Origin of the sequence: Xanthomonas prunicola, assembly GCF_025266575.1 — a bacterium.
Taxonomy (GTDB): Bacteria; Pseudomonadota; Gammaproteobacteria; order Xanthomonadales; family Xanthomonadaceae; genus Xanthomonas; species Xanthomonas prunicola.
Genome location: NZ_CP096142.1, coordinates 5,001,051 through 5,116,393 on the forward strand (window position 1 = coordinate 5,001,051; position 115,343 = coordinate 5,116,393).

77 protein-coding genes, 9 tRNA genes, 1 other RNA gene and 1 pseudogene (2 of these 88 cut by a window edge) are annotated in these 115,343 nt (G+C 64.6%); 59 read left to right on the plus strand and 29 right to left on the minus strand.

The genetic code is table 11. The features are described from left to right. On the minus strand, positions 1 to 59 hold the beginning of the coding sequence (locus M0D43_RS21350) for a PAS domain S-box protein (RefSeq protein ID WP_252162924.1). Its footprint begins 3,337 nt before the window's first position; 59 of the gene's 3,396 nt are visible here — the first part of the coding sequence; its start codon is at positions 57 to 59; its stop codon lies off the left edge, out of view. Positions 60 to 290: 231 nt separating this feature from the next. After that, positions 291 to 671, minus strand: coding sequence for a response regulator (locus tag M0D43_RS21355; protein WP_252162925.1), 381 nt, complete (start codon positions 669 to 671; stop codon positions 291 to 293). 138 nt (positions 672 to 809) lie between these two features. Between M0D43_RS21355 and M0D43_RS21360 the strand changes: the two genes are divergently transcribed. Both M0D43_RS21360 and M0D43_RS21365 read left to right on the plus strand, forming a co-directional pair. Next, positions 810 to 896: transfer RNA gene (locus tag M0D43_RS21360), tRNA-Leu, on the plus strand. Between the two features lie 374 nt (positions 897 to 1,270). Beyond that, entirely contained in the window at positions 1,271 to 1,447 is a 177-nt protein-coding gene (locus M0D43_RS21365; protein ID WP_064633628.1) for a hypothetical protein, read from the plus strand. Positions 1,448 to 1,745: 298 nt separating this feature from the next. Here M0D43_RS21365 and M0D43_RS21370 read toward each other — a convergent pair. The 6 genes from M0D43_RS21370 to M0D43_RS21395 form a co-directional block, all read right to left on the minus strand. Beyond that, positions 1,746 to 1,821 (minus strand) — tRNA-Glu (locus M0D43_RS21370). A gap of 47 nt (positions 1,822 to 1,868) precedes the next feature. Beyond that, positions 1,869 to 1,944, minus strand: a tRNA-Ala gene (locus M0D43_RS21375). Positions 1,945 to 2,428: 484 nt separating this feature from the next. Further along, positions 2,429 to 2,504 (minus strand) — tRNA-Glu (locus M0D43_RS21380). Between the two features lie 47 nt (positions 2,505 to 2,551). After that, positions 2,552 to 2,627 (minus strand) — tRNA-Ala (locus tag M0D43_RS21385). A gap of 92 nt (positions 2,628 to 2,719) precedes the next feature. Further along, entirely contained in the window at positions 2,720 to 3,181 is a 462-nt protein-coding gene (locus M0D43_RS21390) for a c-type cytochrome (RefSeq protein ID WP_162301069.1), read from the minus strand. Positions 3,182 to 3,189: 8 nt separating this feature from the next. Continuing rightward, positions 3,190 to 3,582, minus strand: a complete 393-nt coding sequence (locus M0D43_RS21395; protein WP_101363966.1) for a c-type cytochrome — start codon at positions 3,580 to 3,582, stop codon at positions 3,190 to 3,192. A gap of 204 nt (positions 3,583 to 3,786) precedes the next feature. Between M0D43_RS21395 and M0D43_RS21400 the strand changes: the two genes are divergently transcribed. Genes M0D43_RS21400 through M0D43_RS21410 form a run of 3 tightly spaced genes read left to right on the plus strand, consistent with a single transcriptional unit; the run spans position 3,787 to position 11,503 of the window. Beyond that, positions 3,787 to 4,920: an efflux RND transporter periplasmic adaptor subunit gene (locus tag M0D43_RS21400; protein WP_260807598.1), complete on the plus strand. Its 1,134-nt coding sequence runs from the start codon at positions 3,787 to 3,789 to the stop codon at positions 4,918 to 4,920. Next, the gene (locus tag M0D43_RS21405; RefSeq protein WP_260807599.1) at positions 4,917 to 8,420 is read left to right on the plus strand and encodes an efflux RND transporter permease subunit; all 3,504 of its coding nucleotides are present in this window, start codon (positions 4,917 to 4,919) and stop codon (positions 8,418 to 8,420) included. Before M0D43_RS21400 ends, M0D43_RS21405 begins: the two co-directional genes overlap by 4 nt. Continuing rightward, positions 8,417 to 11,503 carry an efflux RND transporter permease subunit gene (locus M0D43_RS21410; RefSeq protein ID WP_252162927.1) on the plus strand — a complete coding sequence of 1,029 codons (3,087 nt, stop codon included), beginning with the start codon at positions 8,417 to 8,419 and terminating at the stop codon, positions 11,501 to 11,503. Before M0D43_RS21405 ends, M0D43_RS21410 begins: the two co-directional genes overlap by 4 nt. 288 nt (positions 11,504 to 11,791) lie before the next feature. Here the strand turns inward: M0D43_RS21410 and M0D43_RS21415 are convergent, their stop codons facing one another. The 5 genes from M0D43_RS21415 to zwf form a co-directional block, all read right to left on the minus strand. Continuing rightward, positions 11,792 to 12,451: a bifunctional 4-hydroxy-2-oxoglutarate aldolase/2-dehydro-3-deoxy-phosphogluconate aldolase gene (locus M0D43_RS21415; protein WP_260807600.1), complete on the minus strand. Its 660-nt coding sequence runs from the start codon at positions 12,449 to 12,451 to the stop codon at positions 11,792 to 11,794. A 52-nt stretch (positions 12,452 to 12,503) separates the two neighbouring features. Beyond that, complete coding sequence (gene edd, locus M0D43_RS21420) at positions 12,504 to 14,420, minus strand: phosphogluconate dehydratase (protein ID WP_252162928.1); 1,917 nt, start codon at positions 14,418 to 14,420, stop codon at positions 12,504 to 12,506. Between the two features lie 105 nt (positions 14,421 to 14,525). Further along, the gene (gene pgl / locus M0D43_RS21425) at positions 14,526 to 15,245 is read right to left on the minus strand and encodes a 6-phosphogluconolactonase (RefSeq protein WP_252162929.1); all 720 of its coding nucleotides are present in this window, start codon (positions 15,243 to 15,245) and stop codon (positions 14,526 to 14,528) included. Then, positions 15,242 to 16,249 carry a glucokinase gene (glk, locus tag M0D43_RS21430; protein ID WP_065469839.1) on the minus strand — a complete coding sequence of 336 codons (1,008 nt, stop codon included), beginning with the start codon at positions 16,247 to 16,249 and terminating at the stop codon, positions 15,242 to 15,244. Before glk ends, pgl begins: the two co-directional genes overlap by 4 nt. Further along, positions 16,246 to 17,676 (minus strand): glucose-6-phosphate dehydrogenase, encoded by a 1,431-nt coding sequence (zwf, locus tag M0D43_RS21435; protein WP_252162930.1) that lies wholly within the window; start codon positions 17,674 to 17,676, stop codon positions 16,246 to 16,248. Before zwf ends, glk begins: the two co-directional genes overlap by 4 nt. A 420-nt stretch (positions 17,677 to 18,096) precedes the next feature. Here zwf and M0D43_RS21440 point away from each other — a divergent pair, with 420 nt between their 5' ends. Then, entirely contained in the window at positions 18,097 to 19,194 is a 1,098-nt protein-coding gene (locus tag M0D43_RS21440) for an ABC transporter ATP-binding protein (RefSeq protein ID WP_260807602.1), read from the plus strand. 50 nt (positions 19,195 to 19,244) lie between these two features. Then, positions 19,245 to 19,319: non-coding RNA, sX9 sRNA (locus M0D43_RS21445), on the plus strand. A gap of 4 nt (positions 19,320 to 19,323) precedes the next feature. Here the strand turns inward: M0D43_RS21445 and ygfZ are convergent. Beyond that, positions 19,324 to 20,196 (minus strand): CAF17-like 4Fe-4S cluster assembly/insertion protein YgfZ, encoded by an 873-nt coding sequence (gene ygfZ, locus M0D43_RS21450; RefSeq protein WP_260807603.1) that lies wholly within the window; start codon positions 20,194 to 20,196, stop codon positions 19,324 to 19,326. Positions 20,197 to 20,235: 39 nt separating this feature from the next. Between ygfZ and M0D43_RS21455 the strand changes: the two genes are divergently transcribed. From M0D43_RS21455 to lolD, 10 genes are all read left to right on the plus strand, one after another. After that, positions 20,236 to 20,406 (plus strand): DUF1674 domain-containing protein, encoded by a 171-nt coding sequence (locus M0D43_RS21455; protein ID WP_164739479.1) that lies wholly within the window; start codon positions 20,236 to 20,238, stop codon positions 20,404 to 20,406. Between the two features lie 56 nt (positions 20,407 to 20,462). Then, a complete protein-coding gene (gene sdhC / locus M0D43_RS21460) occupies positions 20,463 to 20,855 on the plus strand; it encodes a succinate dehydrogenase, cytochrome b556 subunit (RefSeq protein ID WP_252162934.1) in 393 nt (130 codons plus the stop codon). Further along, positions 20,852 to 21,238: a succinate dehydrogenase, hydrophobic membrane anchor protein gene (sdhD, locus tag M0D43_RS21465; protein ID WP_046964082.1), complete on the plus strand. Its 387-nt coding sequence runs from the start codon at positions 20,852 to 20,854 to the stop codon at positions 21,236 to 21,238. Before sdhC ends, sdhD begins: the two co-directional genes overlap by 4 nt. Positions 21,239 to 21,272: 34 nt before the next feature. Beyond that, positions 21,273 to 23,063 carry a succinate dehydrogenase flavoprotein subunit gene (gene sdhA / locus M0D43_RS21470; protein WP_005995652.1) on the plus strand — a complete coding sequence of 597 codons (1,791 nt, stop codon included), beginning with the start codon at positions 21,273 to 21,275 and terminating at the stop codon, positions 23,061 to 23,063. Positions 23,064 to 23,072: 9 nt separating this feature from the next. Further along, positions 23,073 to 23,276, plus strand: coding sequence for a hypothetical protein (locus M0D43_RS21475; protein ID WP_252162935.1), 204 nt, complete (start codon positions 23,073 to 23,075; stop codon positions 23,274 to 23,276). A 16-nt stretch (positions 23,277 to 23,292) separates the two neighbouring features. Then, positions 23,293 to 24,075 carry a succinate dehydrogenase iron-sulfur subunit gene (locus tag M0D43_RS21480; protein WP_046964080.1) on the plus strand — a complete coding sequence of 261 codons (783 nt, stop codon included), beginning with the start codon at positions 23,293 to 23,295 and terminating at the stop codon, positions 24,073 to 24,075. Positions 24,076 to 24,188: 113 nt separating this feature from the next. Beyond that, entirely contained in the window at positions 24,189 to 24,437 is a 249-nt protein-coding gene (locus M0D43_RS21485) for an FAD assembly factor SdhE (protein ID WP_101363979.1), read from the plus strand. After that, positions 24,388 to 24,840, plus strand: a complete 453-nt coding sequence (locus M0D43_RS21490) for a hypothetical protein (protein WP_260807605.1) — start codon at positions 24,388 to 24,390, stop codon at positions 24,838 to 24,840. The genes M0D43_RS21485 and M0D43_RS21490 overlap by 50 nt, the downstream gene beginning before the upstream one ends. A 23-nt stretch (positions 24,841 to 24,863) precedes the next feature. Beyond that, positions 24,864 to 26,105: a lipoprotein-releasing ABC transporter permease subunit gene (locus tag M0D43_RS21495; RefSeq protein WP_252162937.1), complete on the plus strand. Its 1,242-nt coding sequence runs from the start codon at positions 24,864 to 24,866 to the stop codon at positions 26,103 to 26,105. Next, positions 26,098 to 26,832 (plus strand): lipoprotein-releasing ABC transporter ATP-binding protein LolD, encoded by a 735-nt coding sequence (lolD, locus tag M0D43_RS21500; protein WP_252162938.1) that lies wholly within the window; start codon positions 26,098 to 26,100, stop codon positions 26,830 to 26,832. Before M0D43_RS21495 ends, lolD begins: the two co-directional genes overlap by 8 nt. Before the next feature lie 104 nt (positions 26,833 to 26,936). Here lolD and M0D43_RS21505 read toward each other — a convergent pair whose 3' ends face one another. Further along, complete coding sequence (locus M0D43_RS21505) at positions 26,937 to 28,001, minus strand: SDR family oxidoreductase (protein ID WP_252162939.1); 1,065 nt, start codon at positions 27,999 to 28,001, stop codon at positions 26,937 to 26,939. A 300-nt stretch (positions 28,002 to 28,301) separates the two neighbouring features. On the opposite strand from M0D43_RS21505, the pseudogene M0D43_RS21510 reads away from it, so the two are divergent. The 13 genes and pseudogenes from M0D43_RS21510 to M0D43_RS21570 all read left to right on the plus strand — a co-directional run. Further along, positions 28,302 to 30,845: pseudogene (locus tag M0D43_RS21510) on the plus strand (DNA internalization-related competence protein ComEC/Rec2); the annotation flags it as partial. Next, positions 30,739 to 31,401, plus strand: coding sequence for a MotA/TolQ/ExbB proton channel family protein (locus M0D43_RS21515; RefSeq protein ID WP_260807606.1), 663 nt, complete (start codon positions 30,739 to 30,741; stop codon positions 31,399 to 31,401). The pseudogene M0D43_RS21510 and the gene M0D43_RS21515, both read left to right, overlap by 107 nt. A gap of 3 nt (positions 31,402 to 31,404) precedes the next feature. Further along, a complete protein-coding gene (locus tag M0D43_RS21520; RefSeq protein ID WP_252162941.1) occupies positions 31,405 to 31,869 on the plus strand; it encodes an ExbD/TolR family protein in 465 nt (154 codons plus the stop codon). After that, on the plus strand, positions 31,866 to 33,635 hold the full coding sequence (msbA, locus tag M0D43_RS21525) for a lipid A export permease/ATP-binding protein MsbA (protein ID WP_252162942.1): 1,770 nt from the start codon (positions 31,866 to 31,868) through the stop codon (positions 33,633 to 33,635). Before M0D43_RS21520 ends, msbA begins: the two co-directional genes overlap by 4 nt. Further along, a complete protein-coding gene (gene lpxK / locus M0D43_RS21530) occupies positions 33,632 to 34,669 on the plus strand; it encodes a tetraacyldisaccharide 4'-kinase (RefSeq protein WP_252162943.1) in 1,038 nt (345 codons plus the stop codon). The genes msbA and lpxK overlap by 4 nt, the downstream gene beginning before the upstream one ends. 287 nt (positions 34,670 to 34,956) lie before the next feature. Beyond that, positions 34,957 to 35,736: a 3-deoxy-manno-octulosonate cytidylyltransferase gene (kdsB, locus tag M0D43_RS21535; RefSeq protein ID WP_252162944.1), complete on the plus strand. Its 780-nt coding sequence runs from the start codon at positions 34,957 to 34,959 to the stop codon at positions 35,734 to 35,736. Continuing rightward, positions 35,733 to 36,197: a low molecular weight protein-tyrosine-phosphatase gene (locus M0D43_RS21540; RefSeq protein ID WP_252162945.1), complete on the plus strand. Its 465-nt coding sequence runs from the start codon at positions 35,733 to 35,735 to the stop codon at positions 36,195 to 36,197. The genes kdsB and M0D43_RS21540 overlap by 4 nt, the downstream gene beginning before the upstream one ends. Before the next feature lie 23 nt (positions 36,198 to 36,220). Beyond that, positions 36,221 to 37,639 carry a hypothetical protein gene (locus M0D43_RS21545; RefSeq protein ID WP_252162946.1) on the plus strand — a complete coding sequence of 473 codons (1,419 nt, stop codon included), beginning with the start codon at positions 36,221 to 36,223 and terminating at the stop codon, positions 37,637 to 37,639. Next, the gene (gene uvrC / locus M0D43_RS21550) at positions 37,636 to 39,492 is read left to right on the plus strand and encodes an excinuclease ABC subunit UvrC (RefSeq protein WP_101363990.1); all 1,857 of its coding nucleotides are present in this window, start codon (positions 37,636 to 37,638) and stop codon (positions 39,490 to 39,492) included. The genes M0D43_RS21545 and uvrC overlap by 4 nt, the downstream gene beginning before the upstream one ends. After that, positions 39,492 to 40,124: a CDP-diacylglycerol--glycerol-3-phosphate 3-phosphatidyltransferase gene (gene pgsA / locus M0D43_RS21555; protein WP_252162947.1), complete on the plus strand. Its 633-nt coding sequence runs from the start codon at positions 39,492 to 39,494 to the stop codon at positions 40,122 to 40,124. The genes uvrC and pgsA overlap by 1 nt, the downstream gene beginning before the upstream one ends. 36 nt (positions 40,125 to 40,160) lie before the next feature. After that, positions 40,161 to 40,236: transfer RNA gene (locus tag M0D43_RS21560), tRNA-Gly, on the plus strand. Positions 40,237 to 40,304: 68 nt separating this feature from the next. Next, positions 40,305 to 40,378, plus strand: a tRNA-Cys gene (locus M0D43_RS21565). Between the two features lie 82 nt (positions 40,379 to 40,460). After that, a tRNA-Gly gene (locus M0D43_RS21570) sits at positions 40,461 to 40,536 on the plus strand. Positions 40,537 to 41,592: 1,056 nt separating this feature from the next. On the opposite strand, the gene M0D43_RS21575 is transcribed toward M0D43_RS21570, so the two are convergent. Beyond that, positions 41,593 to 42,027 (minus strand): hypothetical protein, encoded by a 435-nt coding sequence (locus tag M0D43_RS21575; RefSeq protein WP_260807608.1) that lies wholly within the window; start codon positions 42,025 to 42,027, stop codon positions 41,593 to 41,595. Positions 42,028 to 42,043: 16 nt separating this feature from the next. On the opposite strand from M0D43_RS21575, the gene M0D43_RS21580 reads away from it, so the two are divergent. Together M0D43_RS21580 and M0D43_RS21585 are read left to right on the plus strand one after the other, a co-directional pair. Next, complete coding sequence (locus M0D43_RS21580) at positions 42,044 to 51,604, plus strand: non-ribosomal peptide synthetase (RefSeq protein ID WP_260807610.1); 9,561 nt, start codon at positions 42,044 to 42,046, stop codon at positions 51,602 to 51,604. Then, positions 51,601 to 63,216, plus strand: coding sequence for a non-ribosomal peptide synthetase (locus M0D43_RS21585; protein ID WP_260807611.1), 11,616 nt, complete (start codon positions 51,601 to 51,603; stop codon positions 63,214 to 63,216). Before M0D43_RS21580 ends, M0D43_RS21585 begins: the two co-directional genes overlap by 4 nt. A 215-nt stretch (positions 63,217 to 63,431) precedes the next feature. Here the strand turns inward: M0D43_RS21585 and M0D43_RS21590 are convergent, their stop codons facing one another. Both M0D43_RS21590 and M0D43_RS21595 read right to left on the minus strand, forming a co-directional pair. After that, positions 63,432 to 64,085: a 4'-phosphopantetheinyl transferase family protein gene (locus M0D43_RS21590; protein WP_252165151.1), complete on the minus strand. Its 654-nt coding sequence runs from the start codon at positions 64,083 to 64,085 to the stop codon at positions 63,432 to 63,434. 260 nt (positions 64,086 to 64,345) lie between these two features. Then, positions 64,346 to 64,429 (minus strand) — tRNA-Leu (locus M0D43_RS21595). A gap of 140 nt (positions 64,430 to 64,569) precedes the next feature. On the opposite strand from M0D43_RS21595, the gene M0D43_RS21600 reads away from it, so the two are divergent. Beyond that, positions 64,570 to 65,862, plus strand: a complete 1,293-nt coding sequence (locus M0D43_RS21600; RefSeq protein ID WP_252162993.1) for a nucleotide sugar dehydrogenase — start codon at positions 64,570 to 64,572, stop codon at positions 65,860 to 65,862. Here M0D43_RS21600 and M0D43_RS21605 read toward each other — a convergent pair. Both M0D43_RS21605 and M0D43_RS21610 read right to left on the minus strand, forming a co-directional pair. After that, entirely contained in the window at positions 65,846 to 67,108 is a 1,263-nt protein-coding gene (locus M0D43_RS21605) for a TIGR03862 family flavoprotein (protein ID WP_252162994.1), read from the minus strand. The two genes, M0D43_RS21600 and M0D43_RS21605, sit on opposite strands and share 17 nt — an antisense overlap. An 11-nt stretch (positions 67,109 to 67,119) precedes the next feature. Then, positions 67,120 to 67,551 carry an FKBP-type peptidyl-prolyl cis-trans isomerase gene (locus M0D43_RS21610; RefSeq protein WP_252162995.1) on the minus strand — a complete coding sequence of 144 codons (432 nt, stop codon included), beginning with the start codon at positions 67,549 to 67,551 and terminating at the stop codon, positions 67,120 to 67,122. A gap of 58 nt (positions 67,552 to 67,609) precedes the next feature. Between M0D43_RS21610 and M0D43_RS21615 the strand changes: the two genes are divergently transcribed. The 3 genes from M0D43_RS21615 (at position 67,610) to M0D43_RS21625 (ending at position 69,707) form a co-directional block, all read left to right on the plus strand. Next, entirely contained in the window at positions 67,610 to 67,975 is a 366-nt protein-coding gene (locus tag M0D43_RS21615) for a DUF6164 family protein (protein ID WP_252162996.1), read from the plus strand. A gap of 99 nt (positions 67,976 to 68,074) precedes the next feature. Next, positions 68,075 to 68,836, plus strand: a complete 762-nt coding sequence (locus M0D43_RS21620; protein ID WP_252162997.1) for a sulfurtransferase — start codon at positions 68,075 to 68,077, stop codon at positions 68,834 to 68,836. A gap of 223 nt (positions 68,837 to 69,059) precedes the next feature. Next, entirely contained in the window at positions 69,060 to 69,707 is a 648-nt protein-coding gene (locus M0D43_RS21625) for a response regulator (protein WP_252162998.1), read from the plus strand. A gap of 577 nt (positions 69,708 to 70,284) precedes the next feature. Here the strand turns inward: M0D43_RS21625 and M0D43_RS21630 are convergent. Then, positions 70,285 to 73,980, minus strand: coding sequence for an Rne/Rng family ribonuclease (locus M0D43_RS21630; protein WP_252162999.1), 3,696 nt, complete (start codon positions 73,978 to 73,980; stop codon positions 70,285 to 70,287). A 400-nt stretch (positions 73,981 to 74,380) separates the two neighbouring features. Between M0D43_RS21630 and M0D43_RS21635 the strand changes: the two genes are divergently transcribed. Beyond that, a complete protein-coding gene (locus M0D43_RS21635) occupies positions 74,381 to 75,367 on the plus strand; it encodes an RluA family pseudouridine synthase (protein ID WP_260807613.1) in 987 nt (328 codons plus the stop codon). Between the two features lie 32 nt (positions 75,368 to 75,399). Here the strand turns inward: M0D43_RS21635 and M0D43_RS21640 are convergent, their stop codons facing one another. The 4 genes from M0D43_RS21640 to M0D43_RS21655 all read right to left on the minus strand — a co-directional run bounded on the left by M0D43_RS21640 (position 75,400) and on the right by M0D43_RS21655 (position 79,402). After that, complete coding sequence (locus M0D43_RS21640) at positions 75,400 to 77,220, minus strand: DUF3300 domain-containing protein (protein WP_260807615.1); 1,821 nt, start codon at positions 77,218 to 77,220, stop codon at positions 75,400 to 75,402. Between the two features lie 314 nt (positions 77,221 to 77,534). Continuing rightward, positions 77,535 to 78,353: a zinc transporter ZupT gene (gene zupT / locus M0D43_RS21645; RefSeq protein ID WP_252165152.1), complete on the minus strand. Its 819-nt coding sequence runs from the start codon at positions 78,351 to 78,353 to the stop codon at positions 77,535 to 77,537. 273 nt (positions 78,354 to 78,626) lie between these two features. After that, positions 78,627 to 79,049 (minus strand): energy transducer TonB, encoded by a 423-nt coding sequence (locus tag M0D43_RS21650; RefSeq protein WP_101365111.1) that lies wholly within the window; start codon positions 79,047 to 79,049, stop codon positions 78,627 to 78,629. Beyond that, the gene (locus M0D43_RS21655) at positions 79,046 to 79,402 is read right to left on the minus strand and encodes a 4a-hydroxytetrahydrobiopterin dehydratase (RefSeq protein ID WP_003489213.1); all 357 of its coding nucleotides are present in this window, start codon (positions 79,400 to 79,402) and stop codon (positions 79,046 to 79,048) included. The genes M0D43_RS21650 and M0D43_RS21655 overlap by 4 nt, the downstream gene beginning before the upstream one ends. A gap of 88 nt (positions 79,403 to 79,490) precedes the next feature. Here M0D43_RS21655 and M0D43_RS21660 point away from each other — a divergent pair, with 88 nt between their 5' ends. Both M0D43_RS21660 and M0D43_RS21665 read left to right on the plus strand, forming a co-directional pair. Beyond that, on the plus strand, positions 79,491 to 80,090 hold the full coding sequence (locus tag M0D43_RS21660; protein ID WP_011408965.1) for an NfuA family Fe-S biogenesis protein: 600 nt from the start codon (positions 79,491 to 79,493) through the stop codon (positions 80,088 to 80,090). Between the two features lie 13 nt (positions 80,091 to 80,103). Further along, entirely contained in the window at positions 80,104 to 81,915 is a 1,812-nt protein-coding gene (locus M0D43_RS21665; RefSeq protein ID WP_252163000.1) for a transmembrane repetitive protein, read from the plus strand. A gap of 260 nt (positions 81,916 to 82,175) precedes the next feature. Here M0D43_RS21665 and M0D43_RS21670 read toward each other — a convergent pair whose 3' ends face one another. Further along, on the minus strand, positions 82,176 to 83,183 hold the full coding sequence (locus M0D43_RS21670; protein ID WP_252163001.1) for a hypothetical protein: 1,008 nt from the start codon (positions 83,181 to 83,183) through the stop codon (positions 82,176 to 82,178). A 620-nt stretch (positions 83,184 to 83,803) separates the two neighbouring features. Here M0D43_RS21670 and tssB point away from each other — a divergent pair. The 20 genes from tssB (at position 83,804) to M0D43_RS21770 (ending at position 110,689) form a co-directional block, all read left to right on the plus strand. Further along, complete coding sequence (gene tssB / locus M0D43_RS21675) at positions 83,804 to 84,331, plus strand: type VI secretion system contractile sheath small subunit (protein ID WP_252163002.1); 528 nt, start codon at positions 83,804 to 83,806, stop codon at positions 84,329 to 84,331. Further along, positions 84,324 to 85,841 carry a type VI secretion system contractile sheath large subunit gene (gene tssC, locus M0D43_RS21680; protein ID WP_252163003.1) on the plus strand — a complete coding sequence of 506 codons (1,518 nt, stop codon included), beginning with the start codon at positions 84,324 to 84,326 and terminating at the stop codon, positions 85,839 to 85,841. The genes tssB and tssC overlap by 8 nt, the downstream gene beginning before the upstream one ends. A gap of 98 nt (positions 85,842 to 85,939) precedes the next feature. After that, positions 85,940 to 86,443: an Hcp family type VI secretion system effector gene (locus M0D43_RS21685; protein ID WP_252163004.1), complete on the plus strand. Its 504-nt coding sequence runs from the start codon at positions 85,940 to 85,942 to the stop codon at positions 86,441 to 86,443. A gap of 35 nt (positions 86,444 to 86,478) precedes the next feature. Continuing rightward, positions 86,479 to 87,312 carry a type VI secretion system accessory protein TagJ gene (locus M0D43_RS21690; protein WP_252163005.1) on the plus strand — a complete coding sequence of 278 codons (834 nt, stop codon included), beginning with the start codon at positions 86,479 to 86,481 and terminating at the stop codon, positions 87,310 to 87,312. Further along, complete coding sequence (gene tssE, locus M0D43_RS21695) at positions 87,300 to 87,803, plus strand: type VI secretion system baseplate subunit TssE (protein WP_252163006.1); 504 nt, start codon at positions 87,300 to 87,302, stop codon at positions 87,801 to 87,803. Before M0D43_RS21690 ends, tssE begins: the two co-directional genes overlap by 13 nt. A gap of 3 nt (positions 87,804 to 87,806) precedes the next feature. Next, a complete protein-coding gene (gene tssF, locus M0D43_RS21700; RefSeq protein ID WP_260807616.1) occupies positions 87,807 to 89,684 on the plus strand; it encodes a type VI secretion system baseplate subunit TssF in 1,878 nt (625 codons plus the stop codon). Then, on the plus strand, positions 89,648 to 90,658 hold the full coding sequence (gene tssG, locus M0D43_RS21705) for a type VI secretion system baseplate subunit TssG (RefSeq protein ID WP_260807618.1): 1,011 nt from the start codon (positions 89,648 to 89,650) through the stop codon (positions 90,656 to 90,658). Before tssF ends, tssG begins: the two co-directional genes overlap by 37 nt. A 31-nt stretch (positions 90,659 to 90,689) precedes the next feature. Beyond that, on the plus strand, positions 90,690 to 93,401 hold the full coding sequence (gene tssH / locus M0D43_RS21710; RefSeq protein WP_252163009.1) for a type VI secretion system ATPase TssH: 2,712 nt from the start codon (positions 90,690 to 90,692) through the stop codon (positions 93,399 to 93,401). Between the two features lie 620 nt (positions 93,402 to 94,021). Continuing rightward, a complete protein-coding gene (locus M0D43_RS21715) occupies positions 94,022 to 95,062 on the plus strand; it encodes a hypothetical protein (RefSeq protein ID WP_252163010.1) in 1,041 nt (346 codons plus the stop codon). A 328-nt stretch (positions 95,063 to 95,390) separates the two neighbouring features. Continuing rightward, positions 95,391 to 95,960, plus strand: a complete 570-nt coding sequence (locus M0D43_RS21720) for a toll/interleukin-1 receptor domain-containing protein (RefSeq protein ID WP_260807620.1) — start codon at positions 95,391 to 95,393, stop codon at positions 95,958 to 95,960. A 176-nt stretch (positions 95,961 to 96,136) separates the two neighbouring features. Beyond that, positions 96,137 to 98,074: a type VI secretion system Vgr family protein gene (locus M0D43_RS21725; RefSeq protein ID WP_252163012.1), complete on the plus strand. Its 1,938-nt coding sequence runs from the start codon at positions 96,137 to 96,139 to the stop codon at positions 98,072 to 98,074. Between the two features lie 8 nt (positions 98,075 to 98,082). Next, positions 98,083 to 98,622, plus strand: a complete 540-nt coding sequence (locus M0D43_RS21730) for a DUF6931 family protein (RefSeq protein WP_260807622.1) — start codon at positions 98,083 to 98,085, stop codon at positions 98,620 to 98,622. Continuing rightward, a complete protein-coding gene (gene tagH, locus M0D43_RS21735; RefSeq protein WP_252163014.1) occupies positions 98,619 to 99,983 on the plus strand; it encodes a type VI secretion system-associated FHA domain protein TagH in 1,365 nt (454 codons plus the stop codon). The genes M0D43_RS21730 and tagH overlap by 4 nt, the downstream gene beginning before the upstream one ends. Then, complete coding sequence (gene tssK / locus M0D43_RS21740) at positions 99,980 to 101,317, plus strand: type VI secretion system baseplate subunit TssK (RefSeq protein WP_252163015.1); 1,338 nt, start codon at positions 99,980 to 99,982, stop codon at positions 101,315 to 101,317. The genes tagH and tssK overlap by 4 nt, the downstream gene beginning before the upstream one ends. Before the next feature lies 1 nt (position 101,318). Continuing rightward, entirely contained in the window at positions 101,319 to 102,638 is a 1,320-nt protein-coding gene (gene icmH, locus M0D43_RS21745; RefSeq protein WP_252163016.1) for a type IVB secretion system protein IcmH/DotU, read from the plus strand. 3 nt (positions 102,639 to 102,641) lie between these two features. Then, positions 102,642 to 106,100, plus strand: a complete 3,459-nt coding sequence (gene tssM, locus M0D43_RS21750) for a type VI secretion system membrane subunit TssM (protein ID WP_252163017.1) — start codon at positions 102,642 to 102,644, stop codon at positions 106,098 to 106,100. After that, positions 106,097 to 106,747: a type VI secretion system-associated protein TagF gene (tagF, locus tag M0D43_RS21755; RefSeq protein ID WP_252163018.1), complete on the plus strand. Its 651-nt coding sequence runs from the start codon at positions 106,097 to 106,099 to the stop codon at positions 106,745 to 106,747. The genes tssM and tagF overlap by 4 nt, the downstream gene beginning before the upstream one ends. Further along, on the plus strand, positions 106,744 to 107,466 hold the full coding sequence (locus M0D43_RS21760) for a PP2C family protein-serine/threonine phosphatase (protein WP_252163019.1): 723 nt from the start codon (positions 106,744 to 106,746) through the stop codon (positions 107,464 to 107,466). Before tagF ends, M0D43_RS21760 begins: the two co-directional genes overlap by 4 nt. Then, a complete protein-coding gene (locus tag M0D43_RS21765; protein ID WP_252163020.1) occupies positions 107,463 to 110,366 on the plus strand; it encodes a bifunctional serine/threonine-protein kinase/formylglycine-generating enzyme family protein in 2,904 nt (967 codons plus the stop codon). The genes M0D43_RS21760 and M0D43_RS21765 overlap by 4 nt, the downstream gene beginning before the upstream one ends. Then, positions 110,363 to 110,689, plus strand: a complete 327-nt coding sequence (locus tag M0D43_RS21770; RefSeq protein ID WP_252163021.1) for a hypothetical protein — start codon at positions 110,363 to 110,365, stop codon at positions 110,687 to 110,689. Before M0D43_RS21765 ends, M0D43_RS21770 begins: the two co-directional genes overlap by 4 nt. Before the next feature lie 76 nt (positions 110,690 to 110,765). On the opposite strand, the gene tssA is transcribed toward M0D43_RS21770, so the two are convergent. The 3 genes from tssA to M0D43_RS21785 all read right to left on the minus strand — a co-directional run. Continuing rightward, positions 110,766 to 111,794, minus strand: a complete 1,029-nt coding sequence (gene tssA / locus M0D43_RS21775; protein WP_252163022.1) for a type VI secretion system protein TssA — start codon at positions 111,792 to 111,794, stop codon at positions 110,766 to 110,768. A gap of 8 nt (positions 111,795 to 111,802) precedes the next feature. Then, positions 111,803 to 112,783 carry a LysR family transcriptional regulator gene (locus M0D43_RS21780; RefSeq protein ID WP_252163023.1) on the minus strand — a complete coding sequence of 327 codons (981 nt, stop codon included), beginning with the start codon at positions 112,781 to 112,783 and terminating at the stop codon, positions 111,803 to 111,805. 113 nt (positions 112,784 to 112,896) lie between these two features. Further along, positions 112,897 to 115,343, minus strand: partial view of a two-component system VirA-like sensor kinase gene (locus M0D43_RS21785; protein WP_252163024.1) — the 3' portion only. 13 nt of this gene lie beyond the right edge of the window; the window shows 2,447 of its 2,460 coding nt (coding positions 14–2,460); its start codon lies off the right edge, out of view; the stop codon is at positions 112,897 to 112,899.

Genomic DNA, 115,343 nt, shown 5'->3' on the forward strand with positions numbered 1-115,343 from the left:
GCTGCAGTTTCGCTCGTTCCCGGCAGCAAGCCGGCCAACGGCGACACGGCGATATCCATCCAGCGACCCGCCCGTCATTCTTCTATGGCAGATTTTAGTGGCAACCGGGCCTGCAACGGCGTCGTCGAGGATCCGATGATTCAGCCAATAGGCTTGCTGCGTAGCCTATCAGACACGCCGCGTGTGGGCAGCTCGAGTGGTTAAGAGAAGGGGGCATGCATGCCGGCCCAGGTACCTCACAGTGGCAGGCGAGCATCGTGGCAGGCGAGCATCGCAGCAAGGGACGCGGCTCAGCTCTTGGCGCCGCTCGACTCGCGGGCCCTGGACAACGCGCCAACCAGTTCGTCGGACAGGTAAGGCTTGGTCAGAATGACGCCACGATCGAAACCGCTCGGAATACTGCCGCTGGCAACGCCAGTTGCCAGCACGAACGGGATACCGCGCTCGGACAACAGGCGTGCGACCGGTTCGCTGGTTTCACCATTCCCCAGGCGGTAGTCCAACACTGCGATATCCGGCGCGTCGTCGCTGATCAGCTGCAAGGCGTCGCGCACTTCGCCCACAGGGCCCATGACGACCGCACCCGCCTGAACAAGCTGCAGATCGAGCAGCATGGCATTCATGTCATCGTTTTCGACCACGAGTACCCGAACTCCACGCAACACCGACATTGCTTGCTCCTTCACTAAGTCGGCCATTATATCGGGACTGCCCTTACACAGTGCTGCATGCCTTGCTTGCGCCTGAATTCGTCAGGCGCAAACTGACACTGTTCGTTTCATCAACAAGTCGCTATACTGCGCGGCCATGCCGAAGTGGCGGAATCGGTAGACGCAGCGGACTCAAAATCCGCCGCCCTTAAAAGCGTGTGGGTTCGAGTCCCACCTTCGGCACCAAGTTGTTGCAGTACCAGCGAAAGCCCTTCTGGAGAAATCCGGTGGGGCTTTTTGCTGTGTGCCGTTTCGGCAGGATGCAGGCCTCGATTGGCTTCGATACGATCTGCGACGCGGGTGACCGTCAGTCGGCAGTTGGCTGAGCAAGGGCGGAGTGGGGGGGGCGTGGAGGTGCACTCGCTGTCGTCGCGAACCTGTGGGCATGATGCGAACGCTTGTGTACCGAGTGCCCTCCATCGCCGCGCAAGTGCATGGGATACACACTTGCCGCTGTGCCCACGTGCCATGCAGCGCGCGGTCAATGGATGACGTTGCAGGCACGCGACCATCACGCTGCCTGCGTACCTTGGACGTCTCTTTATGAGCAGGTGGCCTCCATGGACTTCGATTCTTCGCAACAGTTGCGCATCCTGCGCGACATCCACGACACAAAGCCAGTCGCCGACGAAGAGGGAAACTGGGCGGTACGCGCCGGCTATGCCACGCAAGCCGAAGATGGCGACATCGACCTGACGCACGAGGGCCGCAAGGCGCTGGATAGCGGGCAGGCCTGAGGTGCTCTGCACAGTGCACCGCGTGGCTGGGGTGCAGATCGAACGGAGGCTTTCTTCATCGCGATAGCGTGCGGTGCGAGCCTGCGTCGCACTTAGAGCGCAGTGTGAGGCGGCCATAGACAAAGCCTACAATGCAGCGGCTTGCGAGTGCTTAGCGGGGTGTTGCATGCAAGCCAGCACAACTGGCATGCACTTGCACGCCTACTGGTCTCGTCCTGCAATTGCCGCAACACTCGTCCGAGACGGAGGTTGAGGCAAAAACAAAAAAGCCCCGGCATTACCGGGGCTTTCAGATGATTGGCGTCCCCACGGGGATTCGAACCCCGGTGTCCACCGTGAAAGGGTGGTGTCCTAGGCCTCTAGACGATGGGGACGCGTATCAAAACCTCGTTGTCCATTCCAGACGGCCTAATGTCCGGAGTGGTGGAGCCAGGCGGGATCGAACCGCCGACCTCCTGCATGCCATGCAGGCGCTCTCCCAGCTGAGCTATGGCCCCGCGTTGCTGCGAGCCGGTAATCATAGCGAACTCATCGCCGTTTGCAAAGCGATGTTGCAACTTTTTTGCCGTACGCGGTGAGGCGCAGTGACACGGCTTCTGAAACGCCTGCGCCTGGTTGGGCGAGGCGCTCGCACGCCTTAGGCGTGCGAGCGCCGCAATGGATTTACGCATGCACGCGACCGCTTGCGGCACTTGGCCGGCACGCCCCGCGCGTTTGAGTTACGACTCGCCGGGCGCGGGTGTCGTGGCAAGCGCGCGCGGCCCTTGATGCAGTGCGTCCTTGCCTGTGCGCGTTGCGTTCAACGGGTGCGATGGCGGGACGCAACTTCATCAGCGCGCCGCGCTTTACGACAAAAGTGTTTACCAACTTTCATGACTCTTTTGATTAGCCGGATGGGCGAGGCAGGTACGCCATCGGGCACTGCGATAGAGCTGCATCATTCAAAAAAAAGCCCCGGCAGTGCCGGGGCTTTCAGATGATTGGCGTCCCCACGGGGATTCGAACCCCGGTGTCCACCGTGAAAGGGTGGTGTCCTAGGCCTCTAGACGATGGGGACGCGTATCAAAACCTCGTTGTCCATTCCAGACGGCCTAATGTCTGGAGTGGTGGAGCCAGGCGGGATCGAACCGCCGACCTCCTGCATGCCATGCAGGCGCTCTCCCAGCTGAGCTATGGCCCCACGAAACTGAGAACGAAATGATAGCGGCCTGTTAATATTCGCGCAAGCGCTTTTTCATTCCGAATGAGACTGGCGCGGGGCGCATGCTGCGATCATTTGATGCCGTGCAGATCGCGCAATTGGGTCTGACGTGCGCCGAAATACGCCGCCAGGTCGGCGATGTCCTGATCGCTCAACGCGGTTGCCTGCGCGGTCATCAACGGATGCTGACGGTCGCCGCTGCGGTACGCCTGCAGCGCATGCGCCAGGTAGTCGCCGTATTGGCCGCCAAGTTTGGGATAGCTGGGATCGATCGGCGCGTTGCCATCGGCACCGTGGCAGTCCACGCAGCTTTGCCCGGTGGCCTTGCCCTTGGCATGCGCGAGTTTGTCGCCTGCGTCGGCGCGGCCGGTAGGCAGACCTGCCGACGAGCCGGAGCCATGCTCACCGCTTGCGTGGCCGGGATCGCCGGCGGAGTGGTCGGTGGATTCGACCTGGGATTGGGAACAGGCCGCCATCATCAGGGCAACGACCAGGGCGATGGCTAGACGCGGAGCGTGCAGGGCGTTCGGCATGTGGGCGCTTACTTGAGGGTGGACAGGAAGGCGGAGATGTCGGCGATGTCCTGCTCGGAGAAGCTTTGCGCCTGTGCCTGCATGGTCGGATGTTTGCGCTTGCCTTGGCGATATTCGGTCAGCGCCTGGGTCAGATACTGGCTAGTCTGGCCCCCGATCTTGGGTACGCGATAACTGGGATACGCGTTCTTATAACCGGTCACGCCGTGGCAGCCCTGACAGGTGTAAGCGAGCAGGCGTCCATTGGACGGATTGCCGGTCGGCGCGGCGGGTGTCGCCGCCACGGCAGCTGGCGCCGGCGTGGCCGGAGCTGCAGGTGTGGCTGACGGTGTTGCTGATGCGCCCCCAAACGGCAGGAAGACGACCAGAGCGAGACAAGCGGCGAGCGGCTGCGGGCGCATGGTTTCGTATCCGGAAGACTGATTGAGCGTCCGCACGTGGGGGCGTGACGGAACCGGACCGAGTATGCCTGCGATTTGGCGCGGCGCAAACCGGGTGAATAGGCCAACTTGAACAGACCATGACCTTTGGCGCATTGGCGGCATGTGCATTTGGGTGGTCTACTTGCCTACAACACCTGTTCACGCATCCACTAGGACACGACGATGTCGCCACGCTCTTTTTTGCCGAGCCGCAGCGGAACCTGCGCCGCTGCATTGTTGATCACCACGAGCCTGCTTCTGGGCGGTTGCAAGGCAGGAGAGGGCGAGGCCAAAGCCGCCGAGGAAAAGAAGGCAGTGGATGCGGTGCCGGTGGAAATCGCCAAGGCCGCGCGCCGTGCGGTGGCCGCCAGCTACACCGGCACCGCTGCGCTGGAGCCGCGCGCCGAGGCGCAAGTGGTGGCCAAGACCTCGGGGGTTGCGTTGTCGGTGATGGTGGAAGAAGGGCAGAAGGTATCTGCCGGCCAGGCGCTGGTGCGGCTGGATCCGGATCGGGCGCATCTAGCGGTGGCGCAAAGCGACGCGCAACTGCGCAAACTGGAAAACAGCTATCGCCGCGCCACCCAGTTGGTGGGGCAGCAGTTGGTCAGCGCCGCAGATGTGGACCAGCTCAAGTTCGATGTGGAAAACAGCCGTGCGCAGCATCGCTTGGCATCGCTGGAGTTGTCCTACACCACGGTGCAGGCGCCGATTTCCGGCGTGATCGCCTCGCGTTCGATCAAGACCGGCAACTTCGTGCAGATCAACACGCCGATCTTTCGCATCGTCGACGATGCGCAGCTGGAGGCCACGCTCAACGTCCCCGAGCGCGAACTGGCCACGCTCAAGTCCGGCCAGCCGGTGACCTTGCTGGCCGATGCGCTGCCGGGCCAGCAGTTCGTGGGCAAGGTGGACCGCATTGCGCCGGTGGTGGATTCGGGCAGCGGCACGTTTCGTGTGGTGTGCGCGTTCGGCCAGGGGGCCGAAGCGTTGCAGCCGGGCATGTTCGGGCGCATCCGCATCGACTACGACCAGCGCAAGGACGCGTTGGTGATCCCCCGCCTGGCGCTGTTGGACGATGGCGAACCGGCAGTCTTCGTGGTGCGCAATGGCAAGGCCAGCCGCGTGCCGGTGACGCTGGGCTATGCCGAAGGGCCGTGGCTGGAGGTGCGCCAGGGCCTGAAGGAAGGCGACCAAGTCGTGACCGCCGGCAAGGTGGCGCTGCGCGACGGCACTGCGGTGCAGGTGATCGGCCAGCCCGATCGCAAGCCGGTCGCGACCAAGGCCGCTGCGCCCGCGCACGACGAGACGCACGCATGAGCGATCACGGCAACCCGCACGGACCTGTGGATCCACACGCGCCACTGCCTGGCGGCGGCCTGGTGGCCTTCGCCACGCGCCGGCGGGTGACCATCGCCATGATCACCGTGACCATGCTGCTGTTCGGCCTGATCGCGCTGCGCAGCCTCAAGGTCAATCTGCTCCCGGATCTGAGCTATCCCACGCTCACCGTGCGTACCGAATACACCGGCGCGGCGCCGGCGGAAATCGAAACGCTGGTGACCGAGCCGGTGGAAGAAGCCGTCGGTGTGGTCAAGAACCTGCGCAAGCTCAAGTCGATTTCGCGCACAGGGCAGAGCGATGTGGTGCTGGAGTTCGCCTGGGGCACCAACATGGACCAGGCCAGCCTGGAAGTGCGCGACAAGATGGAAGCCTTGTCGCTGCCGCTGGAAACCAAGCCGCCGGTGCTGCTGCGCTTCAATCCTTCCACCGAGCCGATCATGCGGCTGGCGTTGTCGCCCAAGCAGACGCCGGCCTCCGATACCGATGCGATCCGACAGCTCACCGGCTTGCGTCGCTATGCCGACGAAGACCTGAAAAAGAAGCTCGAACCGGTGGCCGGCGTAGCGGCGGTCAAGGTCGGTGGCGGGCTGGAAGACGAGATCCAGGTCGATATCGATCAGCAAAAACTCGCCCAGCTCAACCTGCCGATCGACAACGTGATCACCCGGCTCAAGGAGGAGAACGTCAATATCTCCGGCGGCCGGCTGGAGGAAGGCTCGCAGCGCTATCTGGTGCGCACGGTCAACCAGTTCGTGGATCTGGACGAGATCCGCAACATGCTGGTGACCACGCAGAGCAGCAGCGGCAGCGCCGCGGAAGCGGCGATGCAGCAGATGTATGCGATTGCCGCGTCTACCGGGTCGCAGGCGGCATTGGCGGCGGCGGTCGAAGTGCAGAGCACCTCGTCGGCGTCTAGCAGCAGCATCGCCGGCGGCATGCCGGTGCGATTGAAAGACGTAGCCGAGGTACGTCAGGGCTACAAGGAACGCGAGGCGATCATCCGCCTCGGCGGCAAGGAAGCGGTGGAGCTGGCGATCTACAAGGAAGGCGACGCCAATACCGTGTCCACCGCCGCGGCGCTGCGCAAGCGGCTGGAGCAGTTGAAGGCGACCGTGCCCGGCGATGTGGAAATCACCACCATCGAGGACCAGTCGCACTTCATCGAGCACGCGATCAGCGACGTCAAGAAGGATGCGGTGATCGGCGGCGTGCTGGCGATCCTGATCATCTTTCTGTTCCTGCGCGATGGTTGGAGCACCTTCGTGATCAGCCTGTCGTTGCCGGTGTCGATCATCACCACGTTCTTCTTCATGGGCCAGTTGGGCCTGAGCCTCAACGTGATGTCGCTGGGCGGGCTGGCACTGGCCACCGGGCTGGTGGTGGATGACTCGATCGTGGTGCTGGAAAGCATCGCCAAGGCGCGCGAGCGTGGCCTGAGCGTGCTGGATGCGGCCATCGCCGGCACCCGCGAAGTCAGCATGGCGGTCATGGCGTCCACGTTGACCACGATCGCGGTGTTCCTGCCGCTGGTGTTCGTCGAAGGCATTGCCGGGCAGCTGTTCCGCGACCAGGCGCTGACGGTAGCGATCGCCATTGCGATCTCGCTGGTGGTGTCGATGACGCTGATTCCGATGCTGAGCTCGCTCAAGGGCGCACCGCCGATGGCGTTCCCGGACGAGCCCAGCCATCCGCAGTGGCAGCCGCAGCAGCGCTGGCTCAAGCCGGTGGCTGCCGGTCGGCGCGGGGCCGGCGCGAGCGTGCGCTACGCGTTCTTCGCGGTGGCGTGGGCGGTGGTCAAGCTGTGGCGCGGCATCGCACGGGTGGTATCGCCGGTGATGCGCAAGGCCAGCGACCTGGCGATGGCGCCGTATGGCCGCGCTGAGCGTGGTTATCTGGCGATGCTGCCGGCGGCATTGCGGCGGCCCGGCCTAGTGCTGGGACTGGCGGCCGCCGCGTTCATCGGCACCGTGTTGCTGGTGCCGATGCTGGGTGCAGATTTGATTCCGCAACTGGCGCAGGACCGCTTCGAAATGACGGTGAAGCTGCCGTCCGGCACGCCATTGGCGCAGACCGATGCGCTCGTGCGCGAGCTGCAGCTCGCGCACGACAAGGACCCGGGGGTGGCGTCGTTGTATGGTGTCAGTGGCAGCGGCACGCGTCTGGATGCCAATCCCACCGAAAGCGGGGAGAACATCGGCAAGCTCACCGTGGTGATGGCTGGCGGCGGGAGCCCGGAAGTAGAAGCGGCGGCGACGCAGCGCCTGCGCAGCAGCATGGTCGGGCACCCGGGTGCCCAGGTGGATTTCGCGCGGCCGGCCTTGTTCAGTTTTTCCACGCCGCTGGAAGTGGAATTGCGCGGGCAGGACCTGGGCGAGCTGGAGCGTGCAGGGCAAAAACTGGCCGCGATGCTGCGCGCCAACGGGCACTACGCCGACGTCAAGTCGACGGTGGAAGAAGGCTTCCCGGAGATCCAGATCCGTTTCGACCAGGAGCGCGCCGGTGCGCTCGGGCTGACCACGCGTCAGATCGCCGATGTCATCGTCAAGAAGGTGCGTGGCGATGTGGCTACCCGCTACAGCTTCCGCGATCGCAAGATCGATGTGCTGGTGCGTGCGCAGCACAGCGACCGTGCCAGCGTGGATGCGATCCGCCAGCTGATCGTCAATCCTGGCAGCAGCCGGCCGGTGCGTCTGGCAGCGGTGGCCGAGGTGCTGGCGACGACCGGGCCGAGCGAGATCCATCGCGCCGATCAGACCCGCGTGGCGATCGTGTCGGCCAGCCTGAAGGACATCGACCTGGGCGGTGCGGTGCGCGAAGTCGAAACGCTGGTGCGCAAGGACCCGTTGGCAGCAGGTGTCGGCATGCATATCGGCGGGCAGGGCGAGGAACTGGCGCAATCGGTCAAATCGCTGCTGTTTGCATTCGGTCTGGCGATCTTCCTGGTCTACCTGGTGATGGCGTCGCAGTTTGAATCGCTGCTGCATCCGTTCGTCATCCTTTTCACCATTCCGCTGGCGATGGTGGGCGCGGTGCTGGCGCTGCTGATGACCGGCAAACCGGTGTCGGTGGTGGTGTTCATCGGCCTGATCCTGCTGGTGGGCCTGGTGACCAAGAACGCGATCATCCTGATCGACAAGGTCAACCAGCTGCGCGAGGAAGGCGTGCCCAAGCGCGAGGCCTTGATCGAAGGCGCGCGTTCGCGCTTGCGGCCGATCGTGATGACCACGCTGTGCACCTTGTTCGGCTTCCTGCCGTTGGCGGTGGCGATGGGCGAGGGTGCGGAAGTGCGCGCACCGATGGCGATCACCGTGATCGGCGGCTTGCTGGTGTCCACGCTGCTGACGCTGCTGGTGATTCCGGTGGTGTACGACCTGCTGGATCGCCGCGCGGATGCGTACTACCTGGAGCGTGGCCGGCGCACGGCGCGGCAGCAAGCGCAGGCACGCGAGACCACCGACGGGCTGGAGGCGCTATGAGCGTTGCCGCCTTCAGCATCCGTCGGCCGGTCACCACCATCATGTGCTTCGTCTCGCTGGTGGTGGTGGGGCTGATTGCCGCGTTCCGGTTGCCGCTGGAGGCGCTGCCGGACATTTCCGCACCCTTCCTGTTCGTGCAACTGCCGTACACCGGCTCCACCCCGGACGAGGTGGAACGCAATCTGGTGCGGCCGGCCGAAGAGGCGCTGGCGACGATGACCGGCATCAAGCGTATGCGCTCGACCGCCACCGCCGACGGCGCCAACATCTTCATCGAGTTCTCCGACTGGGACCGCGACATCGCCATCGCCGCATCGGATGCGCGCGAGCGGCTGGATGCCATTCGCGACGATTTTCCGGAAGATCTGCAGCGCTTCCACATCTACAAATGGTCCAGCAGCGACGAACCGGTGCTGAAGGTGCGCCTGGCCAGCCAGACCGATCTGACCGGCGCGTACGACATGCTCGACCGCGAGTTCAAGCGGCGCATCGAACGGATTCCCGGCGTGGCCAAGGTGGAGATCTCCGGCGCACCGCCGAACGAAGTGGAGATCGCCATCGCGCCGGACCGGCTCACCGCGCACGACCTCAGCCTCAATGATTTGAGCGAGCGCCTGGGCAAGCTCAATTTTTCGGTGTCGGCAGGCCAGATCGACGACAACGGCCAGCGCATTCGGGTACAGCCAATCGGCGAATTGCGCGACCTGCAGGAACTGCGCGACCTGGTGCTCAATGCCAAGGGGCTGCGGTTGGCCGATATCGCGCAGGTGCGCCTGAAGCCGACGCGGATGAATTACGGCCGCCGCCTGGATGGGCGCCCGGCGGTCGGGCTGGACATCTACAAGGAGCGCAGCGCCAACCTGGTGGATGTGTCCAAGGCGGCGTTGAAGGAGGTCGAGGACATCCGCGCCGAACCTGCGATGCGCGATGTGCAGATCAAGGTGATCGACAACCAGGGCAAGGCGGTGACCTCGTCGCTGGCGGAACTGGCCGAAGCCGGCGCGGTGGGCCTGCTGTTGTCGATCACCGTGCTGTTCTTCTTCCTGCGCCACTGGCCATCGACGTTGATGGTGACGCTGGCGATTCCGATCTGCTTTGCGATCACGTTGGGCTTCATGTATTTCGTCGGCGTCACGCTCAATATCCTGACCATGATGGGCTTGCTGCTGGCGGTCGGCATGCTGGTGGATAACGCGGTGGTGGTGGTGGAAAGCATCTACCAGGAGCGCGAGCGCATGCCCGGGCAGCCGCAACTTGCGGCGCTGCTCGGTACCCGCAGCGTGGCGATTGCGCTGAGCGCAGGCACCTTGTGCCATTGCATCGTGTTCGTGCCGAATCTGTTCGGCGAGACCAACAACATCAGCATCTTCATGGCGCAGATCGCGATCACCATTTCGGTCTCGCTGCTGGCCTCGTGGCTGGTGGCGATCAGCCTGATTCCGATGTTGTCGGCGCGCATGAAGACACCGCCGATGGTGAGCTCCGAGCGCGGCGTGATTGCGCGGCTGCAGCGGCGTTATGCCAGGGTGCTGGCATGGACGCTGGCCCATCGCGGCTGGAGCGTGGCCGGCATCGTGTTGGTCAGTGCGATCAGCCTGGTGCCGATGAAGTTGACCAAGGTCGACATGTTCGGCGGCGATGGCGGAAACGAGGCTTTCATCCAGTATCAGTGGAAAGGCTCGTACACGCATGAGCAGATGGGGGAGGAGGTGGGGCGGGTCGAGCGTTACCTGCAAGCCAATCGCGACAAGTACCACATCACCCAGATCTATTCGTGGTTCAGCGAAGCGGAAGGCGGCAGCACCACCGTGACTTTCGACGCGGGCAAGGTCAAGGAGCTGCCGGCGTTGCTGGAACAGATCCGCAAGGCCTTGCCGCGCTCGGCACGTGCGGACTACAGCATCGGCAATCAGGGCGATGGCGGCAGCGGCAATCAAGGCGTGCAGGTGCAGTTGGTCGGCGATTCGACCCAGGCCTTGCAGGCCCTGGCCGACGATGTGATGCCGCTGCTGGCGCAGCGCAAGGAATTGCGCGACGTGCATGTGGACACCGGCGATCGCACCAGCGAGTTGGCGATCCGGGTCGATCGCGAGCGTGCGGCGGCCTTCGGGTTCAGTGCCGAGCAGGTGGCAAGTTTCGTCGGTCTGGCGTTGCGTGGCACGCCGTTGCGCGAGTTCCGCCGCGGCGACAACGAGGTGCCGGTGTGGGTGCGTTTTGCCGGCGCCGAGCAAAGCAAGCCCGAAGACCTGGCCGGCTTCACCGTGCGCACCAAGGATGGCCGCAGCGTGCCGTTGCTGAGCCTGGTGGACGTGCAGATTCGCCCGGCCGCTACCCAGATCGGCCGCACCAATCGCCAGACCACGCTGACCATCAAGGCCAATCTGGCCAGCAAGGTCACCGTGCCGGAAGCACGCGCGGCAATGGAAAAGCCGCTCAAGGCGATGAGTTTCCCGGCCGGTTACAGCTATACCTTCGACGGCGGCGATTACCAGAACGACGGCGAAGCGATGGGCCAGATGGTCTTCAATCTGGTGATCGCGTTGGTGATGATCTATGTGGTGATGGCGGCGGTGTTCGAATCGCTGCTGTTCCCGGCAGCCATCATGAGCGGCGTGCTGTTTTCGATCTTCGGGGTGTTCTGGCTGTTCTGGATCACCGGCACCTCGTTCGGGATCATGTCCTTCATCGGCATCCTGGTGTTGATGGGCGTGGTGGTGAACAACGGCATCGTGATGATCGAGCACATCAACAACCTGCGCCGCCGCGGCATGGGCCGTACGCAGGCGCTGGTGGAAGGCTCACGCGAGCGCTTGCGCCCGATCATGATGACGATGGGCACCGCGATCCTGGCGATGGTGCCGATCTCGCTGACCAGCACCACGATGTTCAGCGACGGCCCGCCGTACTTCCCGATGGCGCGCGCCATCGCTGGCGGCCTGGCGTTTTCTACCGTCGTGAGCCTGCTGTTTCTGCCGACGATCTACGCGATTCTCGACGACATGAGCAGCGGCGCAGCGGCACTGGTGCGGCGTGCACGCGGTCTGCCGAAGACGCCGCCGGCAAGCGTTGCGTTGGAGTCGTGATCGACTCACCACGCGTCGTTTGAAGCCGCTCTTCCGGCGGGAGCGCCGCTGGCGTGATCGCCTGCCGATAAGCCTCCCCCCATCCGCCCTGCGGGCACCTTCCCCCGCACGCGGGGGAAGGGACGCGGTACGCGAGGAAGGGGCCTTGCAGGTGTACTGGAACACCAAGATCGCCTGCGCTCTAGCCCCTCTCCCGCCTGCGGGAGAGGGGTTGGGGTGAGGGCGCAGATACTCCAAGTGCAGCCACTCAGCCGCCCGGCGTCACTACCAGGTGCAGCGCTCGGTCGATCAACCCGCACGCACCTGCCGCACGATCGCCGCCGCCTTGGCCGAGCTTTCCTTGACCTTGTCCCATTGGCCCTGGGCCAGCCAGTCCTTGGGCACCATCCACGAGCCGCCGATGCACAGCACGTTCGGCTGCGACAGGAACTCCGCCGCGTTGGCTTCGCTGATGCCGCCGGTGGGGCAGAGCTTGAGGTCGGACAACGGGCCGGCCAGGCCCTTGAGCATTTGCAGACCACCCACGGCGGTGGCCGGGAACAGCTTGCAGACGCGGAAGCCCAGGCCCATCAGGGTCAACAGTTCGGTCGGGGTGGCCGCGCCGGGCACGGCCGGGATCGGCGCATCGGCCAGCAGGCGTGCCAGCGGTGCGGGCGTGCCCGGGGTGACCAGAAAGTCTGCACCGGCGTCCACCGACTGACGCAGCTGCAGTTCGCTCAACACGGTGCCGGCGCCGATCACGATGTTCGGCAGCTCGCGCTTGAGCATGGCCAGCGCGTCGAGCGCGATCGGGGTACGCAGGGTCAGTTCGATCGCGGGCAGGCCGCCTTCGAGCAGCGCATCGGCGACGCGGCGCGCCTGGTCCAGCGTGTCCACGGTGACCACTGGCAGGATGCCGGCGTCGCGCAGCAGCTTTTCGGCGGTGTTCTGGGTCTGGGCAATCGTCATTGCAACTCCGGGTGACGGCGACCGCCGGGGCGGCCGCAGAGAGGGAAGGGGATCAGGCGTCCTTGGACTCGTGCGGCGCAGCGGCTGCAGCAGCATCTGCGCCGAGTTCGTACTCGGCGTCGTAGCTCCACAGCGCACCGTCCGGATGGGTCGGCCCGCAGGAAATCGAGATGGCGCCCTGGTCGGCGGGGCCGACGACCTGGCGGTTGATCGCAAACAGGTTGCGGCCCAGATCATTGCCGGCCACCGCAGTATTCGGTGCAACCTCGCGCGATGCCCATTCCTCGGCCGAGACCAGCACTTCCAGCGTGCCGGCTTCGCCGTCCAGGCGCACGATGTCGCCTTCGCGCACGCGCCCGATCGGGCCGCCGCGTGCGGCTTCCGGGGTCATGTGGATCGCTGCAGGGAACTTGCCCGAGGCACCCGACAAGCGTCCGTCGGTGACCAGCGCCACGCGGCGGCCCTGGTTCTGCAGCAGGCCGAGCAACGGGGCCATCGAATGCAGCTCGGGCATGCCGTTGGCGCGTGGACCCTGGTAGCGCAGCACCACCACGAAATCGTGCGGCAACACGCCGGCCGCATGCAGCTTGTTGAGTACCTGCGGGGTGTCGATCACCACCGCAGGCGCTTCGATCTTGCGGTGCTGCGGCTTGACCGCCGACAGCTTGATCAACGAACGGCCGAGGTTGCCGCGCAGCAAGCGCAGGCCGCCTTGCGATTCGAATGCAGCGCTGACCGGACGTGCCACGCTGTCGTCGGCCGTGGTCGCGGTGCCGGGCACGTAGGTCACCTTGCCGTCCTGCAGGCGCGGCTCATTGACATAGGCCCGCATGCCACCTTCGACGATGGTCGGCAGGTCGTCGTGCATGTAGCCGGCGTCCATCAACTCGCGGAACACGAACGCCGTGCCGCCTGCGGCCTGGAAGCGATTCACGTCCGCTTCGCCGTTCGGGTAGATGCGCGTCAACAGCGGCACAGTCTGCGAGATCAGATCCATGTCGTCCCAGGTCAGCACGATGCCAGCCGCACGCGCCACTGCGATCCAGTGAATGGTGTGGTTGGTCGAGCCGCCGGTCGCCATCAGCGCGACCACGGCATTGACGATGGCACGCTCGTCGATCAAACGGCCGAACGGGCGGAAGTCATCGCCCAGCGCAGAGATCGCCAAGGCACGTGCGGTGCCTTCGCGGGTCAGCGCAGCGCGCAGCGGCAGCTCCGGATTGACGAACGACGCGCCAGGCAACTGCACACCCATCGCTTCGAGCAGCACCTGGTTGGAATTGGCGGTGCCGTAGAAGGTGCAGGTGCCGGGCGAGTGATACGACGAAGATTCGGCCTCCAGCAGCTCGGCGCGGGTGGCTTCGCCAGCGGCGTAGCGTTCGCGCACTTCGGCCTTCTGCTTGTTTGGAATGCCTGGGGTCATCGGACCGGCCGGCATGAAGATCGCCGGCAAGTGGCCAAACGCCAGCGCACCGATCAGCAGACCCGGCACGATCTTGTCGCACACACCCAGATACACCACGCTGTCGAACATGTCATGGCTTAGGCCAATAGCTGCAGCTTGAGCGATGTTGTCGCGCGAGAACAGCGACAGCTCCATGCCGGCGCGGCCCTGAGTCACGCCGTCGCACATCGCCGGCACGCCGCCGGCCACCTGCGCAGTGGCACCGAGTGAGCGTGCAGTTTCGCGGATCAGCTGCGGGTAATGCTCGAACGGCTGATGCGCCGACAGCATGTCGTTGTAGGCGGTGATGATGCCCAGGTTCGGCGTCGCCGCACCGCGCAGACGCGATTTATCGGTCGGTTCCGACGCAGCGAAACCATGCGCAAGATTGCCGCAACTCAACCGGCTACGGAACGGGCCCTCACGCAGGGCGGCATCGATACCGGCCAGATACGCCGCGCGCGAGGGAGCGCTGCGCTTGCGGATACGGTCGGTGACAGCTTGGATATTCGGATGCAGGCTCATTGGCTACCGGCTATGAGAAACGAGGGGAAGGATGAAGGGCGTTTTTTGATTCCCGCACAAGAATGTGCGGGCTGTTGCGAGGAATTCTTCTCAAACGACTCGCACTCAACTACACCAATGCACCCGCAACCGCGGACCCGGCTGCTGTAGTGCCACGCGGATGGGATATTCATTGATGTCATCGCCGGCCAACGCGGCCTGCAGCACGTCCAGCTTCTGCTTGCCGCGCAACAGCAGCAGGCGTGTCGGAATGCTGGCGAGTCCTGCGGGTGTCAGGGTGATGCGCAACGGCCATTGATTCGAACCCGGGCAGCCGGTGGCATCCAGCGACGCATACGGCTGCGGGCTGGCGAGCGCCTTGGGCAGGTCGGTGGCACCCGGGAACAACGAAGCGGTATGTCCGTCGCCGCCCATGCCCAGCACCGCCAGACAGGCCGGTTCTGCATGCCTGGCCTGCAGATTCGCGGTGTGTACGCATTCGGGCAATTGCTTGCCTGGGCGAACCAGCGGAATGAAGGTGGCGGCCTGCGCGTGGGTCAGGAAGCTGTGATTTACCAGCCAGGCATTGCTGTCCTGATCCTGCGGCGACAACCAGCGCTCATCGACCAGACCCACTTCGACCCGCGACCAGTCCAACGGCCGGTGGGCCAGGGACTCGTACACCGGTGCCGGGGTGGTGCCGCCGGACAGCAGCATGCGTGCCTGGCCGCGGCGCGAGATTTCCTGTTCCAGCAGGTCGACCATTTCGCTGGCCACCGCCTCGGTCCACTCGGCCGGGTCGTCGTAGCGCACCAGGGTGATGCGCGGGTTGTCCTGCAAGTTCATCGCTGTTCCCCAGGGTGCTGACGTTGTGCATCCACTGCATACGCGGCGGCGCCGAGCAGGCCGGCATGCGGGTGCATGACCGCCAGCGATGGCACCCGCGACATGATCGCGGAGAAGCGGCCCTTGTGTTCGAAGCGCTGGCGAAAGCCCGAATGCTGCAGCGAATCCAGCACCTTGGGTACCAGCCCGCCGGTGAGGAATACGCCGTCCCAGGCGCCCTGCATCAGGACCATATCGCCGGCGATCGCGCCGAAGATGGCGCAGAACAGATCGATCGTGCGCGACGAACGCGGGTCGCCCGCCGCCGCACGCGCGGTAATGTCCTTGGGTTGCAGCGGGCCCGGATCGACACCCGCGATTTCGCTCAACGCGCGATGGATGTTGACCAGGCCCGGGCCGCAGATCAGACGTTCATTGGACACCCGGCCGAACTGCTCGGAGAGGATTTCCAGGATGCGGATTTCTTCCGGCGTGCCGGGCGGGAAGCTGACATGGCCACCTTCGGTTTCCAACGGAAAACAGCGCCCATTGCGGATGATCAGGCCACCGACGCCCAGGCCGGTGCCGGGGCCGATCACGCCATAGTTGCGCGGCTGGTCGATCGGCGCCGGGCGCCAGCTGGCGCCGCCCACCTGCACCACGTCCTGCGGACGCAGCAGGCTGATCGCCATGGCCTGGGCGGCGAAGTCGTTGATCAGGTGCAAGGTGCTGAAACCCAGCATGCTGGCGGTGCGCGAACGCGAGATCACCCACGGGTGGTTGGTGATGCGCGCTTCGTCGCCATCCACGCGGCCGGCCACGGCGAACACGCCCTGGGTGGCCTGCACACCGATCTGGTCGAGGTAATAGCGCGCGGCTTCGCCAAGCGAACCGAAGTCCACCACGGCAAATTCGCGCGAGGTGTCATCCAGCAACGGCACCGACGCGTCGACATCGGCCAGCGCGAAGCGCGCATTGGTTCCGCCGATATCGGCAACCAGCACCGGCTTGGAAGGAGCGGTCATGCGGTGTGTCCCTGTGCGTCGGTGGCCGGGGGCAGGAAATGGGTGGCCGATTCGGGCCCCCAGCTGCCGGCCGGGTAGGGCTGCAGCGGCAGCGCGGCGTCTTTCCAGGCGTCGCTGACGCTGTCGATCCACGCCCACGCCGCCTTGACCTCGTCATCGCGCACGAACAGCGCCGGGTTGCCATTGAAGGCATCCACGAACAGGCGTTCATAGGCAATGCGACGGTGCAAGCCGGTCGGTACCGACAGTTCCAGTTCCAGCGGCTGCAGTTCGATCGCACCCCATTCCGGCCCGGCCAGGCTGCTCATCAGACCGAGTTCGATGTTCTCCTGCGGTTGCAACTGGAAGGTCAACCGGTTGGGTACTGCGTTCTGGCGGTCCGGGCGCTCGAACAGCCAATGCGTCACCGGCTTGAGCGTCACCACGATGCGGGTGGAACGTTCGGCCAGGCGCTTGCCGGTGCACAGATGGAACGGCACGCCGGCCCAGCGCCAGTTATCGATATGCGCGGTCACCGCGACGAAGGTCTCCACGTCGCTGCCTTCCGGCGGGTGGTAGGCCTGCGCCGGCTGGCCGTTGATGGTGCCGGCGGTGTAGCGGCCGCGCACGCTGTCATGGGCGGCATGCTCGGCGGTCATCGGACGCAGCGCACGCAGCACCTTGACCTTTTCGTCGCGGATGCGGTCGGCTTCCAGCGCGGCCGGCGGCTCCATCGCCACCAGGCACAGCAGCTGCAGGATATGGCTCTGCACCATGTCGCGCAGCGCGCCGGAGCGGGCGTAGTAGGCATCACGCCCGTCGACACCTTCGCTTTCGGCGACCAGGATCTGCACCGACTCGATGTAGGTGCGGTTCCAGACCGCCTCCAGCAACGTATTGCCGAAGCGCAGCGCGATCAGGTTCTGCACCGCCGCCTTGCCCAGGTAATGGTCCAGACGGAACACGCGGTCTTCGTCGATCAGCGCGCCGATCGACTGCAGGATCTCGCGGGCGCTGTCCGAGTCGTGGCCGATCGGCTTTTCCAGCATCAGCCGGTGCGGTGCGGCCAGCGCGCCGCCCAGTGCCAGGCCCTGGCACGTGCTGATGTACAGGCCCGGCGGAATCGCCAGGTAGCTCACGATCTGGCGGGACGCAAGCTCGCGGACCGCATCGGCCACCGATTCGGCATTGCGCAGGTCCACCGAGCGGTAGTCCACGCGCTGCAGCAGCGCCTGGATCTGTTCAGGCGTAGCGATCGGCAGCGCTTCGGTCAGGCGCGGCCGCAGCACCTCGCGGAACGCATCGGTGTCGTGCGGCGACAGCGCCAGCGCACGGATGCGAAAGTCCTCCGGCAGCAGGCCATCGATGTATAGACGCAGCAGGGAGGGGAACAGGTAGCGCTGGGCAAGATCGCCGGTGGCGCCAAACAGGATCAGGGTGTTGTGCATGGACCGCGTTTCAGATTCTGGGGACATCGTTATCAGCAGCTTGTCGGAAAGGCGCCGGACGGCCGGCGGTCGGTACGTCTGTTCCTGAGCGGCACTTGCGTGCGCGCAGCAGGGGATGGACGCTGACGCCCAATCCCCGATTGTTGCAGCAACTGGCGATCAGCGGTTAGCGCCGTGGTGGAATATCTGCACCAGCGCGGTGGCATGCATGCCTGGCGCAGCGGGCTGCACCTTGGACAATGACGTTGAACTGCGTGGCGGCATGGTCCCTCCGAAGATCGATGTTGCCATGTGAAAACGATTACATGTCAGAATAAACCAATGCATTCGTTTGCAGGAAACTTCCTTGCAAACGCATGCGGCGTCACCGCCATCGGGAGGGCCGAGGGCAGGGCGCACTACTTACGTTGAGGCCGAACGATGGCGAAAGTGCAGTTGGAAGGTGTCCGCAAGGTCTACGAAAACGGCCAGGTGGCAGTGCAGGGCGCGAGCTTCGAAGTCGCCGACGGCGAGTTGATGGTGCTGGTTGGGCCGTCCGGCTGCGGCAAGTCGACGCTGCTTCGCATGATCGCCGGTCTTGAAGACATCAGCGCGGGCACGCTCAAGATCGGCGAGCGCGTGGTCAACGACGTGGCACCGAAGGACCGCGACATCGCCATGGTGTTCCAGAGCTACGCGTTGTATCCGCACATGACCGTGGCCGAGAACCTGGCGTTCGGGCTCAAGCTGCGCGGCCATCCGAAGCAGGTCATCGCCGAGCGCGTCAACAATGCCGCCGAGCTGCTGGGCCTGACTGCGATGCTGGACAAGCTGCCCAAGGCGATGTCCGGCGGTCAGCGGCAACGTGTGGCGCTGGGCCGGGCGATGGTGCGCGAATCCTCGGTGTTCCTGCTCGACGAGCCGCTGTCCAATCTGGACGCCAAATTGCGCCACAGCGTGCGCACCGAGATTGCGCAGCTGCACCGCAAGCTCGGCACCACCATGATCTATGTCACCCACGACCAGGTCGAAGCGATGACGCTCGGCCAGCGCATCGTGGTGCTGAAGGATGGCGTGATCCAGCAGATCGACAGCCCGATGGCGCTGTATGACCGCCCGGCCAATGTGTTCGTGGCCGGTTTCCTCGGTAGCCCGGCAATGAATGTGTTGCAGGGGCGCCTGGACGCGCAGGACGGCCTGCACCTGGTCATGGCCGATGGCTGGCGCGTGCCGCTGGGCCCGGCGCGGGTCGATCCAGCCTGGTTCGGCCAGGACGTGATCGTAGGCGTGCGCCCGGAACATTTGCAGCCTTGCGACGATGCGCTGCTGGGCTTCGAGGCCCGGGTCGATGTGATCGAGCCGGTCGGCAACGAAATCTTCCTCAATCTCGACCGTGGCGGTCAGCCGCTGGTGATCCGCGTCCCGCCGCAAAGCCTGCCGGCGCTGGGGCAGTCGCTGCGTCTGGCGCTGCGCAGCGATGTCTTGCACTTCTTCGATCCGGCCACCGGCCAGCGGCTGGAAGCGGCTCAGAGCAGCTAACAAACCACTGCGCAACCAGCAGACGGGCGCTGCCGGTGCCCGGAATCGGCATGTACTACCCGTACGCTGCGGTTCTGAGCGCGCTGTCCACGCCCACCTGACGACTGCTCGCGACTTTCTTAGCTGCTCTTACCGCTCCAGCCCCGGCACGATCGCGCGCGGCCGTGCGCCGTGCGCGCCGGCCTGCAAGGTGGTGTCGGCGTCCAGCGCCAGCTCCAAGGGCAACACCGCCAGCGCGAGGGTGCCAGCCACGCTCACCACCGTGCCGATCGCGGTGCCGTCCATTGCGATGGCATCGCCTGCCTCGACCACGCTATCGGTTTCCAGCAGCTGCAAGGCGCGTTTGGCTTTGCCCAGGAAATGCGTACGCGCCACGATCTCCTGGCCTGGATAGCAGCCTTTTTTGACGCTGTAGGCCTGCAGACGGTCGAGTGCCAACTGCTGTGGCGTCCACTGTTCGCGCTGGCCCTCGACCAGGCGAGCGAGCCCCAGCTGCAGATCGGCATGCCGCCATTGCGCGTCCGCGCTCGGTGCGGCGACAGGCGCTGCCAATGCATCTTCGGCATGCAGCAGCAAGGTGCGCGGCAATGCGGCGCTGCCCAGATCCAGCTCGATACGCTGCGTTCTGATATCGGCTTGCGCGGCGCACGCGTGTTCCGGTGCTGCGAAGCCGCCGAAGGCAAGCAGCGCGGCAGTGCTGATTTTCAGCTTGCGCCGGAACACGAAACGGCCGAGTTGCCCGGCGATCTCGGCCGCGTTGCCGTCAGGCAATAGCATCAACAAGTGTGCGTCGTCCTCACGCAGGAGTGCGAAGATGGCGATCACGCGCCCCTTCGCCGTCAACCACGCATTCCACTGCCACTGCCCGATCGCCAGCGCCTGGACGTCATTGGCGAATTGGGCATGCGCGAACGCCACTGCATCCGCACCGACGAGTCGGACGTATTGCATATCGTGCAGGGAGCCAAAACCCTGCGGAATAAGATTCAGGTTGTCAGCCACGGAAGGGGAGGACTAAAATCGCCAAGTTGTGAGAGCACTATGATAGGCCATCCAACCCCCACCCCAGCGCAGGATTCCGAGACGCAGCCTTCCCCTCAGGAGACGATTCCCGAGAAGAAGCCACTGCCGAAGGAGATTGGTGGACGCGACGGCCCCGAGCCAACGCGCTACGGCGACTGGGAAAAAAATGGACGCTGCATCGATTTTTGAGCAGCTTCTAGCCACAGCGGCCTAGTGCCGCCCAGCCGAGAAAACGAGCCCAGCGAATGGCGATCCGCGAACGTCCCACTTCTCCACATCTGCAGGTATATCGCTGGCAGATCCAGATGGCGACCTCGATCCTGCATCGAGCCACCGGCGTCATCCTTTCCGGAGGCGCGCTGGTCATCGCCGTCTCGTTGCTGTTGCTGATGCTCGGCGAGGACCACTGGAATTGCCTCACCCAGCAGATGGGCGCCTGGTACGGCCAGTCGTTCCTGTTCGCCTGGTCATGGGCCTTTACCTATCACCTGGCCAACGGCATCCGCCACATCGTCCAGGATTTCGGCCGCGGCTTCAGCATTCCCGCCTTCATCCGCAGCAGCTGGACATCGGTGATCGCCAGCCTGGTGCTGACCGCTGCGATCTGGGCCTATGTCCTGACCGGAGCGTCCGCATGAGCCGCTATCGCACCCCGTTGAAGAATGTCCGTGGTCTGGGCGCGGCCAAGACCGGTACCGAACATTTCGTGATGCAGCGGCTGACCGCCACGGCGCTGGTCGTGCTGGCGATCTGGTTCGTGGCGTTCGTGCTGAGCCTGCTCGGTTCCGACTACATGACTGCAGTCGCCGCGGTGTCCAAACCGTGGAACGCCGTATTGCTGGTCGGTTTCCTGGTGGCGATGTTCTGGCATGCGCAGCTTGGCCTGCAGGTCGTGCTCGAGGACTACATCCACAATTCGTTGCTGGCGCTGGCGTTGCAGACGACGGTGAAGTTCGTCGCCGTGCTTGGCGCGATCGTCAGCATTTTCGCAGTGGCGCGCATCGCGCTGGGCGGTGCCTGAGTCATCGGGCACACAGAACAGGAATCCAGATTAGATGTCCGCTTACAAGATCACTGAACACAAGTACGACATGGTCGTGGTGGGTGCCGGCGGCGCCGGCTTGCGTGCCACGTTCGGCTTGGCCCAGAAAGGCCTGCAGACGGTCTGCCTGACCAAGGTCTTCCCGACCCGCTCGCACACCGTCGCAGCGCAGGGCGGTATTTCCGCCGCGCTCGGCAACATGGGCGAAGACGATTGGCGCTACCACTTCTACGACACCATCAAAGGCTCCGACTGGCTGGGCGACCAGGACGCGATCGAGTACATGTGCCGCGAAGCGATTCCGGCCATCATCGAGCTCGAGCACTACGGCGTGCCGTTCTCGCGCACCGAAGAAGGCAAGATCTACCAGCGCCCGTTCGGCGGCATGACCACCAAGTACGGCGAAGGCCCGTCGGCGCAGCGCACCTGCGCGGCAGCCGACCGTACCGGCCATGCGATGCTGCACACGCTGTATCAGCAGTCGCTCGCGCATAACGCGCGCTTCATGATCGAGTACTTCGCGCTGGACCTGATCTTCGACGAAGAAGGCGTCTGCCGTGGCGTGCTGGCGCTGGACATGGCCGAAGGCTCGCTGCATCTGTTCCGTGCCCACGGCGTGGTGCTGGCCACCGGCGGTTACGGCCGTGCCTACTTCAGCGCAACCTCCGCGCACACCTGTACCGGTGACGGCGGCGGCCTGGTGATGCGTGCCGGCCTGCCGGTGCAGGACATGGAGTTCGTGCAGTTCCATCCCACCGGCATCTACGGTGCGGGCTGCCTGATCACCGAAGGCGTGCGCGGTGAAGGCGGCATCCTGCGCAACAGCAACGGCGAGCGCTTCATGGAGCGCTATGCACCGCATTACAAGGATCTGGCTTCGCGCGACGTGGTGTCGCGCTCGATGACGGTCGAAATCCGCGAAGGCCGCGGCGTCGGCGAGCACAAGGATCACATCCTGCTCGACCTGACCCACCTCGGCCCGGAAGTCATCAACGAGAAGCTCCCCGGCATCGCCGAGAGCGCGCACATCTTTGCCGGTGTGGACGTGACCAAGCAGCCGATCCCGGTGCTGCCGACGGTGCACTACAACATGGGCGGCATTCCGACCAATTTCTACGGCGAAGTCGTGCGCAAGCAGGGCGACGACCCGGATGCGGTGGTGCCTGGTCTGTATGCGATCGGCGAAGCGGCCTGCGTGTCGGTGCACGGTGCCAACCGCCTGGGTTCCAACTCGCTGCTGGATCTGGTGGTGTTCGGCCGTGCGGTGGCAAACCGCTGCGCCGAGACGGTCAAGCCCAACCAGCCGCACAAGACCTTGCCGTCCGATGCCTGCGACAAGGCGCTGGGCCTGCTGGACAAGTTGCGCTATGCCAACGGCTCCACGCCGACCTCGGTGATCCGCGACAACATGCAGCGCACCATGCAGTCCGACGCTGCAGTGTTCCGCACCAGCAAGACGTTGAAGGAAGGCGTGGACAAGATGGCCGAGATCTTCGCCACCTTCGAAGACGTCAAGGTGTCCGACCGCTCGCTGGTCTGGAACTCGGATCTGATCGAGACCTACGAATTGAACAACCTGCTGCTCAATGCAGTGGCGACGATCAATTCGGCCGAACAGCGCAAGGAAAGCCGCGGCGCGCATTCCCACGAGGACTTCCCGGACCGCGACGACGTCAACTGGCAGAAGCACACGCTGGTGACCGTCGACGACAAGGGTAAGTGCGAGTTCGAATATCGCCCGGTGCACATGTACACGCTGAGCAAGGACGTGGACGTGGTCCCGCCGAAGCCGCGCGTTTACTGATCGATGCGCATGCAGCGACCTACTGTTGCCCTGTCATTGCACGCCGACGCGTTCGCGCGTAGCGGCAATGCGTCGCTGCAGTGGTATCGCGACATGACGCTGGAGCAGCACCGGCCGATATCCGGCCGCTGCGCGACTGCTGCGGCAGTGGCATCCGTCATCTTTACCTTCATGCGCACGGTGCGGCTGTCGTTCGCACCGCGCATCGCCTGAGCCAACGAGAGCAGCTATGGCAGAGTTCACCCTCCCCAAGAATTCAAAGATCGGCAAGGGTAAGCATTACCCTGCGCAGGGCGCCAAGAACACGCGCACCTTCAAGGTCTACCGCTGGGATCCGGATGGCGACGCCAACCCGCGCACCGACAGCTATGAGATCGATCTCGACAAGTGCGGCCCGATGGTGCTGGACGCGCTGATCAAGATCAAGAACGAGATCGACCCGACGTTGGCGTTCCGTCGTTCGTGCCGCGAGGGCATCTGCGGCTCGTGCGCGATGAACATCGACGGCACCAATACGCTGGCCTGCACCAAGGCGATCGATGCCTGCGGCAAGGCCGAAGTGCCGATCTACCCGCTTCCGCATATGGATGTGATCAAGGATCTGGTTCCGGATCTGACGCACTTCTATGCGCAGTACGCGTCGATCAAGCCATGGATCCGCACCCAGACCCCGCCGCCGCCGGACCGCGAGCGTCTGCAGTCGCCAGAAGACCGCAGGAAGCTCGATGGGTTGTACGAGTGCATCCTGTGCGCCTGCTGCTCGACCAGCTGCCCGAGCTACTGGTGGAACGGCGAGCGTTACCTGGGCCCGGCAATCCTGCTGCAGGCGTATCGCTGGATCATCGACTCGCGCGATGAGGATACCGGTGCGCGCCTGGACGATCTGGAAGACCCGTTCAAGTTGTATCGCTGCCACACCATCATGAACTGCGCACGGACCTGCCCGAAAGGCCTGAATCCTGCGCTGGCGATTGCCGAGATCAAGAAATTGATGATGGCCCGTCGCGCCTGATCGCAAGGCACTGAGGTCTCGTGAGAGCGGGATGTGGTTCGCAGCGGCACCGGCCCTTGGGTCAGGTGCCGCTGTCGTTTTCGGCCCGCCACGCGGCGGGGTGGAGAGGTGAGATGGACGAACAAACGCTATTGAAAAAACTGCGCTGGCGTTGCCGGCGCGGCATGCGCGAACTCGATCAATTGTTCGGGCGCTATCTGGATCAACGTTGGACGCAGGCTCCCGAAGCCGAGCGCGCGGTTTTCCTACAGCTACTGGATTGCGAAGACGATAAGTTGTGGCGCTGGTTCATGGGTTACGAGGCCTGCCCCGATGTCGCCAACGCCGCACTCATCGCCGATATCCGCGCCTTGCCGGCTTGAGTGGCGGCCTTCGCGCGGGCTGATTTGCGCACTGGGCGTGTTGATGGTGCTCGCAGTGTGGGCGGTGTGGCGCAGTGGTGTGCCGCTGTGGCTGGCCGTGGCGCTGTCAGCGTATGCGGTGCTTGCAGGCGGGCGGGCGTTACGGCTGCTGTTGCGTTCGCCAGTGCGGCAATTGCTGGTTCCGTGGACGGAAACGCCCGCCAGCATTGACGGCGTGCAGATGGAAGGGCTGCAGGTGCGCTGGCGCGGGCCGCTAGCAGTGGTGTCGTGCACGCGGGCAGATGGTCGCTGCGAACGCCTGCATTTCTGGCCGGATACCCTGCCTGCAGCGCAACGACGTGAACTGCGTCTGGCCGCGCAGGCACACGCGATTTCGTCCGGGCGGCCGCAAGTGGCACCATAGCGTCCCTTTCCCGGTTGAACCGCATGTTCAAACCTATCCCGGTTGCCATCGGCTTGCGCTACCTGCGTGCCAAGCGGCGCAATGGCTTCATCTCGTTTATCTCGATGGCATCGATCCTGGGCATCGCCCTGGGCGTGACCGTGCTGATCACCACGCTGGCAGTGATGAGCGGTTTTCAGAAGGAAATCCGCGACCGTCTGTTGCAGATGGCCGCACATGCCACCGTCAGCGCAGAAGGCGCGCCGATGCGTGATTGGCAGCATGCGGTCGAGGTCGCCATGGCCGATCCGCGCGTGGCCGGCGCCGCACCGTATATCGAAACCGAATCGCTGCTGCAGGGCCCGCGCAAGCAGCCGGCCATCGTCCGTGGCATCGTTCCGGCCGAAGAGAACAAGGTGTCCGTGCTGGCCAAGAAGATGCAGCAGGGCTCGGTCGACAGCCTGACTCCGGGCTCTTACAACATCGTCATCGGCAAGGAGCTGGCGCTCTGGCTGGGCGTGGACGTGGGCGACAGCGTCGTCGTGTTGCTCAGCGATACCCAGGCCACGCCATTGGGCGCGATGCCGCGGCTCAAACGCTTCACCGTCAGCGGGATTTTCGAAGCCGGCTACAACGAGATCGATCGCGGCCTGGCCGTGGTCAACATGCAGGACCTGGCGCGCGTGTTGCGCATGGATGGCGTCACCGGCGTGCGGCTGCGGCTACACGACATGGATCAGGCCTGGAACGTCGCGCGCGATCTGGCGTTGAAGTTGCACGGCCCGTACCGGGTGAGCGATTGGACCCAGGAAAACGCCAATCTCTATCACTCGTTGAAGATGGAAAAGACCGTGATGGGCATCCTGCTGTCGCTGATCGTGGCGATGGGGGCGTTCAACCTGGTGTCGTCACAAGTGATGCTGGTGACCGACAAACAAGCCGATATCGCCATCTTGCGCACGCTCGGGTTGTCGCCGGGCGGCGTGATGCAGGTGTTCATGGTGCAGGGCTCGTTGATCGGCTTCATGGGGACCTTCATGGGCGTGATCGGTGGCATCGTGCTGACGCTCAACCTTGAACGCATCCTCGGCGTGATCGAAGCGATTTTCAGTGTCAAGTTGTTGCCCGAAGACGTGTACTACATCACCGGCCTGCCGACCGATATGCAGACCCAGGACGTGGTGGTGATCACCGTGGTGGCGTTGGTGATGAGTTTCCTGGCGACCCTGTACCCGGCGTGGCGCGCCTCGCGTACCCAGCCGGCGGAGGCGCTGCGTTATGAATGAGATCCGGGAAGCGGTTGTGCAAAAACCAGAACAGGCAACTGCGGTGATCCGCGCCGAGGCGTTGGCCAAGACCTACGCCGAAGGCAAGATGCGCACGCCGGTATTCGATGGCCTGGATCTGTCGGTGGCCACCGGCGAAACCGTGGCGATCGTCGGCGCCTCCGGTGCCGGCAAGAGCACCTTGCTGCATCTGCTCGGCGGGTTGGATATTCCAACCTCCGGCGAGGTGTATGTGGCGGGCGAGCGCATGTCGGCACTGTCCGACGCGCAACGCGGCAAGCTACGCAATCAGTCGCTCGGCTTTGTGTACCAGTTCCACCACCTGTTGCCGGAATTCACCGCGCTGGAAAACGTGATGATGCCGGTGCTGCTGTCCGGTAAGGACGTGGCCGTGGCCAAGGGGCAGGCGCTGCAACTGCTTGAATCGGTGGGGCTCGGGCATCGCATCGAACACAAGCCGAGCGAACTGTCGGGCGGCGAGCGCCAGCGCTGTGCGGTGGCGCGTGCGCTGGTCAACAAGCCTGGCTGCGTGTTGGGCGATGAGCCCACCGGCAACCTCGACGACAAGACCGCGGGCACCGTGTTCGAGCTGATGCTGGAGCTCAATCGCGCCCAGCGCACCAGCCTGGTGTTGGTCACGCACGACCGTAGTCTGGCGCGGCGCCTGGATCGCGTACTGGAGCTGCATCAGGGCAAGCTGCGCGAGTTGGCGCCGTCTGCAGTGTAAGCATTGCTAACGCGGTGGTCCGGAGACCGATCGCGTCGGCATGAGACGGTATGTATAGACATCGTTGCGGGCCAATGCGACCTGCAACGATGTGAGCGCATCGGTCACGGAATGATGCGCAATGCCCGCAGACGGGTGAACAGTTCGAAGAACGAGGCGCGGCTGTCGTAGAAGTCCATAAAGCCCAGTTCGCGGCTCTTGGTCATGTCGTTGACGCACTCGATCTCACGCCCCAGGTCGGCGTCGGTGTGCCACCACGATGCCAGTCGATTGACGTCTGCTTCCACCAGGCCGTGTTGCGCGGCCAACTCCGCCCACAGGGCAGGTGCGGTCTGGCTCATGCGTGGCTCCAGCGGTTCCGGCGTCGTGGGGCAGGGTGCAGCATCGAGTTCGAAGAACTTCGCAATTTCGCCCCACATCCAGCGCCAGCGGAATACATCGCCATTGACGGTATTAAACGCCTGATCGCGCGCAGCAGGGCTAAGCCCGGCCCAGGCAAGTTGGCGGCCGAGCAGGCCGGCGTCGGTCAGGTCGGTCAGGCTATTCCATTGTGCTTGCGAGCCTGGAAACACGAATGGTTGCCCGGTGTGCTTGCACAGCGATGCATACACTGCCAGCGTCACGCCCATATTCATTGCGTTGCTGCCGTTGGCCATGCCGATCATGGTGTGCGAGCGATGCACGCTCCAGCCGAAACCATGCTGCTGGGCATGTGCGAACAACAGGTCTTCCAGCGTGTAGTAGAAGTTTTCGCCCGGCTGGCGTGGCTCGCTTTCGCGGAACGGCGTCTCCGCCTTGCCGCTGCCGTAGTTTTCGAAAGCGCCCAGATAATGCTTGGTGCCGGTGACCAGCGCCATGTGCTGCAGCCGCGCATCGCTGAGCGCATCGCACAGATGCCGCATCATCGCGCCATTGGCTTGGACGTTCTCGCGTTCGGTGTCGCGACGCGTCCAGGTGCAGAAGAACACATGGGTGATCGGCAAGCCGCGCAGTGCGTTGCTGGTGCTTTCGGCGTCCAGCAGATCTGCCGCAACCGGAATGACGCCGTCGTGGGGGAGTGGTCGACGTGCAAGGCCGTACACGGTCCAGCCGTCGGCGAGCAGCACGTTGGCAAGGTTGTAACCGGAAATGCCGGTCACACCGACAATCAATGCAATGCCTTTACGCATGGGGGAGGCTCCTGGAAGACAATGGTGACCATAGCGCCGACGCCATGAAATCGAAGCGAATGCGAGCCAAGAGAGTGCTGACATCGCTGAGCGGGCAATTTGCTGCGGGGCATGCACCTCCATGGACGCACTGTTCTATGCATCGCGCCAGGGCATCGCGAGTGCTGCGATGCGGTTGGTGCGTGGTCGTAATCAGCGACCTTAGCGACAGTGGTCTTCCTACCCATGCCTAGGCAGACCTCTGCTGTGCGTTGAACCCTTTGCGACCTAAGCTGAAGGCGTTGAGTGAGAGGGGCAAGGATGGCGACCGGCAGCATGGAGGTGTCAGCGCGGGAAGCGCCGCCGCAGATGGGATCGGCCGTTGCCATGGCTGCGGCATTGTTGCTTGGCGTGGTGGCATGCGCCTGGTCGCCCGCACTGTTGCCGCAAATGTTGTATGCCAGCTGCGTTTGTGTGGCGCTGCTAGGCATCGGCATGACGATGTGGTGGCGTCCGTGCTGGAGCGCGCAGCTGGTGTTGCTGTCCGCCGTATTGCTCGGATTCGGGCTGATGGGATGGCAGGTGGCCAGTGCGCTGCAAGCGCAACTACTTCCGCAGGACGAAGCACGCGAGATGACCGTGCGCGGATGGATCGTTGGGCTGCCAATCGCCGAGCAGCGCCGTACCCGCTTTCAACTGCGCGTCGACGACGCTCGGGCGCAGCCTGCAGCGCTACGTGGAAAGCTCCTACAGCTGGCCTGGTACGACGATTTCGGCGCTGAGCGCATCGGCCCGCGCGCAGCGCTGCATGCCGGTGCGCGCTGGCAACTGCGACTCAAGCTGCGCCCGCCACGGGGTTTGCGCAATCCCGGTGGCTTCGATGCGGAGCGTCAGGCGCTGGCGCAGCGCATCGCCGCAACTGGCTATGTGCGCGTGCCTGCCGCCGCACACCAGGCTGCACCACCGCAAGGCGTGGATGCTTGGCGCGACAGGATGTCGCAACGCATCGCCGAGCGCGTCAGCGGCCCCTCTGCGCCGTACCTGCGTGCGCTCGCGCTGGGTGATACCCGTGGGCTCGACGATGCGGCATGGGCGACGTTGCGCGCGACCGGGCTCAGTCATCTGATCGCGATCTCGGGATTTCATGTCGGGCTGGTCGCGGCATTCTTCGCATTATTGGTCGCTGGAGTGTGGCGTTGGCAGCCGCGACTTGGCATCTTGATGCCGCGCCTCCATGCGGCATCAATCGCTGCATTACTTGGCGCTGCCGCCTACGCGGTCGTGGCAGGCCTGGCGCTGCCGACGGTACGTACCGTGTTGATGATTGCGGTGGTGGCCCTGGTCAGAGTGCTGCGGCGACGCGCCTCGACCGCCCACATCCTCGCGCTCGCCTTGTTGACGGTGTTGCTGTGGGACCCGCTCAGCGTGCTGGTAGCTGGCTTCTGGCTCAGCTTCGCCGGAGTGGCCTGGCTGGTCTGGTGCCTGCCGTCTGACGATCGCGCCATCGTGCGCGGCTTCCTGTCTGCGCAGACCGTGGCCACCGTCGGCCTGCTGCCGTTGACGGTCAGCCTGTTCGGGCAGGCATCGCTGGTCGGGCCGTTCGCCAATCTGGTCGCCATTCCGTGGTGGACCTTCGTGGTGGTGCCGCTGTGCCTGGTGGGGACCGCACTGGAAGCGATCTACCCAGGGGCCGGCGTGTGGGCGTGGCAGCTCGCGGGTTGGTGCTTCGAGCTGACCTGGCCGGGGTTCGTCTGGCTCGGGCAAACAACGGTGGCGTTGTGGTGGGTGCCGGAATCCGATGGAATTGCCCTGATCGCGGCCTTGCTCGGTGCGTTCTGGCTGTTGCTGCCGCGCGGGACGCCGGGTAAATCGTTGGCGGCGCTGCTGTGGTTGCCGTTGCTCTGGCCGGATCGCGAGCTGCCGGCCCAAAGCGAGGCGGAAGTGCAGGTACTGGATGTTGGGCAGGGCTTGTCGGTACTGGTGCGCACGCACCGGCATGCGCTGCTGTTCGATACCGGGCCGGCGGTGCGCGATGGTTTCGACGCTGGCGAGCGCGTGGTGCTGCCGGCACTACGCGCGCTTGGAGTGCGCCGGCTGGACGCCATCGTGCTCAGCCATGCCGACGCCGATCATGCCGGTGGCTATGCCGCAGTGCGCACGGGGCTGCCGGTCGCATTCACCGCTGCACCACCGGATGCGCCGCTGGACGTCAGCACCCGCTGCCACGCCGGGCAGCAGTGGGAATGGGACGGTGTGCGCTTTCGCTTTCTGCATCCCACCGCTGGGTTTCCGTATCTGCGTAATCAATCCAGCTGCGTGCTGCGGGTCGAAACCCAGCATGCGAGCGCGCTGTTGCCGGGCGACATCGACGCAATTGTCGAACGCCGCCTGCTACGCGGAAACGTCTCGGACCTGCATGCGGATCTGGTGATCGTCCCGCACCATGGCAGCGCTGATGGCTCGGATGCCAGCTTCATCGCTGCGACCGGCGCACGCCTGGCGCTGGTGTCGTCTGGCCACGGCAACAGATTCGGGCATCCGCTCGCCGAGGTGGTGCAACGCTGGCAGGCGGGCGGGGCGGAAGTGCTGGATACCGCGCAGGCCGGCGCACTCCGGGTCTGGCTGGGCGCCGATGGCCTGCGTTTGCGTGAGCGACGGCGTTGGCAGCCACGGCTATGGGATGCTGCGGAACGGCGGCGGTCGGCTGCTATCCTATCGGCCAGCGAATAGGCGGCCGCGTTGCCGGAGGAATCGAATCGTGTTGGAGCTGGTCAAGGCAGGCGGTTGGCCGATGGTGCCGTTGCTGTTGCTGGGGGTGGTTGCCCTGGCGATCGTGCTGGAGCGTCTGTGGAGCTTGCGCCGCAACGAGGTGACGCCGCCGGGTCTGGGCGAAGAGGTGCGTAACTGGGCCGCGCGCGGCAAGCTGGACCCCCCCCATATCGAATCCCTGCGCCGCAATTCGCCGTTGGGCGTCTTGCTGGCTGCCGCGCTGGACGTGCGTGGCCGCCCGCGTGAGTTGATCCGCGAACGCATCGAAGACACCGGCCGGCATGTGGTGCACCGGATGGAGCGCTATCTGAACGCGTTGGGCACGATCGCATCCGCCGGGCCGTTGTTGGGCCTGCTGGGCACCGTGGTTGGCATGATCCAGATGTTTCTGGGCATCCTCGATCACGGCGTGGGCGATGTGAATCAACTGGCCGGCGGCATCGGCAAGGCGCTGGTGTGCACCGCCACCGGCATGATCATCGCCGTGCCGGCGTTGATGGCGCATCGCTTCTTCAAGGGACGCATTGCCGGTTACATCATCGAGATGGAACAAGAAGCCACCTTGTTGCTGGACACCATGGATGGCCGCGTGGTGCCAGCAGCCGTGGCACCGGCCGCAGCGGGCGCCAAGCCCGTCACGGCAAAGGGCTGACGGATGCGCATCGGCAGCGACCGAAGCCAGGACGAGCCGCATATCGATCTGGTGCCATTGATTGACGTCATCCTCGTCCTCATCATCTTTTTCGTGGTGACCACGACCTTCGACGCACGCTCCACGCTGCAATTGCAGCTGCCGACCGCCAGCGACCAGCACACCAGCACGCCGCCGCGTTCGTTGAGCGTGCTGGTCAATGCCGACGGGCGTTATTTCATCAACGATCAGGAGGTGCTGCGCTCGGACGTGGATTCGCTCAAGCAGACCATCGCCCAGATCGCGGGCGATGATCGCGAGCAGACCGTGTTGATGCGCGCCGATGCACGCACGCCGTATCAGGCGGTGGTCACCGCGCAGGATGCGCTGGGCCAGCTCGGCTTCCGGCGTATTGCCATCGCCACCGCGCCCCCGGCCGGCGCGACGAGCACGACCGGCAAGACAAGCACCAACGGAACCCGCCAGTGACCAACTCCACCGACCGCCCGGCGCCAGTCTCATCCTGGCGCACGTACCGTCGCCTGCTGGCGTTCGCCAAGCCCTATCGGCTGCTGCTGGTCGCCGCGCTGATTGCGGCGTTGATCGAAGCGGCCGGCACTACCGGTTTTCTGGCGTTGATGAAGCCGATCACCGATGAGACCTTCATCTACAAGAATGCCGAAGTCAGTCGCTGGCTGCCGGTGCAGATCGTCCTGCTGTTCGTGGTACGTGGCGTCGCCGGCTACATCACCGATATGGCGATGGGCAAATCCGCGCGCAGCATCGCGCGCGATCTGCGCATCAAGGTGATGGCGAAATATCTGCGTTTGCCCGGCTCGCGCTTCGATTCCGAGCCGGTGCCGTCGATGCTGATCCGCCTGGGTTCGGATTCGGACCAGGTGGCGCAAGCCGCAGTGGACGCGGTGAAGGTGATGATCCAGCAATCGTTGCAGGTCATCGGCGCGCTGGCGCTGATGCTGTGGCATAGCTGGCAGGTGACATTGACCATTCTGGTGCTCGCCCCGGTGCTGGCCTGGGTGATGGACAAGGTGGCGCGGCGCTATCGGCGTATCAGCCACAGCATCCAGGAAAGCGGCGCGCTGCTGCTGCAAGCGGCCGACCAGACCCTGTCCAGCCATCAAGAGGTCAAGATCTACGGCGCGCAACAGACCGAGATGGAGCGCTATGGCGCATTGGCCGACCGCAATCTGCGCCTGGCGATGAAGGTCGAATCCACGCGCGGGATTTCCACCGCGACGGTGCAGATGATTGGCGCAATCGGCTTGTCGGCATTGCTGTTTGTGGCCGGTGCACAGGCACTGGCCGGGCGGTTGACGGCCGGCGATTTCGTCGTGCTGATGACTTCGATGCTGACGATCATTCCGGGCCTCAAGCAGCTCACCAACGTGCAGAACATGGTGCAGCGCGGTCTGGCGTCGGCTGAGCGTCTGTTCTCTGTGCTTGATAGCCCGGACGAGCCGGATCAAGGCGCCGTGCCGCTGACGCGTGCCAAGGGCTTGATCGAATTCCGCGATGTCACTGCGCGCTATCCGGGCCAGGTCAATCCGGCCTTGGCCGATGTCAGCTTTGTCGCGCAACCGGGCACGGTGACCGCGATCGTCGGGCGCTCGGGCAGCGGTAAATCCAGCCTGATCAAATTGATCCCTCGCTTCTATGAAGCCGAGGCCGGGCAGATCCTGCTCGACGGTCACCCGGTGCAGGCGTACGCGTTGTCGGATCTGCGTCGGCAAATTGCGCTGGTCGGCCAGCAGGTCATGCTGTTCGACGGCAGCATCGCCGACAACGTGGCGTTCGGCGAAATGCGTAATGCCGATGCCAGCCAGCTGGAGCGGGCGATCTTGGGCGCCAATGCGATGGAATTTGTCGCGCAACTGCCCGAAGGCCTGCAGTCGCATGTCGGCACCAAGGGTGGGCGCCTGTCCGGCGGCCAGCGCCAGCGCCTGGCAATTGCACGCGCAATGCTCAAGGACGCGCCGATCCTGATTCTGGACGAAGCCACCGCAGCGCTGGACAACGAATCCGAGCGCTTGGTGCAAGATGCTCTGCACAAGCTGATGCCCGACCGCACCACGCTGGTGATCGCGCATCGCCTGTCCACCATCGAGCATGCCGATCAGGTGCTGGTGATGGACCAGGGGCGAATCGTCGAGCGCGGGACGCATCACCAATTGCTGGCGCAGGGCGGTTTGTATTCGCACCTGCACGGCATGCAGTTTCGCGAACGTCAGGCATGAGCAAGCGCGGCACCCGCACGCCGGGTTACTGGTACGACAACACGCCGATTCCCTTGCCGGCGCGCATCCTGGCGCCAGTCTATGGCGCTGCGATCGCGTTACGACGGGCGCTGTATCGCCGCGGTTGGCGCAAGCGCCACGGCGTGCCGGTGCCGGTGATCGTGGTCGGCAACGTCACTGCCGGTGGCACCGGCAAGACGCCGCTGACGATTGCCTTGGTCTCGAAGCTGCAGGAAGCCGGCTGGACGCCTGGCGTGGCCAGCCGTGGCTACGGTCGCGATCAGGCTGCTCAAGCGCGTTGGGTCGAGGCAGACACGCCGGTGGCGCTCGGCGGCGATGAGCCGGTGCTGATCGCTTGGAAAACCGGTGCGCGCGTGCGCGTCGATAGCGACCGGCTCGCTGCAGCCCGCGCCCTGGTCGAGGCGGGCTGCGACATCGTGATCTGCGATGACGGGTTACAGCATTACCGTCTGGCGCGCGATGTCGAAATCGAAGTGGTCGATGGCCAGCGTCGCTACGGCAATGGACGCCTACTGCCTGCCGGGCCGCTGCGCGAACCGGTCACGCGCGCGCGCGATTGCGACTTCCGCGTGGTCAACCTTGGTCAGGCCAGTGCAACCGCAGCGGCGCAGGCGCCGGACGATGCCGGGTTCGGCGAATGGCAGATGCGCTTGAGCATCGACAGCGTGCAGCCGATGGACGGCAAGCGTGCGCAGCCCTTGAGCATGCTTGCCGGACAACGCGTGCATGCCGTTGCGGGTATCGCGCATCCGGAACGCTTCTTCGCGATGCTGCGTGCGCGCGGCATCGGCGTGGTGCCGCATGCGTTTCCGGATCATCACGTCTACCGCGCCGCGGATTTCAGCTTCGGAAGCCGCCTGCCGGTGCTGATGACCGAAAAGGACGCGGTGAAATGCCGTCCGTTTGCGGACGAATGGCTGTATAGCGTGCCGCTTAAAGCGGAGCTGCCGGCCGCGTTCTGGGTGAGCCTGTTGGACCGGCTGAACAAATTGGCAAGCCGGCAGGGCGTGTGAGTGCGGCGCTGGCAATGGTGCCCTTGCGGGGCGCTGCCCGGCCACCCTGTTGGGACACACCGCAAGGACGTCGATCTAGTTCTTACGTGACGGTGCGCGTGCAATGACCAGTCAGGAATCTCGTATGCATGGTCGCGGACACCGCATGCATGGAGCAGCAGCAACGTGCTGATGTAGCGCATCGCTGCTCTCACTGACTACCGCGACTTCGCTCAATCCCACAGAGACGGCATGCGATTGGGTTCTTTCGTTTCTCCACTTTTTACTGCATCCCAGAGCGCACACGTATGACACCCACCGCACCTGCCGATTTCGTCGTCGCCATCCCCGCCCGTTACGCCTCCACGCGGCTGCCCGGCAAGCCGCTGCAACGGATCGGCGATCGCCCGATGATTCAGCGTGTAGCCGAGCGTGCGTTGCTGGCGGGCGCGCGCGAGGTATGGGTGGCCACCGACGACGCGCGCATCGCTGCGGCGATCGAGCATCTGCCTGGGGTGCATGTGGCGATGACTGGCACCGCGCATCTTTCCGGCACCGACCGCCTTGCCGAATGCGCACGCATTGCCGGCTGGGACGACCAGACCTGCGTGGTCAATCTGCAAGGCGACGAACCGTTCGCACCGGCTGCCGGTATCTGCGCGGTTGCCGATCTGCTGCAGCACTCCGGCGCCGAGATGGCCACGCTGGCCGCGTCGGTGGACAACGCGCACGACCTGTTCGATCCCAACGTGGTGAAACTGGTGCGTACGGCCGGTGGCGATGCGCTGTATTTCAGCCGCGCGCCGATTCCCTGGCACCGCGACAGCTTCGCCAGCCAGCGCGACGGCGTGCCTGCAGAAGGTCAGTGGCTGCGCCACATCGGCATCTACGCCTATCGCGCCGGCTTCCTGCAGCGCTTTGCGGCTATGCCGCCCGGCATGCTGGAGCGCATCGAATCGCTGGAACAATTGCGCGTGATGGAAGCCGGTTACCGCATCGCCGTGGCAGTGACGCCCGAGCCGTTTCCGCCGGGCATCGACACCCCGGAAGATCTCGCCCGTGCACAGACGCGGGTGGCCTCGGCATGAGGGTGCTGATTGTCTGCCTGGGCAATATCTGCCGCTCGCCGATGGGCGAGGGCGCCTTGCGTGCGCAGCTGGACCAGGCGCGGCTGTCGCGGCGCATCGAAGTCGATTCGGCCGGCACCGGCGACTGGCATGCCGGCGATCCGCCGGACCCGCGCGCGATCCGCTGCGCGCGCGGGCATGGCGTGGATATCTCGGGTCTTCGCGCACGTCAGGTGACGCGTTCGGATTTCGAGCATTTCGACTGGCTGTTATGCGCAGACGGCAGCAATCTGCGCGATCTGCAGCGGCTCGCCCCGACGGCGCAGCGCAACAAGGTGGCCCTATGGCTGCCCTGGGCCGGCATCGACGAGCGTGATGACATTCCCGACCCGTATACCGGCAGCATGGATGACTTCGAGCAGGTATGGCAGCTGGTCGACGCTGCCGCGCGCCTGACCGTGGCCAGACTCACCCGCGGCTAATCGCGCTTGGGCATAATCACCCCATGAATGCCCAGCTCACCCAGGAACTGCCGGAGTTTCCCACCTGGCTCAATGCCAGGCCATCCACATTGCAGGAGCATCGCGGCCGTGCGCTGGTGCTGGCGTTCGTCAACGCCAGTTCGGTGTGGTGCGCCGAGCGCCTGGCCGAGCTCGCGCACTGGCAGGCCCGCAGTCCCGGCCGGCTGCAGGTGATCGTGGTGCAAGTGCCGCGTTTCGACAGCGAACGCCTGCCGCAACGCGCGCTTAAACAACTGCGCGGACATGGTGTGAGTGCGCCGATCCTGCTCGACAAGGACTGGGAAACCTGGCGCCGCTTCGGCATCGAATCTTGGCCCACGCTGGTGCTGCTGGATGCCTACGGCCGCGAGCGGCAGCGCCTGGTGGGCGTCACCGGCGATCTGGACAAGGCGCTGACTGCTCTGTGCGAAGGCCAGCAGCCGCCATCGGATGCCGACCTGCACGGCGTGGCCGAGCGCGATCCCGAGCCGCACCTGGCGTTGCGTTTTCCTACCGGCCTGGCCGCGACGGAAGACCGCTTGTATGTCGCCGATACCGGCCACCACCGGGTGCTCGAGTGCACGCACAGCGGACGCGTATTGCGCCAGTTTGGGCATGGCAATGCCGACCTTATCGACGGCGGCGTCGGCGAAGCGGCATTTCGACGTCCGCAGGGATTGGCGCTGGAGCGCGACCAGTTGTATGTGGCCGACACCGGCAATCACGCGCTGCGTCGCATCAACCTTCGCAGCGGGCAGGTGGACACCTTGTGCGGTACAGGCCGCTCCGGCGAGCCGGTCGAAGGCCCGCTGGCGTCAGCCGGTGCCTCTGCGCTGAACTATCCGCAAGGTCTGGCCATTGCCGACAATCAGGTATTGATCGCCATGGCCGGCGATAACCGCATCTGGAGTTATCACCTGGGCCGCGCTGCACTGACTGCACGTGCAGGCACTGGTGCCCTCGAAACGCGCGACGGCGGTGGCCATCTTGCTGCCTTCGCACAGCCGGCCGGGTTGGCGTCGGTGCAGCAGGTCGCCTATGTCTGCGACGGGCTGGGCTCGTCGATCCGCACCATGCAATTGCGCGGCGATCTGGTGCAGACCTTGGTCGGCGGGCAAGGCACCTGGCAGTTTGGAGATCAAGACGGCCCACGCAGCACGGCGCGTCTGCAATTCCCGCAGGCCATCGCACTGGCGGCCGATTCGCCGCTGTTGTGGATCGCCGACACCGGCAATGGCCGCCTGCGCTGCCTGCGTCTGGGGGGCGGTGAATTGACCACGGTCGAGTTGCCGCGCCGCTTGCACGGCCCGGCCGGTCTCGCGGTCGCTGCTGGTGCGGTGTGGATCGCAGAAACCGATGCACACGCCATCTTGCGGTACGACCTTGCAAGCGGCGCACTGAGTGATGTTTCGATAGACGAATGAACGCAAGGCCCCAAAGCGATTTCGATGGAAAAGCGTTTGCTGCGCAACTGAGCACCGCGCCTGGCGTCTACCGCATGTATGCGGGCGACGACACCTTGCTGTACGTCGGCAAGGCGGGTGCGTTGCGTAAGCGCGTGGGCAGCTATTTCAACGGCACGCCGAAAAATGCCCGGTTGACCTCGATGTTGTCGCAGGTCGCGCGCATGGATGTCACCGTGACCCGCAGCGAAGCCGAAGCGCTGCTGCTGGAAAACCAGCTCATCAAGTCGCTGTCGCCGCGCTACAACGTTTCCTTGCGCGACGACAAGAGTTACCCGTATGTGTTGTTGACGCGCGAAGACTGGCCGCGCATCGCCTTGCATCGCGGCCCGCGTGCGGTGCAGGGGCGGTATTTCGGGCCCTACACCGGCGTGACTGGCGTGCGCGAGACGCTCAGCCTGATGCACAAGTTGTTCAAGCTACGCAGCTGCGAAGACAGCGTGTTCCGTAACCGCTCGCGTCCGTGCCTGCAGTATCAGATCGGGCGTTGCAGCGGGCCGTGCGTCGACCTGGTGGCGGCGCCCGATTACGCAGAATCGGTGCGCCGCGCCACCATGTTTCTCGAAGGCAAGAGCGATCAGCTTGGTGAAGAGATCATGCAGTCGATGCAGCAGGCCAGCGAGGCGCTTGAATTTGAGCGCGCCGCGCGCTTGCGTGATCTGCTGTCATCGCTGCGCAGCATGCAGAACCGTCAGTACGTCGACGGTCGCGCAGCTGATCTGGATGTGCTGGCCTGCGCCACACAATCCAGTCAGGCCTGCGTGTTGCTGCTGAGTTTTCGCGATGGCCGCAATCTCGGCACGCGCTCGTTCTTTCCCAAGACCAATGGCGAAGACAGCGCAGACGAAATCCTCGGCGCGTTCGTCTCGCAGTACTACGCCGAGCACTCGCCGCCGCGCGAGATCCTGCTCGACCGGGAAATTCCGGAGGCCGAGTTGATCGAAGCCGCACTCAGTACGGCGGCCGAACACAAGGTGGCGCTGAAGTGGAACGTGCGCGGCGAGCGTGCCGGCTATCTGCTGCTGGCCACGCGCAACGCGCAGCTGACCCTGGTCACCGAACTCACCAGCCAGAGCGCGCAGCACGCTCGCAGCGAAGCCTTACGCGAGATGCTCGGGCTGGCCGAGCCGGTCAAACGCGTGGAGTGCTTCGACATCAGCCACACCATGGGCGAGGCGACCGTCGCATCGTGTGTGGTGTTCGATGCCAGTGGCCCGGTGCGTGGCCAGTATCGGCGCTTCAATATTTCCGGCATCACCCCGGGCGACGATTACGCAGCCATGCGACAGGCGATCGAGCGCCGCTTCCGTCGCGCAGTGGAAGAGAATGGCGTGCTCCCCGACGTGTTGCTGATCGACGGCGGCGCCGGCCAGCTGGCGCAGGCACAGGCCGCGCTGGCCGACCTCGGGGTCGAGAACGTTTTGCTGGTTGGCGTGGCCAAGGGCGAGGAACGCAGGGCAGGGCACGAGGCGCTGATCATGGCCGACGGCCGCGAGCTGCGACCGGGTGCGGCGTCGCCCGCGCTGCAATTCATCCAGCAAGTGCGTGACGAAGCGCACCGCTTTGCGATCACCGGCCACCGTGGGCGCCGCCAGAAGGCCCGCATGACCAGCAAACTTGAGGATATCCCCGGCATCGGCCCGCGGCGTCGTGCGAGTCTGCTCAAGCATTTCGGCGGACTGGTCGGCCTCAAAGCCGCTGGCGAGGCCGAGATTGCGCGGGTGGAGGGGGTCAATGCCGCACTTGCCGCGCGAATCTACGCTAACCTGCACGGGCTGGCGCTTCCCGATGCGGCAGGCGAGGCAAGTCCGTAATGAAGTTGACCATCCCCACGTGGCTGACACTGCTGAGGATCTTGATGATCCCGGTGTTGGTCGTGGTGTTCTACCTGCCTTACACGTGGACGAATGTCGCGTCCGCCGGCGTGTTCGCGCTGGCCGCCATCACCGACTGGCTGGATGGCTGGGTTGCGCGGCGCTATCACCAGTATTCTGCGTTCGGGGCGTTCCTCGACCCGGTCGCCGACAAGTTGATGGTCGCAGTGGCCCTGTTCCTGATCGTGCAAGGCCATCCCACGCCGTGGATGGCGTTCTGGGCTGCGGTCATCGTCGGGCGCGAGATTGCCGTCTCTGCACTGCGCGAGTGGATGGCCGAGATCGGCCAGCGTGCCAAGGTGCGCGTGGCGGCGATCGGCAAGATCAAGACCACCGCGCAAATGGTCGCTCTGCTTTGTCTGTTGTACTCGGTCACGCCGGGACAGATGCCCACGCATGAAATCTGGCTGGGCAACCTGATTTTCCGTGCCGGTTACTGGACGCTGGCCATTGCTGCATTGCTGACACTGTGGTCGGGGTTCCAGTATTTGCAGGCCGCCTGGCCAAGCCTGCGCGCCGATGAAAAAGCAGCGATCAGCAACAAGCCGAAAAAAATCGAAAGCAACAGTTGACAGCTATCCTGTTCGCTGTAGAATTTCGCCTCCCAAGCGGGAATAGCTCAGTTGGTAGAGCGCAACCTTGCCAAGGTTGAGGTCGCGAGTTCGAGTCTCGTTTCCCGCTCCAGATGTGGACAAGGCCCCGTGTCAGGGGTCTCGTTGTTTTAAGGCAGGATGCCTTGGGTTTGATGTTTCGGCCTGGTGGTAGAGTGGTTATGCAGCGGACTGCAAATCCGCGTACGCCGGTTCAATTCCGGCCCAGGCCTCCACATCGCACGCGCTGTTTTCTGCAGTCGGGAACGGCAGTAGGGCTAGCGCGACAAAGTGAAAAGCTGTACAATTTCGCTCCACGCGGGAATAGCTCAGTTGGTAGAGCGCAACCTTGCCAAGGTTGAGGTCGCGAGTTCGAGTCTCGTTTCCCGCTCCAAATTCAAGATGCCGTGCAATGCATCTTCAAAAAAAGGACCTTCGGGTCCTTTTTTGTTTGCTGGTGGCAGGCGCTAGGACGGATAGTGTGGCTATTGCGCGATTCGCGGATCAGCACGCGCGTCACGTGTCGTAGCAACTGTGCTGTGTGTATCAGGGAAGGAGACATCCGTGCAGACGCCTCCTGGCGGGATGACGATGCGGTCCAACGGCAGGCCGCCTGCAGTGTGTTGGTTTTGGGCTCATGCCGTCGTGCTCAGTCGCCGTTTTGATTGCGGGGCCGGGCCGTCGAAGTGTCGCTAGCCGGCGGTCCGCCTGCATGGCAGATCGACCTGATGCTGTGTGCAGTTGAGGTTAGCTGGAATCTCAATGGTGCGGTTGTAGCTATAACGCTAGCACTGCGTTCAATACCTCTTCGCACTTGGGTGCAGGAACGGACGGTATCGCGCGATAGCCGTTGCGCAGGGCACGCCCCGATCTACAGCAACTGCATCAACGGTCGTTGATGCGTGCGCAAGAGCCAGCAAGTTTCGTCCACTGGCGCCGATGCACGTCTACGCGTGCCGTCAGCTCGGCACTGGGATCAGGTGCTTGAGGAACGCACCTGTGTGGCTTTCTATGCCGCGACCTGCACACGATTTTTTGGCTGCCCTTCGAAACGATGGGCGCACTGTCTTTGCTGCGCCGTGCCGCTATGTGCGGCATCGCTGATGGCGCTAACCGTGGTCAAGCGTGACGCACGAAGAACGTGCGACGGTCGTGACGAATGGTGGGAGCTGAATGGGTGGGGCGCTAGACCCTGCGGCCAGTGAGCAATCTTGTTATCACATCGACAATCGCTCGACCGAGATCTCCAGCCAATCGAGATCAGTTTTGCGCAAAGTGGCGTCGCACGATGGCGCGGTCTGCGTCACACATGCTTGCTTATTATGATTGAGTTTTACCAGACATCATTAATAACAATACGTCGGCCATGCATATCCATCAGACGACAGATCTTCTTCTGATTGCCAGCTGAGCAGAAATGTGACGAACACACAACCATCTATGCTCAGATCTACGCGATGGCCATGAAAATCTGGTGCGAAGCAATCTGATTGATGGCACAAAGGATTTTCCTGGAAATCGATAAGAAATAAGAAGCGCCGGTCGAGTGCGCTTGCGCGACGTTTTTTGTCATTGGCGTGCTATCAATGGCGCCGCTCGACACGTGCGATACCCGCCACTGAATCCTTTTGAAGGTGCAATTACCATGATCGATACATTGATGGCATTGCCCGCGCCACTCGATAAAGTGAAATTTTCGAATAAAAAATAAGGGAATGACCTCTCGACGGTGCCAGATCTCGTTCTGGGAGGGTAACTGTGCCTCAATCAAATGGGCAGGCTGGAATATAAACAAGTAGCGCCCATCATCTCCTCTATCACTTGGGCAACAGTATTCGGTCGCCGCATTCTTCATGCGAAGCGTCACGGGACGAACTGTACCCACCGTCAAGGACTATGCAATGCAAACGACCGATCGGCCTGTCTTTCCTCTGAGCAGTCCTCAGAGAGAGATCTGGTTGGAACAACTGATGCTCGGGCAGTCGGTTTCTTCCAACATCGGTGGCTATATCGAGATCGATGGCGATATCGATGTCGGATGCTTGCAACGTGCGGCACAAACATTAGTCGATCAATGCGAAGTCCTGCGGATGTGCATAACGGACGACGTGGACGAGGAAGGAATCCCGCTGCAGTGCTTTGCTGAGACGATGCATCTGCCTGTGCCATTCGCCGATATTACATCTGTGCAGGACCGTCAGGGATGGCTGGAGCAATGGATCCAGGAGCACATGGAGACGCCGTTTCAGTTCGACGGCACGCCGCTGATGCGCCTTTCGTTGTGCCGCTTCGATGCTGGCAAGTGGTATCTGATGGTGAGCCTGCACCACATCCTGATGGATGGCTGGTCCTTGTTCCTGACGATGGAAACTCTGGGCCGCCTCTACAGCGAAATGCGTGAGGGCCGTCCGGCGACAGTGGACGTCAGATCCTACCGTGACTTCATCGAGAGCGATCGTTCCTACCAGCACTCCGCGCAGTACGAGACCGATCGTCAATACTGGCTGGCAAAGTATTCCGTGCTTCCAGAGCCCCTGTTCTCCACTGCCCCGGGGGCGATGTCCACTGCGGAGGTGTCGGGTGTCAGCGTCAACGTTGTTCATGAATTTCCTGCCGATCTGCTGGATCGACTGACACAGCTAGCCACCGAGCACGGCGTATCCCAGTTTCAGATCCTCCTTGTCGTTCTCTATGCCTACTTCTCTCGCACGCAAGAGCGTGAAGAGTTGGTCGTCGGCGTGCCGATCCTCAATCGTGCCGGTCACCAGTTCAAGAATTCGATTGGACTGTGCGCACAGATAAATCCGGTGCGCATGCGCTTCGACCCTGCGATGCCTTTCATTGATGCGGTGCGACTAGTGTCGCGAGAATTGCGCAAGGACTACCGTCATCAGCGCTTTCCTGTCAGCGAGATGGGGCGTGCCTGTGGATTGTGGAAGAGTGGTGCGACGCGCTTTTTCGAGATGGTGTTTTCCTTCGAGCAAACCGGCCACGTGTATCGCTTCGGAGTCGCGCGAGGAGCTTTTGTCAAGGCATCCAATAATCGCGAATACAATCCGTTGTCGTTGTACGTCAGGCGCAACGCCAATGACGATATTGCTTGGCTCCATGCGATCTACAACAAGGGCTATTTTGCTGCCGACCAGATAGCACAAATGACGCAGCGTCTGGTCCAGCTCATGATGCAGGTGGTGGCGCACCCGAGCCGTCCTTTGAACCAGATCGAACTATGTACCGCCGATGAGCTGGCATGCCTGGATACCTGGAGTCGCGGCAGGAAAATGCAGATGCCGGTGGCGACGCTGCCTGCGATGTTCGAGGCGCAGGTACAGCGGACACCGGATGCGGTAGCAGTGGCCTTTGGTGACTTGCGCCTGACCTATGCCCAGCTCAATGCAAGGTCGAATCAGCTTGCGCATCACTTGATTGCACTTGGGATTGGGCCGGACCAGCGCGTCGCCTTGTGCATGGAGCGCTGCCCCGAGTTGGTGGTAGCGTTGCTTGCGATCCTGAAGGCAGGCAGTGCCTATGTTCCGCTGGATCCGCGTTATCCGTCCGAGCGTCTGGCCTACATGCTGTCCGACAGCACACCGCGTGCGCTCATCGTCCATTCGGCAACGCGCGATCTGTTGGAGGACACAAACGCCATCCTGATCGATGTGGATACGCCTGAGTGGTTGCATCGGCCCACCGATACTCCGCTGGTCGCAGGGTTTGCGCCGTGCCATCTGGCGTATGTGATCTATACCTCCGGCTCCAGCGGTCGTCCGAAGGGGGTGATGGTTCCCCACGACGCCCTGAGCAACTACCTGCATTGGGCGATCGACTACTATCACCCCCGGCAAGGCGCAGTGGTGTCGTCGTCGCTTTCGTTCGATGCAACCGTCACCAGTCTCTACCTGCCTTTGCTATGTGGCGGTACCACCGAACTGCTTCCTGCGCGGGACGAGATCGAGGCCTTGTTGAAGCGAGTCTGCGCCGATCAGCCACTGTGCTTGGTCAAGATCACGCCGGCCCACCTGGATGTCTTGACGCAGCAGCTGGCTGCCTGTGGGGGTACTCCGTCGGTGTCGTTGTTTGTAGTCGGTGGCGAGGCCTTGCACGCATCGACGGTCAAGCGATTGCGTCAGCTTGCACCTCATGCGCGCGTGGTCAATGAGTATGGGCCGACCGAAACGGTGGTCGGATGCGTGGCGTATGAAATCCCACTGGATTGGGACGCAGGCACATTGGCCACCATTCCGATCGGGCGGCCGATCGACAATATGCGTGTCTATCTGCTGGATGCGAATAGGAAGACGGTTCCTGTTGGCGTGGCCGGAGAACTCTGCATCGCTGGCAGCCAGGTCACGCGTGGCTATCTCAATCGTCCAGAGTTGACCGAGCAACGCTTCGTGGTCGATCCATTCGGCACCGGGCCAGAGCAACGAATGTATTGCAGTGGCGACCTGGCGCGCTGGATGCCCGACGGAACGCTCGAGTACCTCGGGCGTAACGATGACCAGATCAAATTGCGTGGTTTTCGGATCGAGCCCGCGGAGGTGAGCTCCAGGATCCTGGACAACCCGTTGGTGGCCGATGCGGCGGTGGTGATTCACACTGCGGCGTCGGGAGAAAAATGTCTTGTGGCGTACTACGTGAGCGATGCGCCCGAGGTGACTGCCGAGCGTCTGCGCCAGCAGCTTCAGCAGCGGCTTCCCGATTACATGGTGCCTGCGGTTTACATCCGCATGGACCTGTTGCCGATGACACCCAATGGCAAGTTGGATCGTCATGCCTTGCCTGCGCCCGATGTACAGGCGTATGCCCAGCAGGGGTATGTGTCGCCTGAGGGGCCGACCGAACAGTTGCTTGCCGTTCTATGGAGCGATGTCCTGAAGATCGAGCAAGTCGGTCGATACGATCACTTCTTCGAGCTTGGTGGGCACTCCCTTTTGATCGTCGCGTTGTTGGAGCGGATGCGACAGCACGGCCTTGAAGCCAATGTAAAGTCCCTGCTTGCTCGACCCACCGTGATGGGGATGGCGGCGGCGGTTGGCGCCAGTCGCGACGAGGAGATTCCCGAGCCGCGCATTCCAGAAGGGTGCGACCGCATCACGCCGGATCTGCTGCCGCTGGTGGAGCTGTCACAGCAAGCAATCGATACCATCGTCAGCACGGTGCCCGGTGGTGCGCGCAACGTGCAGGACATCTATCCGGCGGCACCACTGCAGGAAGGCATTGCCTACCATCATTTGACAGCGACTCAGGGCGATCCCTATCTGCAATATGCGCTGTTCGTTTTTTCGGATCGGGCTCGCCTTGATGCATTCGCAGCCGCGCTCCAGTGCGTGGTCGCACGTCACGACATTCTGCGTACTGCGTTGATCTGGGAGCAGTTGGATGCGCCGCTCCAGGTGCTCTGGCGGCAGGCGACCGTGCCGATGATCGAGATTGCGGTGGGTCCTGCTGAGGAGGATGTCCTACAACTGCTGCGTGCCCACCTGGATCCGGCGCGCCAGCAACTCGATCTGCGGCAAGCTCCCTTGCTGCGTCTGTGCTATGCCTACGATGCCGTCGGCCAACGTTGGGTGGGCGGGCTACTGTTCCACCATTTGGTCGGAGATGCTGCGTCCCTGACAGGGTTGCTGGAAGAGATCGACAGCCATCTGCGCGGAGACGGCGCACGATTGCCGCCGCCGTTCCGGTATCGCACCTACACCATGCATGCCCGCCGCGATCAGCACGCAGAGGAGCACGCGCGCTTCTTCAAGGAAATGCTCGGCGATGTGTGCGAGCCGACCATTGCATTCGGGTTGCAGGATCAAGGTGTGGTTGACCAGCAAGTGCGCAAGGCAGTCATCCAGATCGACGCCTCGATTGCGCAGCGGTTGCAAGTACAGGCGAGGCGATTGGGGGTTAGCGTTGCCACGTTGTGTCACGTCGCCTGGGCGCAGGTGCTTTCCGCAGCGTCGGGGCAGCAGGACGTGGTCTTCGGCACCGTCATGCTGGGGAGAACGCAGGGAAAAGAGATCGAACGTGCCATCGGAATGTTCATCAACACGTTGCCGATCCGGGTTCGCTTGGGTCGGGCCAGCGTGCGTGCCGTCATCAAGCAGACGCATGCCTGGCTGAGTGAACTCTTGGCGCATGAACACGCTTCGCTGTCGCTCGCGCAGCGTTGTAGCGGCACGTCCACACAGCGCGTGTTGTTCAATGCCTTGTTCAACTATCGCCGGCTGAGTCGGGCCAATCTCAATGGCACCGTGCTGCAGGCGTGGCCGGGCATTGATGTTCTGGGGGGAGAAGAACGTAGCACCTATCCGGTGAGCCTCTCCATGGATGATCTTGGCGATGGTTTCCAACTAACGGCGCAGGCATCGGCAGACGGCGTGCCCGCCAGAATGTGTGCCTACATGCAAACCGCATTGCAGCAGCTGGCCGACGCGCTCGAGCATGAGCTGGAAACGCCGATCAACCAGCTATGCGTGCTGCCGCAAGCAGAGCGCCAGCGTTTGCTGGACTTCAACCTGCAGCATCGCGTGCCGGAGCGGATGGACACCGTGCACGGGCTGTTCGAGCGGCAGGTCGCGGCGACACCTGAGGCGGTGGCGCTGGAGTGCGACGGCCAGCGCCTGCAGTACCGCGAGCTGGATACGCGGGCCAACCAGCTGGCGCATCGGTTGCTGCAACTGGGCATCGGGCCGGACGAGCGGGTGGCGATCTGCGTGCAGCGCAGTGCGGAGCTGATCATCGGCCTGCTGGCCATTCTCAAGGCGGGCGCAGCCTATGTGCCCCTGGACCCGACCTATCCGGCCGAGCGGCTGGCGTATCTGTTGCACGACAGCGCCCCGCGTGCGGTGCTGGTGCATGCGCCCACCCGCTCGGCGCTGGGCGCTGCGGCGCTGCCATTGATCGACATCGACAATGCCGCCGTGAGCGAGCTGCCGTGCACCAATCCGCAGGTTCCCGGCCTGACCGCCGCGCACCTGGCGTATGTGATCTACACCTCCGGTTCCAGCGGCCAGCCCAAGGGGGTGATGGTCGAGCATCGGCAGCTGGCGCAACTGGTGGCGTGGCACACGGCGGCCTTCGGGGTGGGCGAGGGGACGCGCAGTTCCAGCCTGGCCGGTCTGAGCTTCGATGCGGCGGCCTGGGAGATCTGGCCAAGCCTGTGCAGCGGTGGCGTGCTGGTGATGCCCGGCGCCGCGCACAGTGGGGATGTGGCGTCCCTGCTGCAGTGGTGGCGTGCGCAGGAGCTGGATGTGAGCTTCCTGCCCACGCCGATCGCCGAGCATGCGTTTGCTGCCGGCATGACGCCCCAGCGTCTGCGGTGTCTGTTGGTCGGTGGCGATCGTCTGCGGCAGGTGCCCGAGGGCCTGCCGTTTAGCGTGTACAACAATTACGGTCCGACCGAGACGACGGTGGTGGCCAGCAGCGGCGTGGTGCCCCCTGGCGTGCCTAATCCGTCCATCGGTCGACCGCTGCCGTACCTGCGCGCGTATGTGCTCGATGCCCAGGGGCAGCTTGCGCCGTTGGGTGTGGTGGGCGAGCTGTATCTGGGCGGTGCGGGAGTGGCCCGCGGGTATCTGGGCCGTGAGGCATTGACGGCCGAGCGCTTCATCGGCGACCCGTTTTATCCGGGCGCGCGGATGTACCGCACCGGCGATCTGTGTCGCTGGCTGGACGATGGCCGGCTGGACTATGTCGGCCGCAACGATGCGCAGGTCAAGATCCGTGGCCGACGCATCGAGCTGGGCGAAATCGAAGCGCATCTGCTGGCCCATCCACAGGTGCGCGAAGCGGTGGTGCTGGCCCGCGAGGACGTGGCGGGCGAGCGGCGGCTGGTGGGGTATGTGATCGCCACCGCCGAGGCGCCGACAGCGGACCACTTGCAGCGGCATTTGCGCGTGCACTTGCCGGAGTACCTGGTACCGGAGGCCTTTGTGCCGCTGGACGCGTGGCCGCTGACGGCCAACGGCAAGCTGGATCGGCACGCATTGCCTGCGCCCGATGCCGCGCAACGCAACGTGCAGACGTATGTGCCGCCGGCCAATGCGCTGGAGCAGCAGCTGGCCGAAATCTGGCAGGCGGTGCTGGGGGTGGAGCGGGTCGGGCGCCACGATAATTTCTTCCAGCTCGGCGGGCACTCCCTGCTGGCGGTGACGCTGGTGGAGCGGCTGCGCCAGCAGGGTCTTGGCATGGATGTGCGGGCACTGCTGGGACAGCCCACCTTGGCGGCAACGGCCGCAGCGCTTGGCCGCAGCCAGGAACTGGAGGTGCCGCCGAACCTGATACCGGCCGGCTGCGCACGCATTACCCCGGAGCTGCTGACACTGGTGGAGTTGTCGCAGGCCACGATCGACCGCATCGTGGCCACGGTGCCGGGTGGGGCGGCAAACGTGCAGGACATCTATCCACTGGCGCCGCTGCAGGAGGGGGTGTTGTATCACCATCTGATGGCGCGCCAGGGCGATCCCTATCTGCAGAACATGCTGCTGTCTTTCGATCGCCGCGATCGCCTCGATGCCTTCCTAAAGGCGCTGCAGCAAGTGATCGATCGCCACGATGTGTTTCGCACAAGCATTGTGTGGGAGGGCCTTGCTACCCCGGTGCAAGTGGTATGGCGAACTGCCGCTCTGCCGATCTTCTCCTATGTTCCGCAGCCGGATGAAGACCCTCTGCAACACCTGCGTGATCGCTTCGATCCGCTGCATTACCGTCTGCCTCTTTCCAGCGCGCCGCTGCTGCAGTTCCACCATTGTTACGACGCGACCAGCGACCGTTGGGTCGGTCTAGTGTTGATCCATCATCTGGTGGATGACGCGGCGACCATGCATGTGCTGCGTGCGGAACTGCATGCCCATCTACTGGGGCAGACGCAACACCTTGCAGCGTCGGTTCCTTATCGCAATTACGTCGCACATGCACGCAACGCGCAACTGCGCGGGGATCAGGAAGCGGTCTTTCGTCAGCTTCTGGGCGACATCGAGGAACCCTCGTTGCCCTTTGGGCTGGCTGAAGTTCACGGCGATGATCTACCGGTCGGCGGGGCGTCGCTTGAACTGAATTCCGGGCTGAGTACGCGCTTGCGCCGGTGCGCTTCGCATCTTGGTGTCACGCCAGCCAGCTTGCATCATCTCGCCTGGGCAAAAGTGGTCGGGCAACTGTCTGCAAAGGATGACGTCGTGTTCGGGACGGTCCTGCTGGGACGCATGCATGCAGGCGCTGGTGCCGATGGTGCGATGGGCATGTTCATCAATACCTTGCCGATGCGTGTACGGCTGGGGCAGCAATCGCTGCAGGCAGCCATCCGCGACGTGCATGCCCAATTGAACAGCTTGTTCGCACATGAGCATGCTGGTCTGAGCCATGTCCAGCGGTGCAGTGGAGTGTCGCCACCGCAGCCGCTGTTCAGTGCGTTGCTCAATTATCGTTCGCGCCGTCGATCGGCTGAGGCAGTGGATTCGTTGGCGCCGTGGCCAGGTATCACCGTGTTGCAGACGCAGGGAGTCAATCACTACCCGGTGGTGCTCGACGTAGAGGAAATGGATGACGGGATTCGCCTGACGGGGTATTTGCCAACTGGGTATAGCGCACTACGGCTGTGCAGCTACATGCAAACCGCATTGCAGCAGCTGGCCGACGCGCTCGAGCATGAGCTGGAGACGCCGATCAACCAGCTGTGCGTGCTGCCGCAAGCAGAGCGCCAGCGTTTGCTGGGCTTCAACCTGCAGCATCGCGTGCCGGAGCGGATGGACACCGTGCACGGGCTGTTCGAGCGGCAGGTCGCGGCGACACCTGAGGCGGTGGCGCTGGAGTGCGACGGCCAGCGCCTGCAGTACCGCGAGCTCGATACGCGGGCCAACCAGCTGGCGCATCGGTTGCTGCAACTGGGCATCGGGCCGGACGAGCGGGTGGCGATCTGCGTGCAGCGCAGTGCGGAGCTGATCGTCGGCCTGCTGGCCATTCTCAAGGCGGGCGCAGCCTATGTGCCCCTGGACCCGACCTATCCGGCCGAGCGGCTGGCGTATCTGTTGCACGACAGCGCCCCGCGTGCGGTGCTGGTGCATGCGCCCACCCGCTCGGCGCTGGGCGCTGCGGCGCTGCCATTGATCGACATCGACAATGCCGCCGTGAGCGAGCTGCCGTGCACCAATCCGCAGGTTCCCGGCCTGACCGCCGCGCACCTGGCGTATGTGATCTACACCTCCGGTTCCAGCGGCCAGCCCAAGGGGGTGATGGTCGAGCATCGGCAGCTGGCGCAACTGGTGGCGTGGCACACGGCGGCCTTCGGGGTGGGCGAGGGGACGCGCAGTTCCAGCCTGGCCGGTCTGAGCTTCGATGCGGCGGCCTGGGAGATCTGGCCAAGCCTGTGCAGCGGTGGCGTGCTGGTGATGCCCGGCGCCGCGCACAGTGGGGATGTGGCGTCCCTGCTGCAGTGGTGGCGTGCGCAGGAGCTGGATGTGAGCTTCCTGCCCACGCCGATCGCCGAGCATGCGTTTGCCGCCGGCATGACGCCCCAGCGTCTGCGGTGTCTGTTGGTCGGTGGCGATCGTCTGCGGCAGGTGCCCGAGGGCCTGCCGTTTAGCGTGTACAACAATTACGGTCCGACCGAGACGACGGTGGTGGCCAGCAGCGGCGTGGTGCCCCCTGGCGTGCCTAATCCGTCCATCGGTCGACCGCTGCCGTACCTGCGCGCGTATGTGCTCGATGCCCAGGGGCAGCTTGCGCCGTTGGGTGTGGTGGGCGAGCTGTATCTGGGCGGTGCGGGAGTGGCCCGCGGGTATCTGGGCCGTGAGGCATTGACGGCCGAGCGCTTCATCGGCGACCCGTTTTATCCGGGCGCGCGGATGTACCGCACCGGCGATCTGTGTCGCTGGCTGGACGATGGCCGGCTGGACTATGTCGGCCGCAACGATGCGCAGGTCAAGATCCGTGGCCGACGCATCGAGCTGGGCGAAATCGAAGCGCATCTGCTGACCCATCCACAGGTGCGCGAAGCGGTGGTGCTGGCCCGCGAGGACGTGGCGGGCGAGCGGCGGCTGGTGGGGTATGTGATCGCCACCGCCGAGGTGCCGACAGCGGACCACTTGCAGCGACATTTGCGCGTGCACTTGCCGGAGTACCTGGTGCCCGAGGCTTTTGTGCCGCTGGATGCGTGGCCGCTGACGGCCAACGGCAAGCTGGATCGGCACGCATTGCCTGCGCCCGATGCCGCGCAACGCAACGTGCAGACGTATGTGCCGCCGGCTAATGCGCTGGAGCAGCAGCTGGCCGAAATCTGGCAGGCGGTGCTGGGGGTGGAGCGGGTCGGGCGCCACGATAATTTCTTCCAGCTCGGCGGGCACTCCCTGCTGGCGGTGACGCTGGTGGAGCGCATCAAGTCGGAAGGCATCGACTCCGATGTCCGCACGCTGTTTGAACAGCCCACATTGGCCGACTACGCCGCCGCTATCGAACAAGTGGAGATTGTCCTGTGAGCGTCGTCGACTTCATGCAGTCGCTGAAGAAACAAGGCATTGAACTGGCAGCGCAGGAAGGGCGGCTGGTTGTACGCGGCAACAAGGCGGCGCTCGATCAGGCCTCGCTGATGGAACAATTGCGTCAGCACCGGGCAGCGCTGATCGAATTGCTGCAAGACCTGGCGGCCGCCGAAGCCGGTGCAGACACCGGCACTCAGGCCTCTGGCGAGCCGGCGCCATGCCCTGCATTTTGCCCGGAAGGTCTGAGTCAGGAGGACATCGACCGCATCCTTGCCACCGTGCCCGGCGGCAAGGACAACGTGCAGGAAATCTACCCGCTCGCGCCATTGCAAGAAGGCGTGCTTTATCACCATCTCTCCGCCGAACAAGGGGACGCCTACTTGCTACGGGCGCACTACGTTTTCGCGGATGAGTCGCGGCTGCAAGCATTCGCCAATGCGTTGCAACAGGTGATCGATCGTCACGATGTGTTGCGGACAAGCCTGGTCTGGCAGAGCTTGGAGGCACCGATGCAGGTGGTATGGCGAAAGGCGCTACTTCCGCTGGAGCAGATCGAGTGCGACGCGGACCAGGGCGATGTGTTGTTGCAATTGCAGCAGCGCTTCGATGCGCGGCGCGTGCCGTTGAACCTGAGTCAGGCGCCTCTGCTGAAACTGGTGTGCGCCCACGATCCGGCCAATCAACGCTGGGTCGGGATCCTGCTGTTTCACCATCTGATCCTGGATCATCTATCGCTGCAAATACTGCGTCATGAGTTGCAAATGTGCCTGCTCGGTCGCGGGCAGGAATTGCCTCCCTCGCTGCCATATCGCACATATGTGCTGCAGGCACGCGCCAGTGTTGCGGAGGATCGGCACCGCACCTTTTTCACGGAGCGGCTGGGTGATGTTGACGAGCCCACCTTGCCGTTCGGTCTGGCAGAACTACCGGGCGACGGCGCGGCGATCCAGGAAGCATGCATCCCGCTCGACCCGCAGCTCGCTGTGCGAATCCGGCAGCAAGCGCGCCTGTTTGGCGTCACGGCGGCGAGCCTGCACCATCTTGCCTGGGCACAGGTGCTGGCGCGGACCTCCGGGCGTTCCGACGTGGTCTTCGGTACCGTGCTGATGGGGCGCATGCAGGCCGCCAAGGGCGCCGGCCTGGCAATGGGGCTGTTCGTCAACACATTACCGATTCGGCTTCGGGTGACTCAGCCGGTTCACCTGGCGCTGCGGCAGACGCATGAAGAACTGACTGCGTTGATGGCCCACGAATACGCCCCGCTGAGTCTGGCACAGCGATGCAGTGGGATCGCTGCCCCGGCGCCGTTGTTCAGTGCGCTGTTGAACTATCGCCATAGCCCGCACACGCAGCAGTCGGAGCAACAGGCATGGCGCGGAATTGAGGTGTTGCACGCCGAGGAGCGTACACATTATCCGCTGACGCTGAATGTCGACGACCTCGGAGATGGGTTTGCGCTGACCGCGCAGGTCCCGCCGATGATTGGCGCTGAGCGCATCTGTCATTATATGCATGCTGCATTGTCGGGCCTTGTCGATGCATTGGAGCGCACGCCCGAACAAGTCACTGCGCTGGTAGACATTCTGCCGCATGCAGAACGGCAGTGGTTGGTGGCGGGTTGCAACCTGCCTTATCCAGAGTCCGCGCAGACGCCGCTATTGCATCAACGCTTCGAAGCGCAGGCGTCAGCCGAGCCTGACGCGGTTGCCGTACTGTTCGAGCAACAGCAGATTACTTACGGACAGCTCAATGCTCAGGCTAACCGGATCGCGCATGCGTTGATCGCGTTGGGAGTGCGCCCGGATGATCGCGTGGCGCTCTGCCTGCAACGCGGGATCGGCATGATCGCCGGCATGTTGGCGATCCTCAAGGCCGGCGCCGGATATGTGCCGGTGGATCCTGCTTCACCTCAACAGCGGTTGGCCTTTATCCTCGAGGACAGTGCGCCGGCTGCGCTGGTGACCGACGCTTGCACGATTCCGTCGTTGCCGCCGGTATCCTGCCCAGTCGTCGATCTTGGTCTTGAAGGCGCAGGGCATCACGAGCTGGTGGGTCAACCGCAATCCAATCCAAGCCTGGCAGGCTTATCGCCACAGCATCTGGCGTATGTGATCTATACCTCCGGTTCCACCGGCAAGCCCAAAGGGGTACAGGTCGAACACCGCAACGTCACGCGGCTGTTCTCGGCGACGCAAGACTGGTTTGGCTTTGCTGCCAGCGATACGTGGGCGTTATTCCACTCCTTCGCTTTCGATTTTTCGGTCTGGGAAATGTGGGGCGCGCTACTGTACGGGGGGCGCTTGCTGATCGTGCCGCAGCAGGTGACGCGATCACCGCAGGATTTCTACCGACTGCTCTGTCAGAGCGGGGTCACCATCCTCAATCAGACGCCGAGCGCCTTCTTCCACTTGATCGATGCGCAGCAGGACGAACAAGAAGACCATCGTCTGCGTCTGGTGATCTTCGGAGGCGAAGCGCTGGATCCGCGCATGCTCAGGCCTTGGTTCGCTCGCCCGCGCAATGCGGCCACGCAATTGGTCAATATGTACGGGATCACCGAGACCACCGTGCACGTGACGTATCGTCCGCTGTCGGCGACAGACGCAATCAATGGCGGCACCAGTCCGATCGGTAAACGCATTCCAGACCTTCGTGTGTACCTGCTGGACGCGCAGCGACAACCCGTGCCGGTCGGCGTGGCGGGCGAACTGTATGTGGGAGGTGCCGGTGTCGCGCGTGGCTACCTTAACCGGCCTGAGTTGACCGCTGAGCGCTTTCTGGATGATCCGTTTCATCCAGGCGCGCGTCTTTACAAGAGCGGCGATCTTGCCCGATGGCTGCCGGATGGCCAGCTGGAATATCTCGGCCGCAACGACGAGCAGGTGAAGATCCGCGGCTTTCGCATCGAGCTTGGCGAGATCCAGGCAAAGTTGACGGCGCATCCGCAGATACGCGATGCCCTGGTGACGGCACATAAAGATATTGCCGGCCATCAGCGGCTGCTGGCGTATGTGATCGCTCATCAGACACAGGCGGCGCCAACGCCGGAGCTGTTGCGCCAATGGCTGTCGGCGACGCTGCCGGACTACATGATTCCCAGTGCGTACGTGCCACTGGAAGCATGGCCGCTGACCTTGAATGGCAAGCTGGATCGCAAGCAGTTGCCGATGCCATCGGAAGACGCACATGCCAGGCATGCCTACGATGCGCCGCAAGGTGCGGTGGAGACGTTGCTGGCTGGCCTGTGGACGCAGGTGCTACAGGTGGAGCGGATCGGCCGGTACGATAATTTCTTTGCACTGGGCGGCCATTCGCTGCTGGCGGTGACCTTGATCGAGCGGATGCGTCGCCATGGGCTCAGCACCGATGTGCGGGTATTGTTCGGCCAGCCCACGCTGGCAGCGATCGCTGCAGTGGTTGGGAACACGCAGGAAATCGTGGTTCCCGACAACTGCATTCCTGCGACCTGCGACCGCATCACGCCGGAGCTGCTGCCATTGGTCGAGCTGTCGCAGACTGCGATCGACCGCATCGTGGCGCTTGTGCCTGGCGGTGCAGCCAATGTGGAGGACATCTATCCGTTGGCACCGCTGCAGGAAGGCATGCTGTATCACCATCTGACTGCGCAGCAGGGTGACCCGTATCTATTGCGTTCGCAGTTCGGCTTCGCCAATCGCTCCCGGTTCGAGGCCTTCGTCCAGGCACTGCAGCAGGTGATCGATCGCCACACCATTCTGCGCACCTCGATCTTCTGGGAGGGACTGACGAAGCCTGTCCAGGTGGTCGCACGTCGCGCCAGTCTGCCAGTCGAGACGATCGCGCTCGATCCTGCGCAGGGCGACGTCGCAGGCCAGCAGCGTGCGCTTTACGATCCACGCGGCTATCGCCTGCCTCTGCACAGCGCGCCGCTGTTGCGTCTGTTCGTTGCCGAAGACGGTGAGACGGGGCAACTGGTGGCAACGTTGCTGTTTCACCATAGTGTGCTCGACCACATGGCACTGGAGGTGGTGCGCGAAGAGATGCAGGCCGTGCTGTCCGGCGTACCGGAGCGGCTGACATCTCCGATGCCGTATCGCAATTATGTCGCTCAACTCCAGCTCGGAGCGAGAGATGATGCGCACGCGGATTTCTTCGCCAGGATGTTGAAAGACGTCGATGCGCCGACGCTGCCGCTGGGCTTGTGCGATATTCAAGGCGATGGCAGCGACATCGAACAAGCGCAATTACGCTTGGACGATACATTGAGTACCGCACTGCGCGTGCAGGCCAGAAAGGCCGGCGTCAGTGTTGCCAGCCTGCATCATCTCGCCTTCGCGCGGGTCGTCAGCTTGCTGTCAGGGCGCGAGGACGTGGTGTTCGGTACCGTGTTGCTGGGCCGCATGCAGGGCGGAAGCGGTGCTGATCGCATGCTGGGGGTATTCATCAATACCTTGCCGCTGCGCTCGAATCCGCGCAGCGCGACTGTGCGCACTGCGTTGGCGCAGATGCATGACAGCCTCAGTGAATTGCTCGCCCATGAGCATGCAGCGTTGGCCCTTGCACAGCGCTGCAGCGGTATCGCAGCACCGATGCCGTTGTTCAGTGCCTTGTTGAATTATCGGCACACCGCCAGTGCGGCAGGCACAGACGACGATGCGGCGTGGCAGGGCATCACTGTTCTGGAGGCCGAGGAGCGCAGTAACTATCCATTGGTGCTGAGCGTCGATGATGTGGGTGATGGTTTCCAACTGAGTGCGCAGGTGTCAGCCAGCGGTGCCGCCACTCGCCTTTGCGATTACATGCAAACCGCATTGCAGCAGCTGGCCGACGCGCTCGAGCATGAGCTGGAGACGCCGATCAACCAGCTGTGCGTGCTGCCGCAAGCAGAGCGCCAGCGTTTGCTGGGCTTCAACCTGCAGCATCGCGTGCCGGAGCGGATGGACACCGTGCACGGGCTGTTCGAGCGGCAGGTCGCGGCGACACCTGAGGCGGTGGCGCTGGAGTGCGACGGCCAGCGCCTGCAGTACCGCGAGCTGGATACGCGGGCCAACCAGCTGGCGCATCGGTTGCTGCAACTGGGCATCGGGCCGGACGAGCGGGTGGCGATCTGCGTGCAGCGCAGTGCGGAGCTGATCATCGGCCTGCTGGCCATTCTCAAGGCGGGCGCAGCCTATGTGCCCCTGGACCCGACCTATCCGGCCGAGCGGCTGGCGTATCTGTTGCACGACAGCGCCCCGCGTGCGGTGCTGGTGCATGCGCCCACCCGCTCGGCGCTGGGCGCTGCGGCGCTGCCATTGATCGACATCGACAATGCCGCCGTGAGCGAGCTGCCGTGCACCAATCCGCAGGTTCCCGGCCTGACCGCCGCGCACCTGGCGTATGTGATCTACACCTCCGGTTCCAGCGGCCAGCCCAAGGGGGTGATGGTCGAGCATCGGCAGCTGGCGCAACTGGTGGCGTGGCACACGGCGGCCTTCGGGGTGGGCGAGGGGACGCGCAGTTCCAGCCTGGCCGGTCTGAGCTTCGATGCGGCGGCCTGGGAGATCTGGCCAAGCCTGTGCAGCGGTGGCGTGCTGGTGATGCCCGGCGCCGCGCACAGTGGGGATGTGGCGTCCCTGCTGCAGTGGTGGCGTGCGCAGGAGCTGGATGTGAGCTTCCTGCCCACGCCGATCGCCGAGCATGCGTTTGCCGCCGGCATGACGCCCCAGCGTCTGCGGTGTCTGTTGGTCGGTGGCGATCGTCTGCGGCAGGTGCCCGAGGGCCTGCCGTTTAGCGTGTACAACAATTACGGTCCGACCGAGACGACGGTGGTGGCCAGCAGCGGCGTGGTGCCCCCTGGCGTGCCTAATCCGTCCATCGGTCGACCGCTGCCGTACCTGCGCGCGTATGTGCTCGATGCCCAGGGGCAGCTTGCGCCGTTGGGTGTGGTGGGCGAGCTGTATCTGGGCGGTGCGGGAGTGGCCCGCGGGTATCTGGGCCGTGAGGCATTGACGGCCGAGCGCTTCATCAGCGACCCGTTTTATCCGGGCGCGCGGATGTACCGCACCGGCGATCTGTGTCGCTGGCTGGACGATGGCCGGCTGGACTATGTTGGCCGCAACGATGCGCAGGTCAAGATCCGTGGCCGACGCATCGAGCTGGGCGAAATCGAAGCGCATCTGCTGGCCCATCCACAGGTGCGCGAAGCGGTGGTGCTGGCCCGCGAGGACGTGGCGGGCGAGCGGCGGCTGGTGGGGTATGTGATCGCCACCGCCGAGGCGCCGACAGCGGACCACTTGCAGCGGCATTTGCGCGTGCACTTGCCGGAGTACCTGGTACCGGAGGCCTTTGTGCCGCTGGACGCGTGGCCGCTGACGGCCAACGGCAAGCTGGATCGGCACGCATTGCCTGCGCCCGATGCCGCGCAACGCAACGTGCAGACGTATGTGCCGCCGGCCAATGCGCTGGAGCAGCAGCTGGCCGAAATCTGGCAGGCGGTGCTGGGGGTGGAGCGGGTCGGGCGCCACGATAATTTCTTCCAGCTCGGCGGGCACTCCCTGCTGGCGGTGACGCTGGTGGAGCGGCTGCGCCAGCAGGGTCTTGGCATGGATGTGCGGGCACTGCTGGGACAGCCCACCTTGGCGGCAACGGCCGCAGCGCTTGGCCGCAGCCAGGAACTGGAGGTGCCGCCGAACCTGATACCGGCCGGCTGCGCACGCATTACCCCGGAGCTGCTGACACTGGTGGAGTTGTCGCAGGCCACGATCGACCGCATCGTGGCCACGGTGCCGGGTGGGGCGGCAAACGTGCAGGACATCTATCCACTGGCGCCGCTGCAGGAGGGGGTGTTGTATCACCATCTGATGGCGCGCCAGGGCGATCCCTATCTGTTGCAGGCACAGTTGGCCTTCGACGACAAACCGTGCCTGGACGCGTTCGTCGCACTCCTGCAGCGCGTGGTCGATCGACACGACATCCTGCGCACCAGTGTGGGCTGGGAGGACTTGGCTGCGCCGGTGCAGATCGTCTGGCGACAGGCACGTGTAGTTTGCGATCAGGTGCAGTTGAACCCGGACGATGGAGATGTGCTGGAGCAACTGCAGGTGCGATTCGATCCATGCCAGTACCGTCTCGCTCTCACCCATGCACCCTTGCTGCAATTGCATTACGCGCAGGATCCGCACAACGGCAGGCTGGTGGCGTTGCTGCTGTTCCATCACATCGTGCTGGATCACACCGCACTGGCGGTGATTCGCGAGGAAATGCAGCACCTGTCCGCGGTCGGTGACGCCGGCCTGCCAACGCCCACGCCCTATCGTACGTATGTGACCCAGGCGCTGCGGGGCAAGACCCAGGAGGAGCACGAAACCTTCTTCAGGCAATGCCTGGGAGACATCGATACGCCAACGCTGGCCTTCGACACAGAAGATACGCCCGGCCATCTGCAACCGCTGCAGCAGTCCGACGTGCTGCTCGATCCCATGCTCGCCAGTCGGCTTCGCCGGCAGGCGCGAGATCTGCATCTGAGCGTCGCAAGCCTGCATCACCTGGCCTGGGCGATGGTGCTGGGATCGGGCGTGGGTCGCGATGATGTCGTCTTCGGCAGCGTCTTGCTCGGGCGCATGCAGGGCGGCCCTGCTGCCGATCGCGCCTTGGGCATGTTCATCAATAGCCTGCCGATCCGGGTCAGGCTCGATGCGCCTGCCGCGGCCGCCGCGCGGCGCACCCACGATACGTTGACGGCGCTGATGGCACACGAACATGCATCGCTGGCATTGGCGCAGCGCTGCAGCAGCATTCCCGCTTCGACGCCGCTGTTCAATGCATTGCTCAATTATCGGCATAGTCCGCCGCTGCCGGCAGACGCAGCGACATCCGCTGCCTGGCATGGCGTGCATGCACTTGGCAGCAGCGAGCGCACCAATTATCCGCTGCTGCTGAACGTGGATGATCTTGGAGACCAATTCGCGCTGAGCGTGCAGACCCGTGCGGACATCGGTGCCGAACGCATGTGCGCTTTCATGCAACGCGCACTTGCGCAGTTGGTCGATGCGCTCGAGCAATGCTCGGACCTGCCGGTCGGTCAGCTGTGCGTGCTGCCGGCCGACGAACTCGGACAGCTGCTGGACACCTTCAATGCCACCGATCGCGACTATCCACATGCACAGACCGTGCATACGCTGTTCGAGCAGCAGGCGGCACTGACGCCGGAGGCGCCAGCCGTGATCGATGGAGCGCATCGGTGCAGTTATGCAGCGCTCAACCGCAAGGCCAATCAGCTCGCGCATTACCTGATCGGCCTGGGGGTAGGGGCTGGCCAGTACGTGGGCATTCGTCTTCCACGTTCGCTGGAGTTGGTGGTCGCGCAATTGGCCATCAACAAATGTGCCGCAGCGTATCTGCCGCTGGATGTGCAGTCGCCAGACCAACGTTTGCAGCAGATTCTCGATGAAAGCACGGCGCGCTGGGTCGTCACTCGTAGCGACCAGCCGCTTCCCGATGGTGCTGCACGATTGGACATGGATCTGCTCGACTTGAGCGCATCGCCCACGCACGATCCGCAGTTGTCCCAGTCCAGCGAGTCGGACGCCTATGTGATGTACACCTCCGGCTCGACCGGTGTTCCTAAAGGCGTGCGGATCGCGCATCGGGGCATCAATCGGCTGGTGTGCAACAACGGCTATGCCAAGTTCCAGCCCGGCGATCGGATGGCCTTCGCTGCCAATCCGGCCTTCGACGCCAGTACCCTGGAAGTGTGGGCGCCGCTACTCACCGGCGGCTGCGTAGTGGTGATTGCGCAGGACATCGTGCTGTCGCCAGACCGGCTGCGGGAGTGTTTGCAAAACCAGGCCGTCAACGTGCTGTGGCTGACGGCCGGGCTGTTCCATCACCACGCACCCGTGTTGCTGCCGGCCATTGCGCAGCTGCGTTATCTGATCGTGGGCGGTGATGTCCTCGACCCGGCAGTGGTAGCGCGGGTGTTGGCCGAAGGGGCGCCGCAGAGGTTGCTCAACGGGTACGGGCCGACCGAGACCACGACCTTCGCAACCATCCACTGCATCACCGAAGTCTCCGGCCCCATTCCGATTGGCCGTCCCATCGGCAATACCCGTGTCTATGTGCTGGATGCGCATGGCATGCCGCTGCCGATCGGCGTGGCGGGCGAGTTGTACATCGGCGGCGATGGTGTGGCGCTGGGATACCTGCATCAACCGACGCTGACCGCCGAGCGGTTTATTGCCGACCGCTTCAGCGGCAAGGCGGATGCGCGCCTGTATCGCAGTGGCGATCTGGTGCGCTGGCGGGCAGACGGTGTGCTCGAATACCTGGGCCGCACCGATGGGCAGGTCAAAGTGCGCGGTTTCCGTGTTGAAGTGGGAGAAATCGCGTCCGCGCTCCAAACGCATCCGGCGGTTGCGATTGCGGCGGTTGTGCAGCGTGAAGATGTGCAGGGGTCGAAACAGCTGGTGGCTTACTACCAGGCAGACGTGGCAGCGAACGTCGCTCATGATGCACAGGCGTTACGCATGCATCTGCTGACCCGCGTACCGGATTACATGCTGCCGTCTGCGTATGTGCAGATGGAGCAGTTGCCACTGACCGCCAACGGCAAGCTGGATCGGCATGCCTTGCCGCTGCCGGCACGCAATGATCATGCTGGCCACGACGACACGCCGCCACAAGGCGAGCTGGAAACATTGCTCCATACGCTGTGGTCGCAGTTACTTCGCATCGATCGCATCGGGCGGTACGACGATTTCCTCGCACTGGGCGGTCATTCGCTGCTGCTGGTACGCCTCAATGGCCTGCTGAAGCGGGCAGGGACGGCGGTGCCGTTATCTGTGCTGAGTGCGCATACCAGCCTGGCGGCGATGGCGACAGCGATCGAGCGGTGGCGGGAGACCTCAACGCCGCCGGGCGTGGTCACCGTGCGGATGGGCGGCGACAAGCGCCCGCTGTTTTTGGTACATGACTTCAGCGGTCTGGATCTGTATTTTGCGCCACTGGGCAAGCACATCGCTCCGGATGTGCCGGTCTATGGGCTGTCCGCTGTTGCGTTGGGCGCGCCCCAGCCACGTACCGTGCAGGAACTTGCGGCGCGTCTGTTACGTCATCTGCGCGCGGTGCAGCCGCACGGACCTTACCGGGTTGCCGGCTGGTCATTCGGCGGGCTGTTGGCGTACGAGATTGCCACCCAATTGCTCGCTGTAGATGAGCTGGTCGAATTCGTTGGTTTGATCGATACCTATCATCCCTCGCAACTCGATCTCGGCCCAGCCTACCTCGATCCTGCGCACGCGCCGCAGCGCCTCCTGCTGCAGCACTGCCTGGCCGCGCTGCCGGATGATGAGCAACGTGCCTCTGCCCAGGCCAACCTGCAGGCGCTCGCGGCGCAGGTAAGTCAGTGGGAAGACGCGGCGTTGATCCGGCTGTGCCGCTCGCGCGGCTGGTTGCCGTCCGCGTGGGCCGACCAGGACGACGACAGCCTGCTGCAATCGCTGGCGCGCGAGTTTGCGCACGGCTATGCACAGCGACACTACCTGCCGATGGCCATCCATGTGCCGGTCCATCTGTTCGCTGCGGCGCAGGCCCTGGCGCCCCGCTCGGCCAGCGATGCAGCGCTGGCATGGCAAACGTTGCTTGGCGCAGACATGCTGACCTGTATCAGCGTGCCAGGCGATCACCACACGATGCTGCAAACGCCGTACGTCGCTGTGTTGGGTGCGGCGATCAGCCAACAGCTGGAAGCCAGTCAGCAATCGCTGCCTCGCGGTCCGCAACTCCACGTGCCCTTGACCCGTATCCAGACCGGAGCCCTGCAGCAGCAAGTGGTGGTGTGCGTGCCGGGAGCGGCGGACAACGTTGCCGGATTCGTCGATCTTGCCGCTGCACTGGGCGATGCCTGGTCGGTCTACGGTCTGCAGCCACGCGGATTGCAGCGTGGCCAGCTCCCGCACGGCACTGTCGAGTCCGCCGCAACGGCCTATGTTGCGTGGATGATCAAGGAGCTTCCCGGCCATCCGATCCATCTGCTCGGTCATTCGTTTGGCGGCTGGGTGGCCTTCGATCTGGCCCGCCAGCTAGCTGCACATGGGCGCACCGTCGCATCGCTGACGCTGCTCGACGCCGAAGCGCCCGGCGGTGATGGTGCAGTTGGCAAGCCTTACACCGCCACCGCCGTGCTCGAACGCCTGATCGAGTCGCTGCAGCTCTTCAGAGGGACGCGTCTGGGGATTGATCCACTCCTGTTCCCGACGCTGGACCACGCGCAGCAATTGGAGCTGGTTCGGGCAGGCATGGTGCGTGTGGGACTGTTACCGCATCGGGCGCCGCCCGATGCCATCCATGGCGTGGTGCAGGTCTTTGGGACCGCACTGCGCACGGTCTACCGCCCTGCTTACCGCTACCCGGGCAGCCTGCGCCTGGTGCTGGCCGACCATCCATTGCTGGATGCGGCGGACAACCGTACCCAGCACGAGAAGCAGGCTGCAGGATGGCGGGCGCTGGCAAGCGAATTGCGCATCTGGCATGCAAGCGGCGATCACTTCAGCATGGTGCGCGCTCCGCATGTGCATGAGCTTGCGCGCTGGTGGAGTCAATCGGTTCGTTCAAACGGGTCCGACGAACGACGCATGGAGTCCTCCGCCTAGCGCGCCTTGCAGCGAACTCCGATGGCAGTGTGACTGCCCTGTTGCGTGGAGCGCGCCACGCGCAGGGTTGGGCAAGCGCGGTGCTCGCCAGCGCATTCTGGAGGTTGGCGGAACAGCGTTATCGCGTGGACAGGTCGCGCCATGCCGGCGCCCACGGGGGGAAGGCAACCGTGGGGCGCTTTGCCTGCAAGATCGGTGTTCCTGCGTAGACGCAGTCACCAGACGCGGTAGGTGACGACCGTTTGCGGATCGACCCAAGCGAAGCCGACAGGGCACAGATGACCCGCCGGCAGCGACGGGCAGAGCGATTCGCAAAGCCTGAGCTGGAGATAGCCGGCCGCCACGTCCACACCTGTGACCTGCGCCGCCGAGAAGTCGAAGTAGCGTCCGACAGCTGCAAAACTCGCCTTGAACAGGCTTTCCTTCGCCGAAAAAACCAGCGTCAGCAATGCACCCAGCGCCAAGTCGCCGGCATCGTGCAAGGTCTGCAGCAAAGCCAGCTCCGAGGCGTTTACCACCGTGGCCCGCAACGCCGCTTGGGCATCGGGGCTTGCCAGGTGTTCCAGATCGATGCCGATGCCACGCCACCGATCGGCAGGCGCGACGGCGGAAATGGCCAGCCGGTGACTATGGCTGATGCTGCCTGCGGCAGTTTTCGGCCACACCGGCTCGCGTGCGTCGCCGGTTGCGATCTGCACGGTGTCAGGGTGAGTGACCAGGCCTTGCTGATACAACGCGTGGCGAGCGGCGAGTCTGCCGAAGAAGTATTCGGCTTGGCGCTTGCGAACGCTGCGAACGATCGCAGGCGGGCAGGCGATTGCGCACCGCGCGAACGTATCAGGGGAAAACTGATCGCTGGCAAAGTCCATCACCTGAGCAACCAGATGTTCGCCTGCCAGACACGGCAGGGCAGATTGCCAGTGCGCGCGCAGGCCAGGCACAGCGCCGTGGGCGGCGCATTCGGGCGCTCTTCGCTCTAGTAGCACGGCAGCTGCTGACGCTTGCGATGCATGTCGGCCAACGCCTGCAGCGTGGGCAACGCCCTGCGCTTGGTCGATCTGGCTGTCGTCATCACCACTGTCTTTGCGTCGCCACGTTGATCGTGCGTTCTCAGTCGCGGCTTAATTTGTGCCCGGGGCGGGGGTCGAACCCGCATAGCCTCACAGCTGAGGGATTTTAAGTCCCTTGCGTCTACCAATTTCGCCACCCGGGCCTTGCGATAGCGTGCCTGATTGCGCGGCGATTGTGAATCTTTGTGGCGGACAGCCTGCACTGCCTGGCTTGCTTCGGCCTGCGTTATGCTGCCGCCGCATAGCGCGCCGCCACCGGCGGCGTACCACCCCAAGGAACCGCATGTCCGGCAACAGGCTTCTCGCACCGCCACAAGGGCGCATCGCCGTCATCGGCTTAGGCTATGTCGGCCTGCCGTTGGCGGTTGCCTTCGGGGAGCAGCGCGACACCCTGGGCTTCGACATCGATACGCAGCGCGTTGCGCAATTGCGCGATGGCCACGATGCCACGCTGGAATTGGACGATACCGAGTTGGCTGCGGCAACGCAGGTGCGCTACACCGCAGACGCGACCGATCTGGCCACGTGCAGCATTTTCATCGTGACCGTGCCGACGCCGATCGACAGCTTCGAGCAGCCGGATCTGGAGCCATTGCGCAGCGCCACGGCCTTGATCGCCGCTGCACTCAAGCCTGGCGATCTGGTGATCTACGAATCCACGGTCTACCCGGGAACCACCGAAGAAGTCTGCGTGCCCTTGCTCGAAGCAGCGTCCGGACTGAGGTTCAACCACGATTTCTTTTGCGGCTACAGCCCCGAGCGCGTCAATCCCGGTGATCGCCAGCGGCGTCTGCGCGATATCCGCAAGATCACTTCCGGCTCGACGCCCAACGCCGCTGATGCGGTCGACGCGCTGTACGCCAGCATTATTACCGCTGGCACCTGGCGCGTCCCGTCGATGCGCGTGGCCGAAGCGGCAAAGGTGGTCGAGAACATCCAGCGTGACGTCAATATCGCGCTGGTCAACGAACTGGCGTTGATCTTCGACAAGCTGGGAATCGACACGCTCGATGTACTCCAAGCCGCAGGAACCAAATGGAACTTCCTGCCGTTTCGTCCTGGCCTGGTCGGCGGGCATTGCATCGGAGTGGACCCGTATTACCTGATGCACAAATCCGAAAGCGTGGGCTATCACCCGGACCTGATCCACACCGCGCGGCAGGTCAACAATCGCGTCGGCCGACATGTCGCCGAGCGCGTGTGCGGCATGCTGGCCATGCGGGGCGTCGCGCTCGCGCAGGCAAGGGTGCTGGTGCTGGGCGCTACCTTCAAGGAGAACTGCCCGGATCTGCGCAACAGCCGCGCCCTGGAATTGGTGCAGCTGCTGCAGGCCGCGGGTGTGCGCGTGGATACCTGCGACCCGTGGGCAGACCCGGCGGAGGCGCTGCAGCACAGCGGTGTGCAGCTATGCGAGACGCCAGAAGACGGTGCCTACGATGCCGTGGTGCTGGCGGTGGCGCATGCGCAGTATCGCGACTACGACGTCGCGCGCATCGCCGCGCTCGGCAAACCAGGCGCGGTGGTCTACGACGTCAAATCTGTTTGGCCGCGTGCGGCTGTCAGCGATCGCCTGTAGCGCGCCTGTCGTGCTGATCGAGCCACTGTATCGCGCCCCGCGCGGCGCGTAAGCCGCTGGCGAAACAGGCGGTGAGCAGGTAGCCGCCGGTCGGCGCTTCCCAATCGAGCATTTCGCCAGCACAAAACACGCCAGGTTGCGCGAGTGCCATCAGCTGATCGTCCAGCGCTTCCAGCCGTACGCCGCCTGCCGAACTGATCGCTTCGGCCAGCGGGCGCGTCCGCAACAAGCGCAGCGGCAACTGCTTGAGCGTGCGTGCGACCAACGCAACATCGTCGCCCGCCTGCTTGCCGAGATGTTCGTAGAGCAGGGCGGCCTTGACGCCATCGATGCCGACCTGGCGACGCAAATGCTCGCTGAAACTGCGCCCCTTGCGTGGCTGATCCAGTTCTGTACGTACGCGATCGAGCGGCCGGCCGGGAATCAGATCCAGCACGAGCTCGGCCATACCCTGCGCCTCGACCTGCTCACGCAGGTCCGCGGCCATGGCATAGATCAGGCTGCCCTCGATGCCGTCCGCTGTGGCCACGCATTCGCCCTGCAATGTGTGCTGCACGCCATGACGATCTTGCCAGTGGGCAATGACCGGCTTGAGCGGAGCACCTGCATGACGCTGCGCGAAATGCGCGCTCCAGGCGATATCGAAGCCGCAGTTGGCTGGCATCAAGGGTGCAACCGTAATGCCGTGTTGTTGCAGCGCTGCTTGCCACTGCCCATCGGAACCGAGCTGCGGCCAGCTGCCGCCACCCAGCGCCAACACGACGGCATCTGCGTTGCGCTCGACCGCGCCGGTGGGTGCGTCGAAACGTAGTGCGCCGTTCTCGTTCCAGCCCAGCCAACGGTGTTGCACATGAAACATGACGCCCTGTTCCTTGAGCCGACGTACCCAGCCACGCAACAAGGGTGCCGCCTTGCGGTCCATCGGAAAGACCCGGCCGGAGCTGCCGACGTAGGTGTCAACCCCCAGCCCGCGTGCCCAGTCGCGCAGCGCTTCTGCGTCGAAGTCTTGCAACCATGCTGCAACCGGCTGCTGGCGCTCGCGATAGCGTTGTGCAAACAGCGGCATCGGATCGGAATGGGTGAGGTTCAAACCGCCTTTGCCGGCGATCAGGAACTTTCGTCCCACCGAGCCCTTGGCCTCGTACAGATCCACTGCCAAGCCTGCCGCGCACGCCGCTTCCGCCGCCATCAAGCCGGCCGGCCCGCCGCCGATCACGGCCAGCCGCCGCCTGCTTAGATCCGTCATCGTTCTGGCACTCAGCGCGGCTGCACGCCCAGCAATTCCACATCGAATACCAGCGATGCGCCGGGCGGAATCACACCGCCTGCGCCGTTATCGCCGTAACCGTAATCGGGGGGAACCATCAAGGTGCGCTTGCCGCCGACCCGCATGCCGGCAACGCCATCGTCCCAGCCGCGGATGACTTGGTGGCCGCCCAGCACAAACTGAAACGGCTCGGCGCGATCCAGCGAGCTGTCGAACTGCTTGCCATGTTTGTCGGCGGCTTTTTCGTCGTATAGCCAGCCGGTGTAGTGCACGGTGACCATTGCCCCTGGTGTGGCTTCTGCGCCGGTACCCAGCGTGCGGTCGATCCGCTCGAAGCTGGCGATGGTGCCACCGGAGGGCGGCAGGGCGGGCGCGCAGCTTGCGAGCAACAGGGCGGCACAGAGCGTCAACAGAAGGCGCATGGCAGGGTCCATGGAGAAAGGCGCCATTATCGCACCTGGCTCCCGTTATCATCGCGCCATGGCCAAGCTGCTGCTCAATCTGCGTAATGTTCCCGACGACGAAGCCGACGAGGTGCGTGCGCTGATGTGCGAGCAGGGCGTGCAGATCTATGAAACGCGCCCAAGCAATTGGGGGATTTCTGCAGGCGGCATCTGGCTCAGTGACGATGCCGACTATCCGCGCGCCAAGGCCGCGATGGATGCCTACCAGGCGCAACGCGGCGCAGTTGCGCGCGCCCAGCGTCAGGAGGAGCTTGCAGCCGGCACTGCGGAGACGTTTGGCGCCTTGCTGCGCAGGCGGCCGCTATTGGTGCTCGTCACGCTGATCGGCATGCTGGTGGTCGCCTCGCTGGTGTTGCTGCCGTTTCTGCTCTTGCGCGGCTGAGCGCATGGCTTGAATTCGGATGTGAGGGTGCTGTTGCACCGGGTCGCACGTCCATTCACAGCGCTCGCTAGCGGCTGCCTGCGGCTTTAAAATGTCGCCATGATGACCAATACCGCCGCCTACCAGTTCGTCACCATCCAGGATCCGCAGACACTTGCTGCACACGTGCTTGCGCAGGCCGAACAGCGGGCGCTGAAAGGGTCGGTGCTGATTGCCGAGGAGGGCATCAACCTGTTCCTGGCAGGCGATGCCGAGCAGATTGGCGCGTTCTACGTCTGGCTGCAGGCCGATGCGCGTTTTGCGCAGATGCGGATCAAGTACAGCGAGAGTGCGCATCAGCCGTTCGCAAGGCTCAAGGTCAAGGTCAAGCCGGAAATCATCAGCTTCCGACGCGACGATGCATCGCCGCTGCAAGGGCGTGCGCCTTCGGTGACGCCTGCCGTGCTGCGCGAGTGGTTGCGTAACGGGCAGGACGATCGCGGCCGCCCGTTGGTGCTGTTGGACACGCGTAACGCGCAGGAAGTGGCGTACGGCACGTTCCAGGGGGCGTTGACCCTGCCCATCGACAAATTCACCGAGTTGCCTGGCGCCCTTGAACCGCATCGTGCCGCACTGGCCGACGCCACGGTGGTCAGCTTCTGCACCGGCGGCATTCGCTGCGAAAAGGCCGCGCTATGGATGCAGGCCGATGGCATGGACAACGTGTTGCAGCTGGAGGGCGGAATTCTGGGCTATTTCGAAGAGGTCGGTGGCGAAGGCTACGACGGCCGCTGCTTCGTCTTCGATGAACGCGTCGCGCTGGATCCCGAATTAAAGCCCTTGGTAGACGCCGAACGTCCCGTCGAGACAGGGAAAATCTGACCGGGCGCGACTGGCTTGTCCGATGCATCGGACGTGCGAGCGCCTGCATCATCAGTGCACGGCGCAGCATTGCGGACTGCGACATCGCGCCACACGCACGTCACGCATGCTCTCGTGACGTGTTCTGACGCTCTAACTTCAACGTAATACGTCGCATCGAGCTTGCCCTGAATTATTCACGGAGATAGGCTGCACCAGCCAGCCGCTAGCGAGGACAACAAGGATGACCATCAGAGTTTTTCTGATCGACGATCATGCACTCGTGCGTACAGGCATGAAGATGATTCTGTCCAAGGAAGTGGATGTCGATGTAGTGGGTGAGGCAGAAAGCGGCGAAGCCGCGTTGCCACAGATTCGTCAACTCAAGCCGAACATCGTGCTGTGCGATCTGCATTTGCCTGGCGTCAGCGGTCTGGAAATCACCGAGCGCATTGTCAAGGGCGATTACGGTACCCGCGTCATCATTGTTTCCGTGCTCGAAGACGGACCGCTGCCAAAGCGTCTGCTCGAAGCAGGTGCGTCTGGCTATGTGGGCAAGGGCGGCGACGCGCACGAGCTGCTGCGCGCGGTACGTGAAGTCGCGCTGGGACGGCGTTATCTCGGCAACACGATCGCGCAGAACCTGGCGCTATCCAATCTGGAAGGTGGCGGCTCACCGTTCGATGCATTGTCCCCGCGTGAGCTGGAAGTGGCCTTGTTGCTGACCCAAGGCCTGCGCCAGGAAGACATCGCCAAGCGCTTGAACCTCAGCGCCAAGACCATCAATACGCACAAGGCACGCTTGTTCGAAAAGGTCGGCATCCAGGACAACATCGCGCTGGCGCGGCTGGCCAACCAGTACGGTCTGACCGATCCCTCCAGGGTGCTGTGAGCTGTTGCCTTGAATGTGGCCAAGCGCCTGCGTCGCGCGGCGAGGTCAGGTTGAACGCCATCTCCTGGCGCGGCTCATCGCGTACTGACGAATGGCGCGCATCGGTCCTTCAGCGGCGTCAGTTGGATTGAACCAACGCACGTAGCTGCGTCAGGACCAGTCTTTCATGTGCGCATGCTGGGCTGAATGAAGGCGGTGTGCGGCTGCGGCTTTGGCCGTTAGCATGGCGACGCACTGCCTGCAAACAGCTCTCCCGCAGCAATGGTCGGATGCAGCCGCAGGTTCTGCCGTCGCTGAATTCCCGGCTCGGCAGAGATTTCTTGCAGCCACTCCAGACGAGCGGTCCACGCCAGCAGCCTGTCTATCAGCTTGCAGCAGCTGATGCGCTGGGTCGGCGCAATGTCACTGGCATCCGGTCGAACGTAGTGCGTGGAAACCTTGCTTGGATCTCGATAAACGCGTCTGCCGTGCAGTCGTTTGCAGGCGGTACATAAAAACACAGCGGCCCGAAGCCCGCTGTGTTTGATGCTGACATGGCGTGTGACTTCACACGCCAGCCTGGTCGATCACCTACGCATCAGTGATCGCCACGCGGTTTGTTGCTGTCATCATCCTGCGCCTTGTCGGTCTCGATCGATGGGGCAACAGGCTTTACTTCGGACACAACCACCGTCGGCTTGGGCTTGTCTGCCTCCAACTCCTGCGCTGTGGCAGGTGGCGCCGGAGGCTCGCTGGCCGAGGTCGCTGACGTCGCAGCATCGGTCGGGCTCAACGCATCGAGCATGGTTGTCTGCACCGGGGCATACGGCTTGTGCACGGGCGTAGCGTCGGCACTCGGGCTGGTCTGCACGACGGCCGATGTAGCAGTCGCTGCGGCTTCGGCCGATGGCGCCTTTGGAGCAGACGGTTCGGCGTGCGGCGAGGCCACCGTGACTACTGCGGCCTGCGAAGCCGGCGTCGCTGCTACAGCTGCCGATAGATTGGCAGCAGGCGTTGCAGCTGCCTTCTGCACCGTTGCCGCTTGCACCGCAGGCGTTGCAACGTCCGCCGAAGCAGCGCGCTGCTGCTGGTCGGCCATCGGTACCGCAGCCTTGTCGGCGTCAGCACCAGCGGTTGCCGATACGGAAGGCAACCGCTGGTGCTGGGCGCTTGCCGGAGCCTCGTTTGTCACAGGCGTTGCGGCAGTTGGTACCGGAGCCGACGCAGCGGCGACCGGTGCGGTCGATGCCGTCTCGGCGACGGGAGCCACAGGCGGTGCCGGCGTGGATGCCACGGGTGCCGACGCAGCAACGGGTACCGGAGTAGCGGGGGCTTGCTGCGCGACCGGAGCCGAACGCTGTTCCACTGCTTGCACTGCCGCAACATCAGCGTTGACGGCCGTCGACGCGATGGCAGCGGGCGCGGGCTTGGCAGGTGCATCTGCGGCCACGGTCGGCGTCGCAGGGCGCTCGTGGTCTGCCTCAGCCGTGGCACCGGGTGTTGCTGCTGGCGGCTGCGCTGCCGGCACGGTGTTGGAAACCGGCGCAGTGGTTGAGGACGTGTCGCTGCCGACGTGCGGCTCCGCACGCTCCTTGGGAACCGGGCGCGGCTTGGCGGCTGCCTGTGCAATGGGTTCGGACTTGGCGCGCACCGCAGGTGTCGGTGCGTCGTCATCGAAGTCGAATTCAGGCTGGCCGGCGCGCGGTGCGGCAGAGGCCTGCGCATGAGTACCAGCGTCGTCACCTTCGCTGTCGCCATCGAGATCGTTGTCGGCATCGCCGTCCAGATCGTCGCCTTCCAGACCATCGGCGCTGGCGCCGCCTTCGCCGTTGGCACCAGCGCCACGACGACGGCGACGGCCACCACGACGACCGCGGCGGCGACGGCTTCCGCCTTCGCCATTGGCTGCATCGTCGCCCGCGGCATCCGGGGTCGGCGCAGCCGCACTTGCGTCGGCACCGCGATCAGCGGTGGACTCGCTCACCGTGACGTCAACCGGATGCGCCTGCGCTGCTTCGTTCGCGTTGATCTGCGCAGTGGTAGGTGCAGCCGCATCGGCAATGGCAGCCACCACGCTCGACGTCGCCGCTGTTGCGGCAGTCGAGGTGACCGTCTGTGCTGCTGCAGTGCCTGCATCCTGCCGTGCCGGACGCGGCTGACGTTCGGCTGGCGCGCCGTCCTGCTGTGCAGGTGCACGCGGTGGACGCGGCGTCTGGTTCTGCGGCTTGGACTTCTGCTGCTGAGACTGCTGCGGCGGCTGTTGCTTCGGTACCTGTGCTTCATTGCGCGGCGGCTTGGGCACCTGCACCTGTTGCTGCGCCTGTGCACCGTTCTGCGCGCCCTGGCCGCTGGCCGGCTGGCGGCGCTCGTCACGGCGTTCCTTGTTGGCGCCATTGCCACTGCCGCCATTGCCGCGCTGCTGGTTGCCACCATTGCCGCCGTTACGGGCATCGCGGCCATCGCGACGTTGACCGCCACGCTCGCCGCGTTCGTTCCGGTTATTGCGGCCGGCATCGTTCTGACGCGGGCGCGGAGTCGACTCGGGAGCAGGAGCGACCGGCTCGACGCCGCCGAAGATGCGCTTCAACCAGCCAACCACGCCGGTGACCGGTGCCGGAATCGGCACGGTCACCACCGGTGCCGGAGCGGCGACAGGCGCCACCGGGGCAGGAGCCTCTTCACGCACCGGCGCCGGCTGGCTCGGCTTGATCGAAGTCACTGCTGGAGGCGCCGGGATGTTCAATTGCGCCTTGGTCAGCGCATGCACCGGCAGCTTGCGCGGGGTGCCGCGCTGGTAGCTCGGCTTGCCGCTGTCTTCGCCCAGCTCGTTCTCGCGCAGGCGCGTGACTTCGTAGTGCGGGGTGTGCAGCTGCTCGTCGGCGACGATGATGATCGGCGACTCGTGGCGCTGCTCGATCTCACGCAGCGCGCTGCGCTTTTCGTTGAGCAGGTAGTTGGCGATTTCCACCGGGGCCTGGACCAGCACCTGTCCGGTGTTTTCCTTCATGGCGTGCTCTTCGGCCACGCGGATGATCGACAGCGACAGCGACTCGACGCTGCGCATGCGGCCATGGCCATCGCAACGCGGGCAGACAATCTGGCTAGATTCGCCCAGGCTCGGACGCAGACGCTGACGGCTCATTTCCATCAGGCCGAAACGCGAGATGCGGCCCAGCTGCACGCGGGCACGGTCGTACTTGAGCGCGTTCTGCAGCTTGTTTTCGACTTCGCGCTGGTGCTTGGACGAGGCCATGTCGATGAAGTCGATGACCACCAGGCCGCCGAGGTCGCGCAGGCGCAGCTGGCGAGCCACTTCTTCGGCCGCTTCCAGATTGGTCTGGAACGCGGTTTCTTCGATGTCGCTGCCCTTGGTGGCGCGGGAGGAGTTCACATCGACAGCGGTCAGCGCTTCGGTCTGGTCGACCACGATCGAGCCGCCCGAGGGCAGGCGCACGTTGCGTTCATAGGCGCCTTCGATCTGCGATTCGATCTGGAAGCGGTTGAACAGCGGAATGTCGTCGGTGTAGTGCTTGAGTTTGCGCAGGCTCTGCGGCATCACCTGCTGCATGAATTCCTGGGCGTCGGCATACAGCTCCGGCGTATCGACCAGGATCTCGCCGACGTCGGCGCGCAGGTAGTCGCGCAGTGCGCGGATGATCAGGCGCGATTCCTGGTAGATCAGGAACGCGGCCGGCTTGCTCAGCGCAGCCTCGGCAATCGCCTTCCAGGTCTGCAGCAGATAGTCCAGATCCCACTGCAGCTCTTCGGCATCACGGCCCACACCGGCGGTGCGGATGATCACGCCCATGTCGTCGGGGATATCGAGCTTGTCCAGCGCTTCCTTCAGCGCGGCGCGGTCTTCGCCTTCGATCCGGCGCGAAACGCCACCGGCGCTCGGCGAATTGGGCATCAGCACCATGTAGCGGCCAGCCAGCGAGATGAACGTGGTCAGGGCAGCGCCCTTGTTGCCGCGTTCTTCCTTGTCGACCTGCACCACAATTTCCTGGCCTTCGCGCAGCAACTCGCGAATGGTCGACTTGTTGTGGTCGACCCCAGCCTGGAAATAATCGCGGGAAATTTCCTTCAGCGGCAGGAAGCCATGACGCTCGGCGCCATAGTCCACGAACGCCGCTTCCAGTGAGGGCTCGAGCCGGGTGATACGGCCCTTGTAGATGTTGGACTTCTTCTGTTCCTTGGACGGCTGTTCGATATCGATGTCGTACAGGGTCTGGCCGTCCACAATCGCCACGCGCAGCTCTTCGGCCTGCGTTGCGTTGATCAGCATTCGCTTCATTGTTGCGTTCCTCACGCGCTCTACCGCGCGGAACGCCGTGACGTTTCGCCTCTGGAACAGCTTGTCGGCCCTTCGCGCAACGCGCGGACAGGCCTGACCAGGGTTTCCAGCGCTGCAACACCACGGCAGGCCGCGGGAGCGCTTGTTTAAGTTTTATAGGTGTTTCAGGGCCGGCAGCCGCGTCCGGACGAACCGGGGCAGCGCACGGGACATGTTCAGCGCGACGGTCAAAAACCGCCGGCGATGGCCGGGCAGGCCGGTGAGCCGCTAACATGGCCGCCCCGGGGGCGGTGGTCGCGCACTGTGCCGGAATCATCGGAAGGCAGGCTTCTGGCCAATCAACTTCCAACGAAATCAAACCCTTATCTCGCTCGCCGAGTGTAACAGAATAAAGAGCCGGATGACCGACCCCCAGCCCCCCAAGCCGCCCACCGACCGTGTGGGCGTGCGCATTCTCAAAGTTCCGGAAGACCGTGCTGGGCAGCGGCTGGACAATTTCCTGCTCGGCCAGCTCAAGGGCGCGCCACGCAGCCTGATCTACAAGCTGGTGCGCAGCGGCCAGGTGCGGGTGAACGGCGGGCGGGCCAAGGCCGAGCGCAAGCTCGAGGGTGGCGAGGAAGTGCGGATTCCGCCGGTACGCGTCAACGAGGAGGGCGATAAAGCCGCTCCGCCGTCGTCGTTCCTGGCGCGGCTGGAAGCGGCGATCGTGTTCGAGGATGCACGGCTGCTGGCGCTCAACAAGCCGTCCGGGGTCGCCAGCCATGGCGGCAGCGGGATCAGCTTCGGCGCCATCGAAACGCTGCGGGCGCTGCGGCCGACTCAGAGCCTGGAACTGGTGCATCGGCTCGATCGCGATACCTCCGGCCTGCTGATCGTGGCCAAGAAGCGCTCGGCGCTGACCGAGCTGCAGGCCTTGATGCGCGAGGACGACCGTGTCGAAGGCCGCGGCATCACCAAGCGCTACCTGACCTTGCTGGTTGGCCGTATGCCGGACGGGGTGATGACGGTCGATGCGCCGCTGCACATCGGGCTGCGCCAGGGGGGGGAGCGGCATGTGCAGGTAAATGCGATCGGCAAGCCATCGCTGAGCCATTTCAAGTTGCTGGAACGGCGCGGTGGGCATTCGTATTGCGAAGTGCGCATCGAAACCGGTCGCACCCACCAGATCCGCGTGCACGCCCAGCACCTGGGGCACCCGGTGGCCGGGGACGATAAATACGGCGGGGCAGACGTGAACAAGCGCCTACGTGACCAGCTTGGTCTGAAGCGGCTGTTCTTGCATGCCGCGTCGCTGGAGTTCGCCCTGGATGCCGGCAAGACGCCGTACGTGTTGAGTGCGCCGCTGGCGCCTGAACTGGCCGAAGCGCTGGATCAGCTCGGCCGCTGACGCAGCCATCGTGGCTGCGTCAGTGTGCTCTCTTAGCTGTTGTGGCGGTGGTCGTGATGTTGCGGCTGCGCTGACGGATGCGGGCGCTGCTGGTGCGTATCGGCCGGATGGGCTGGCGCGGCACGCGGCGGTGTGAAGGAGGTCATCCGCTGCATGTGTTGCTGTGGCTCGGCCTTCACGATCTGGCGCGGTACATAGCGCGGCTGCGACGGTTGCGCATGTTCGACACGCGGCAAGGCCGCTGACGCAATTTGCGCGCGGGGCGGCAGCTGTCGCTGCTCTTGCACGGGCGGCTTCCACTGCGCAGGTTGGGCTTGCGCCCGGAACTGCCTGTCACGGGTGTCGCGGTCGGCAACTGCATCGCGCGGCGGCATGCCCGCATGTGCGCGGTTGGCTGCAGCTGCTTGCTCCTGCGCTGCCCGCGAATCTGCGTGCAGCTGCGCCATGCGCTGCTGTGCGGCCTGCATGTCATTTGCCCGTTTCGGCGGTACAGCCGAAGCAAATGCCGGCGCTTGTCCACGCGGCGAACGCATCCCTGCGGTCAATGGCTGCATCGCGTTGGCCGCGGTTGTCCGGGGCGCAGCATGCGGCGAAAGCGACGAAGCGTTCAGCGCGACTGGACGACCCGGCTGCAGCATCTGCGCATTGAAGTGCGGCGCGGTCAGATGCGCATAGTCGGGCGGACGATGAAGCTGGGCAGGCGAGGGCGCTGGCGCAGCAGCTCCGCCCGCCCCCCTGAGCCCTTGTGCGCTGGCCAGGGCTGCCGGTAGAGCGGCCGCCTGCGCTGCGTGGAAGCTTGCCGGGGCAAGGCCTGCAACGGGTGCTGGCGCGGATGTCGAATTGGACCAATGACGCTGATCCTGATTCACATACGTGCGTGAATCGATATAGGTATTGCGGTTGTTGATGATGGTGGTACGCGGCGCATAGACATGGTTCTGGTAGACCACGTAATGCGGTGCGGCCGGCGGCGCATTCCAGTTCACACCCCAGCTATTCCAGCCCCAGCTGTGCCAGACAGGTGCAGGCTCGGCCCAGCCAAACCAGCCGTGATGATGTTCAAGTGCGCCGCCCACCAGCACGCCGATACCGAAGGACACCAGGCCGGTGGTGACGACGTCGCCTTCGTCGTACCAGCGGACCGGGCGGTAGCGATACTCGCGATAGACATCGACCGGCGTGCCGTAGACCACGCCGGGGTCGTAGCGCGGGACGTACACCACGTCCCGCTGCGCCGGTTCGATGGTGATCACCTGCGAGGGCGGCGGGATGCGTCCCTCATCCAGAATGGGCGTCACCACGACATGCCGTGCGACCTGTACCTGCTGTTGCGGCGTACTGCGCAGGTGGCCGCTGGCCTGGGCGCGTTGCCGCATGATCTGCACCGCATTGAGCACATCGTTGGGGTCGTGGGCATAGGCATCGCCGAGCGCACGCGTCCAATCGAGGTTGCCGGCCAATTGGGCCACCACATCGGGAAACGCGCTTAGGGCCTTGATGCTCGGGTCCCAGGATTGCGACACCGTGGCCTGCGCGCGCTCGGCGGCGCTCAAGCCGCTGTTGCTGCGCAGCCACTCCTGCGCGGTGACCACTTGATCGGGATACACCGAGGCGGCCAGTGTCTGCGCCAACAACTTGTCCGGAAACAGGGCAATCGGCGCAACCAGTTGGTACAGCTGATCCGCCGTGGGCGGGGTGTAAGCCGGCGTTGCGACCGCACTGGGAGGAGGCGGAGGCTCGGCGGCGGCCGGTACCGGCGCGTCAGCGCGTTGGCACCCACCCAGTGCGATCATGCCGGTGGATGCGATCGACAGCGCCAAGGCAAGGCGCCCTTGAGACCATGTGCGTTGCATACGGCACCTCGCTGTGTGCGCGTTGATGACGCCCGTACCATGCGCCGGTTTGAATGTCTGGAACCTTTCTAAACCTGCTGTCCAGTCGACCAGGCGCAACGGTGTTCAGCAAGCGTGCGGGAAGCCGCATGCCAAGAACGTGCCCGACTAGGACGAGTGGATGCTTGCGGGCAGTGATGCGCATCGGCTCGCCATTCGCAAGACAGCAACAGCAACGCCTGAGCGGCGGTGTCAGCCGTTGCTGTGGTGGGCGTGGCTGTCAAGGCCTCACGATTGGAGATGCCAGCGCAAGGCGCGCTTCAACAAGGCGGGCTTCAAGGCGTTGCGAAGCGGAACAACACCAGACTGATCGCCAGCGTCCCCATGCCCGACACCAAGCCATACACGGTTTCGTGCCCCTGTGCGTAGCGCTTGGCGGCCGGCAGCAACTCGTCCAGTGCCAGAAACACCATGACCCCGGAAATCAGCCCGAACACGGTGCCGAAGACCGCATCCGATAGCACACTGGATAACGCCATATAGCCGAGGCCTGCACCGATCGGTTCGGCCAATCCGCTGAGCAGGCTGGCGCCGACCGCGTAGAACTTGTTGCGGGTCGCGAAATACACCGGCACCGCGATCGCGATGCCTTCGGGAATATTGTGGATGGCGATCGCAAATGCCAGCGGCATGCCCACCGCCGGACTCTCCAGCGTGGCGAAGAAGGTCGCCAACCCCTCGGGAAAGTTGTGCGCGGTGATCGCGATGGCGGTCATCAGACCAACCCGGCGGATATAGGCTCGGTTGTCGTCGCGAAACTGCGGATCGTCGCTGGACAAACTCTGGTGCGGATTGGGCACCAGTCGGTCGATCAGCATGATCACCAGCACGCCGCCGAGGAAGGTCAGCGTGCCGAAGGTGAAACCGAGTTTGTCGTTGTACGCATGGGAAAACGCGGCGATCGACTTGTTGAGGATCTCCGTCAGCGACACGTACACCATCGCGCCACCAGCGAAGGCCAACCCGAATGCCAGCAGCCGCGGATTGGGCTTTTTGGCGAACACCACCATGAGGCTGCCGAGTCCGGTCGCCAGTCCGGCAGCCAACGTGACCGCGAGCGCGATCCAGACATTGTGTGATGACACTTCAAGCATGTGACGCAACGACCTCGTGGAATAGAGAACTCTCCGGCGGGGAGCGTGGCGATTGCAGCTGCGCACGATGCGCACGACCCTCCGCGAACGCAGGATGGCCGTGCCTGGATGACGAACGCGTGGTGTTGAACACGAAAAATCAGCGCATCTGCGCCAGCTTTATGTCGGCGCAAACGTCAAGCAAAGACGGACAAGGCGCTGTTGCGCGTGCGCTGGTGTCTGTGCGCTTGCAGCCTGCAGACAGACAGAAGATGTCACCGACCTACGCCATCTTCAGCCGCCGCGGCGTGCACGTTCTTCGATGGCGAAACATTCGTTCGGACGCGGCACCGGCGGCTTGAACGAGACCGGCACCTGGATGGTCTGCGGCACGGCCTGGCCGTTGCGGGTGGCAGCCTTGAACTGCCACTCGCGCACGCGCTTCTGAGCGGCTTCGTCGAGCACGGGTTGGCCGCTGCTCTGCGCCACCGAGACATCGGTGGGCGTGCCTTGGGTGCCGACCACAACCCGCAGTACGGTCGTGCCGCCGACACCGGCGCAAGCCAACTGCGGTGAGTATTCCGGCGGGGGCGTCTTCAATGCAGCCAGCTCGGTGGGCGCGACGGTGGGCGCGGCTGCCTGTTGTTGCGATTTGCCGCAGCCGCTCAGGCCGGTGACGACGATGAGGCCGGCAAGCGCGGCGCGGTACATGTTCATGCGGTGATTCCCTGATCGTAGAGTTGTGCGGTCTTGGCCGCGCAGATGAAGTCGTTCTCGCTCAGCCCGCCCACGTCATGGGTGGAATAGCGCACCACGACGCGGTCGTAATGCACGCCCAGGTCGGGGTGGTGGTCTTCGCGGTGGGCGATCCAGGCCAGCGCATTCACAAAGGCCAGGGTGCGGTAATAGTCGGCGAAACGGAACGTGCGCGTGAGCGCCATCCCGGCCTCGGCCAGCTCCCAGCCGGGTACCTGCGGCAGCAATTCAGCCAGGCGCGCTTCGCCCAGCTTGTGGTCGCTGCCTTTGCGCGGGAGGCAATGCGCCTGCTCCAGGGGAATCAGATCGGTCATGACGGTCTCGCAGGGGTGGCGGACGGCGCACCCACCAGGATCACGGTGTTCCATGAGCGAGGGCGCTTTGAGCGGTAGAATAACCCGCATGATCCAGATATCCGACAAAGCCCAGACCTATTTCCGCAAGCTCATCGAACGTGAGGGCGTGCCCGGCATGGGCGTGCGCCTGAGCGCGGTGGATGCGGGCACCCCACGCGCCGATGCCCGCCTCGAGTTCGCCGAACCGGCAGACCTGAGCGGTGACGAATGGGCGATCGACTGCGACGGCTTCACCTTATATGTCGTCGCTGCCAGCGTGCCATGGATGGACGGCGCCGAGATCGACTACGTCACCCAGTCCACCGGCAACCAGCAGCTCACCATCAAGGCGCCCAAGATCAAGGGCGAAGCGCCGGCAGAGTCGGCCTCGATGGTCGAGCGCGTGCGCTGGGTGGTGGAAAACGAAATCAACCCGCAGCTGGCATCGCACGGCGGGCGCGTGGCGGTGCAGGAAGTCTCGGCCGACGGCGTGGTGCTGCTGCGCTTCGGCGGCGGTTGCCACGGCTGCGGCATGGCCGACGTGACCTTGAAGCAAGGCATTGAAAAGACCTTGATGGGGCGCGTGCCCGGCGTGATTGCGGTGCGCGACGCGACCGACCACGCCACCGGCGACGCCCCCTACATTCCGCGCGACAGCGCGGCCTGATTCCGCACCACCGGTGACAACGGCTGCCGATCTGCTGCAGGCACTGCGCGCGCGCATGCCCGGCAAGCTCGTGCTGGATCGACGTACCGGCCTGCCGTATGGCTGGGGCATCTGGATGGGCAACCGCAAGCACGCGGCTGCGCCATTCAACGACGCCCAGGTGATGGATGTGCTGCTGGCGCGCACGCCGCCGCGGCAGCGCAGCCTGGCCGGGGCCGGAATCCTGTCGCCGTTCCAGGCATTTCGCAGCCTGTGGTGGCAGCACTGGGACCCGCGTCCAAAGGATCAGCGTCGGCAGCATTGGTTGGCGGTGTTTGGTAGTTTCCTGATACACCTGGGTTTTATTGCACTGCTCATCTGGGTGGTCACCGTGCGTTGGGCGCCGGATGACAGCAAGCCTGGCGATGCGTCGCGGGTACGCATGACCTTCATCGGCGCTGGTGCGGCGGAGCAGGGGGGCGGGGAAGGGCAACCTGCGGCCGCAGCATCGTCGCAGGCTGTTGCAGCTGCGGCGTCTTCCTCCGCGCAAGCGGGTGCATCGGCGGCGGCGGGCGAACCAGTGCAGTCGCCCACGCCGGCGCAACCAGCTGCCGATCCGGTCGAAACCCCCAACCCGGCGCAGGCGCAGGAAAGCGCGCCGGAACCGGTGGAAGCTGCCAGCGAACCCGTCACTGCGGATGTTCCGCAAGTGACGGTGCAGGTGCCGCCGGTGACAGTCGAATCGCCGCTGCAGGTGACCGAGACGCCAGTCGCTACCAACGACTTTGTCGTACCGCCGCCGCCAACGATCACGTTGACGCCACGTGCGATCGAACGGGCTGCGCCGCAGGTCGAGGTGCGTCAACGCGACATCCAGACGGTGACCGAGCGTGCGCAGGTGCGTGAATTGCAACGCCCGGCCACAGCGGTGGCGGTGCGCTCTGCCGCTGCGCCAACAGTGCGCGAGCGCGACATCGTCATTCCCGAGCGACCGCAAATCACCGCCCCTGCTGTGCGCCCACGCGAGATCTCACCAACGGTGCGCATGCCCGACGTCGCAGTGCGTCGCGCAGAGCTGCCGAGCGTGCCGGATCCGGCGCCTGCGCCTGTCGCGGTAGCACCGGCGGTGCCTGCAGAGTCTGCAACTTCCAACCCGACGCCGACGGCCGCTGCCGAGCAATCCGTCCACCCCGCCGCACGAGCTGCACCGGCGCAGGCCAGTTCTGCTCAGGCCGAACGTTCCAGCAACGCGGCAGCCGCGGCATCGTCGGCGGCCAAGCCAGCAGCCAGCAATCATGCCGGCCCGAAGCCTGCCGATCGCAGCGGCGGCTGGGACGTGGCCGCCAATGACGACTGGAGCAAATCCGACCGCAATCGGCAAGGGGACACGACAGGTGCCAGCGGACAGCGCAACGGCATGTTCAATGCCGATGGCAGCGTCCACGTCGCTACCGGCACCGGTGATGCCGGCAAGAGCGCGGGGGACCGCGGTCCCCCGGGTAGCGAGACCGACACCTGGACCCGCGACCAGATCGCCCAGGGCGGCACCTGGCTCAAACGTCCGCCCTACGACTACACACCGACGTCGCTGGACAAGTATTGGATGCCGAACCAGACGCTGCTGCAGGAATGGGTGCGTCGCGGCCTGAAGAAGATCGAGATTCCGATTCCGGGAACGACGACCAAGATCAGCTGCGTCGTGTCGCTGCTGCAATTCGGCGGCGGCTGCGGCCTGAGCGACCCCAATCTCAACGATCAACCGGCAAGCGCGCGCCCACCGCCGGACGTGCCGTTCAAGCGGGAGTTGCAGGAAGACAAGGGTGCGCTGCGCGGTCGCGGCGAGTGAGCGTGCTGCGTGGTGATGTGCGCCGACGTCGGCCCGATGGAGCGGGGCACAGCATGGGGCGTTAAGACGTGAGCAGATGCATCGCCAATCCACGACGTGTGGCCAAGCCGCATTCGGCTACGAATTGACGCGCAACGTCGTAAGCAGATGCTGGTGGTCTGCTCACCCTTAGCGCCATGCAGCGTCGCAAGGGCGGCGGAGCCGGCATGACAACAACCGCACTGCCGCATCGGATGCGTTACAGCAGATGCGTCACAGCGTTAAGGCTGCTCCACCTGCTGGAGGACGGCGTTTGCCTTGGCCATGCGCGCCTGAACCGATGTCGAGCTGAGTGGGTCGAACCGCGCAACGACATTGCCAGAGCTGTCGCGTATCCAGATCGTCAATCCGACATCCAAACGCTGCGAGAGCTCACGCCAGGCGATGAGCTCCGCAAAATCTTCGCCTGCCGACGCGGTGGAGTACAACGACACGAATGGGGATTCGGCCAGAGCCCGGTAAAGCGCCGGTGCCTGTGACAAGGGCTGAGCTGGTGCGCGCCGGTAGACAGAGTGAGCCACCGGGTCACGATCAAGCGAAGCGGCCAAGCTGCGGTAATCAGTCCATATCTCGCGGAAAGGACCGCCGTCGGCAGTGATCTTCAGTGTGTTGTCGACAACGTGGGTCGCTTCGTGCAGCAGCAGATACTCCAGCGCCGGAAGCGCACCTGCATCCAGCTGGAGGCGATATCCCGACGCATCTGCCGTGAACAGCCGCACATCCTTGCCGGTTAGAAAGTCGCTGAGCGAGGTGTCCAGGACATCTCCACGCACGGTGATATCGAACAGCGGTTTGCCATCGGCGCCGTCGTACCCGCGCGTCAACGCCGTGCCTGGGCTCCAAGGCGCATCGACGAAGCTCAGGCGCGCCAGACGCCGCTGCAGTATCTGCCGATGCAAGGCAGGCAGCGCGTCGAGGGCGCGTTCAACCAGCGCACACTCGCGGTCGCTTAGTTGATGCACCTGTGCGCGTTGACCGGTGGCGGAAAAGGCACGCAGTCTCTCTTCGTGCGCAGGCTGGACGCGCGCGCGCAAGGACGTGCTGGAAAGATCAATTTCCGACGTCGGTTGCGTCGCGGCAACCGGCGCGGGTGCGCCCGCCCAACCGACATTCACACACATCGATAACGCCGCCAGCAAGCAAGCTGCCAGGGGCGAGGCGCAGATCCCGGCAAATGGGTCATGAGGGGCACCGGACGGAAATGATGTCGAATACGTGCGTGGCGACATGTGATGTGCTGCCGTTGAACCGTAAACGAGGCGGCATCAGGTCTGATCGTATGGCACCTATGTGCGCGACCACCTCGATGCCATCGCTCGCAAGGGTGCGCAGCGCATCGTCGAGCTGGATGTCTAGCCCCACATTCGGATGGACACAGCAAGGGGCGGTGTTGCATCGTGATCAGCATTCTCGTCGCCATGGCGGGGGGGATCGCAATGTGCCGGCTGCTTCCACAGTCTTGGCAACGGTGTGCGCTACGCGTCGTCCATCCGGCGAGATAGTGGGCGATCCGCTTAAGCGGTGATGTCCAGCACATCGATGAAAGGCTGCGCGGAGTTCGATGACGTCAACGAACGCGTAGCCCGTTCATTGCTCGCGTGTTGTGACCCGATGCGCAGCGGGCTAGCCCCAAATCGCCAGCTGCACGGACAACGCCCGCATGCTCGCGCATACCGCCCGGGCGCGCTGCCGTTGTCACTGGCGCCTGCGTCCAAGCCCATCACGCACACCCATACCTGCCATCCCGGTGTTCGATTTCATTCCGCCGGCAGTAGCGAAGACGATGCACATCCGGTGCAAGGGATACGCCTTTGCCACACGGCCGCTGCAACCGCAGCGTCCAGCAACCATGCAGATCATCGGAGGCCGCATGTCCGTTCGCAGCAGCAGTCAGAAGTTCATTGCCAGGAATCGTGCGCCTCGCGTGCAGATCGAATACGACGTCGAAATCTACGGCTCGCAGAAGAAGGTGCAGGTTCCGTTCGTCATGGGTGTGTTGTCGGATCTGTCCGGCGCCAATACGGAAAACCTGCCGGCGCTGGAAGCACGCGAAGCAGTGGAAATCGATGTCGACAATTTCGACAGCCGGCTGCGTGCCATGCAACCGCGCGTGGCAATGAGCGTTTCCAACACCCTCACCGGCAGCGGCGAGTTACCAGTCGATATCACCTTCGACAGCCTGGACGATTTTTCGCCCACCGCCGTGGTGAAGAAGGTGGCACCGCTGGCCGAGTTGCTGGAAGCGCGTACCCAGTTGGCCAATCTGGGCACTTACCTCGATGGCAAGGCCGGTGCCGAGCGTTTGATCGCCGATGCGATCAAGGATCCCACCCTGCTGCGTTCGCTGGTCGCGGCCCCCACGTCGACGGATGAGTAAGCCCATGGCGACCCAGAATTCTTCCGCTGCCCAAGACCTTGCCGACGCCCAGCCGCAACCCAGTCAGTCCGACGACTTTGCGGCCCTGCTGACCCGTGAATTCCGTCCGCGTAGCGAACGCGCCGGCGAAGAAGTGCGGTTGGCTGTGCGCACCTTGGCCGAACAGGTGCTGGAACGCAGCGACATCATCAGCGACGACGTGGCGCAGACCATCAACGCCTATGTCGCCGAGATCGACCGAAAGATCACCGAGCAACTCAACCTCATCCTGCACGCCCCGCAATTCCAGGCGCTGGAGGGTGCATGGCGCGGTCTGCATTATCTGGTCAGCAACACCGAGTCGGATACGCAGTTGAAGATCCGCGTGCTCAACGTGTCCAAGAAGGAACTGGCCAAGAACCTCAAGCGGTTCAAGGGCACCGCCTGGGACCAAAGCCCGGTGTTCAAGAAAATTTACGAGGCCGAATACGGCCAGCTGGGTGGCGAGCCCTACGGCTGTTTGGTTGGCGATTACCACTTCGACCATAGCCCCCAGGATGTCGACACGCTGCGCGGCATCAGCCAGATTGCCGCCGCCTCGCATGCGCCCTTCATCGCCGCTGCGGGTCCTGGCCTGATGGGTATGGAAAGCTGGAGCGAGCTATCCAACCCGCGCGATCTGGCCAAGATTTTTTCCACTCCCGATTACGCGGCTTGGCGTTCGTTGCGCCAGAGCGAGGACGCCAAATACCTGGCGCTGGCCATGCCACGCACATTAGCGCGGCTACCGTATGGGGCCAAGACCGATCCGGTGGAAGCGTTCGACTTCGAAGAAGACACCCAGGGCGCCGATTCGTCGCGCTATACCTGGCAAAACGCCGCCTACGCGATGGCGGTCAACATCAACCGCTCGTTCAAGCAGTACGGCTGGTGTACCCGCATTCGTGGCGTGGAGTCGGGTGGGGCGGTGGAAGGCCTGCCGACGCATACCTTCCCGGCCGACGATGGCGGTGTCGACATGAAGTGCCCGACCGAGGTCGCCATTACCGACCGCCGTTCGGCCGAACTCGACAAGATGGGCCTGATGCCGCTGGTGCATCGTAAGAATACCGATATGGCGGCCTTCATCAGCGCGCAGTCGCTGGGCAAGCCAGAGGAATACGACGACCCGGATGCCACCGCCAACGCGGCGCTGAGCGCACGCCTGCCGTATATGTTCGCTTGCTGCCGCTTCGCGCATTACCTGAAGTGCATCGTGCGCGACAAGATCGGCTCGTTCAGCACGCGCCAGCAGATGCAGAGCTGGTTGACCGACTGGGTCATGAACTACGTCGACGGCGATCCGGCCAATTCCAGCGAAGAGACCAAGGCGCGTAAGCCATTGGCGGCTGCCGAAGTTGTTGTCGAAGAAGTCGAGGGAAACCCCGGCTACTACACGTCCAAGTTCTTCCTGCGCCCGCATTACCAGCTCGAAGGCCTGACGGTATCGCTACGTCTGGTCTCGCGCTTGCCATCGGCGCAGGCCGCCTGATCAGCCGCAGGCTTGGCTTTCGAACACGAACGACCTGTGTCTGACACAGCCGCGGGATCGGCTCCCCTTCCTGCACCACTCATCACTGGAGAAGTTCCATGGCTTTCGATATGCATCTCAAATTCGGCTCGGGCGACGTCGAGATCAAGGGCGCATCCAACCATTCCAAGCACAAGGACGAAGTGCCGATCATTGCCTGGTCGTGGGGCGCCAGCAACACCGGCAACCTGCACACCGGCGCCGGGTATGCGGCCGGCGGCAAGGCGAATGTGCAGGATATTTCCATCACCAAGTACATCGATAGTTGCTCCAACGCCTTGCTCAATGCCTGTTGCACGGGCGCACGTGTGGATTCGGCCACGCTGTACGTCACCAACGCCACCGGCGAGCAGTCCGATTACGTGACGATCGAGCTCAGCGAAGGCGTCATGATCACCTCGGTGTCCACCGGCGGCAGTGGTGGCGAAGACCGTCTGACCGAAAACGTGACCTTGCATTTCGGCAAGTTCAAGTATTCGTTCCAGCCGCAGGACGACAAGGGCAAGAAGCAGGGCGGCACCAAGGACTTCACGTTCAACATGCAGGAAGTGAAGAAGTCCTGAGCCCCACGCATCCCCCGACCGGAGCGCCGCTGCCGATGTCTATTGTCCATCCCGAACAGGTCTGCGCTGGCTTTATCAAGGCGGGCAACCCAACACAATCGTTGGCCAGCGCCAAGGCGTGGGTGCGGCAGTGCCCGGCCGATGCCGAAGCCCGCATCGGGCTGTTTCAACTGCTGGCGGTGGCAGGAGAGTGGCAGCGCGCGCAACAACAACTCCGGCTGGCCGCGGAGTTGGACCAGGGTTGGATCGGCGTCGTGAATGCGTATGTGCGCATCCTCGACGCCGAACTGGAACGCGAACAGGTGCTGGCCGGCCGGATGATGCCGCTGATGCCCGGTCGGGTCCCGCCGTGGCAGCACGATCTGCTGCAGGCATTGCAGCATGATCGCGATGGCGAATCAGGGCAGGCGGCGCGACGGCGTGCTCTGGCGCTCACCCAAGCCGATGCCATCGCCGGTCACGTCGATGGCCAGCGTTTCGACTGGCTGGCCGACGCCGATCCGCGTTTTGGTCCCTGTCTGGAGGTCATCCTCGAAGCGGGCTACGCCTGGGTGCCGTTCGCCCAATTGCGCAGCCTGCGCTTCGAAGCCCCCACTAACCTGCGCGACTTGCTGTGGCAGTCGGTAGACATCCAATGGCGCGACGGCACGCGCAGCCGGGGCGTGGTGCCTTGCCGTTATCCCGGCAGCCAACACAGCAAGGATGGTGCGATCCGTCTCGGCAAGCGCACCGTCTGGGAGGGTGAGGAGCTGTCCGCACATGGTCTGGGGCAGCGCCTATTGGCCGGCAGCGAGGACGACTACCCCGTGCTCGACATCCGCCACATTGCATTCGACACCGCCGCGGTGGAAGCACCATGGCCGAACTGACCCAACAAGAGCGATTGCAGCCATCGCTGCTGGACCGATTGATCGATGACCGTCGGCATGAGCTGGCGGAAAGCCGCGACGCGCGGGCGATCAGTCCGGCCAAGCTGCGCGACTGTGTCATGCGCGACCTCGCCTGGCTGCTCAATTGCACCCGCCACTGGCATGAGGACGCGCTGCAGGCGTATCCGCACGTCGCCAGTTCGGTGCTCAATTACGGCATTCCCGACCTGGCCGGCGCACGGCTGGCGGGGCTGGACGTGATCGAACTGCAGAACCGCATTCGTGAGGCGATTGTGGCGTTCGAGCCGCGCCTGGCGGCGGCCAGCCTGCAGGTCACCGCAAAAGTAGACGCCGGGCGCACGGACCGCATGTCGCTGTCGTTCGTCATCGATTCCGAACTGTGGGCACAGCCGCTGCCGCTGGCGCTGTATCTGCGCACCGATCTCGACCTGGAAACCGGTCGTTTCAATTTATCTTCCGGAAGCTACTGAGTCATGGATCCGCGCCTGCTCCATCACTACAACCGCGAGTTGCAGCATGTGCGCGAGATGGGTGCGGAGTTCGCGCAGGCGTATCCGAAAGTGGCCGGCCGGCTCGGGATGAGCGGCATCGACTGCGCCGACCCGTATGTCGAGCGCCTGCTGGAAGGGTTTGCGTTCCTGTCTGCGCGCGTACAAGTCGAACTCGAAGCCCAGCAGCCTGTCTTCGCGCAGCATCTGACGGAAATGCTGTATCCACATTTCCTGTCGCCGGTGCCGTCGATGGCCGTGGTGGAGCTGCAACCGGAGCAAGGCGAGGGCATCGGCCCGGCGGGGCATGTCGTGCCGCGTGACAGCGCGCTGCGCTCGTTGATCGGGCATGGCGATCGCACCGCCTGCGAGTACCGCACCGCGCACACAGTGACGTTATTGCCGCTGCGCCTGACCGCCGCCAGCTACCTGGCCTCACCTGCAGCGCTAGCCACGCTCGGTGTGCCGATCGAGCCGCGTGCGCGCGCCGGCCTGCGCTTGGTCTTCACTGTAAACGCCGGGCTGCGCCTGGACATGCTGGCGCTGGACACGTTGCCGATCTTCATCACCGGCGCCGCCGGATTGGCCGGCACGCTCTACGAACAACTGCATGCCAATGCGTTGGGATTCGTGGTGCGTGCCCGCTCCGCGGATGGGCAGATGCTTACTCGCACGTTTGGTCCTGAGCATCTGCAGCCGCAGGGCTTCGATGACGCGCAAGCGCTGCTGCCGCGCAGCGAGCGCTCCTTCAGCGGCTATCGTCTGCTGCAGGAATATTTTGCCTGCCCCGAGCGCTTCCTGTTCGCCGCCTTCGAGGGCCTGGCGCAGGTGCTGCAGCGCGCGGCGTGCGCCGAATTCGAGATTCTGGTGTGGTTCGATCGCAGCGTCGAGCGGCTCGACAATGCGGTGGATGCGAGCAACTTCCGCCTGCATTGCACCCCGGCCATCAACCTGTTTCCCCGGCGCGGTGACCGCATCCATCTGCATCCCGGTATCTCCGAGCATCATGTGCTGGCCGACCGCACGCGGCCGATGGATTTCGAGATCCATGGCGTGGAGCAGGTCGAAGGCTTCGGCGATGGCAATGCGCCGATGCAGCGCTTCGAGCCGTTCTATGGCGCGCAGCCGCGCAGCTGGCATGAGCGGCGCTCGGCGTTCTATGCCCTGCGACGGCAGCCACGGCGGCTATCGAGCGGGCAGCGCCGCACAGGGCCGCGCTCGAGCTATGTCGGCAGCGAGGTGTTCCTGTCGCTGGTCGATGGCGACCAGGCGCCGTATCCGCACCAACTGCGGCAATTGGGCATGCAGCTATGGTGCAGCAATCGCGACCTGCCGCTGCATATGCCGGTGGGAAAATCCAGCACCGACTTCGTGCTCGACGACGGCGGCCCGGTGGCGTCGATCCGCTGCGTGGCCGGGCCGACGCGCCCGCGCTCGGGCGTGGCCGCCGGCGACACCCGCTGGCGCCTGATCAGCCATCTGCAGTTGAACTATCTCTCGCTGCTGGATGCCGGCGACGACGGCGCCACCGCATTGCGCGAGATGCTTACGCTCTACCACGACCCGCACGATGCCGCAGCGCGACGACAGGTGGACGGCGTGCGCCGCATCGCCTCGCGTCCGATCGTGCGGCGCATTCCGGTGCCTGGCCCGGCCACTTACGGCCGTGGGCTTGAGATCACCTTGACCTGCGACGACGCTGCCTTTGAAGGGCAGGGCGTCTATCTGCTGGCCTCGGTGCTGCGGCATGTCTTCGCCCGGCAGGCATCGCTCAACTCCTTTACCGAAACCGTGCTGTGCACGCTCGAACGCAACGAGGTCGCCCGATGGCCAGCTCATCTCGGCAATCGGCCGATTCTCTAGCGCTGCTGGCGCACCTGAATGCGCAACCACAGGACTTCGAATTGTTCGAGGCGTTACGGCGCTTGGAGTGCGCGTATCCGGCGCAACCACGGCTGGGCCAGGCAGCACGTCCGCTGGAGGAGCCCGTGCGCCTGGCCCAGCGCGCCTTGCTGGAATTTCCTCCGCGCGACATCGACAGCCTGCATACCGGTGTGGACGGTCGACCGCCAACACTGCGCACGCTGTCGCTGGGTTTGTTTGGGCCGCATGGTGCGTTGCCGCTGCACCTGACCGAACACGCCATCGAACGCGAGGGCGCTGGCGACCCGACCTTCGCCGCCTTTGCCGATATCTTCCACCACCGCATGATCGCGCTGTGGTATCGCGCCTGGGCCGATGCGCGTCCCACCGTGCAGATGGACCGCGCGGGCGATGACCGCTTCGGCGCGCGGCTGGATGCGCTGACCGGTATGGACCAACCCGCGCTGCGCGGTCGCGATGCGATGCCGGTGGCTGCACGCCGCCACTTCGCCGGCCGCTTCGTTGCCCAGGCGCGCAATGCGGAAGGCTTACGCGCCGTGCTGATCGGTCTGTTCGACATCCCGGTGCAGGTGCAGGAATTCGTTGCCAACTGGCTGCCGCTCCCCGAAGAGGGACGGCTGCGGATGGGCCGTGCCGCAGCGCTTATCGGGCGTGAGGCCACGCTCGGCGCATCGGCGCGCAATGCGCAGCATCGCTTCCGCTTGCGTCTTGGCCCCCTGGATCTCGTCCGTTATCGCGAGTTCCTGCCTGGTAGCGACGCGTTGGCCATGCTGACTGCCGCCGTGCGCGGCTACATCGGCGACGAGCAGGCCTGGGACCTACAGCTGGTGCTGGCGCGCGAAGACGTGCCGTTGCCGGTGCTGGGGCAAGGCCAGCGTATCGGCCTGTCGCTGTGGCTCGGCCACTATCGCCGCCCGCTCGATGCCGACCAGCTTGTGCTTGCGGCGCCCTGATTCATCTCTCAGCCCCATTTCTGGAGTTTCCATGGCAGACATCAGTCGCGCCGCCTTGTTCGGCAAGCTCAACAAAACCACCTATCGCGGTATCGAATCGGCCACCACGTTCTGCAGGCTGCGCGGCGACCGTGAGGTGGAACTGGTGCATTGGCTGCATCAGCTGCTGCAGGCGCAGGACGGCGACTTGCATCGCATCGTGCGTCATTTTTCTCTCGATACCTCGCGACTTGCGCAGGATCTGATCGCAGCGCTCGATCGACTGCCGCGCGGCGGTGGCGGCTACTTTGATCTGTCGGCCAGCGTGGAAGAGACGGTGGAACGCGCCTGGGTGCACTGCACGTTGCGTTACGGGCGGCAGCGCATCCGTGGCGGCGATCTGTTGGTGGCGATTTTGCATACGCGCAGCCTGCGTAACGGATTGCTCGCGCTGTCGAGTGAGTTCGCCAAGCTGCGCGCGGAGGCATTGGTCGAAGATTTGCAAGACATCATTGCCGGCTCGTCGGAGGATGATGCCAGCGATGGTGCAATGGCAGGCGTTCCCGCCGGACCAACCGCCGCCGGTGGAGCTGCTGCGCTCGCGCTCTATACGGTTGACCTCACCGCACAAGCGCGCCAGGGCAAGCTGGACCCGATCATCGGCCGCGACGACGAGATCCGCCAGGTCGTGGATATCCTGATGCGCCGCCGCCAGAACAACCCCATCCTGGTCGGCGAGGCAGGCGTGGGCAAGACCGCGGTGGTGGAAGGTTTCGCGCAGCGTATCGCCCGCGGCGACGTACCGCCCGCGTTGAAGGACGTGCAGCTGCGTACGCTGGATGTCGGCCTGCTGCAGGCCGGCGCCAGCATGAAGGGCGAGTTCGAACAGCGCCTGCGTGCGGTCATCGACGACGTGCAGGCCAGCCCCAAGCCCATCATCCTGTTCGTCGATGAAACCCACACCCTGGTCGGCGCCGGTGGCGCGGTCGGCACCGGCGATGCCGCCAATCTGCTCAAGCCGGCGCTGGCACGCGGCACCTTGCGCACCGTGGGTGCCACCACGTTCGCCGAGTACAAGAAGTACATCGAAAAGGATCCCGCGCTGACGCGTCGCTTCCAGGCCGTGCAGGTGGATGAGCCGGACGAAGCCAAGGCGGTGCGCATGATGCGCGGCGTCGCCTCGACGATGGAACAGCACCACCGCGTACAGATCCTCGACGAAGCGCTGGAAGCGTCGGTGAAGCTCAGCCATCGCTATATCCCAGCGCGTCAGCTGCCGGACAAATCGGTGAGCCTGCTCGATACCGCCTGCGCGCGCGTTGCGGTGAGCCTGCATGCCACGCCCGCGGAAGTGGACGATAGCCGCCGCCGCATCGAATCGCTGGACACCGAGCGCGCCATCATCGAGCGCGAGCGTGCGATTGGTATCGTGGTCGATGAGCGTGCTGCCGCATGCGTCGGCTTGCTGGATGTTGAGCGCAGCCGGCTGCATGCGTTGGAACAGCGTTGGGTTGCCGAGAAAGCATTGGTCGACGAACTGCTGTTGCTGCGTGCGCTATTGCGTAGCGGCAATGCGCCGGTGGAAGGCACCGGCAGCGCACTGGAAGCAGAGGCCGATGCCGAGCACGTCGCATCCGGCGACACCGCGGTACTTGAAGCGCCAGTGCAGGTAGATCGCGACACGCTGTTAGCGCGGCTGCAGTTGGTGCAGGCCGAATTGGCGTCACTACAAGGCGAATCGCCGCTGATCTTGCCCACCGTCGACTACCAGGCGGTGGCTGCCGTGGTCGCCGACTGGACCGGCATCCCGGTCGGGCGCATGGCGCGCAACGAGATCGACACCGTGTTGCGGCTGCCGGAGTTGCTCGCCAAGCGCGTGATCGGCCAGGACCACGCCATGGAGATGATCGCCAAGCGCATCCAGACCAGCCGCGCCGGCCTGGACAACCCGGACAAACCGATCGGCGTGTTTCTGCTGGCCGGCACCTCCGGCGTCGGCAAGACCGAAACCGCGCTCGCCCTGGCCGAAACCTTGTACGGCGGCGAACAGAACCTGATCACCATCAACATGAGCGAATACCAGGAGGCGCACACGGTCTCCTCGCTCAAGGGCGCACCGCCCGGCTATGTCGGCTATGGCGAAGGCGGCGTGCTGACTGAAGCGGTGCGCCGCAAACCGTATTCGGTCGTGTTGCTGGATGAAGTGGAGAAGGCGCACCCGGACGTCCACGAATTGTTCTTCCAGGTCTTCGACAAAGGTTGGATGGAAGACGGCGAAGGCCGCCGCATCGACTTCCGCAGCACATTGATCATCCTCACCAGCAACGCTGGCACCGACCTCATCGCCAGCCTGTGCAGAGACCCGGAACTGCTACCGGACCCGGACGGCATGGCCAAAGCCATCCGCGAGCCGTTGTTGAAGGTCTTCCCGCCGGCATTGCTCGGGCGGCTGGTGGCGATTCCGTATTACCCGCTGAGCAACGCCATGCTCGGGCAGATCGTGCGGTTGCAGTTGAACCGCATCAAGAAGCGGATCGAGGAGCGCTACAAGATTCCGTTCGAGTACGAGGATTCGGTGGTGGATTTGGTGGTGTCGCGGTGCACAGAAAGCGAGTCTGGCGGGCGGATGATCGACGCGATTTTGACCAATTCGATGCTGCCGGAGATCAGTCGGGATTTATTGGGTCGGCTGGTCGAGGGAGCCTCCGCGACAAGTGTACGGATCACGGGACACGGCACGCGCTTCTTGTACGCAATCTCGTGACGCAACAAGGAGGCTGTGTCTATGGCGTGGAAGCGAATCAATTGCAGTGTGTAAGGACGCGATGATCATCAGATTGGAAACTCTCAACGCTTTTGTCCGTGAGAACAACCGGATCTGCTGCCTGGCCGAGCACTGCGTTGGCACAATGCATCCGGTCGGAAAGGACATCACCCGCAGGGCGACCGCTGAAGCTTCTCGCATGTATGAATTTCAGGTGGCGAGGCAGGGCTTAAGCCGCAAGCGAGCACCAGTCAACTATGCGGATGCCTCGGACGATGAGGACGAGATGCCGGACGCCAAGCGAAGAAAAACGCGTGAGAGTGAGGATGACGCCTGGGCTCCGGCCGAGCAGTACACACCCGCTCGGCAGACGCGCGTTGTGAATCAGCCGTCTTTCCTTTGCTCGCAATCCAGTCCAACGCACATCAACCCACCACATGGGGCTGAAAACGGCGTATTGGGCATGCAGATGCGTGGCATCGCCAGGTTTGATTTGCTCGATCGACGCCATCTCTGTCAAATCATTCCTGGGCGTTCGGTGCCCAACGGGATCCGCAGTGCGAGCGCCACTGGCGACGCACGCCCCGCAGTAGGCACGCCCCAACACTACGAGGACTTGCATGACCACATCAGCCCTGAGTCGGGAAGAATTCGATGCGCTTGCGGTCGTCGCCAAGACGCGTCGGAATCTGCTGTTCCAGACCTTCAACGGGACCCGTTTGAGCTTTGGCAAGCGGAGCTACGCGTCCGGTAACGCGTTCGGGACCGGCGTGGCGATCTACGAATTTCAGCAGATGATCAAGGATAAGGTCACCGAGGCGGCCATTCCAAAGGTGACCGCTGCGGCTGAAAAATTCATCGCAGATGCTGCAGACGTAGAGGGCTTCCACGAGATCGTGGCGGCGCTAGGAGCCGAAGCGGCTGGCGGGTTGTTCAAGGAGATCCTGCCAATCATCGGAATCTTCTACTCCGCCAAGAAGTGGGCCCAGATATCGGCCCAGGTCATCGGTGACGCACAGATGCGCTACCGGATGGTGGCGGGGGACTATCGTTCCGGCTTCCGCAGTGGTACGCCGCAGGCAGCGGTGAACTCGGTGCAGCACATCATCGAGACGCAGCTGCTGATCGGCGGGATCGACTGGGCCAATCAGAGTGTCGGCCTGGCCACCAAGTTCGCCGGCCTCTCACTGGACATGGGGGTTGCTTCGACCATGGGGCCTGGCATTGCCGGATTCATTGCTGATTTCGTGCTGAAACTCACCGTCATCGGGATGGACATCAAGGAGATGCGGGCAGGCAACCGTTGGCTGCAGACTCCGTCCTCGCTGAGCATCGAGGTGTTCAAGGACTGCCCGATCCTGGGCTGCTACCTGCTGATCAGTGCCGACACATCGAGTGTGGCCAACCTGTTTGTCGCCGATATCGGTCTGCCAGGCTGGATGCGGCAGCTGGAGACGATGCAGGAGAGCAAGATCGCGCCGACCGTCCGGCATGCACGCAAGCTGGTCGAGCGATCGAACCTTCAGCTGGAGGGACTGACGGCAGCGGCTCAGCCGGCGAAGACCCATGTCAAAAAAGACTTCTTCGTGACCAGCAAGAGCAAGGTCGCGCGAATGATGACGGAGGTGCGTGGTCACTTCGGTCACGGCAGTGTGGGTTGAGGCGGAAAGGCTTATCAAGGTCCACGCCATCAGCCTGCGTGCGCTTGTGGGAATGACGCCAGGTTTTGTGCGCATGGGGCGCGTGTGCGTCGACCTGTCCGCGGCAGCTCCATGACCCCCCATCAAATGCATGCTGAATACGCATCGAGTCAATTCATAAATTGAGAAAATTTTATGTATGCAAGTGCCTGGCGACGGCGTCGTCGCTTAACGCGCGGCGGGGCAGTCAGCCGGTGGCAATACGGTGCGCTACCTGCCTCTCAACGCTCCTGCCACACGCCGGTTGCTCGGCGTGAGTCGTGAGTGACCTCTTTCCGGAGATGAGCGTATGAGCTGCAGAATCCTCACCAGCTTTGCCATGGCAAACCATGGCTCGACCTTTATGCACTGGCTGCGCAGCGAGTTGATGAAGAGCCTTGGGTTGTACGACATTGATGCGGTGTATGTCGATTCGATCGTGTCGCGGTCGATCGACGGTCGTGCCACGGTCGCCCCCGATACCCGCGCGCACATGCGTTCGCCGACAGGCGCAATGCCCATCGGTGCGATGCGTGAAGACTGGAATGCGCTGTATCAGGCGGCGATGCGCCAGGCGCAGTTGATGCTGTTTTGCTACACGGATGAGTTCAGGGACAGCCAGTGGTGCCGGCAGGAATGGGACCAGTTCATCGGTCAGAAGGCGGGGCGTCCTGCAGAGCGACCACTGCGCGGGCTGATACTGGAATTCACCACCGATGCATGCACACTGCCTGGGAGTTGTGGTGATGGTGTGACCCGGATACCGGTCGCCAAGACCGATGGCGGACGCTGCGGGCTGGCGTGGGACAAAGGGGACTACATCTTATCGAGCACGGACTATGCGCGGGTGCTCGCCCAGATCCAGCATCTGATCCATTGAGAGGGCATCCCTGGCGTTGAGGCGATGCCATGGAGTGAGCGCGGTGACCTACTCCTCCCCGGTATGTGTGGCATCGCGATTATCGATTTCCCTGCACCCCGGCGCGGCCAGCAAAGTTATCGCATGGAATCGACCTCCGCACCTATGTGCCGCAAGACCACGCCGGGAGCCTGACCATGGCCCACGCCATTACCCTGCAGTCGCCGCTGGGCAAGACGCTACGCTTTGTGCGGATGAGCGCGCACGAGGAGCTGGGTCGCCCATATGCGTTCGCGTTGCACGGCATCAGCCGCGATGTGGCGTTCGACTTGCGCGCTCTGTTGGGCAAGCCGATGGCGGTCAAGGTCACTTCACCGCAGGGCTATGTGCGGCATTACCACGGCATCGTGGCCGAGGCCGAGCAGACCGGGTTCGAGCAGATCGAGGAGCTGCGCTATGCGACGTATGCGTTCTTGCTGGTGCCCAGGCTGTGGCTGCTCGGGCAGCGTCGCGATTGCCGCATTTACAAGAACAAGAGCGTACCGGAGATGGTGCGCGCGTTGCTTGCAGAGGTTGGCTGTACCGACGTCAAGCTGCGCCTGAGCGCGAGCTACAGGCCACGCGAATATTGCGTGCAGTACCGCGAGAGTGCGTTGAACTTCATCAGCCGGTTGATGGAGCAGGAGGGCATCTACTACTACTTCGAACACAGCGCCAGCACCCATACGCTGGTGCTGGCCGATAGCCTCGGCGGCCACGAAGCGGTAGCGCCGTTTGCGCAGATTCCATACTGCCCGCCCGGACAGAAGGGCAGCCGGATGAAGGACGCGATCACCGACTGGTCGCTGGCGCGCAGCGCACACAGCACGCGCGTGCGCCTGGACGACTACGACTATCTCAAGCCCAAGGCCTCGCTGCGGGTGGACGAGATGCCGGCCGAGTCCTCCGGACCGGCGTTGGGTGAGCTGGAGGTGTTCGACTATCCTGGCGAGCATCTCGATGTCGCGGCCGGTCGTCGTCACGCGCAGGTGCGTGCCGAGGCGCTCAACGTGGCGCAAGCGCAGTACCGGGGCTGGACCGATGCCTGCGGTTTGCAGGTGGGCGCTTTGTTCAAACTGCGCGACTTCCCGCTGGCCGAGCACAACCAGGAATATCTGGTGACCAGCGCGGACACCGAATTGGTCGAAGTGGACTATGTTTCCGGTGGCGAGACGGTGGCCGAGCCCTTTGCGTCAACGTTTCGTGCGCTACGCAGCCGTCAGCCATTTCGCACCCCGCAGACCACGCCGCGTCCGACTATTGCCGGGTTGCAGACTGCGGTCGTCGATGGCAACAAGGCCGAGGACATCGCGGTCGATCAATACGGCCGTGTGCAGGTGAATTTCTTCTGGAGCCCGCCGGGAACGCCAAACGCCGGCTGCTCGTGCCCGGTGCGGGTGGCTCAGTCGTGGGCGGGCAAACGCTGGGGAGCGCAGCACATTCCGCGTGTGGGCCAGGAAGTGGTGGTGAGCTTTCTGGAAGGCAATCCAGATCGTCCGCTGATCATCGGCAGCGTCTACAACGCCGACCAGATGCCACCGTATGCACTGCCTGAGCACCGCAACCGCAGCGGGGTGAAGAGCCGCAGCCTGTTGGGCGGCGCAGAGGACTACAACGAGATCCGTTTCGACGACAAGAAGGGCAACGAAGAGCTGCTGCTGCATGCGCAGCGCGATCTGCGCCACGAAGTGGAGAACGATCATTTCGTCAATGTCGACCGCAACGAGACCGCCGAGATCAAACGTGAGCGCAGCCACACCGTTGGCGGCAATGACTGTCTGGACGTGGGCAAGGCACTGCGCATCCAGGCAGGCAGCGAAATCGAGTTGGTGACCGGGATGGCTCGCCTGCAGTTGAAGGCCACCGGCGAGATCGTGCTCAGCGGCACCCGGCTCACGCTCGATGGACGCGTCAGCGTCGGCATCCAGGGCGGCGTCAGCGTCGATGTCAGCGCGATGGCCAATCTGACCCTGCGCTCCAACGCCTCGGTGCTGCTGCAATCCAATGCCGTGACCACCGCACGCGCCAACGCAGCGCTGCTGTTGCAGTCATCCGGTCCGGCCGTACTCAAGGGCACTCCGCCCATCATCGCTTGAGGATCGCCATGTTGCAGATTCTTCCCGCCGCGCGGCAGATGCGGCTCTCTCCCTCGGCGCACGCCGCCTTGGCGCCGGACATGACACCGGAAACCGCCGTGCGCGAATTGGTGGCGCGTGGGCTTGCCCAGGACGCCTTGCCGCTGGCCTTGCGCTTGTTGCCTAGGCCGTATGCCGTGGCGTGGTTGTGCCAGTGCATGCGCACGCAAGCGCTCAGCGGCCACGACAGCGAAGGTCTGCGGCTGGCGCAGGCGTGGGTGCAGCAGCCTGGCGCTGCCCAGCGCGAAAGCGCACGCGCATTCGCTGCCGACGACGACTATCAATCGGTCGGCGCCTGGCTGGCAGCGGCCGCTGCCTGGAGCGATGGCAGCCTGAGCGACGAGGATGGCCCGCCGGTGGCCGACCACCTGACCGCGGCAGCGGCAGTGGCGGCGTTACTGCATCTGGCTGGACGCGAGCCTGCGACCTTCGACGCGCAATTGGTGGACTGGAGCGAAGATGCCGCACGCCTGCTCTCTGGATTGCGCATCCGCGAGCGTGCGCCATGAGCGCGTTGTCACCCCGGCTGACGCTGACGGTTCGCGATGCGCAGGTGGTGTCGGGCAGCACGCAGCCGCAGGCCAGCTTCGCTGCAGAAGGCGGACGCATTGGCCGTGATGCCACCTGCGATTGGGTGCTCGAAGGCGAGGGAGTGTCGCGCTTGCATGCCAGCGTGCGCCATCTCGATGGTGTGTATTTCATCGAGGACCACAGCACCAACGGTGTATTGCATAACGGCGTGCCGCTGCGTGCCGGTTTTCCGGTGCCGCTGCATGCCGGCGACGCCTTGCGCATCGATGCCTTCGAGATCGACGTGGCGGTGTCGGGCGCGAGCGTCACCGCCGTTCCAGCTGCGCCGCAGGGCTGGAATCACGCCGAACCGTGGCCAGTGTCGGCAACGCCACCGCCGCCGCAGTCGCAGCAGCCGCCCCTGGAGCATGATGTTTTCGCCGAGCTCGGGACGTCGTCGACGCGGGCGACCGACACCGACCCACTGGCATTGTTCGCCACCTCGTTCACGCTGGCCGGTCGCGCTGGCGATGCTGCGGCGTTTGGGCTGGGACATGCGCCGGCAACAGCCGAAGCCTACCGTGCACCCGTGGCCGTGCCGGCCGCTGGCGGCGTTGTGTTGCCCGAGCACTGGGACCTGACACGCAGCGAATTTGCGCTGCCGCCGGTTGCCGATCTAGTTGCAGACATGCAGCCGCCACTGCCGTCCGCGCCAGCGCCCAGTGCCGCAGCGGCGCCAGCACCCGCGCCGACACCGACGCCACTGCCGGTGTCGGTCTCGGCAACGCGTGGCGCTGCGGCCACGTCCGCGGCGCAGCCGGTGGTTGCTCAGACGCCGGATACCCCAGAACTGCCTGCGCTGTTCGCCGCCATGACCGCTGGCTTGATGGATGTCTTGCGCGCACGTGCGGAGCTGAAGAACAGCCTGCGCTTGCCGGTCACGCTGATTCAACGCACCGAGAACAATCCGCTCAAGTTCGCCGCCACCGTGGACGAGGCGGTCGCCCGCCTGTTGGCGCCACCGGGCCCTGGGTATCTGACCGGTGCGGCCGCGATCGAAGAAGCGATGGAGGACATCGGGCGTCACCAGTTGGCCTTGCTGGCCGGCATGCGTGCCGCCTTCGAGCACGTGTTTACTCAGTTCGATCCAGCACGCTTCGCGGCAGACACCGCCGGTTCCGCGCTCGGTTCCTGGGGCAATCGGCCCTGGCGACGCTACGCACAGCATTATCGCGAGTTGCTCGGTGATCCTGACGAGCGCTTCCGCCGCCTGTTCGGCGAGGAATTCGCCCGCGCCTACGAACAACAGCTGGCCCGCGCCAAGGCGCAGGCCCACCCCGCATATGGCGATCGAGCATGACCCCTTACAACAAGGTGATCTGGAGCGAGGGTCTGTTCCTGCGCCCGCAACACATGCAACAACAAGAGCGCTATCTCGAGCGCTATATGGAACTGCATGCCGGTGCGCTGCGTGCGCATGCGTGGGGATTCAGTCATTTGGAGCTGGAGCCGGAACTGCTCGCCATCGGCAAACTCGGCATCCGTCGCGCCCGTGGCTGCTTTCCCGATGGCACGCCGTTTTCCATTCCCGATCGCGATCCGGCACCGCCGCCGTTGGATGTGCCGGCCAACTGCCGCGACCAGGTGGTGAGCCTGGCGCTGCCGCTGCGCGCCACCGCTCAGCCGGACAGCGCGTGGCCGGATAGCGACGGCAGCCGGCTTGCCCGCTATCGGGTGGGCGAAGCGGAGGTCGGTGATGCCTCCGGCAGCATGACCGGCACGGTGCTGCTGGAAGTCGGCGTGTTGGCCAGCCGTCTGCGTCTGCAGTCCGAGCCAAGCGAGGGCCTGGTAGAGGTGCCGATGGCGCGCATCGTCGAGTGCCGTGCGGATCGAAGGGTGACGCTCGATGATGCCTTCATCCCGACGGTGAGTCGCATCGAAGGTGCGGCGCGCCTGTCCACGCTGCTGGCCGAATTGCTCGGGCTGTTGCACCAGCGCGGCCAGGCGCTGGCCGAACGCGTTGCCGGCAGCGACCGCGGCGGCGTGGCCGAAATCGCCGACGTGCTGATGCTGCAGGTCATCAACCGCTACCAGCCATTGGTGGCGCACTGGGCCAGCGCGCCGCTGGAGCATCCCGAAGCGCTGTACTGCGTACTGCTGTCGATGGCCGGCGAACTGGCCACCTTCACCCGCGCCAGCAAACGCAGCGGACCGTTTCCGCCCTACGCACACGATGCACTGCAGGCGAGCTTCGAACCGGTGGTGCTGTCCTTGCGCGAAAGCCTGAGTGCCGTGCTCGAACAATCGGCCATCGCTGTGCCGCTGCAACAACGCAAGTATGGCGTGTGGGTGGGCATGGTGCCCGACCCGGGCTTGCTGGACTCGGCGGCCTTCGTGCTGGCGGTCAAGGCGGACCTGCGCGCCGAGGATCTGCGTAAGCGGCTACCCACCGAATCGAAGATCGGCCCGGTGGAGAAGATTCGCGACCTGGTGAACCTGCAATTGCCCGGCGTGGCCGTGAGTGCGCTGGCGATGGCACCGCGGCAGGTGCCGTATCACGCCGGCTGCGCCTACTTCGAACTCGATCGGCAATCGTCGCTGTGGAAAACGCTGCGCACCTCCGGTGGCGTTGCGCTGCATTTCGGTAGTGGTTTTCCCGGCCTGGAGCTTGAGTTGTGGGCGGTGAGGAATTGAGATGAGCAAGACAGTCGACCAGCACGACGACGATGCCACCGTGGTCCGCAGCGCGACACCGGCGCCGCGGTCCGCTGCATCCACGCCGTCCCGCCAAGCGCCGACGCGCATGGCGCAACCGCCTGATCTGGATGCCGCCATGCGCGCGGCGCCCGGCGCCATGCAAGGCAATGCGGTGGTGCGCGCGGCCACGCCGCTGCTGCTGCTGGCGGTGCAGTTGCGGCACTCCACGCAGACGCCGGACATCGCCACCTTGCGTGAGACCTGCAGCACGCGCCTGCAGCGCTTCGAACAGCAGCTGCGGCAACAAGGCATTGACGACAAGACCAGTATTGCCGCGCGCTACGTGCTGTGCACGTTGCTGGACGAAGCGGTGCTGGCTGCGCCATGGGGCGAAGGCAGCGGCTGGTCGCAGCGCACCTTGCTGGTGACCTTCCACGGCGAAACCTATGGCGGCGCCAAGGTCTTCGACCTGCTCGACCGGCTGGCACGCGATCCAGCGCGGCATCTGGACCTGCTGGAATTGCTGTACCTGGCGCTGGCGCTTGGCTTTGGCGGCCGCTATCGGGTGGAGCAGGGTGGCGGTGCACGGCTGGCCGATCGCCAGACCGAGCTGTTCCAACTGATCCAACGCCAGCGTCCGCCGGTACCTGATGCGTTGTCGCCGAACTGGCAAGGCGCCCGGGCGCCGTTGCTGCGCAATGCGGCCGCCACACCGCTGTGGATCGCGGCGCTGGCCTCACTGTGCATCGTGTTGCTGGCGTTCGTGTGGTTGCATGCGCGCCTCAACACGCTGACCGCGCCGATCAGCGCGCAGCTGGCGCGCATCGGCCTGGAGCGGGTGGCCTTGCCGCTCCCGGCGGCAGCAACCCGACCGGCGACCACATCGGCGCTTGCGCCGCTGCTGGCGGCCGAGCAACGCGCAGGATTGCTGAGCGTACAGACCGACGGCGATGGCCGCACCACCGTGCGCCTGGCCAGCGAAGCCATGTTCTCCAGCGGGAGCGCGGAGTTGGATGCCGATCAGATCCGCCTGCTCGAACGCGTCGCTGCGGCGCTGGAGCAGGTGCCAGGGCGGGTGGTGGTGGTCGGGCATACCGACGATCAGCCGGTGCGCTCGCTGCGCTTCAAGGACAACTTCGCGTTGTCCGCGCGTCGCGCCGAGAGCGTGGGCGCCGTGTTGGCGGCAGGCCTGCGCGATCCGCACCGTGTCCAGGCCAGTGGCGCGGGCGATTCCCAGCCCATCGCGCTACCGCCGCACTTGCCCGGCAACCGTGCGCGCAATCGGCGCGTCGAGATCCTGTTGATTCCCGAGACCTGACCCATGCGCTTTGTTCTTGACCTCCTGCGCGCCCGATACACGGCCGACGCTGCTGTCCTTGGTCTGTTGGCCGTCCTTGTCTGGGTCGGCGGGCCTTACCTCAGCGTCGGCCGCTGGCAGCCGCTCGCCAGCGTGGCCGGACGGCTGCTCGCCGTGGCCGTCTTGTTGCTCGCATGGTTGGCATGGCGCTCTGTGCGCTGGCGACGCGACAGCGCCAAGCAGCAGCGTCTGGCCGGCGAACTGGTCGGGCAGGGAGCAAGTGCCGAAGACGCCAGCGGCAATGACAGTCGCGCGCGGGCGGCACAGGAGCAGGTCCGCCTGCGTGCGCGCTTTGCCGAAGCGATGGCGGTGCTGCGCCGTCGCCGTCGCAACGGTCCCGGCCTGCACGTGCTGCCCTGGTATCTGTTGATTGGCGCACCCGGTTCCGGCAAGAGCACCTTGTTGCAGTCCTCGGGCCTGGAGTTCCCACTCAAGGAACATGGCAACCACGCCGCGCTGGAAGGCGTCGGCGGCACGCGCAATTGCGACTGGTGGTTCGCCGATCAGGCCGTGTTCCTCGACAGCGCCGGGCGTTACACCACCCAGGATTCGGACGCGGTTGCCGATGCCGGTGCCTGGCATGGCTTCCTGGAGTTGCTGCGGCGGCATCGCCGGCAGCCGTTGAACGGCGTCATCGTGACGGTGAGCGTTGCCGACCTGTTGGAGTACGACGGCAATGCCGGTACGCCGCAGGCACGTGCGGTGCGGCATCGCCTGGACGAGCTGGTCGACAAGCTGCGCGCGCGCGTGCCGGTGTATCTGGTAGTGACCAAATGCGATCTGGTATCCGGGTTTGCCGAGTTCTTCGCCGACCTGGATGCGGCTGGCCGCGCGCAGGTGTGGGGGATGTCGTTTCCGCAGGCGCACGATGCCAGCGAAACCGATCCGCTGACGGTGTTTCCTGGCGAACTCGAACGCGTGATGGAGCGCATCGATCAGCGTGTGCTGGAGCGCCTGCAACGGGCGCGCGATGCGCGTGAGCGTGCGGCGGTGCTGTCGTTCCCGCACCAGCTGCGCCTGCTGCAGCCGGCGCTGCTGGACTTCGTACAGACCGCGTTCGGTCGCCATGGCTACGCCGGCCAGCCGTGGCTGCGCGGTGTGTATCTGAGCTCGGGCACCCAGCAGGGACACCCGGTCGATCGCGTCATCTCGGCAGTGGCGCGCCATTTCGGCATCACCGCTGCCGGGCTGCCGCCGGCCGTCAGTGCCCCACGCAGTTATTTCCTGCCACGCCTGCTCAACGACGTGGTGTTCGCCGAGGCTGGCCTGGCCGGTAGTCAACCCGGCAGTGCACAGCGCCGTCGGTTGCTGCAGCTGGCCTGCTGGGCCGTGTTGACTGCCACCACCCTGGGCGTGCTGTCGGGCATGGCCGGCAGCTATGCACGTAACGTGCGGCTGATTGGCGAGGTGCGCGACGCGCTCGATGCCTATCCCGCCGGTCCGCTGCCCGCCGATGCCGGCGAGGCCGCCTTTTATGCAAAGGCCCTGCAACGCTTCGAGGCGCTTGCCCAGGCGCGCGATGTGGCACTGCCGCCGGATGTGTCGATTCCATGGTCACGGCGCTTCGGGCTGCATCAGGGCACGGCGTTGGCGCGTGATGTGCAGGAAGCGTATCTGCGCGACCTCAACGGGGCGTTGCTGCCCGCATTGGCGCAGTCGCTGCGACGCAAACTGGCGCAATCCAGCAACGATCCGCAACGCCTGTATCCATTGTTGAAGGGCTACCTGATGCTGGGCGAACCCGCGCGTCGCGATGCAATGCATCTGGCGACGTTGGCTGGCACGGTCTGGCGGCAGATATTTCCCGAAGATGCGTCGGTGCGCGCCGGCTTGAATCGCCATCTGCGTGCTTTGCTTGGGCCGGTCGACGGTGCGCGTGCACTCCCGCTGGATCGGCAGCAGATCGAGCAGACGCGGGCGAGCCTGCGGACTGCCGAATTGCCGTCACTGGTCTACGGTGGACTCAAACTGACGCAACCTGGTGTCGATCCGGCCCAGGCACCACGCCTGGACCGCCGCCTAGGCCTGCTGGGCGATGTCTTCGAACGCCGCAGTGGCCTGCTGTTGTCTGCGCCGTTGCCTCCGCTGTTCACCCGCCAGGCGTTTCAAGCACAGGTCGGTGGTGGCATTGCGCGTGGCGTGCAGCAATTTCTCGCCGACGATTGGGTGCTGGGCACCGCACCGCTGGATCCGCTGGCGCGCTCGCAACTGGAGCGAGAGGTGTTGGCGCTGTATCAGCGCGATTACATCGCCGCCTGGGACAGCATGCTGGCCGACCTGGTGCTGCGGCCGGTCACGCAGACCGGGCAGGCCAGTGCAGTGGCCGCCAAGCTGGGCGGACCGGCATCGCCGCTCAAGGCATTGCTGGTGCTGGTGCGCGAGCACACCCACGCATTGGGACGCACGCCTACGGCGAAGGCCGGCGCGGGCGCTGCAGCCGCCGCAGACACCTCTGTTGCGGCCGAGCCGGATGCGGCAGCCGAGCCGATCGAGCGCCATTTCGAACCGCTCAATCGCCTGCTCGATGGTGGGTCGGGTGCCAGTGCGCTGGACGAAACCCTGGCCGCGCTGACGCAGATGAGCCGCACGCTGCTGGGCGCCGCTGCCGGCGTTGCCGCCGATCAGAACGACCCGGCACTGCTGATCGCCGCACAACAGGCCGAACAGCTGCCGCCGCCGCTGGGCAACTGGATGGCGGCCTTGTCCGGCCGTGGTCGCGAATTGACCGCCGGCAGCGCTGGCGAGGCATTGCGTAACACGCAACGGCAAGCAGCCGGGCGTGAGTGTGCGCTGCTGGTGAGCGGGCGCTTCCCGTTCGTGCCGGGCAGCAACAACGAGATCCCGTTGCGCGATTTCGCCGAACTGTTCGCACCCGGCGGGCGCATGGACCGGTTCGCGCAGCAGGCACTGCTCGGCAAGGTCGATACCAGCGGGCCTGGCTGGAAATGGAACGCAGGCATGGCGGCGGTTGGCGCCGACGCTGTGCTGGCGCGCGCGCAACTTGCCGACGAGATCAAGCAAGCGTTCTTCGCGGGCGGAGGTGCGCAGCCGCAGGTCGCGTTCACTGTCTCCATTCCACCGCAAGCGGCAATCAGCCGGCTGCTGTTGGAGGTGGATGGGCAAACCCTGGAAGTGCGCGATGGTGCGCGCGCCGCCCAGTCGATGACCTGGCCTGGTCCAACGCCGGGGCTGGTGCGTCTGGCAGCGTGGGATGCCAGCGGACAGGCCTTGCCAGTGGTCGAATATCGCGGCCCTTGGGCCTGGTTTCGCGTCTTGCAGGCCGGGCGGCTGCGCCGTAGCGGCGATCTGGATTACACCGCCAGCCTCGCACTGGGCAGCGCCACCGTGCGTGTGGACGTGCAACCGACCAGCCTTCGGCATCCCTTTGCGACGTCGGCCGTGCAGCGGTTCAGCTGCCCATGAGCGCCATGCAACGCCCGCCGGGTTTCTACGGCAAGCTGCCCGCGGTCGGCGATTTCGTGCATCGCCGTTTGCCGGAGACTTTTGTCGACCCGTGGCACGTCGCGATGCAAGGCTTGCTGTCTGCCGCCGCGGCAACGATCACGACGCCTGAGCAGCACGCACCCGTGTGGCGCTTCGTGCTGATGCCGGGCCTCGCGGGTACGGCCGCATGGGTCGGGGCGATGCGGGCCAGCGTTGATCGCGTCGATCGCGTCTTCCCCTTGGTCATTGCTGCACCGTTGTCTGCAAGCGACGCCGATGGCACGACAGCTGCCGTCGTGCCGACCGATCTGTATCTGCCCTCGTGGCTGGATGCTGCCGACGCGGTGTTATGCAACATTGGTGCAGAACGACAGCAAGATGGTGCCTGGTTGGAGCGCGCCTGCGTGGCGCTCGCCCAACACGCGCACGACGACGCATCCGTGTTGGCGGTGCCGCTGGTTGCGGGCGCGACCACCGCTGGCAGCAGCCTGTGGTGGACGGCGATGACAGGATCTGCGCCGGGTGCCTGGATGCGTATTGCCGGCTGGCCTGCAGCCTGTCATGCGCCAGTCCTGCTTGGGCCCTTGCATGCACCGAGCGCCTGCCGTGCAGAGGCACTGCCATGAGCACGTCTTACGTGTCCGCCGGTCGTACCGAGCAAGGCAATGTTCGTCGCCAGAACGAGGATGCGATTCTGCTGCGCGACGATCTCGGCCTGTGGGCGGTGGCCGATGGACTGGGCGGCCACAGTGCCGGCGACCTTGCCAGTCGCATGGTTGTCGATGCGCTGGGCGCGTTGCGGCGCGATGGCGATCTGGCCAGCTTTGTCGATGCCATCGATGCGCAGCTGAGCCAGGTCAACCAGCAACTGCGTGCATTGGCGCGCGCGCGCCGCGTGGACGTGATCGCCAGCACTGTGGTGGTGCTGGTGCATGACCACGACCTGCTGCTGTGCGGTTGGGTGGGCGATAGCCGTGCCTACGCTTTCGAGGAGGGCCGGTTGCATCTGCTGACCCGCGACCATGTGGCCGGCGACAAGGACGCGCTGACCCTGGTGGGCCGGGCGCAGCCTGCCGGCGGCGCGCTCACCCGCGCAATCGGCGCCGACGATGCGCTGTACGTGGATTGGGTGGTATGTGCGCGCCGGCCGGGCCAGCACTACTTGCTGTGCTCGGATGGAGTCAACAAGGAACTCAGCGATGACGAGATCGCCGCCCACTGCCGGCGCGAGCCTCAGCCCGCCGCGCTGGTGGCACGCCTGTTCGATACCGCGCTCGGCCGTGCCGGGCGCGACAACGTCTCGGCCGTGGCGTTGCGCCTGGCCCCACGGAATGCCACGCCATGAACACCCGCGATAACGACACGACCGGCCGCACGTCGCCGCCGGACGACGACCGCACCCGCGTACGCCCCGCCCGCGACGTCGCCGATACACCATCACTGCCGCCGACTGGTGACGACGACGTCACCCGGCTGGCGCCGCTCACCCAGCAGCGCGCCGCACACGCATCCGACGACATGGCAACCCGGGTCAACCCGCCGCCACACGCCGACGACAGCGCCGGCGCCTCCAGCTGGCGGCGCGTGGCGCAATTGCAGGGCGACGCGCCGGTTGGCGTGGGCATGCTGCTCAAAGCGCGCTTCTTGCTGGTGCGCGAAATCGGCCGTGGCGGCATGGGCGTGGTGTATCTGGCGCGCGACGAGCGCAAGGTGGAGGCGCGCGATCGCAATCCCTACATCGCGGTGAAAGTGCTCAACAACGATTTTCGCCGCCATCCGGATTCGCTGATCGCATTGCAGCGCGAATCGCGCCGCGCGCAGAGCCTGGCGCACGACCATATCGTGCGGGTCTACGACTTCGACAAAGACGGCGCCATCGTGTTCATGACGATGGAGTACATCGAAGGCGACGACCTGCGCGGGCTGATCCGCAGCCGGTTGGGCGAGGGCATGCCCCTGGCCGAGGCCTGGCCATTGATCGAGGGCATGGGACGCGCACTGCAACGCGCGCATGCGGCCGGCATCGTGCATTCGGACTTCAAGCCGGGCAACGTCATGGTCGGGGCAGGGCACCTCGCCAAGGTGTTCGACTTCGGCATTGCCCGCGCCGCGAAACTGGCAGGCGCCGACGCAGGCGATGACCACACGGTGTTCGATGCGGCGACGCTGGGCGCGCTGACTCCGGCCTACGCGAGCCTGGAGATGCTGCGCGGCGAGGAGCCGGCGTTTGCCGACGACGTGTACGCCTTCGGCTGCGTGGTGTACGAGCTGCTGTCGGGCCGCCACCCCTTCGCCAAGCAGTCTGCGACGCAGGCGCAGGCACACCAACTGCGTGTGGCGCCGCTGCCGACGCTGAGCCGTCGGCAGAACCGCGGGCTGCGCAGCAGCCTGGCTTTCGAGGCCGGCGCACGCCCTTCAATGACTAGCTTGCTAGAGCAACTGCGCCCGCGCAGCCGTGGCGAGCGCGTGTTGCCGTACGTGCTCGCCGCTGGTCTGCTGCTCGCCGGTGCTGGCGGCACGGCGGCCTGGATGCAGGTGCATGCGCAGCAGCAAAAAGTCGCCGGGGTCCTCGAGCGATTCTCGCCGCAGGCGCCGAACCGGTTCGTGCATGAAGCCCATGCACGCGCGGCGCTGTGGGCGCTTGGCCAAGACGACCGTCGTCGCTTGATCCTCGACCGCAGCAGCACCATCGAGGCATTTCTGCTGACGCGCATGGACCACTACTGGCAGCCTGCACGCGGCCGTGAAGACTACGTGGGCGCACAGCGCATCCTTGTCTTGCGGGATCAGTGGAAGTTGTTCTCACCCCGCCTGGATGCGCGCCGCAGCGCGATTGAGCAGGAACGCGATCGCCTGCTCAATGGCCTGGATACCGCATTGACCGGCGCGATTGCCGCTGGTGCGCTATTTGCGGATCAACCCGGCAACGTGGTGGCGTTACTCGATCGCGTGCGCCGCCTGGCACCGGATAGCGGCCTGCTGCGGCATGCCGAACTCGAGCTGCGCTACCGGCGCGGATGCACCGATGCGCTCAGCGTCGGCCGCATCGATGAAGCGCGCCGCTGGCTCGCCACCGGCCGCCGCGTCTTCCCACAATCCCCTGTGTTGCGAGAGTGCGCACACGAGCTCGACGCGGCAACTGTCACTGCATCCGCCGCCCCGCCCGCTCCGCCGGCGCCACTTCTGGACGATGCGCATGCCCAGCTTGCCGCGCAAATCGCCACGCGCATCGAGTCGGTGCGCGCCGCGGCGGCCGCCAATGACGTCGCCAAGGTCAAGCGGCAGTTGGCGCAAATCGCGACCAGCAGCCCGGGTCATCCGTTCTTGCGCAGCGAAGGCGCACAGCGGCTGACCGATGCCTACCTGGGACTTGCGCGCTCCCTGTGCCGCGATGGGCGGTGGAAAGAAGCCAGCGTGGTCATCGGCCAGGGACTGGACGCCCAGGACGCGCCACGTCTGCGTCAGGCGCTGGGCCGTTACCAGTTGGCGATGGAGCTGGAACAGCTAGGCACCGCGCTCCCTGCGCCGTCGGTGCTGCAGCGTCTGCGCGAGCGCAAGATGGCCCTGCAAGCGCAGGACGCAGACGGCTTCCGAGCTTTCCAGAGCGATGTCGCCAAGTCCGGCCGACAACGCGTCTCCTATACCGCGGCACTGCTGCCGAAACTGGAACCGGTGGCGGCTGTGCCCGCACCGCCGGCCAAGCCGGGCGATCCCTGCCGTATCTCCGCTCCGTCCGGCGCAGCGGCCACCTGCAGCGATGATCTGGGCAAACATGGGCGCGGCCCGGAGCTGGTGGTGCTATCCAAGCCCGGGCGTGCGCTGGCGATGATGCGTCGGGAGATCAGCGTAGCCGACTTCGCGCTGTTCTGCGCCGATACCCGGCGCTGTCGTGTGTCGCGCTGGACACGCAAGTCGGCGCCCGCAGACAAGGTCAGCGCTGCCCTGATCCGCGATTACGCCGCCTGGCTGAGCAGCGCCAGTGGCCGCACCTATCGGCTGCCGCGCGATGCCGAATGGCTGCGCGCGGCGCGTGCCGGCGAGGACGGCTGCACCGCCACGGTGTCCAACAGTTGGGGGCTGCTCGACATGGTCGGCGGCATTGCCGAGTGGGTCCAGGATGGCGAGAGCGTGGCCGTGCGCGGCAGCCAGCGCAGTGTTGCTGCCTGCGTGAGTCCCGGTGCGGTGAGTTCCAACGGCGAGGCAGCGCGCGGCATCGGTGCACGCCTGGTGAGAGAGGTGGAATGAACGACTGGGAAACCCGGGCCAATCTGGTCCTGCAGGATTTGAACGCAGCACAGGCGGAGCGACGCCTGGACCCGGCCGAATATCGGCGCCGTCGCCTGCAATTGCTGCAATCGATCGCGCGCTCGGCCGGTGCGTCCACCGCGCGCCGACGAGGCGTTGCAGCGCCGCACAACTTGCCGACCCCGATCGTGACGATGCGCCGCGACCGCAAGCCGCCGACTGCCCTGCAGGCGGCATTGCGCTCGTGGACGCTGCGCTTATGGGCAGCTGTGATGCTGCTTGGTGCGGCCTGGGTGTACTGGTATGGCATCGCTGCGTTGTGATGCCGGCCGAGCAGGCCGTCAACGCAGACGAAGAGTGGCTGACAAGACGTAGCGAGCAGCCGTTTTGTTGGCTGTTCTAGTCGGAATGGTCCTGGCCCGACACGACCTGCAGCTCGTCGATTCCGCGCGGCGCGAGATCGCGCATCAGTGCGGCAAAATCCAGGCCGACCAGGCGTTGTGCGCGCCGCAACAGCAATGGCACCGGGCTGGAGGGTTCGCGCCGCGCGTAGTAATCGCAGAGCTGGTCGAGCATGTGGCGAACGTCGTCCGGATGCTCCACGGCGCGCGTGCGTGGCGCCGATGGACTGACATTGTCGGCACCGTGTGCGGCATGCTCGGTCGGGTCGGCCGGGGAGCCAGAACGTTCGGACACATGGGGCCGCAGAAACGCACGCAACTCGCCCAGGTCCTGCGTCAGCGGTGCCAGCTCCGGACCGTGTCCCGGAGTGCGCTCGGCAAACACGTCTGCAATCGCGGCGATGTCGTGCTGCGCAGCGGCCAAGGCCGCGTCCAGGTCCAGCAACGCTTCCAGTGGACAGTCGCGCAGGCAGGCATCGATGGCGGCAGGCTCTGGCATCTCGCCGGCGTCCTCTGCAGCGAGCTTGAGCGTGCCTTGCACAATGCGCAGGTCGCGTAGCGAAAAATGCCCAGGGTGCATGCCCTTGAACAGGCGCACGTTGCGTAGCTGCGTCAGCGTGCGCTCGCTATCGGCCAGCGCAGCGATGGCGTTGACGCGTTCGGTCGGGTCGTTGTCCTCATCGGCGTCCAGGTGAGGATGGACGTCGTCCCAGAACTGCTCCAGCAATTGCCGGAGCAGGCCGACGCCGCTGGACCAGCCCACCAGGCCGTCCTGGTGCAGGCGGGCGATGCTCAGCAAGATGCCCAGCCGCAGGTCCTTGGAGCGCAGTAACAACTGTTCTGCGCTTTCGGCGACCTGGCGCCATTGCGGCGCGTCGGGCACAAGCACGCCGGCTCCCAAGGCACGTTCCAGACGCGGTCGCGCAAGTTCCTCCAGGCTCTGGAACTCGGGGGTGTATTCCAGGTTCGGACCGGACGGCAGCTGTTCGTCGACCGGCTGCAGTAACTGTTCGTTGTCGATCTGCATGGCGCTGCTCACAAAACGGAGAGCACGAGATCGGTACGGCCGGCGGTGCGTCGCGTTGCGGCCGGCGTTGCTGCCGCTGGCGCTTCTGGAACAAGCAGTTCCAGCACACGCTCGCGCAACCAGCGATGTGCGGCATGGGCATCGTTGCGTCGATGCCAAGCCATCGCCAATGCCATGTCCGGCAACGGGAAAGGCAGTTCGAAGCAGTCCAGCGGTGGATGCCCGCGCTCTGCTGCAAGCGTTGCCGGCACGGTGGCAACCATGTCGGTGCCGAGCACGATGTCGCACGCGGTGGCGCACTGCGAGACGGTCACCGCGATCTGCCGGGTGTGCCCCAGGTGCCGCAGTTGCGCATCGATGGCGAGGTTACAGGCCTGTGCGTGCGCCACCTGCACATGCGCCAGATGGCTGTAGCTCGCTGCGCTCAGCGCTGCGGTGCCGCGTGGATGCCCACGGCGCTGTACCAGCACATAGCGCTCGTCGCGCAAACGGCGCAAGCGCAGCGCGGCCGGAACCGCTTGCGCGTGATCGATCAGCAGATCCAACTCGCCGCTTTCGAACGCATCCAGGCTCGTGTCGGAACTCACATGCACGAACTCCAGACGCATCTTCGGATTGCCCTGGGCCTGGATCAATCCCGCCAACCCCGCACCCAGCGTGCCGATCGCATCGGTGGCGGCAGCAATCCGGAAGCTCGCCGACGACGTCGCCGGATCAAACGCACTGTCCTTGCCGAGCAAGCTCAGTTTGCCGATCGCTTCGCGCAGCGGCGAAGCCAGTTGATCCGCACGCGGCGTAGCCACCATGCCGCGACCGGTGTCCGAGGGCATCAGCAAGGGATCCTTGAACAGCACGCGCAGTCGTGCGAGTTGCGAGGAGAGTGCCGGCTGGCTCATGTGCAATCGCTGCGCCGCATGGGTGACGTTCTTCAGCTCGAGCAGGGCATCGAGGGACACCAGAAGAGGTAAGTCGCTTGGTCGGATATTCATGTCGTGGATCGCTCGTAGTGGAATGCAGGCGGCCTACCGCGCCTGGGCATCGGCTACGCTAGGCTGCCCGCGCTACGTTCCGGTGTCGATCTGCGACGACTGTGTTTCATTTGTCACAGAGCAGGTGTGCTTTCATCCTGCGTTGTCATGTCCATCGTGCGACCCAGCGCACGTTCCAGTGCAATCGCCAGCGCGCCAAGATCGAACGGCTGCGCAATGATCTCGGCGATGGCGCCGCCCAGACCCTTGCGTGTCGCCAGGCTCACCGCACGCGTGGCGAGGATCAACGGCAGCTTGGGCGCAGCGGCATGCAGCGCGCCGATCGCGTGTTCGGCATCGCCGGCACGATCGCGCTTGAGCAGCACCCCATCGAAGCGCAGTGGATCGGCCGCTGCCATCGCGACGGCTGCCGGCAGCTCCAGCACGCCGACCGGTTCGTGCCCGAGTGCGGCCAGCATTTCTTCCAGGCGGTCGAGCTCGGCCGCGTGGTCGCACAGCAGCAGCAAGCTCGCATGCCGCGATCGCGTCTTCGGCAGGGGCGCGGCTTGGGGGACGGCTGCACTGCCTGTCCGCAGCGGCAACTCGACCACGAAGGTGGTGCCGATACCCAGGGCGCTGTCCACGTCGATCCGGCCCTCGTGGTTGTCGATGATCTTGCGAACCGTCGCCAACCCCAGCCCGGTGCCGCCGTTGCGGGTGGTGAAGAACAGATCGAAGATGCGATCCAGTTGGTCCGGCGGAATGCCGATGCCATGATCGCTGACACGCAGTTGCGCGATCCGACGAGGCGCGCCGTCGGACGCGGTGCCCCTGGCGGCGGACAGCTGGATCGTGACCGTCCCGCGCATATCCATTGCCTGCGCGGCGTTGCTGGCCAGATTGAGGATGATCTGCTGCAGTTGCGCTGGATTGCCCATCGCCTGCAGCGGTTCCTGCTCTTGCTGCAGGTCGATCGTGACGGTCGATGGCAGCGAGACCGACAGCAGCGAGACTGCGCCTTGTAGCAATGCGTTCAACTCGACCGGCTGCACGTTGTAATTCTGCACACGCCCGAAACTGAGGATAGATTCGATCAGATCGTAGGCGTGGGCAGTGGTGTGGCTGATCTCGAGCAGGTGCTCCGATGCTGGCGAGCTCGGTTCAAGTTTGGACAGGGCGATCTCGGCATTGCCGCGAATCGCGCCGACGATGTTGTTGAAATTGTGCGAAATGCCGCTGGCCATGGTCCCCAGCGTTTCCATCCGTCGGGCGAGTTCGAGGCGATGTTCCAACGCCAGGGCTTCGTCTTCGAGTCGCCGCCGCTCCAGCGCATCGAACAAGGTATCGAGCGCGATGTGCAACTGCGGCAGAAGTTCGGCGAGTGCCGCCAGGCCACGATCGCGGCGCGGGGTAAGTGGCGGCAGCCGCAAGCACAGCAGTGCAACCGTCCCGGCCTCGGCGTGTTGCCTCAGGCATAGCCACTGCGCGCCGCGCACGAGTTCGGGTTTGCCCAACACCTCGACGAAGCCCCTGGCGTCGACGACCAGCACATCGCTGGCGGCGACCGGTCGGGTGGCGGCGACTGCGGCAAGCGTCGTGCGGAACGCCTCGTCCTGTGGATCGGGCCAGATCCGCGCGTCACCCGCGACGGGTACCAGGCCCAGACGGGCGCTCGGCAGCTTCGCCCACTTTGCCAACCGCACCAGTCCGGCCTCGATGCCAGCGTCCAGGTGGTGGCGATCGTTGGCCACCAGACGGCGCGACACCGCGACCATCAAGCGGTCGAACTCCGCGCGTCGACGCAACGTGCGCGCGCGCTGCCGCAGTAGCTTGCCCAGGTACAGCAAGGCGCCCAACATGACGACGGCCAATGCCAGCAACAGGAAGCGGACCTGGCGCGCGGTGGCCTGCTGGCTGGCATGCTGCTTTTGCAGATACGTCTTGAGCTGTACATACGAGGCCAGCGAAGCGATCGGACGCATGCGGCGAATGGTGGTATCGGTGTCTGGCAGCAGTTTCAGCAGCATGCGTCCATGCGGGAGCAGCGGCGCGCTTGTCGTGCGTTGTGCCGCTTCGTCCAGGCGACGGCGTGCCAGTGCGACTGCATCGCCGGTCGTGTCCAGGCTCAGGCGTTGCACGGCGCTTGCCAGCATGCTCGCTGCGCGTGCCTCGGCGGGATCATCGCCTTGCCGGATCTGCGCGTTGCTCTCGCTCCAGAAGTAGGCCAGCGAGTTGGACAGCAGGGAATTCTGCGATTTGAATAATTCCCGCTGCAGCGATTTCTCTGTGTAGTCTGCGTCTAGCGCGGCGATGGCCTGGAACAACTCAGGGTCGTGGTCGGCCAGCTGGCGCAGGTGCTGCAAGGTGTCGCGTGCGCGGGCATCGCCGGTCACCAGCGAGTCGTAGTCGCGCAACAGGCCAATGCGTGCCTTCAGCACGTCGTTGTCGAGATTGGTATCGGCCATGTCCAGCGCGTCGAGTGCGTCCAACGCGTGACCGTAACGCTGCGTGTCGCGATCCAGCGCTGCCATGCACAGGCTGAAGAAGATCAGCCCCGCCAGCAGCATGGCGCTGAGGATCG

Coding starts and splice junctions, on each gene's coding strand:
- M0D43_RS21355 (WP_252162925.1), bottom strand. CDS start 671: ATGTCGGTGTTGCGTGGAGTTCGGGTACTCGTGGTCGAAAACGATGAC.
- M0D43_RS21365 (WP_064633628.1), top strand. CDS start 1,271: ATGGACTTCGATTCTTCGCAACAGTTGCGCATCCTGCGCGACATCCAC.
- M0D43_RS21390 (WP_162301069.1), bottom strand. CDS start 3,181: ATGCCGAACGCCCTGCACGCTCCGCGTCTAGCCATCGCCCTGGTCGTT.
- M0D43_RS21395 (WP_101363966.1), bottom strand. CDS start 3,582: ATGCGCCCGCAGCCGCTCGCCGCTTGTCTCGCTCTGGTCGTCTTCCTG.
- M0D43_RS21400 (WP_260807598.1), top strand. CDS start 3,787: ATGTCGCCACGCTCTTTTTTGCCGAGCCGCAGCGGAACCTGCGCCGCT.
- M0D43_RS21405 (WP_260807599.1), top strand. CDS start 4,917: ATGAGCGATCACGGCAACCCGCACGGACCTGTGGATCCACACGCGCCA.
- M0D43_RS21410 (WP_252162927.1), top strand. CDS start 8,417: ATGAGCGTTGCCGCCTTCAGCATCCGTCGGCCGGTCACCACCATCATG.
- M0D43_RS21415 (WP_260807600.1), bottom strand. CDS start 12,451: ATGACGATTGCCCAGACCCAGAACACCGCCGAAAAGCTGCTGCGCGAC.
- edd (WP_252162928.1), bottom strand. CDS start 14,420: ATGAGCCTGCATCCGAATATCCAAGCTGTCACCGACCGTATCCGCAAG.
- pgl (WP_252162929.1), bottom strand. CDS start 15,245: ATGAACTTGCAGGACAACCCGCGCATCACCCTGGTGCGCTACGACGAC.
- glk (WP_065469839.1), bottom strand. CDS start 16,249: ATGACCGCTCCTTCCAAGCCGGTGCTGGTTGCCGATATCGGCGGAACC.
- zwf (WP_252162930.1), bottom strand. CDS start 17,676: ATGCACAACACCCTGATCCTGTTTGGCGCCACCGGCGATCTTGCCCAG.
- M0D43_RS21440 (WP_260807602.1), top strand. CDS start 18,097: ATGGCGAAAGTGCAGTTGGAAGGTGTCCGCAAGGTCTACGAAAACGGC.
- M0D43_RS21455 (WP_164739479.1), top strand. CDS start 20,236: ATGATAGGCCATCCAACCCCCACCCCAGCGCAGGATTCCGAGACGCAG.
- sdhC (WP_252162934.1), top strand. CDS start 20,463: ATGGCGATCCGCGAACGTCCCACTTCTCCACATCTGCAGGTATATCGC.
- sdhD (WP_046964082.1), top strand. CDS start 20,852: ATGAGCCGCTATCGCACCCCGTTGAAGAATGTCCGTGGTCTGGGCGCG.
- sdhA (WP_005995652.1), top strand. CDS start 21,273: ATGTCCGCTTACAAGATCACTGAACACAAGTACGACATGGTCGTGGTG.
- M0D43_RS21475 (WP_252162935.1), top strand. CDS start 23,073: ATGCAGCGACCTACTGTTGCCCTGTCATTGCACGCCGACGCGTTCGCG.
- M0D43_RS21480 (WP_046964080.1), top strand. CDS start 23,293: ATGGCAGAGTTCACCCTCCCCAAGAATTCAAAGATCGGCAAGGGTAAG.
- M0D43_RS21485 (WP_101363979.1), top strand. CDS start 24,189: ATGGACGAACAAACGCTATTGAAAAAACTGCGCTGGCGTTGCCGGCGC.
- M0D43_RS21490 (WP_260807605.1), top strand. CDS start 24,388: ATGTCGCCAACGCCGCACTCATCGCCGATATCCGCGCCTTGCCGGCTT.
- M0D43_RS21495 (WP_252162937.1), top strand. CDS start 24,864: ATGTTCAAACCTATCCCGGTTGCCATCGGCTTGCGCTACCTGCGTGCC.
- lolD (WP_252162938.1), top strand. CDS start 26,098: ATGAATGAGATCCGGGAAGCGGTTGTGCAAAAACCAGAACAGGCAACT.
- M0D43_RS21505 (WP_252162939.1), bottom strand. CDS start 28,001: ATGCGTAAAGGCATTGCATTGATTGTCGGTGTGACCGGCATTTCCGGT.
- M0D43_RS21520 (WP_252162941.1), top strand. CDS start 31,405: ATGCGCATCGGCAGCGACCGAAGCCAGGACGAGCCGCATATCGATCTG.
- lpxK (WP_252162943.1), top strand. CDS start 33,632: ATGAGCAAGCGCGGCACCCGCACGCCGGGTTACTGGTACGACAACACG.
- kdsB (WP_252162944.1), top strand. CDS start 34,957: ATGACACCCACCGCACCTGCCGATTTCGTCGTCGCCATCCCCGCCCGT.
- M0D43_RS21540 (WP_252162945.1), top strand. CDS start 35,733: ATGAGGGTGCTGATTGTCTGCCTGGGCAATATCTGCCGCTCGCCGATG.
- M0D43_RS21545 (WP_252162946.1), top strand. CDS start 36,221: ATGAATGCCCAGCTCACCCAGGAACTGCCGGAGTTTCCCACCTGGCTC.
- uvrC (WP_101363990.1), top strand. CDS start 37,636: ATGAACGCAAGGCCCCAAAGCGATTTCGATGGAAAAGCGTTTGCTGCG.
- pgsA (WP_252162947.1), top strand. CDS start 39,492: ATGAAGTTGACCATCCCCACGTGGCTGACACTGCTGAGGATCTTGATG.
- M0D43_RS21580 (WP_260807610.1), top strand. CDS start 42,044: ATGCAAACGACCGATCGGCCTGTCTTTCCTCTGAGCAGTCCTCAGAGA.
- M0D43_RS21590 (WP_252165151.1), bottom strand. CDS start 64,085: ATGGACTTTGCCAGCGATCAGTTTTCCCCTGATACGTTCGCGCGGTGC.
- M0D43_RS21600 (WP_252162993.1), top strand. CDS start 64,570: ATGTCCGGCAACAGGCTTCTCGCACCGCCACAAGGGCGCATCGCCGTC.
- M0D43_RS21605 (WP_252162994.1), bottom strand. CDS start 67,108: ATGACGGATCTAAGCAGGCGGCGGCTGGCCGTGATCGGCGGCGGGCCG.
- M0D43_RS21610 (WP_252162995.1), bottom strand. CDS start 67,551: ATGCGCCTTCTGTTGACGCTCTGTGCCGCCCTGTTGCTCGCAAGCTGC.
- M0D43_RS21615 (WP_252162996.1), top strand. CDS start 67,610: ATGGCCAAGCTGCTGCTCAATCTGCGTAATGTTCCCGACGACGAAGCC.
- M0D43_RS21620 (WP_252162997.1), top strand. CDS start 68,075: ATGATGACCAATACCGCCGCCTACCAGTTCGTCACCATCCAGGATCCG.
- M0D43_RS21625 (WP_252162998.1), top strand. CDS start 69,060: ATGACCATCAGAGTTTTTCTGATCGACGATCATGCACTCGTGCGTACA.
- M0D43_RS21630 (WP_252162999.1), bottom strand. CDS start 73,980: ATGAAGCGAATGCTGATCAACGCAACGCAGGCCGAAGAGCTGCGCGTG.
- M0D43_RS21635 (WP_260807613.1), top strand. CDS start 74,381: ATGACCGACCCCCAGCCCCCCAAGCCGCCCACCGACCGTGTGGGCGTG.
- M0D43_RS21640 (WP_260807615.1), bottom strand. CDS start 77,220: ATGCAACGCACATGGTCTCAAGGGCGCCTTGCCTTGGCGCTGTCGATC.
- zupT (WP_252165152.1), bottom strand. CDS start 78,353: ATGCTTGAAGTGTCATCACACAATGTCTGGATCGCGCTCGCGGTCACG.
- M0D43_RS21650 (WP_101365111.1), bottom strand. CDS start 79,049: ATGAACATGTACCGCGCCGCGCTTGCCGGCCTCATCGTCGTCACCGGC.
- M0D43_RS21655 (WP_003489213.1), bottom strand. CDS start 79,402: ATGACCGATCTGATTCCCCTGGAGCAGGCGCATTGCCTCCCGCGCAAA.
- M0D43_RS21660 (WP_011408965.1), top strand. CDS start 79,491: ATGATCCAGATATCCGACAAAGCCCAGACCTATTTCCGCAAGCTCATC.
- M0D43_RS21670 (WP_252163001.1), bottom strand. CDS start 83,183: ATGTCGCCACGCACGTATTCGACATCATTTCCGTCCGGTGCCCCTCAT.
- tssB (WP_252163002.1), top strand. CDS start 83,804: ATGCAGATCATCGGAGGCCGCATGTCCGTTCGCAGCAGCAGTCAGAAG.
- tssC (WP_252163003.1), top strand. CDS start 84,324: ATGAGTAAGCCCATGGCGACCCAGAATTCTTCCGCTGCCCAAGACCTT.
- M0D43_RS21685 (WP_252163004.1), top strand. CDS start 85,940: ATGGCTTTCGATATGCATCTCAAATTCGGCTCGGGCGACGTCGAGATC.
- M0D43_RS21690 (WP_252163005.1), top strand. CDS start 86,479: ATGTCTATTGTCCATCCCGAACAGGTCTGCGCTGGCTTTATCAAGGCG.
- tssE (WP_252163006.1), top strand. CDS start 87,300: ATGGCCGAACTGACCCAACAAGAGCGATTGCAGCCATCGCTGCTGGAC.
- tssF (WP_260807616.1), top strand. CDS start 87,807: ATGGATCCGCGCCTGCTCCATCACTACAACCGCGAGTTGCAGCATGTG.
- tssG (WP_260807618.1), top strand. CDS start 89,648: ATGGCCAGCTCATCTCGGCAATCGGCCGATTCTCTAGCGCTGCTGGCG.
- tssH (WP_252163009.1), top strand. CDS start 90,690: ATGGCAGACATCAGTCGCGCCGCCTTGTTCGGCAAGCTCAACAAAACC.
- M0D43_RS21715 (WP_252163010.1), top strand. CDS start 94,022: ATGACCACATCAGCCCTGAGTCGGGAAGAATTCGATGCGCTTGCGGTC.
- M0D43_RS21720 (WP_260807620.1), top strand. CDS start 95,391: ATGAGCTGCAGAATCCTCACCAGCTTTGCCATGGCAAACCATGGCTCG.
- M0D43_RS21725 (WP_252163012.1), top strand. CDS start 96,137: ATGGCCCACGCCATTACCCTGCAGTCGCCGCTGGGCAAGACGCTACGC.
- M0D43_RS21730 (WP_260807622.1), top strand. CDS start 98,083: ATGTTGCAGATTCTTCCCGCCGCGCGGCAGATGCGGCTCTCTCCCTCG.
- tagH (WP_252163014.1), top strand. CDS start 98,619: ATGAGCGCGTTGTCACCCCGGCTGACGCTGACGGTTCGCGATGCGCAG.
- tssK (WP_252163015.1), top strand. CDS start 99,980: ATGACCCCTTACAACAAGGTGATCTGGAGCGAGGGTCTGTTCCTGCGC.
- icmH (WP_252163016.1), top strand. CDS start 101,319: ATGAGCAAGACAGTCGACCAGCACGACGACGATGCCACCGTGGTCCGC.
- tssM (WP_252163017.1), top strand. CDS start 102,642: ATGCGCTTTGTTCTTGACCTCCTGCGCGCCCGATACACGGCCGACGCT.
- tagF (WP_252163018.1), top strand. CDS start 106,097: ATGAGCGCCATGCAACGCCCGCCGGGTTTCTACGGCAAGCTGCCCGCG.
- M0D43_RS21760 (WP_252163019.1), top strand. CDS start 106,744: ATGAGCACGTCTTACGTGTCCGCCGGTCGTACCGAGCAAGGCAATGTT.
- M0D43_RS21765 (WP_252163020.1), top strand. CDS start 107,463: ATGAACACCCGCGATAACGACACGACCGGCCGCACGTCGCCGCCGGAC.
- M0D43_RS21770 (WP_252163021.1), top strand. CDS start 110,363: ATGAACGACTGGGAAACCCGGGCCAATCTGGTCCTGCAGGATTTGAAC.
- tssA (WP_252163022.1), bottom strand. CDS start 111,794: ATGCAGATCGACAACGAACAGTTACTGCAGCCGGTCGACGAACAGCTG.
- M0D43_RS21780 (WP_252163023.1), bottom strand. CDS start 112,783: ATGAATATCCGACCAAGCGACTTACCTCTTCTGGTGTCCCTCGATGCC.